Raw genomic sequence first — 111061 nt, forward strand, 5'->3', positions numbered from 1 at the left:
CACCATCGTCAATAATATGGCGGAGGGCTTGCTGATCATCGAGCCGGATGGGCGCATCCAGTTCACCAATCCAGCCTGCGACAGCTATCTTGGCTATATGGCGCACGAGCTGGCAGGCAAGTCGATTTCCGACCTGCTGAATCCCTTGGTGGCGCAGGAGTACCTGGAGTATTTCTCGCGCTATACGGCTTCGCCCGAAACGGCACACAGTCACGGCACGCGCGAAGTGATCATCCGCCATCGCACGGGCAAGTCCGTGTGCATGGACCTGACGCTGACGCCGATGTTCCTGCGCCAGCCGCTGTTCATCGGGCTGCTGCACGATATCACGCACCATAAGATGTCCGAGGACGCGCTGCAGCGCGCGGCCATGATCGACCCGCTGACCAAGATCGCCAACCGGCGCCATTTCGACAGCTTCCTTGAAAAGGAATGGCAGCGCGCCATGCGCAACGGTTCGGCGCTGTCGCTGGTGGTGCTGGATGTGGACCACTTCAAGCTGTATAACGACACGCTGGGCCACGCCGCGGGCGACGTCTGCCTGCAGCAGGTGGCACAGGCCATCAGTACCCATGCCTTGCGCGTGACGGACCTGGCGGCGCGCTACGGCGGCGAGGAATTCGTGCTGCTGTTCGCCGAGACCGAGGCCGATTCGGCGTACTTGCTGGCCGAATCGATCCGCTCCCACGTGGAATCGCTGCAGCTGCCGCATCCGAAATCGCCCACGTCGGCCTGGATCACGGTCAGCATCGGCGTGGCGACCATGCATCCCCAGCCTTCGGACAATATCGAAACCCTGTTCGTCGCTGCCGACCGGGCCATGTACGTGGCCAAGGAAGGCGGCCGCAACCAGGTCCGCGCCACCCGCCACGACAGCCGCACCGCCATCCGCGCCTAGAATGGGGTCAGGCACGAAACGTTACATGAGGCCGCTTCGCGAAGCGGCCTCATGTAACGTTTCGTGCCTGACCCCGATTTAAAGGGCTTGGGGGTAGCCGGTGATGTCGGCGATGGCTTCGTACATGGGCTGGAGGCGCTTGTACATTTTCAGGTAGACGCGCTTGTATAGCTGGTCGTAGATCTTGCAGTGCGCGGGATCGGGCTGGAAGACGCGGCCGGGGCGCGTCATCGCGGCGATGGCTTCGGCGAAGCTGCCGTACAGGCCAAGGCCTGCTGCCACCGCAATCGCCGCGCCAAGGCCGGAGGTTTCGTAGATGTGGGCGCGCGCGGCCGGCAGGCCGAAGATGTCGGCCGTCAGCTGCATGGCCGCGTCGCTTTGCGAGCCGCCGCCGGCCACGCGCAATTCCGTGATCGGCACGCCGCTGCGCTTTTCGATGCGCTCCTTCCCTTCCCTCAGCGCATAGGCCAGACCTTCCAGGATGGCGCGGTACATATGGGCGCGCGTGTGCACGTCGCCGAAGCCGATCATGGCGCCCTTCGCTTCCGGCCCCGGCACCTTGATGCCAGGACTCCAGTAGGGCTGCAGCATCAGACCCATCGAACCGGGCGGCACAGCGTTCACGAGACGGTCGAACAGCGCTTCCGGCGCCATGCCGCGCTCCGTTGCGACGGCCTGTTCACGGTCGCCGAACTGTTCCTTGAACCAGTTGACCATCCAGTAGCCGCGGAAGATCTGTACCTCGGTGCTGTAGGCGCCCGGAATGGCCGCAGGATAAGGCGGAATGAAGGGCGTGACTTCCACGTACTTCCTGCTGGTGGTGTTGATGGTGGCCGTTGTGCCGTAGCTCAGGCAGCCGATGTGCGGCTCCAGGCAGCCGGCGCCGATGACTTCACAGGCCTTGTCCGCTGCGGCGGCTACCAGCGGCAACCCTTGCGGTATGCCCGTCTCCTGCGACGCTTTTTCGGTGATCACGCCGATGGCAGTACCGGGTTCCACCAGTTCGGGCAGCATGTCCGGCCGGATCGCCAGCGCCTGCCATTTCCAGTCGTAGGAAGCCGCCCACTTGTGGCGCTTGTAATCGAAGGGCACGTAGGCGACCTGGGAACCGGTGGAATCGGCGTAGCGCCCGCTCAGGCAGTAATTCAGGTAGCCGGACAGCAGCAGGAACTTGCCCGTGCGCTCCCACACGTCCGGCTGATTCGCCTTGATCCAGTTGATCTCCGCTTCACGGCGAAAGTAATCGATGGTGCCGTCCACGCCCGCCACCTTGAAGGCCGCCTTCCACAGGCTGTTCAGCGGCGGCACCTGGTCGGTGCGTCGCTGGTCGAGCCAGGTGATGGCTGCGCGCAGCGGCTTGCCGTCGCGGTCCACGTTGACCACGGTGCCGCGCTGGGTGGTGACGGCCACGCCCTTGATCTGCGACTTGCTGATGCTGGTGGTCGCCCACAGCTTCTGGCACGCCATGCAGACGGCCTGCCAATACCCTTCGGCCGTGTGCTCGGCCCATCCCGGCTGGTCGGAGTAGTAAGGCTGCAGATGCACCTGGGTTTTCGCGGCGAGGTTGCCGCGCAGGTCGAACAGCAGCGCGCGCACGCTTTGCGTGCCGTTGTCGATGGACAGGATGTAAGGCTCGGACATGGTGTCTCTTATCTTTCTGATGCTCGCTCTCGCGGCAAGCTGTAGTGATTCTTCCATAATGCCAGATATGCGGCTTCTTCGTCAGTCCAGCGTTCATCGCTCCAGCCCAGTTCCGGCTGGCAGATGGCGCGTACGCGCGGCAGGATATCGGCGCCGCCGCGGCGCAACTGGATGCCGATGCGCGTGCGGCGCAGCAGCAGGTCGTCCAGCCGCTGCACCGATTCGTGGCGCGTCGCCCAGCGCAGCTGCGCCCACAGCGTTTCGGTGCCTGGCACCAGTTGCAGCTCCCCCTCGCCCGCTGCTTCGGCCAGCGACTGGGCGTGGAAGCCGTAGCGGCCTTGGATGCGGCGCGCCTGGCCGGGCGGCAGGCGGTGGGCGTTGTGCAGCGCGCCAGCCGCGCGGAAGATGGGCTGGGGCGCGAGGTCGGCTTGCCAGTGCGGCAGCAGCGCCCTCGCCTGCTTCAGCGCGTCCAGCGCAATCACGCGGAAGGTGGTCAGCTTGCCGCCGGTGACGGTCAGCAGGCCGTCTTCCAGCCACAGGGCGTGGTCGCGGGCCTCCTTCGATGGATCGGCCTTGCCGGTATCGATGACGGGGCGCACGCCGGCGTAGGTGGCGATGACGTCGTTCTCGCTAATCGCCAGCGAGGGAAACTGGTCGTTCAGTGCGGCCAGCAGGTAGTCGGTTTCCTGCTGCGTGATGGCGGCTTCGCGCGACAGGTGCTCGCCGTGGTCGACGTCCGTCGTGCCGATCAGGGTTACGCCCTCCCAGGGGAAGGCGAAAACGGGACGGCCGTCGTGCGGATGCATCAGGCTCACGGCCTGCGCCAGCGGCAGGCGCCAGGCCGGCAGCACGAGATGGCTGCCGCGCAGGGGACGCAGGCGCGGCGCGGCGCCATTGTGAACGCGCAGCTGGTCGGCCCAGGCGCCGGTGGCGCTGATCGTGGCTTTTGCCCGCAAGGTGTGGCAGGTGCCGGACAGCTCGTCGCGCAGCACGGCGCCGGTGACCCGGCTGCCGTCGCGCACAAGCGAGCGCACGGACAGGTAGTTCAGCGCCGCGCCGCCATGCGACTGAGCCTCATGCAGCACGCGCAGCACCAGGCGCGCATCGTCAGTCTTGGCATCGTGGTAGCAGATGCCGCCGCGCAGGCCGTCAGTGCGGATGTGTGGCGCGAGGCGCAGGAATTCGTCGGCCGTGTGATAGTGGCGTTCGCGCTGGCCGGCCATGCGGTCGTAGATGGCAAGGCCCAGCAACATGGAGCGCTTGCCGGGCTTGCGGCCTTCGTAGTCGCCAAAGGCAAAGCTTTGCGGCTCGACCAGGCCGGCCGCCTCGCGCAGCAGGCTTTCGCGTTCATGCACGGACTCGCGCGTGAGGCCGAACCGGCCTTCCTTCAGGTAGCGCAGGCCGCCGTGCACCAGCTTCGATGAGCGGCTGGATGTGCCCCAGGCGAAGTCACGCTGTTCGACCAGCAGTGCGCGCAGGCCGCGGCGGGACGCTTCCAGCAGGATGCCGGCGCCTGTGATGCCGCCGCCGATCACCAGCAGGTCCCATTCCAGCTCCAGCAGGTCGCCCAACAGTTCCCGGCCCTGAGGGCGCCAATGCGCGGCCGTCATGGCTGCACCAGCTTGCCCGGGTTCATGATCCCGTGCGGATCGAAATGGCGGAACAGCGCCTGCATCGCCGCAATCCCCGCCGCACCTTTTTCCGCCGCAAGATATGGCGCGTGATCGCTCCCGACGCCATGCTGATGGCTGATTGTTCCGCCATGATCGACGATGGCCGTGCTGACCGCGTGCTTCAATGCCTGCCAGCGCGCCATATTCTGTTCAAAGTCCCCCGCCAGCCGGTAGACGAAGGTCGTATAGACGCTCGCGCCCTGCGCATACAGGTGCGATAGATGTGTGTACGCGTGAACCTTTTCGTTCAGCGCACCCAAAGCGGAGGAAGCTGCGCCCTCTACGGCCCGCATCATCGTGCCCACGCGCGGCCAGTCGACCGCCGTTTCTACCGTGTCGATCACATAGCCGTGCTGCCAGGCCGCGTTGCGCAGGTAGACATTGCGGAAGCGCCCCTGCTTCCACTTCTCGCCCATGCGGCGGCCCACATGCACGCCGCGATGCGCGCGGCACACGGACAGTGCGGCACGCAGGGCGCCGGCTGCCTGCGCGCGCGGGCCGCTCACACCCAGCATCAGCATGCACTTGCCCTCGCCGCAGCCGCGCCAGCGCAGCCAGGACTCAAGCGCGCCGATCAGGCGCTTGTGGCCTGCCAGCGCCAGCATGGTCACCGTTTCCAGAGGGTTCGAGAGGCGCAGCATGGAGAGGCCCAGCCGCCCCTGGGCCAGCACGCGCACGGCTGCCTCGGCGCGCTCCCAGTCCGGGAAGAAGACGGCGTGGAAGGCTTCATGCTCGGGCATGGGCGTCACGCGCACCGTCGCCTCGGTGAGGATGCCCATGCGGCCCTCGGAGCCCAGCACGATCTCGCGCAGGTCGGTGCCGGCAGCGGATGCGGGAAAGGTCGGGATATCCAGCCGCCCTTGCGGTGTTTCGACCACGCCGCCCGCGAACATTTGCTCGATGCGCCCATAGCGCAGCGATTGCTGGCCGGACGAGCGCGTGACCACCCAGCCGCCCAGCGTCGAATATTCGAAGGACTGCGGGAAGTGGCCCAGCATATAGCCGTGGGCGCGCAGTTGGGCTTCCAGGTCGGGGCCCAGCACACCCGCGCCAAAGGTGGCCAGTTGCGCTTCCTTGTCCAGGTAATGCAGGCGGTTCATGCGGGTCATGTTCACGGCCAGCACCGGGCTGCCATTGGACGGCGCCGTCAGGTGTCCGGCCACGCTGGTGCCGCCGCCTTGCGGGATCAGGGCGACCTTGTGCGCGGCTGCGTAATCCAGCAAGGCGCGCACGTCTTCCGGGCTTTCGGGATAGGCCACGCCATCCGGCGCGGCATCGATGCGGCCGAAGCGCAGCTTGAGCCAGTCGGGCAGGCTTTGTCCGAGCGCGTTGCGCAGGCGCGTTTCGGGACGCGTGTCGATCAGGCCGGACGCGTGGCGCCACGAGCCGGCCGGAGCGGCGTCGGCGGCGCGCTGCATTGGCAGGCGCGAAGGCGGCAGGCTGGCGCAGGCCTGGTCGAAGGACGCGTCCTGCACCTTGCTGCCCTGCCCACGCGCTGCGCCAGGAAGGCCAGCGCATCCTCATGCAGGGGAAAATCGACTGTCTCATCGCCCCAACCGTTCCATCTTCTCATGCTTGTCCCTTGTTATACTTCGAGCAAGTAGACTAAACCGGCCGGCGTCCGCCGGTCTTGCGCATTCATGCCAGCAGACTTGTTCGATCATGCCAGGCTAGCCCGCGTGGCGGGCTCCTACCTCCAGCCACTGCTGGAGGCGGCCGCCGCACGCGGTGTGACGGCGCAGGCGCTGGCAGCCGCCGCGGGGCTGGCGTCCGACGCGCTCGATCCGCTGCCCGAGCAATTCCCTGCCGACCAATACGTGCAGCTGCTGGACCTCGCTGCCAGGCTGGCGCAGGACCCGCATTTCGGCCTGCACGTGGGCGAGCGCGTGAAACTGGGCACCTATACCGTGTACGGCCTGATTCTGCTGAGCTGCCGCGACTTCGGCCAGGCCTTTGAGCAAACCATGCGCTATGAGCAGCTGGCGCATGACCTGGGCCGCTCCGAGCTGCAGGTCCGCGAGGGCGTGGCGCAATACACCTGGCACAGCAACTATCCGCCGCAGCATCGCCATCTGGCGGACAGCGTCTTCGCCGGCATCCGGGTGTTCGGCAACTGGCTGGCCGGTATGCCGCTGCCGCCGGCCGATCTGCAGCTGATGCACGATGGCGGCGATGCGGCGCAGCGGAAGGAATATGCGCGCGTGTTCGGCGCCATGCCCCGTTTCGGTGCGCTGTCCAACACGGCCAGCTTTGACGCGGCCATGCTGCGATGGCCGGTGCCGAATGCGGACGTGAGCCTTTATCCGGTGCTGCAGCAGCACGCCGAGCAATTGCTGGCGCAGCGCGTGCAGCCGGAGGCGGGCATCGTGGCGCAGGTGCATGGGGTGATCGTGCGGCGTTTGTCACATGGGCAGGTGAGGCTGGCGTCGGTGGCTGAGGAATTGGGACTGACCACGCGGACCTTGCAGCGCAAATTGTCGGACGCGGGGGCGAGCTTCCAACAGGTGCTCGATCAGTCGCGCTTTGAACTGGCACGCAATTATTTGCGGCAGCCGGGGTTGAGCCTGGTGGATATTGCGTTTTTGCTGGGGTATCAGGAACAGAGCGCCTTCAACCACGCGTTTCGCGAGTGGTCGGGCATGAATCCGGGCGCGTGGCGGGACACAGCGGCGGATCAATGATCCGCCCTACGCAGTAGTGGAGGTTTCGACGCGCCCGCGTACACGGTGTTGGCCGGTCGGTGCGGCGGCAGGCACCGTATGCCGGTCGGCTGGCGTAGGGCGGATCATTGATCCGCCGTGCGTGCGTTCACGTATCGCTTCCGCGCACGCGGACGAACGGGCCGATGCAACTGTCGGTATCGCGCCGCTGGCACATGAGGAACATATTGCCGGAGGGGTGGAACAGGATATAGCTCTTGATGATATGTCCGACCTTGGTGACCTCGCCGGTGCAGTCTTCCTTGCCGTTATCCTTCACGATCTTGTCGTCGGACTGGTAATAGCCCTCCGTGTCGGGCTGGTCGTCGATATTGAATTCGGATTCCGCCACTTCCTTGGCGCTGGTGATCAGGGCTGAGCCGTCGGAGCGTATCCGGTAGATTTCGTGACAGGAACCATCCGGCAACACGAAACGCCAGGTGCCGACGATCGGGTGATCGGTGCGCATGGGGCCGGCCATGGCGCAGCTAGCGGCAAGGGCCGCCGCAGCGGCCGTCAGACGGAGCAAGAGGGTAATCATGGCGGCTCCCCGGAGTATTTAACTACAGTATATCCCGCCTAAATTATTTGCATTTTCCGCTTGCTGCAGCGTAGAAGACGTGCGGCAGGGCAAGCAGCCCACCCAGGACAACGGGCAATCCACCCACCATGATGACGGGCGGAGTATGCCTCAGGGCATCGCTGCCCCAGCAGCTTCCCACTTCGGCGGCGATGAAGGCGCGGTCGATCGCGGCCTGCCCTCCGGTGCCCGGCGCACTGCCCGGCGCTGCGCCGCCGCCGAAAATCCGGTTCGGCGTCGGCCGGCGGCAGCGTGGGCATTTCGGCCACGGTGGCCTTGACCGCTTCGCGGATCGCCTGGTCGTCCAGGCGCATCTGGGGGACGGGCGGCGTGGACGCCGGCGGCTGCGCCCATGCCGCCGCAGCGGCAAAGGCAAGCAGCAAGGCTGCGCCGCCCAGCCTCATTTCTCCGCCACCGCCTTCAGTTGCGACAGGCCCTTCTCGAAGTCCTTGCCGATCATCTTGTCCATGCTGACGAACACGCCCATCAGCTTCGTGATGAATTCAGCCGGGCCGTTCATGGTCCAGGTGACGAGCGTGCTGTCGCCCTGCGGCTGCAGCGTAAAGGTAGTCTGGTTGGTGGACTTGAAAGGCTTGATGAAATCGAGCTTGATGCCGACCTTGGACGGCGGCGTGTTTTCCGTGATCTCCATGCGCCCCTGCCCCACTTCATCGTTGCCGCTCCAGCCGTAGACGGCGCCCTGCCCGCTGACCGGGCCTTCAAAAGTGCGCTTCATGTTCGGGTCCAGCTTCTCCCACGGCGACCAGGCGGTCCACTGGTGGAAGTCATTCAGGTAGCCGATGATTTTTTCCGGCGGCGCCTTGATGGTGGCGGTGCGGGTGACGGTGAAGCTGTCCGGTTGCGTGAGTGCCAGGCCAAGAACGGCAGCCACGATCACCACGGCTATGATGAAGAGTTTCTTCAATTTGCGCCTCTTATTGTGGTTGGTATGCGCGCAAGACTATCACAGGGTGCGGCGCTGCAAAAGCACCGGCAAGGCACTGGGCGTCATCGTGAAAGTGTAAACCTCGTCCACCGGCGGCGCGCCGGACTTGGGCGCCAGCGTGAAGCAGCGCGCCAGCATGGACACCACCATGCGGATCTCCGTCATCGCCAGGTAACGCCCCGGGCAGAAGCGCGGACCGCCGCCGAAGGGCAGCAGCTTGCGCGAAGGATCATCCTGCTCCTGCCCCGGTTCGGATAACCAGCGTTCGGGCAGGAATTCGTCCGAGCGCTCCAGCTGCGTATCGAGCGTGAACGCATGGCGCATCAGGGCAAAGACGAGAATCCCCGCCGGCAGGCGCACGTCGCCCAGCACCAGGTCCTGCGTCGGCTCGAAACCAAGCATGGGCGCCACAGGCTTCAGGCGCATCGCTTCGCGCGTGCACAGGTCCAGCCAGGGCAGCTTGTCGAGAGCGCGGAACTCGCGCAGCACCGTATCGGCACCCAATGCCTCCTTCGCTTCCTCCGCCAGCTTTTCCCAGGCGGACGGCGCGGAGCTTAGCAAATGCAGCAGCCAGGCGATGGTGTTGGACGTTGTATCCTCGCCGGCAAAGACCATCAGCACGGCGTTGCCGATCAAGTCTTCATCCGTCATGCCGGAGCCGGGGGTATCCCGGTCGATCACCATCGCTTCCAGCATATCGGCCGGCTTTTCCCTGCGCGCGGGAACGGCCGCCAGGCGCTCGCGAGCCCGCGCCACGAAGCCCGCCACGGCATGCCGGACGCGCGCCACCGCGGCATCGGTTTCGCGGTCTACCGGCAAACGGAACACGCGCCAGTAAGGCACCGGCGTCGTAAGGCGGCGCGCCAGACGGGTGAACAGGAACTCCACATCGCGCTGCAAAGGGTCGGACTCGTTTTCCAGCACATTCAGGTCCTGCCCCATGGCCAGGCCGACCGTCACGTCCAGCGTGAAGGCTTTCAGGTCGCGCAGGATATCGGGTTCGCGCCCCTCTTCCACAGCCTTCATCCAGCGCCGCTGCAGCCGCTCCGTCAAGCGGACCATCTGCGGGAAGAAACGATGGATCACTTCCGGCGTGAGAGCGTGCATCACCAGCTTGCGCTGGCGCCGCCATTCCTGGCCCTCGGCGGTGAACAGGCCGCGCGCGCCCAGTTCCTCCAGCAGGTTGGTGCGCTCGGTGCGGCGCCACAGGTCGGGCCGGTCATGCAGCATATGGCTGACATCTTCGCGCCTCGCCGTGGCGACGAAAACGCTGTTCATGATGCGCAGCTTGAAGATGGGACCATACTGGCGCGCAAAGTCTTCCAGCATGCTGTGGAAGTGGACGGGGTCCAGCTGGGTGAGATTGCCGATCAGGGGCAAGGGACGCGGGCCTGGCAGGCTGTCCACGCTGCGGGCGGCATCAAATGGCTGGTATTCCAACTTGCTGCCGCGGTCGTCCATGATCAGCCCGCTTTCCGTATTACAGGGTTGCCGGGATCCCGGCTCCATTCGCACCAGCCGCCGTCGTACACGCTGATGCGCGGCCAGTTCATCAGCCAGGCGTAAAAGAACGCCAGCGAAGCGCGCCAGCCCGTGCCGCAGTAAAACGCATTCTGCTGCCCGGGACGAATGCCCGCCTCCCACCACAGGCGGTGGATTTCATGAGCGGATTTCATGGTGCCGTCGGCATGATGATATTCGCTCATACTGTGCACATCGCCGTCCTGGCCTGCACGTCCCCAGCGTGCGCCCGGAATATCGCCGATGGCGTCTATATAACTATAGCCGGAAGTTTGGCCAACGTGCTCAGACAACGTCCTGATGCTGACCAGGGCTCCGTCTGAGCTCTGCAGCAGGGCCTTGGCTTCGGCCGTGCCGATCAGGTAGTCCGGGCGCGCGGGGAATGGCGCGCCAAAGCTGTTTGCCGGCACTGGCTTCATGCCCGGCCCTGATTCAAGCGGATAGCCGGCGCGCAGCCAGCCATCGAAGCCGCCGTCGAGCAGGCGCACGTCGGCCACGCCCGCATACAGCATCAGGTGCGCGGCGCGCGCCGCGGCCAGCGTGCTGCGGCCATACAGGATGACGGTGATGTCGTGCTGGATGCCGTGTTCCAGCAACAGGGACAGCAAGGCGCAGTCGGCGACCTTGTTCCAGAGCGGCTGGATTTCGAGGCGGTTGGTGTCCAGATAGGAGGCGCCGGGAATGTGGGCGCCGGCGAACGCCTCCTCGCCGCCGCAGCCCACTTCGAACAAGAGCCACGCCGAGGATGGCGCGGCCAGCACCGGGCGGCCGCGCAGCAACTGATCCAGCCAGGCAGGATGCAGCAGCTGGCGCCAGCGCGCCAGGTCCCGACGGAAGCCTTGCGCTTCCTGCTGTTCTGCCATCATTGCCACTTTACTACCAACCGAAAATTAACCAGGTGGCAGTTTACCAGCTTCGGGTTTAGGTTCGACCTTCTGCTCGGCCTTTTGCTCGGCCTTCGTCTCCGGATACAGCACGACTTGCACGTAATTCCTGAAGTCGAAGTAGCGCCGCGCAGCAGCCTGCACGTCTGCCGCCTTGACCGCCGCCACGCGCTCGGCATGGCGCAGGATGTTCAGCGGATCGACACCATTGATGTAGGCGCCCTGCAAAGCGCCCAGCCAGTAACTATTCTCGCGGATCATACGGCGGTGGTTGCTGGTCCAGTTTTCCTTCACCTTGGCCAGGTCGGCTTCGTCCGGACCATCGTTCTGCAGCTTGCGGATCTCGGCAAATGTCGCGTTCAGCACCTTCTCGACATTTTCCGGCCCGGTCGGCAGCGAAATGCTGATCGTGTAATTGCTGTAGGGGTAGCGTGCCAGGGCGCCGCTGGCGCCGCCTCCGTAGATCAGCGCTTCCTTCTCGCGCAGCGTATCAATCAGCTTGATGTTGAGGATATCGATCAGGGCCTGCACGCGCATTTGCTCGTCCAGCGAGAACGCCGCGTCGCCGGAGAAGTTCAGGTTGACCGTGCTCTTGGAATCCTTGCCGCGGCGGACTTCCTTGGTCACCACGCCGCGCACCGGACGCACGCCGCGATCCTTGAACTGGTTGCTGACCGGCGTGCCAGGCAGGCTGCCGATATAGCTCGCCAGCAGCGGCTTGATCTTCGCCACCTCAAAGCTGCCGACGATGAAGAAAGTCATGCCTTTTACGCTGCTGAAGCGCTCCTTGTACATGCCGATCACGCGGTCCAGTGGAATGCCCTCGAATTCCTCGGGACGCGGGATCAGCGCGATACGCGGATGGTTGCTGTACAAGGTGCTGCGCAGGGTGTCGGCCAGCACCGATTCGGGACGCGACAGCGAATTGCGTGCCAGGTCCTGCTGCTTGCCGATGAAGGAATGGAACAGCGCCTCGTCGCGGCGCGGCTGGGTGAAAGCGAGATGCACCAGCTGCAGCACGGTTTCCACGTCCGCGCTGCCGGAACTGGCGCTCAAGCCTTCGGACATGGGGCTCAGCGCCATGCCAAGGTTGGCGGTCTTGCCGGCCAGGGTGCGCTGCAGGTCGAGCGGCGTGAAACTGCCCATGCCCATCTGCGACATGATGGCGGTGGTATAGCGGGCATTGAAAATGTCCTGCTCTTCGAATACGGACTGGCCGCCGAAGCGCACGGCGCCGATCAGCACCTGGTCGTTACGGAAGTCAGTGGGCTTCAGCACCACGCGCGCGCCATTGGCGAAAGTCAGCTCGGTCGTGCCCAGCGCCTTGTTGCCGCCCTCCTTCACGATCTTGCCCGGCTTTGGCGTGGCGGCCAGCAGGCTGGCGGTGTAGGCTTTGTCCTCGCGCGCCTTGAGTTCCGTCTTCTGCGCCGCATCCACGGCGGCCAGCAACTCGGTCGCGGGCGGCACATCGACCTTGTCATTGCCCATATAGATCACGAGCTTGCTCTTGCCGTCCGGGATGGCGCCGCGCAGCGTGGCGTTCACCTCCTCCAGCGTGACCTTCGGCACCATCTCGTTCAGGTAGTTGTACTCGTTCTCGATACCCGGCATGGCTTCGCCTTCGAGGAAGTTGCGCAGGTATTCGGACACGTACATCGACGAGTCGGACTTTTCGCGTTCGTTATACAGGCGCTCGATATTGCGCAGCATGGCCTTCTTGGCGCGGTCCAGCTCCGCTGGCGTGAAGCCGAACTGGCGCACGCGCTCACCTTCCTGCACCAGCGCATTGATGGCCGGGACCGGACCGTCGCGTCCCAGCAGGGCCACGGAATTGAAGGAGCGATAGCCGCGCACCACGCGGCCCATCGTCGAGGTGCCCTGGATGAAGGGAGGATTGGCCTGCTGCGTCAGCTCGAAAATGCGCTGGCTGAGCATCAGGGCGCCCAGGTTCTCCAGCAAGCGTTCGCGGTATTCGCCGAAGGTGTCGCCCTCCGGCTTGCGCAGGATCGGGTAGCGGATATGCAGCACATTGGTGGTCGCTTCGCGGTCCGTGATCACCAGCGCTTCGGACGTGGTGCGCTCCGGGATCTCGGCATACAGCGCGCGGGCGCGGATTCTCAGGATTCTTCAGGTTGCTGAAGTGGCTGATTACCAGCTTTTCCGCTTCGGCCGGATCGATGTCGCCGACCACGAAGACGGCCATCAGGTCGGGACGGTACCAGTCCTTGTAGAAGCGCTTGATCGCCGCCGGCTTGAAGGTACGCAGCACTTCCGGCTTGCCGATCGGCAGGCGCTCGGCATAGCGCGAGCCGTTGAACAGCTTGGGCAGCAGGACCTTGTTCATGCGGTCGGCCGCGCCGCGACCCAGGCGCCATTCTTCGAGCACGATATTGCGCTCGCTTTCCACGTCGTCATCGTTGAACTGCACGCCGCCGGCCCAGTCTTCCAGCACCAGTAGGCCCTTGTCCAGGTTTTCCTTGCGGTCCACGGGAATCGGCAGCATGTAGACGGTTTCGTCGACGCCCGTATAAGCATTCAGGTCGGCGCCGAACTTCACGCCGATGGACTGCAGCCAGGACACCAGCTCATGTCGCTTGAAATGGGTGCTGCCGTTGAAAGCCATGTGTTCGGTGAAGTGTGCCAGGCCGAGCTGGTCCTCGTCCTCCAGGATCGAGCCCGCCTTCACCGCCAGGCGCAGCTCCACCCTTTGCTGCGGCTTCGGATTGCGCTGGATATAGTAAGTCAGCCCATTCGGCAACTTGCCGACGCGGACCTGGGGCGAAACCGGCAACTGGGCAGCAGGATCAAAATCCGCCTGCGCGAGCATCGAGCAGCTCAACAGCGCAGCGGCGAGAACGGCTTTCAGATATTTCATAGGCATCAGCAAGGTTGACATTTTCACACGATACCACACCGTGCCACCAGCACCACCATGGGGTCAGATCCGACATTCGGACACGACCTCGTCCCTATCGTCTTAATCTCATTCGGAACTGCTCGTGCAACACCGGCCGCTGCAGTAGTGCAAAATATTCCGAAGGCGCGCCAATAGTGGCGGAAGCTATCAACTTAAATGTCCGAATGTCGGATCTGACCCCATGGTTTGGGGGCGGTGGTGCGGGGGATGGAGAGGAAAACTAGCGTAGCGGCGAGGGCGTAGGCGGCGGCGAGGGCGGCGAAGGCCAGCGGCAGGCGCAGGTTCCAGGCCGGGGCGGCGTGGAGGATGGCGCCGACTACCGCTACGCCAACCAGGGCGCCGATCTGGCGGTTGGCGTTCAGCGCGGCGGCGGCGCTGTTGGCGTGCTCGCGTCCCGATGCCTGGATGACGGTGTTGGTCATGGCGGGGATGGCGATGCCTATGGCGAGGAAAATGGCCATGGCGCCGGCCAGCAGGAAACGGTAGGGCGTGTGGTCGGGGGAGGCGGTAAGCAACGCGGCCACGGCGGCGGCGACCAGCAGACCGCCGAGCAGCGGCCCACGTGTGCCGAAGCGCGCAATGACGCGGCCGGACAGCAGGTTGGTCACGGTGCTTGACGCCATCATGGGCAGCAGCAACAGGCCCGTGTGCAATGGGTCGCGGCCCAGCGCCTGCTGCAAGTACAGGCTGTAAAGAAAAAGCTGCCCGAACACGCTGAAGTTGATCAGGAAACCGGTGACGACCGCCGCGCTGAAGCCAGGGGCGGCGAACAGGGCGCGCGGCAGCATGGGTTGAGCGGCGCCGCGTTCGCGCAGCACAAGCCCGGCACCTAACACCACGGCGGCGGCGGCAGCACCCAGGACCGACGGCGAAGTCCAGCCCCGCCCCTGCCCTTCGATCAGCACAAAGCTCAGCGCCCCCAGCGCGGCCACCGCGAGCAGATGGCTGAACAGCGACAGGCGCCGGGGCGACGCGGCGGGCGCCGGCACGCGCCACTGCGCCAGCGCAATGCCAAGCAGGCCGACCGGCACATTGATCCAGAACACAGCGCGCCAGCCATAAGCCTGAACCAATAAGCCGCCAACCAGCGGACCAGCCGTCGCCGCCACGCCGACCAGGCCGGACCAGATGGCGACCATGCGCGTACGCTGCGGTCCATCGAAGGAATGGGTGAGCAGACTCAGTGAACTGGGCATGAACAGCGCCGCGCCCGCGCCCTGCAGCAGGCGCGCTGCAATCAAAGTGGAACCGGTCGGCGCCAGCGCACACAGCACGGAAGCGAAGAGAAAAAGGGCCAGCCCACCCTGGTAAACCTGGCGCGGCCCGAAGCGATCCGCCAGCGCGCCGCCCGCCAGCAGCAGCGCGGCGAAAGTGAGGGTGTAACCGTCCACCACCCATACCAGTCCGGAAAGCGGCACGTGGAGATCGGAAGCGATGGCGGCAAGCGCGGTATTGACGGCCGTGACGTCGATCATGGCCATCACGAAGCCTATGGCAAGTGTAAGTATCAGCATGCCGCCATGATGCGCGCGCTTGCCTGATGCAGTAAACATGCATACCCTCAGCACTCTGATGCAAAATTGCATCAACAGGAGAGCAAATGGACTGGGACAACACCCGCATCTTTCTCGGCATCTACCGCGCCGGCACCCTGCGCGGCGCCGCCGCCCTGCTGGACATCGACCAGGCCACCGTCGGCCGCCGCCTGAATGCGATGGAGGCGGCCCTCAACGCAAAACTGTTTCTGCGCACGCCGAACGGCTACGTACCCACGCCCGCCGGCGAGGTCGCGGCAAAGTCGGCGCAGCAGATGGAGGAAGCCGCGCTGCAGCTGGAACGGGAAATGTCCGGCATCGACAACCGCCTGTCCGGCACCGTGCGCCTTGCCACCACGGACACCATCGCCCACGCCTTCGTCATCGACGCCATGCGCCGCCTGCACGACCAGCATCCGGACATCCGCGTTATCCTGCAAGTGAACACCCAGCTCGCCAGCCTCACGCGGCGCGAATCCGACCTGGCCGTGCGCACGGTGCGCCCCACCAGCCCGGACCTGATTTCGCGCCACCTGGCGAAACGCGCGGCCGGCCTGTATGCCACGCCCGAATACCTGGAAAAGCGCGGCGAACCCCAACCCGGTGAAGCCTTCAAGGGCCACGACATCGTGATCTATCACTCCAGCGTGTTGACCCGCCAGGCGGAGAAGCTGGTCGGCGAGCCCACCACCAATGCCCGCGTGGCCATGGAAGTCAATACCGGCATGACCCTGATCGAAGCCGTGCAGGCAGGTATCGGCATCGGCGAGCTGCCCATCCACATTGCGGAAACGAACGCTGGCCTGCGCCGCATCTGGCCCGAGCGCGAGTACCGCTACGACATGTACCTGGTCATGCACGCCGACCTGGCACGCAGCGCACGCGTGCGCGCCGTCGCAGATGCGATAGTTGATGCTAACATTGCAAGATGAACGTTCATGCATCGCATATCCCCTCGGGGCGGCGCCTGCAACTATGGGCGCTGGCCTGGCTGATCAGCTGGTGGCGGCTGCTGCAATTTGCCGCCCTGCTGGTGTCGCGCGCCTTCCTGCCATCCACCTACCGGCGCGACAACTGGCGCTCCCTGTCCGAACAGGTGGTGCTGGCGTCGGCCGAAAACCTGGTGTGGTTCACCATGCTGACTTCCCTGATCAGCGTGGTGATCATCCGCATCGTGGTGGTCACGTCCATCAGCTATGGCCTGTCGCGCTATGCGCTGGAAATGGTGGTGCGCGTGCTGGTGCTGGAACTGGTGCCGCTGACAGCCGCTCTCTTCGTCGCCCTGCGCACCACGCTGCCGGCCGGCGTGGAATCGCCCAGCTGCGCGCGGCCGGCGAGCAGCCCTCGCCCTACGTGGCGCTGCGCACTCAGTTCTTCCCGCGCGCGGTGGCAGGGATATTTGCCGTGTGGCTGCTGGCAGCCGTGAGCTGCGTCACGACGCTGATCCTGGCCTATATCATGATCTACGGTTTCACCCCCTGGGCCCTGCCCGGCTACACGCGCGTGGTGGGACAGATCTTCAATCCCGGCGTCGCCATGATCCTGATCCTGAAGATCGTGCTGTTCAGCCTTGCAGTGGCCGTTATTCCGCTCGCATCTTCCTACTACACCGGTACACAAAATCCGCTGCTGCGCCGCATGGGCGCGGCACACGGCCTGGCGGACATGGTGCGCATGTTTTCCGTGATCCTGCTCGTTGAAGCGGCCTCCCTGATGGGCAATTACTACTGACATGAACGAAAACACTCCTCCACCACATCCCCCGCCTCGCACGAGCCGCCGCCAATGCGCAACGCGGAATTCAAGGCGCTCATGCTGCTCGCGCTGCTGGGCGCCCTGGTCGTCGGCATCATCCTTTACCTGATGTATGCGCGCGGGGCCTTCGAGCCCACCCAGCGCCTGATCCTGACCGCCGACGATTCGGAAGGCGTGAGCGTGGGCATGGACATGACTTTCGCCGGCTTCCCCATCGGCCGCGTGCAGCGTATCGAGCTTGGTGCGGACGGCAAGGCCCGCGTGCTGATCGATGTGCCGAAGAAAGATGCGCACTGGCTGCGCAGCACCAGCATCTTCACGCTGGAGAAGGGCCTGGTCGGCGGATCCAAGTTGCGCGCCTACTCCGGCATTCCCACCGATCCGCCGCTGCCGGAAGACGCCACGCGCGGCCTGCTGGTGGGCGACACGGCCGGCGAGATCCCGAAGGTCGTGCAGGCGGCGAAGGACGTGCTGGAGAATCTCTCTGCGCTCACGTCCGACACTGGCCCGCTGGGCGCCAGCCTGCGCAACCTGCAGGGCGCGACCGAGAAGCTGAACGGCCCTGGCGGCGCCTATGGCCTGTTTGTCGGCGAGGACCAGAAAGCGCGCGAGCTGCTGCGCAATGCGAACTCGCTGATCGTGAAGGCCGATAGCCTGGTCGGCAATGCGGACAAGCGCGTCTTCGGCGACAAGGGCATCGCCACCGACGCCCAGGCCACCGTGCAGCAGTTGAATGCCCTGCTGGCCGATGCGCGCACCAGCCTGAAGAAAATGGACGCGATCCTGGCCGATGCCCAGGTGGTGGGCAAGAACGCCCGCGCCGCCACCGAGGACCTGGGCGCCTTGCGCGCGGAAATCGACAGCAACCTGCGCCAGATCGAGCAACTGGTGAATGAAATCAACCGCAAGTGGCCGTTCAAACGCGATACGGAGATCAAGCTGCCATGACACGATTCGCACTTCCCGCATTGGCAGTGGCGGCCCTGCTTGCCGCCTGCGGTGGCGGCCCGCGCGTGCCCGACTGGCAAATGAACGCGAAGCAGTCGCTGGACCGGGCACAGTCGGCCTACCTGTCCGGCAAGGACCAGATCGAGAAGAATGAGTTTGTCCGCGCTCGCGAGCAGATCGCCGGCACCGGCAAGATCGACCTGGTGATCCGCATCGAACTGGCGCGCTGCGCCACGCGTGTGGCATCGCTGGCCTTTGGCGACTGCCCCGGCTTCGAAGCCTTGCGGGCTGACGCTGCACCGGCGGACATCGCCTACGCCAACTACCTGGCCGGCCGCGCCACGCCGGCCGATGCTCCCCTGCTGCCGGAGCCGCAGCGCGCCGTGCTGGCTGCCGGCAGCGACGAAGCTGCGGCGGCGGCCGTGGCGGGCATCGCCGATCCGCTGTCCAAGCTGGTGGCGGCGGGCGCCGTGTTCCGCGCCAACCGCGCTACGCCAGCCGTGCTGACGGCAGCCGTGGACACCGCCTCGGCCCAGGGCTGGCGCCGTCCCCTGCTGGCGTGGCTGAATGTGCAGGCCCTGCGCGCCGAGAAGGCGGGCGATTCGGCCGAAGCGGCTCGCCTGCGCCGCCGCATGGCCTTGGTGGAGGGCCAGCAGGCCGGAAGTTGACACCTGATTTCTCCCGGAATTGGCCCCTTCGCGGGGCGGCGGACTGCCTACAATGGACTCCATCGACAACCCAATACCTGGAGAAATCAAATGGAACGTATCAATTACTACACCTCGTCCCCCGAAGCGATGAAGGCCATGATGGCGCTGGAGAACGCCACCGCCAACCTGGGCCTGGAAAAATCGCTGATGGAACTGGTCAAGCTGCGCGCCTCGCAAATCAACGGCTGCGCCTTCTGCGTGGACATGCACGCCAGCGATGCACGCAAGGCGGGCGAGTCAGAGCGCCGCCTGATGGGCGTGTCCGTCTGGCGCGAAACGCCCTTCTTCACGCCGCGCGAACGTGCCGCCCTGGCCTGGACCGAGGCGCTGACCCTGCTGCCCCAGACCCACGCGCCGGACGAGGACTATGCCGCCATCTCGCGCGAGTTCACGCCCGCCGAACAGGTCAACCTGACGCTGGCCATTGCTACCATCAATGCGTGGAACCGCTTTGGCGTGGGCTTCCGCGCTGTGCCGAAGGCTTGAGGAGGAGCGGACATGCTGAAGAAGTTACTTTTGCCGCTGATCGGCGCGGCGGCCTTCGCGGCGGCTGTGATGCCGGCGCAAGCCCATGATGTGCCAGGCGGCCACGGCGCCCCAGGCCAGGAGCGACTGGACGTGCTGCAGGAGCAGCGCCTGCCCGATGCCGCCGGCCGCACCGGCCATATGCTGACCGTGACCTTCGCGCCGGGACAGACTTCGGTGCCCCACGTGCATCCCGGTTCCGTGTTCGCCTATGTGCTGGAAGGCGAAGTGGAATCGCAGATGGAGGGCGAGCAGCCGGTCCGCTACAAGGCGGGCCAGTCCTGGTATGAAGCGCCCAATCATCCGCACGTCCTGGCGCGCAATACCAGCAAGAGCAAGCCGGCCAGGCTGCTCGTGTGGCTGCTGACGGCCGATGGCGAAGCGCCGGTGTCGCCGCTGAAGAAGTAATGCCATGCAGCGCCTGGACTACTACGCCGCGTCGCCGGCTGCCATGCAGGCCATGATGGGCATGGAGATTGCCGTCGAGCGGCTGGGGCTCAAGGCGTCCCTGCTCTACCTGGTCAAGCTGCGCTGCTCGCAGATCAACGGCTGCGCGTTTTGCGTGGACCTGCATTCCGGCGATGCACTGGCTTGCGGCGAGTCGTCCACGCGACTCGACGCCGTTGCCGGGTGGCGCGAGGCGGACTGCTTCAGCCCACGCGAACGGGCGGCGCTTGCGTGGGCCGAGTCCCTCGCGCGGCTTTCGGTCACCCAGGCTCCCGACAGCGATTACGCCTCGCTCGCCGCCGAGTTCTCGCCCTGCGAACAGGGCGCGCTTACCCTGGCGATCAACGTTGCGCTGGCCTGGAACCACTTCGGAGTTGGCTTTCGCGTCGCGCCCACCCAGTAAACCCGTCTTCCAGAGCGACCGAGCGCGCGAGTCCTCTGTGCGCCGAGCCCCGCACGTCACCCGTAGCGTCCGAAACCGCCGCCAGCAGGCGAGACGGCGGGCATGGCGCCAAGCCCCGTCGCTGGCGGCGGCCGGGACGCGGCGGATCGGGCGGCGCGGCGGGGACGGGGGAACGGGTCAGCGCTTGGCGATGGCGGCGTCGTTCGCGGCGGCGGCAGCTTCGCGCAGCTTGTCCTTCTTGCTCTTGCGCTTGCCCTTGATGCCGCCATTGGGATCAGCCGCAGGACTGGCGGCGACGCCGGCGGCAGGAGCGGCGGAAGCAAGAGCGGACGGCTCGAAGCCCGGGATGCGCTCGCGGGAAACGCGCTTGTCCTGACGCTTCTCGATCAGGCGGAAATGCGGCTCCATCTCCGGCGTCACGAAGCTGACGGACAGGCCGCTGGCCCCGGCGCGGCCAGTGCGGCCGATGCGGTGCACGTAGTCAGCCGGTGAGCGCGGCAAGTCGTAATTGACCACCACAGGCAAATCAGCAATATCGATCCCGCGCGCGGCAACGTCGGTGGCGACCAGCACGTGCAAGCGTCCTGCACGGAAATCGGAAAGCACCTCGGTGCGGGCGCCCTGGCTGAAATCACCATGAAACGCCTCGGCCGACACGCCATTGCGCCGCAACTTGTCCGCCACGTGCTCGGACGCGTACTTGGTCGCCACGAACACCAGCACCTGCTGCCACTTCTCCTCGCGGATCAGATGACGCAGCAGCTGGGTGCGGCGTCCTTCGTCCACCTCGATCGCGCGCTGCAGGATATCCGGCTCGTGTGCAGCCTCGCTCGCGGTCTCGATCCGCACTGGATTGCGCAGCATCCCGGCAGCCAGTGCCTGCACGGCAGGCGGGAAGGTCGCCGAGAAAAACAGATTCTGGCGTGTAGAAGGCAGCAGCGACAGCACCCGCGAAATCTCATCGCTGAAGCCCATGTCCAGCAGCTTTGTCCGCCTCATCCAGCACCAGGGCGGCGCAGCGGTCCAGCTTCAGCGCATTGTGCTCGACCAGGTCCAGCAAGCGCCCCGGCGTGGCGACCATGATGTCGGTCCCGCCGCGCAAGGCCATCATCTGCGGATTGATGGACACGCCGCCAAACGCTATCGACACCTTCACCGGCACCGGCAGATGCGACACCAATACGCGAATCGCCTCCCCCACCTGCGCCGCCAGCTCGCGCGTCGGCACCAGCACCAGCCCTTGCAGACCTGAACGCGAACCGCCGCGCGAAATCAAGGCATGCAGCATCGGCAAGGCAAAAGCGGCCGTCTTGCCGGACCCGGTCTGGGCCTGGCCCAGCACATCCTCCCCGCGCAAGGCGGCAGGAATGGCCGCGGACTGGATGGCGGTCGGCGTTTCGTAGCCGATGGCGGCAACGGCGTTCAGCAGGGTTGGCGCAAGGCCGAGAGAGGTGAAGGACATAAACGGTATAAATCTGGGCAAGGCAGCAGTATACCTTGGCCCGCCATTCGTGCGACCATAAGGACTCATTAACAAAAAACGTATAACAATGATTAACTGGGACGCTCACTTCTGCCTGCCGCAGCATCCGCAGGCCGACTTCTCGCCGCTGAACCGGCTGCATTCGGCTGGCGTCAACTACGTATCGATCAACGTGGGCGCGGATATGAATCCAGTGTCCCAGGTGATGTCCGTGATCGCGAGCTACCGCGCCACGATCGAAGCCAATCCGGAACGCTATGCCCTTGTCTCCTCCGCGGACGAAATCATCCAGGCCGCAGCCGACGGCAAGCTGGCCATCGGCTTCGACCTGGAAGGCTCGATGCCGCTGATGGACCAGCCGGAAATGGCCGCCCTCTACGCCCCGCCTGGGTGTGCGCCAGATGCACTTCGCCTACAACCGCAACAACAGCGTAGCGGGCGGCTGCCACGACAACCCGCAGGGACTCACGCCGCTGGGCCAGCGCGTACTTGCGGCAGTGAACGAGGCCGGGATCATTGTCGACTGCGCGCATACGGGCCGCACGGCCAGCCTGGACATCATGGCCGCTTCCACCAAGCCCGTGGTGTTCAGCCATGCCAATCCCTTCACGCTGGTGCAGCACGGCCGCAATGTGACCGATGAACAGATCCAAGCCTGCGCGGAAACGGGCGGCGTGGTGTGCGTGTCCGGCCTGTCCTGGTTTGTCGGCAAGGAGATCCCGGGCGCTACTGACGTGGCGCGCCATATCGCCTACGTGGCCGACATTGCCGGCATCGCGCACGTGGGCGTAGGGCTGGACATTTGCGTGTCCCAGCCCGACCTGGATGACACGCCGCCCGGCGACTTCGATCCCGCGTGGTGGTGGCCCGCGTCCGCCGGCTACAGCGCCGAGCGCCAGCCCAGCTTCACCCCGGTGACTGTGTGGCGCGAACTGCCGGGAGAATTGCGCAAGCTGGGCATGGCGCCCGCCGAGATCGAACAGGTCCTGGGCCGCAATATGCTGCGCGTGGCGGGCGCCACCTGGGGTTCGTAATGCGCGGGGCGGCGGCGCTGCTGGCCTTATGCGCCGCTGCGCCGGCCCACTTCGCCCCTGCGCACAACAACACCGTCCGCCTCTACCCCGGCGAAGACCAGGCCCTCTTCGTCAAGGACGGCCCGATCATGACGCCGCTGGCCGTCATCAACGGCGGCCACATCGAACCCTTCGAAGGCTCTGCACGTAACTATTTTGCAGCGGGGCGCATCTACTATCTGTACAGTGCGGGCGGCGCCGGCGAGGCGATGGCCGGCGGCGAAAAGGACGTCGGCTGCGGTACGCGCGCCGGCACCGTGAAGGTTGTCGCGGGCGCGGATGCCAACGGCGTGCTGTCCAACTTTCCCTTGGGCCCGCAGCGCGCCGCGGCCCGCGCACCAACCGCCGATGAGCGCAAGCTGATCAAGCTGATGGCCAAGCAGCAGCTGCGCCGCCAGGGCATCCCGCCTACTACATCGCCCGCATGCTGGACAGCGAAGGCCACGGCGTGCAGCGCCGCCAGTCGCTGGCCGCTCTGCAGCTGCCGGACAATCCCGAGCCGCGCCTGTTCGCCAGCTATGCACTGGACTGGTCGCTGGACAAGCGCCGCGGCAGCATCACGCTCAGCTTCATCGCCGAGCCGAATAAAGCCGGCACTTACCTGATCGGCTGGCAGGACTTCGACCAGACCGAGGGCGAAAGCAGCGGCAACACGCGCACCTTCCTCGCCAGCGCCGACCTGAATGGCGACGGCAGCGATGAACTGGTGCTGGCCGCCACCGGCAAGGAAAAGTGGTGGTATGAAGTGCTGTCGCGCGTGCGCGGCAAATGGACGCTCATCGCCACCAGCCCAACCGGCGGCTGCTAGTCCGCCGCGGGGCGATAGACCTGCCCCACCACGCCGTTGCGAAAATGCCGCAGCTGCAGCAGCGACAGCCTTAACGGCTCATCCAGAATCGGGAACAGCGGCAGGCCGCTGCCCAGCGCAACCGGATGCACGAGCAGGCGGTACTCGTCCACCAGCCCGGCCCGGATCAGCGCCTGTGCCACGCTGGCGCCGCCATGTGCAACTATCGCGCCGCCCGGCTCTCGCCTGAGCCGCGCCACACGCTGCTCCAAGACTCCACCGCTGCGCGACAGCACCAGCAGGGGCGCAGCGCGCAAGGAGGCAGCGCAAGGCCCGTCGGCCCAGCGCGCGGTAATCTCCAGCAGGGAGTCGCTGCCCACCAGATGCGCGCCGGCGTCCGCCAGGCCGTCGGCCAGCCAGTACTGGACATCATCGTCCAGCCCCGGCGCAATCCAGTCGGTTTCTCCATTGATGCCCGCCACGAATCCGTCGGCGGACAGGGACATCGTCAGTATCAGCTTGCGCATCGCATTCTCCCAGCGGTCTGTTACCGCTACGACGAATCGCAATGCGCGAAATCGACAAAAGCTACATGCCTACGTCGCCATACGGTCCCGCAAGGACAACCACATAGCCATCCGGGGTCGCGCAGCCAGATTTCGCGGTGCTGGGCGCTGACGTTTTCCTTCGGCCCTTCGACCACGGATGCGCCCGCGCCGACCGCGCGCTCCACGGCGTCATCGAAATCGTCCGTCCAGAACCACAGCAACAGGCCGTTGCCGTATGGCATGGTCTTGGGATCACCCATCTGCGGATGGTTGTGCGCTTCCCAGTGGTGCAGCTGCAACACCAGGCGTCCGTCATGCATCAGCATCTCGTACTCGTTCCCGCCGTGTCCGCTCTTCAGTCCGAGCGCCTTCTGGTACCAGCGGCTGCTGGCCTCGACGTTGTTAACGGCGATCAAAGGTTGCGGTTGCATGGCACACTCCTTTTGACGGACGAGACATCAGGATACCACTGCGCCACGCCCCACGAAATCTCCGGGACGAGGAAAAGCCACAACATCGGCGCGCCCGTTTGCGCGAGCGCCCAGGCCATCCATGTGCTGAACATGAAGCGCGCCGTGCCGTCGTAGCGGCCATAGAGCGGCTGAGGATCGCGCAGGCGCAACACCGACCACACCAGCACCACGCTGCCCAGCAGGCAGGCGAACAAGACGTGGAGCGGCGAGAAAAGGCGGCAGCGTGTCGCCGCCCAGCGCGGCGTTGACGGCCGAAAGGTGCCCGTGAGCGATGGCAAAGGTCCACGGCGTGGCAAAAGGAAGAGTGACGATCAGGTCGTACAGCGCGCTGGCGCGCACAATGCGGGAGTAGGTTTCGGTTTTCATGACGGCATGCTAGGCCTTGGAGTACACTCCAGGGTCAAGCATTTTCTGGAGCAAGCCATGCAAATCGGAGCCATCGCGGAAGCTACCGGCATCAGCCGCGACACCCTGCGCTTCTACGAGAAACGGGGCTTGCTTCGCGCACGGCGCAGCAGCAACGGCTACCGCGACTATCCGCCGGAAGCCGTGGAGTGGCTTTGCTATATCCGCACTGCCCAGTCGCTGGGCTTCAGCCTGGCCGAGATCGAGGCCGACCTGCCGCTGCTGTCCGCACCGGACGCCTCGGCCGAAGCGCTGCGCGGCGTGCTGTCCGCCAAGCTCGAAGAAATCGACCGCCGCATCGCCGGCCTGCACGCGCTGCGCGGCGAACTTGCGCGCCGGCTGGACGCGCCGATGGCGGAATGCCCGCTGCGGCCGGAGCCGGACCGTACCTAAGCCAGCGGTGCGTACTGCATTTCGCCATTTCCGAAGGACCAGTCCTCCCGCTGAGATTCTACGAGGCTGATCCAGATATCCTCCTTGCGCAAGCCGGTGGCGGCGTGGATATCGTCCGCTATCCGCCGGTAGAACGCTTTCTTCACATCGGTGGAGCGGCCAGCCACCCAGGTGATCTGGATGATGACGAGGTCCGATGTGTACTGGATTCCCAGGTAGCCCTCCGCCGGATAGACGATTTCGTCCGCCCGGTGCCGGGTGAAGACCTGGAAGCGGTCGCTCTTCGGGACAGAGGCAATGTCCACCATCGCCTTGTAAATGGCATCGCCTACCGCGCGCATGAATTCCTGCGTTGCGTGTGCCGGGACATCGATTTTTGCTAATGGCATGGTGCCTCCCTTATCCGAGCAATTTGAATTCTGCGCTCATTGCCAGGTCGCGTTTGGCGTGCAAGCGGGCATCAGCGGACCGGCGTCCGACACATATTCTGCCAGCGCCGCCGCGTCGCTTACGTTGAATTCGACAATGACGAACGCGGTCATGATTGAAAGCTCATGCTGATTTCAGCAATGCGGCGCCCGAGTCTTGCCGCGGTCTGGAGATCCGACTCCAGCATCGCATCCGCACCCTGATCGGCATTGGCCTGCGCCATCGCCCCGGAAAAACTACCCAGGCGATTCAGGTCGTTCACCGAGCCCTGGCTGTTGTTATTGCCCGGCGGGACATCGAGCCCGACCCAGATCATCGCGTGCTGATTAGCGAAGACCATCATCTGCAGCAGCGAATTAAGCTTGTCGCCGGACTGCGAAGCCGAAGTGGTGAAACCGCCGGCTACCTTGTTCCGCCACGCCTGGCCAAACCAGGCTTTTGCGCTCGTATCCATGAACTGCTTGAACGGGGCGGATACGCTGCCCATATAGGTCGGCGCGCCGAAGATCATGGCGTCAGCGTCGCCCAGCTCCTGCCAGCGCGCGTCATCCAGGGCCTCGACAGAATAGAGCTTCGCCTGCACGCCTTCGATCGCTTGCGCACCGGCGAGCACCGCCTCCGCCTGGCGGGCGGTGTGCCCGTAACCGCTGTGATAAACAATGGCGATCTTCTTCATTTTACGGAGCCCAGGAATTCGTCAATCGTGATGGTCGCGTGGCCAAAGGTCGGATAGGAAATATCCAGCGCGGCGCGGTGCGCGGCCTCGGTGAATTCAGCCACGCCGTCCGAGAGGAAGGTCACATGGAAGCCCGCTTCCAGCGCATGGCGGCCGGTGCCTTCAACGCAGGTGTGCGAGGTCAGGCCCGCGAGCACAACGTGTTCGATGCCGTTGGCCCTCAGCTGCTGCTCAAGATCGGTACCGATGAAGGAGTCGAACATGCGGTGCTGGCTGATGATGACGTCGCCCTCCTGGGGCTTCAGCGGTTCATAGAAATCGGCGCCCCAGCTGCCTTTCCAGAAGACCTGCTTTTCCAGTCCGAACTGGAAGCGCGGATGGACATGGCGAACGTCGTCGAAGCTGTGTTCATCCACGCCGTGCGGCGAATAGAAGACTTTGACGCCGGCAGCGCGGGCGCCCTGCAACAGGTGCTGCAATTTCGATACCAGTTGGGTCTGCTCGACCATTGGCGCGATCATGCCGTGCAGCTTGCCTTCTTCGGCGAGGAAATCGTTCAGCACGTCGACCAGAACGATGGCGGTGGTTTGACTTGGATAAGTGTTCATATTCATCTTTCAGATAATTGCTGGCGGCGAATGCCGCCCGACTGATCCAAGTCTAGGCGATGAAATGGCGTGCTACTATGGTCTGCGTCCGAATTAGATATATTTGAAATTCAAATGAATGACCGCTTCCAGGAGCTGACGGTTTTTGTGCGTGCCGCGACAACCGGCAGTTTTTCCGCGGCCGCGCGCGAGTTGGGCCTGTCGCAGCCATCCGTTTCACGCATCATCTCCGAACTGGAAGACCGCCTCGGCGTGCGGCTTTTGCTGCGCAGTACGCGCAAGGTGGCGCCTACCGACGCGGGCGAATCATTCCTGCAGCATGCAGGCCAGATCCTGGCCGACCTGGAGCGGGCGGACGAGCTGGCGAGGAATATGGACAGCCTTGAGGGCGTATTGCGCGTGGCATCGCCGTCCATTCTCTGCCATCAGCTCCTGATTCCGCAGATTGGCAAGTTCACAGCGCGCCATCCGCGGCTCAAGATGGAGTTCATGACTTCGGACAGCCTGCAAAACCTGGTGGCGGACCGGGTGGACGTCGCGATTCGATTCGGACGTCTGAAAGACTCGGGATTCGTGGCGCGCCAGCTCGCATCGCTGGCGCGAATCCTGGTGGCCTCGCCGGACTATATTGCGGCGCGCGGCATGCCCGAGTCGCCTGAAGCGCTGCTGACGCACGACATCATTGTCGGCCCCCTGACTCCGCAGATCTGGCCCTGGGCATTCACCCGGCAAGACGAAAGTTTCCACGCGCGAATCGAGCCGCGCTTCATGTTCGACTCGGCCGATGGCGCCATCGCGGCCGCCACGGCGGGGCTGGGCATCGCGCCGCGTGGCGACACCGTTCTGCGCGGCCGGACTGAATTCCGGCCGGCTGCAGCAGGTGCTGCCTGATTTCGCGCCGGAACCTGTGGAGGTGCATGCCGTCTATCCCGGCGGCCGAGCAACCTCCACCAAGGTGAAACTGTTCAGCGAATTCCTGAAAGAGCTGCTGGCTCAGTCGCCGTTGTAGGCCTTGCGCAGCGCCGCCAGGTCCATCTTCTGCATCTTCATCATGGCGGCCATCGCGCGCTCGGCCTTGTCCCTGTCCTTGTCGGCGATCATATCGTTGAGCTCATGCGGGAAGACTTGCCAGGCGATGCCGTACTTGTCCTTCAGCCAGCCGCAGTCCCAGGGCATGCCGCCCTCGCTGGTCAGCTTGTCCCAGTAGTAATCGATTTCATCTTGCGAGTCGCAGGGCACCTGCAGCGATATCGCTTCGTTGAACTTGAACATGGGACCGCCGTTCAGCGCCGTATAGGGCTGGCCGTTGATTTCGAAGGCCACCACCAGCACTTCGCCGGCCTTGTGGCCGTGCTGCTCCTTGCCTGCCTCGGTGTAATAGCTGGTCTGCGTGATGCGTGAATTCTTGAAGATCCCGGTGTAGAACTTTGCAGCTTCTTCCGCCTGGCCGTCGAACCACAGGCATGGAGTGATGTCTTTCATGGTCGCCTCCTTCTAAGATGGGTTATGGTAACAACACGACGTGCGGGGGGCGCACAAATCGACAGCGCGCGTAAAATAAATCGCATGGTCATGGCCACCTTCCGCTTCTACGAGGAATTGAACGATTTCCTGCCCCGCCAGCGGCGCAAGGTGGAATTCAGTTGCGACTGCGCGCGCGCCGCCACCACCAAGCACATGATCGAGGCGCTGGGCGTGCCGCATACCGAGGTGGAACTGATCCTCGTGAACGGCGAGTCGGCGGACTTCCACCGCATCCTGCAGGACGGCGACCGGGTAGCCGTCTATCCCAAGTTCGAAACCTTCGACATCACGCCCGAACTGCGCGTGCGCGAACAGCCCCTGCGTGAACTGCGCTTCGTGGCGGACGCCCACCTCGGCGGCTTGGCCCGCCTGCTGCGCATGGCCGGTTTCGACACGATCTACGACAACAATATCCATGACGCCGAGGTCGAGGCGTTGTCCGAACACGAGCACCGGGTTGCGCTCACCCGTGACCGCGAGCTACTGAAGCGTTCAGGCGTCACGCACGGCTGCTATGTGCGGGCTCTGAAACCTGCCCTGCAACTGGCCGAGATTTTCCAGCGCCTGGACCTGTCCCGCAGTGCGAAGCCCTTCACTTTGTGTCTCGCCTGCAACACGCCGCTGCGCCATGTCGACAAGGCGGACGTGCTCGAGCGCCTGCCTCCCTCGGTGCGCGTCGCCCGAACCGAATTCCTCACCTGCGACCACTGCCACGGCGTGTTCTGGAAAGGCTCGCACTGGAAGCGCATGTGCGCCCTCCTCGATCAGATTTCTTAGCGGCAATTCCAAATCAGGTTAAAATGTTGCCATACGGCATCATTTGAGGAGAATTACCGTGCTCGTCATCGTCGGATTCATCGTCGTGGTCGCCTCAGTGCTGGGCGGCTTCGCCCTGCAGGGCGGCCATCTGGCTGCCCTGTTCCAGCCCACGGAACTGCTGATCATCGGCGGCGCAGCCATCGGCGCCTTCTTTGTCGCCAATGACAGGAAGGCCATCAGCGCCACGCTGAACGCCCTGCCTACCCTGTTCCATACTTCGAAGTACACCAAGTCGCTGTACATGGAGCTGATGTCGCTGATGTTTGAGCTGTTGACCAAGGTGCGCAAGGAAGGCTTGATGACCATCGAGAGCGATGTGGACGGCCCCTTCGAGAGCCCGATCTTCACCAAATATCCGCGCATCCTGCATGACTATCATCTGCTTGAATTCATCACCGATTATCTGCGCCTGATGATCTCGGGGAATATGGACGCCTTCCAGATCGAGAACCTGATGGACAACGAGATCGAAACCCATAACGAGGATGCCGAGATCCCGATCCACACCATCCAGCAGATGGCCGAGGCCATGCCGGCTTTCGGCATCGTGGCGGCGGTGGTGGGCGTGGTGCATACAATGGGCTCGGTGGGACTGCCGCCGGCGGAACTGGGCATTCTCATTGCCAGCGCGCTGGTGGGGACGTTCCTCGGAATTTTGATTGCCTACGGCTTTATCGGGCCGCTGGCCAGCCTTCTGAAGCGCAAACACCAGGAGTCGGCCAAGATGTATCAGTGCGTGAAGGTGACGCTGCTGGCCAGCTTGAATGGGTATTCGCCGGCGCTGGCCGTGGAGTTTGGACGGAAGGTGATTTCGGCTTCGGAGCGGCCGTCGTTTAATGAGCTTGATAAGCAGGTGCGGCTCGTTAAAGCGAAGTGAAACCGGGTGATGCTGGTGTCTGCCACGATGTGGCAGACACCTGGTCGGCGGCGCGTGATAGGTGTCTGCCACATCGTGGCAGACACCAGCCTTTCGCGGTTTACGGCCCCGCCGTCAAACCGGCGCAGACGCCGGGCTGCAGAGGGACGGATGCGTCCTTTTGCACCGCCAGGCGCATCCCGCCAATCTCGATCTCGCGCATGCGCGTGGGCACGAGCGCAAACTCTCCCTTGCGCAGCTTTTGCAGCAACGGCTCGCAACCGGCTACGTCGTAAGGCAGGCGCGCCATCACGGACCAGCGACCGCCCTCGCCCTCCGTCAGCACGACGGCGCCGATAAAGCTGGCCTCCCCAACCACCAGCACATCATCGTGCCCATCCCCATCCATATCGACCAGGAAGGTATCGCACACCCGGTCCGGCTTCGTCAGGCACAAAGGCAGGCGCGGCGCCTCGCGGCTCAGGTTCCAGTCGCGCAGGGGAAACGACGAAGGCAGCTTCGCGCCCTCCGGCCACACCTTGAGGTTGGATGCGATATCCACGCCCGGCATGGTGGACAGGTCGCCCGGATATTGCTGCTTCATGATGCGCACCGCCCGTTCGCGGGCCACGTCGCCCGCCGGCCGCGCAGCCAGCTGGCGCAGCGCCGCCTCGCCATAGCGTTCACCACGGAAGCGCAGGAAGTAGTAATCGAACTTGTCCGCCGCGACCTTGCCCTGCTCCAGGCGCGCCATCTGGCTGGACACGGAAATACGCGCCGGGTCCGCGATCGGCGTGAACAGCGCAAACAGCACAGCCAGCACCAGCAAAGCCGCGCAGATATTCACCTCGCGCACCGGTTCCAGCCACGGCCCCTTGCGCAGCGACGCCCAGGCATAACCCACAGCGTAGCAGACGGCCACCAGCAGGCAGGAGGCGCCGATCACCCGGTCCGGCGTCCAGCCATAATCGGCCACGCGCAGGCTGAGGGCGTGGATGCCGAGCGCCGTCAAGGGCAGCAGCAGCACGCAGGACACGCGCGCCGCCAGCCGCACCGTGCGCGCCACACCCGGCGACCCTTCGCCGGTCTGGAACGCCGCATTCACCAGCACCACCAGCACCGCGCTGGTGGACAGCAGAACGGCCGTTGCATGGCGCGTCTTCCACAGCACTTCCAGGCCCGTGAACGGCAAGCTAAGCAGGAATCCCAGCGCCAGCAGCGACGCCACCGGCAGAATCCAGGCCATCAGCACCAGCAGCAGCGTGCGGATGCCGCGCACGATGGCGGGTCGCACGTCCGTCACGTGCATGGCGCAGGAAAAGGCGAAACAGGTCACCGGCACGGAAAACCACGCCTCCTCGATCAGGCGGCGCAGGAAACGCAGCTCCAGCAGCTGGAACAGGGTGGCGCCCAGCCACATCACCAGCCAGTAGCCGCCTACAAAGAAGGCAGAGAACAGCAGCTGGATGAAGACCTTCCACGCCGTCTCGAAATAAGTCGAGTAACGCGCCACCCGCTGCCCATCCTGTGCGCCGGCCAGCACCAGCGTGTGAGCGATGTAGAAAAAGGCCACGCTGAAGACCAGCACGAAGAAGGACGACTGGCGCGGCACGCCCGGCGGCGGCGCCACCATGCGCCACGCGTCATGCAAGCCGAAGACCACGACGACCAGCGCCGCGGCGCCCATCCACTGCCCCAACTGGCGCCGCGACAGGTGGCCCAGGCCCGAAATCAGCACGATAGGTAGGATCAGGGACAGCAGCACCAGGGGGTAAAACAGCAGCGGCTCGGTGGACGGCCAGACCTTGCCGCGCTGGGCGTGGTAAAGGAGATACAGGAGGGCGCCCTGCACCAGCCCAGCGGCCAGGCGCTGCTGGCCTACACGCCGCGTGACGGCAGCGTCGCGCAGCAGCACATTCGGATCGGAAGGCGAAGCAGGCATGGTTCCTCCTCGGCGGTGGAACGATGATAGCGCCTAGTTATTGTTGCAGCAACGCCACTGTTGCGCGAGGCGCTATAATGGATGGTCCCGATTCCCGCAACAGAACCAGACCGGCCGTGAACCCTCATCTCGACAAGCTGCAATCCTATCCGTTTGAAAAGCTGCGCCAGTTGTTTGCGTCCGAGACGCCCAACCCGGCCTATTCCCCAATCAGCCTTGGCATCGGCGAGCCAAAGCACCCTACTCCGGGCTTCATCAAGCAAACCCTGATCGACAACCTGGCCGGCCTGGCCAGCTACCCGACCACCATCGGTTCGGAAGCGCTGCGCACGTCCATCGCCGGCTGGCTGGAGCGCCGCTACGGCATCCCGGCCCTCGACCCGGCCACCCAGGTGCTGCCGGTGAGCGGCTCGCGCGAAGCCCTGTTTGCGCTGGCGCAAACGGTGATCGCGCCGGATACGGGCGCGCTGGTGGTGAGCCCGAACCCGTTCTACCAGATCTATGAAGGCGCCGCCTACCTGGCGGGCGCCGAGCCGTACTTCGTCAATTCCGACCCGGCGCGCAATTTCGCGCCGGATTTCGACAGCGTGCCGGAAGAAGTCTGGCAGCGCGTGCGCCTGCTCTACGTCTGCTCGCCGGGCAATCCGACCGGCGCCGTGCTCACGCTGACGGATTGGGAGCAGCTGTTTGCCCTGTCCGAGCGCTACGGCTTCATCATCGCCGCCGACGAGTGCTATTCCGAGATCTACTTCGGCGCCGAGCCGCCGCTGGGCGCCATGGAAGCGGTCCACAAGCTGGGCCTGAACACCGTGGGCAAGCCGTATGAACGCCTGATCGTGTTCTCCAGCCTCTCCAAACGCTCCAACGTGCCGGGCATGCGCTCGGGCTTCGTGGCCGGCGACGCGGACGTGCTGAAAAAATTCCTGTTGTACCGCACCTACCACGGCAGCGCCATGAGCCCCGCCGTGCAGGCTGCGTCGGCAGCGGCCTGGAACGACGAAACCCATGTCGAAGCCAACCGCGCCGAATACCGCGCCAAGTTCGCCGCCATCACGCCCCTGATCCAGGAGGTGCTGGACGTGGCGCTGCCCGACGCGGCTTTCTACCTGTGGGCCGACGTGTCGCGCACCGGGCTGTCGGATACGGAATTCGCCCGCCGCCTGTACGCCGAATATAATGTGACCGTCCTGCCGGGATCTTTCCTGGCGCGCGACGCCCACGGCATCAACCCTGGCCGCAACCGCATCCGCATGGCGCTGGTTGCCGAAGCGGCGGAAGGGCTGGAAGCGGCGCGCCGCATTGTCCAATTTTGCAAAAACCTGAACCAGTAAAGACCACCATGAGCATCCAGCAAATCATCGAAACCGCGTGGGACAACCGCGCTGAACTGAACCCGTCCAACGCCTCGGCCGAGATTCGCGACGCCGTCAGCCACGTGCTGGCAGGCCTGGACAACGGTTCCCTGCGCGTGGCGCAGAAGGAAAACGGCGCCTGGATCGTGAACCAGTGGATCAAGAAGGCCGTGCTGCTGTCGTTCCGCCTGGAGAACAACGTGGCCATGCCGTCCGACGGCACCATGCAGTTCTACGACAAGGTACCGACCAAGTTCGCCAACTACACGCCTGAAGATTTCGCCAAGGGCGGCTTCCGCGTGGTGCCGCCGGCCGTTGCCCGCCGCGGCTCCTTCATCGCCAAGAACGTGGTGCTGATGCCGTCCTACGTGAACATCGGCGCCTACGTTGACGAAGGCGCGATGGTCGACACCTGGGCCACCGTGGGTTCCTGCGCACAGATCGGCAAGAACGTGCACCTGTCCGGCGGCGTTGGCATCGGCGGCGTGCTGGAGCCGATGCAGGCCAACCCGACCATCATCGAAGACAATTGCTTCATCGGCGCCCGTTCCGAAATCGTGGAAGGCGTGATCGTGGAAGAGAACTCGGTGATTTCGATGGGCGTGTATATCGGCCAGTCGACCAAGATCTATGACCGCGCTACCGGCGAAGTGTCCTACGGCCGCATCCCTTCCGGCTCCGTGGTCGTTTCCGGCTCGCTGCCTTCGGCCGATGGCAAGTACAGCCTGTATTGCGCTGTGATCGTGAAGCGCGTGGATGCACAGACCCGCGCCAAGACCGGCATCAACGAACTGCTGCGCGGCGTTTAAAAACCCACGGCAGAAAACAAGTGTCTGCCACGATGTGGCAGACACTAGATTTATGCCTCTGGTTTAAAAAGGAGAACGACACGTATGGCAATGGACCGCCTGTTCCAGCTGATGAAAGAAAAGAACGCCTCGGACATGTTCTTCGCCGTGGGTTCTCCCGTCCACCTCAAGATCAACGGGCTGCTGATTCCGATCAATCAGCAAAAACTTGAACCGGACAATCTGCGCGCCCTGCTGGCCGAAGTCTGCTCTCCCGAGCAGATGGCCGAGCTGGACGAGACCAATGAACTGAACATGGGCATCGGCGTCCCGAACCTGGGACGCTTCCGTTTGTCCGCATTCCGCCAGCGCGGCACGATATCGGCGGTGTTCCGCTTCGTCCCCGCCAGCATCCCGCCGCTGAACGAGCTGCAACTGCCGCCAGTGCTGGCAGACCTGATCATGGAAAAGCGCGGCCTGGTGCTGCTGGTCGGCGCGACCGGCTCCGGCAAGTCCACCACGATCGCGGCCATGCTCGATCACCGCAACGAACTACGCTCGGGTCATATCCTCACGCTCGAGGACCCGATCGAATATCTGTTCAAGAACAAGAAAGTCCATCGTCAACCAGCGCGAAATCGGCGCCGACGCCAAGGACTTCTACACCGCGCTGCGCAACTCCATGCGCCAGGCGCCGGACTGCATCCTGATCGGCGAAATCCGCGACAAGGAAACCATGGCCGCGGCGCTGGCCTACGCGCAGTCGGGCCACCTCGTGCTGGCGACGCTGCACGCCAATAACTCCTACAACGCGCTGAACCGCATCATCTCCTTCTATCCGATCGAGAACCGCCCGGCACTGCTGCAGGACTTGTCCTCGACGATCAAGGCCATCGTCTCCCAGCGCCTGATCCGCTCCGCCGGCGGCGGCACGCGCACGCCCGCGGTCGAAGTGATGGTCAACACGCGCTACATCGCGGAATTGGTCGAAAAAGGCGAGATCTCGCAGATCAAGGAAGCGCTGGAAAAATCGCTGTCGCCCGGCTCCCAGTCCTTCGAGCAGGCGCTGTACCGCCTGGTGCAGGAAGGCCTGATTTCGCAGGAAGAAGCGCTCGCCAACGCCGACTCGGCCACCAACCTGCTCTGGCTCCTGAACCACGGTCTCGAAGCCAAGCCCACCGACGAAGAAACCCCGGCGGCCGCGGCCGAAACGTCCTTCACCGAGTTCACCCTCAATACCTGACGGCCCACAAAGCCGCCGACGCGTCCCCGGGCTAAAACGTAGCATCGCGCTACGTTCGGGGACGCCGCATGCCCACCGACCACCTCAACCTGCTCGCCTCCTGGGCCTCGATCATCTCCCTGGTCGTGTCCACCATTTCGCTGCTCTACTTGCGCAGCATCAAAGCGAACATCATCAAATTCCGCCGAAAGGTGCGTTTGCGCAAACTTATCAGTGAAGTCGACCATTCATGGTGCACTGGCACTTCCGCATCGAGAGAACTCGAAAGCAAGCTGGCCTCGCTCCAAAGGAACCTTCCAATTTATCCGTGGTCGAAGTTTACTGCGCGGGACAAAGTCCTGATTGAAGTGCATCGTCTGATCGAAGCAAAGGACCTGGACGGACTTCGCGAAGCACTGAAAGATCTCAAAACTTTCTGGGAGGAAGCATGAATCCCTATCTGAAACTATACGATGAAGTAATGGGCCAATCACGTGATGGAACACTTCATTGGCGCCAGATCGGCCGAGGAGACAATGCGGACATTATTCTGGATTCGCTCAGCGTCGTGAGACAGTTCGAAACAGCGTTTCAACGCTACGGGATCAATTACAAGCTCCTGTGCGTGGAAAAGCGCCTCTATGTTGAGGAAGATCTGTTTTTGGGAACCGAAGAATCGGTAGGTGAACTATTGGTAGTACGTGACGGCGAACTTGTGGATCGGCTCGCAGAGCCATCGCTTGGCTGGTATCGCCTGCAATGCATGGCCAACGAAATAGCACTATTGGCGGACAAAGCGTCTCGACTCTATGAAGCCCCCGCCGAGCCCACCTTACCCTGATGTATGATTGGCATTCCAGCCACATCCAACGGAATGCCGCCATGTCGACCGCCCTGCCGATTGCAAAGGACACCGCCGCGAAGCCGGCGCAAACGCTCGAACTGCTGTCCAACCTGGTCAACCGCCACGGGTGCATCACAGGCGCCACAGGCACCGGCAAAACGGTCACGCTGCAGACCATCGCGCAATCGCTGTCCAACATCGGCGTTCCCGTGTTCATGGCTGACATAAAGGGCGACCTCTCCGGGCTCGCCAAACCGGGCGCTCTGTCGGACAAGATGGCCAAGCGGTTGGAAGCCATAGGCGAGGCGGCACCCCAATGGTCCGCCAGCCCCACCACCTTCTGGGACGTCTTCGGCGAAAACGGCCACCCGGTGCGCGCCACGATCTCCGACCTCGGCCCGCTGCTGCTGGCCCGTATGCTGAACCTGAACGACACGCAGGAAGGCGTGCTGCAACTGGTCTTCAAGATCGCCGACGACAACGGCCTGCTCCTGCTCGACACCAAGGACCTGCGCGCCATGCTGCAGCACGTGGGCGACAACGCCGCCGACTACAAGACCAGCTACGGCAACATCTCGGCCGCGTCCATCGGCGCCATCCAGCGCGGCCTGCTGACCATCGAGGAGCAAGGCGGCGACCAATTCTTCGGCGAGCCGATGCTGAACATCGATGACCTGATCCAGACTGACGCTCAGGGCAAAGGCGTCGTCAACATCCTCGCTGCGGACAAGCTGATGAACGCGCCCCGCATCTACGCGGTGTTCCTGCTATGGATGCTGTCCGAGCTGTTCGAAAATCTGCCCGAAGTCGGCGACCTCGATAAGCCCAAGCTGGTGTTCTTCTTCGACGAAGCCCATCTGCTGTTTGCCGAAGCACCCAAGGCCTTGCTGCAAAAGATCGAACAGGTCGTGCGCCTGATCCGCTCCAAGGGCGTGGGCGTCTTTTTCATCACCCAGAATCCCCTGGATATTCCGGATACGGTGCTCGGACAGTTGGGCAACCGCGTCCAGCACGCGCTGCGCGCCTATACGCCGCGCGACCAGAAAGCCGTAAAGGCCGCCGCCGAAACTTTCCGGCCCGATCCCAAGCTGGATATCGGACAGGTGATCACCGAGCTTGGCGTGGGCGAAGCGCTGGTGTCCTTCCTTGACGAGAAAGGCACGCCGCGCATGGTCGAACGCGCCTTCATTCTGCCGCCGGCCTCGCAGATTGGCCCGATTTCGCCGGACGAGCGCAAAGCCGCGATGTCCCGCTCCGTGGTCGCGGGCGTCTATGATAAAGCTGTGGACCGCGAATCCGCCTACGAAAAGCTGACGCAGCGTACCGCGTCCAACGCCCGCCCCGCTGACGATGAGCCTCCCGCCTCTCCCCGCACCGGCGCCGGGCGTCCCCCTGCTCCGGCTTCCGCCGACGCGCCATCCGAAGGCGGCGGCATGTTCGGCGATGTCCTTGGCGGCATCTTCGGCAAGCCCGGCAAGCGCGATACCGCCGTCCAGGCCATGGTCAAATCCGCCGCCCGCAGCATTGGCTCGCAGGTCGGCCGCGAAATCATCCGCGGGGTGCTCGGCTCCATCCTCAAGCGCCGCTGATTTTCCGGCACGGGTGACAATGTGTGAACCTTAATGGTGTCCGGGTGACATATAGTTGCCACATGAAAACTTTGCTGCCCTTAATGCTGGCCCTCGCCACGCTTCCCGTCCACGCCCAGGTCTACAAGTGGACCGATGCCAACGGAAAAGTCCAATACTCGGACCGACCTCAGGACGGCGCCAGCGCCCGTGAACTGGCGCCTGCGCGTCCACAGGCCGCTCCATCGCCTGGCAGCGACAACTGGCGCGACCGCGAGCGCATTTCCCGCGAAAACCGCGTCCACCAGGCCGAAGCCGAGCGCCGACTGGCCTCCGCCGAGGACGCAGCCCGGTCAAAACAAGAGCCGTTCAACCCCAGTGCCAACCGTTCAAACAGACCGCTAAGCGACGAGGAAATGTGCACCCGCGACCGGCAGCAGATCGAATTTGCCGAAAAAACCCCAAACCTGGCAATCGGCCACGGCAATAACGCGCCGCAGCAACTGACCGAGGCGCAGCGCCAGGAAGTCATCCGCGAGCGCAAGGCGAACCATGCGCTGGCGTGTGCGTCCGCGCGTCGCCGCTAAGCGCCGCGGCGACCTCTGCGGCCAACATCAAGGGCCGGGATTCGGGTTGTCGGGGAGCGAGGGGATCGAACGCAGGTATTCGTAGATCGCGCTCAAGTCGCGGTCGGTTTTCTTGCCAATGGCCGGCCAGGGCATAATCTGCAGGATTTCACCGGCGGGGTCATTCGGATTGTGTCCGGTGCGTAGCGTCTGGATGAACTGGGCCCGTGTGAGGCCGGCTGGATTGCCGGCATTATCCGGCGTTATGTTCGCTGACGTGATGACCGGACCGAACTTGCGGCCGCCGGACAGATACACCGTTGAATCGATCATCTCGGGTTCGCCTTTGAAGGGATTGCCGCCCGGCGCGTAGGCCGGATGACTGTGACATTCGATGCAGCCGCTGGTATTGACAATGTAGCTGCCCAAACCGACCAGGGCCCGGTTCTTGCCCATCAAATCCAGCTTGACGCCCTTCGGGACCAGCTCGAATCCGTGTTGCACGTAGCTATTGCTCCCGCCATCGTCGTCCCTGTCCTCCCGGTCGCCCTTGTCTCCGGCAAACGCGGACAAGGCGGCGGTAGCCACCACAGCCGCAATCACCCAGGCACCGCGGCGCAGCATCAATGAAGTGTTCATATGCTCGTTCCTTTTTGTTAGAGTTAGCGTTTGAATAACGGCGCGCTAAGTCAGTATAGAAAGAGGAACTGTCTACGCAAGGTGCGATTGCCCTTACGCGGAACACTGGAGAGAAAATGCCAACTAAAAGCATAGATGGCTTTGAGGTGGAGTTTACGGGCGAAAAGCTGGAGGGCACCGCGCAATGGGGAGCGTACGTTTCCATATTCGCTCCCTCCGCGAACCCGATGCACATGAATAATGTTTGCCCCAAACGACGCGTTTCAGCTGACCTCACCTTTCTGGATCAGCACGTTGCCGAGGCAGAAGCTGAACGCGCCGCGTCAATAATTCTGGACGAGCTTCGCAAGTAGCGCTATTGCATGAATGGTCCCCAGGCTGGCTCCTTGATATTGCCTGCCTGAGTGGTCAAGAGTTGTTTTACACGGCCGTCCACTGAGACCACAGCCAGCGATTTGCGATCACCGGCGCGGGTGGCATACATGATGTATTTGCCGTTGGGGGCAAAACTGGGAGATTCGTCGTCGGTGGCGTCGGAAAGACGCTGCTCCTGGCCGCTGGCCAGATCCAGCACGAACAGCTGGTAGTTGCCGTCACGGCGTGAGATATAAGCCGAGCGTCCTGCCGTCGGGCGAGATGCGCGGGCTGGTGTTGAAGCTACCTGTAAAGGTGAGGCGCTTGGCGTCGCTACCATCCGGGTTCATGCGGTAGATTTGCGGGCCGCCGCTACGGTCGCTCGTAAAGTAAATGCTCTGGCCGTCCGACGACCATCGCGGTTCGGTGTCGATGCCGGCACTGTTGGAAATACGGCGCAGGTTGCTGCCATCAGCGTTGACGGTGTAGACCTGATAGTGGCCGTCTTTCGACAGCGCCACCGCAAGCTTATCGCCGCCTGGCGCCCAGGCAGGCGCCGAATTGTTGCCTTTTTCATTTGCCACCACGGTGCGGGCGCGGGTGATCAGGTTTTGCACGTAGATCACGGGCTTTTTTTGCTCGAACGACACGTAGGCCACTTTGGTGCCATCCGGCGACCACGATGGAGAGATGATCGATTCGTTCGAGCGCAGCGCCAGCAGTTCGTTCTCGCCGTCGGCATCGGCGACCATCAGCAAGTGGTTGCGGCCTTCCTGCTTGACGTAGGACAGGCGGGTCGAGAACACGCCGCGGGTGCCGGTCAGCTTGAAGTACACGTCGTCGGCGATCAGGTGGGCTGACAGGCGGGTGAACTGGGCGGTAACGGACTTGTCCAGGTTGGAGATCCTGGTTTGCTTGATGGTGTCCAGAAGCTTGTAGCGCACGTCGTAGCGGCCGTCGGCTAAGGCGTCGACAGTGCCGACCACCAGTGCGTCGGCGCCCCTGGCTTTCCAGCCGCTGTAGTCGATGTTGTTGACGTCGTTGATGACGCCAGCGTCGATGATCTTGAAGGCGCCGCTGCGCTCCAGGTCGGCCTTGATGACTTCGGAAATCTTCTGCGGCGATACGCCTTCGTTGGCAAAGCCGGCCACGGCCACCGGGATCTGGTTGCTGCCAACGCCGGAAATCTCAATCCGCATCTGGGCGTGCAGGTTGCCTGTGATGGCGGCGATTACCAGACCGATGGGTAACAGATTTAGTTTTTTCATATCGGGGCATTTTTCCTTCAGCTTGGAGTCGATGGTAGGTCGGCGTTCCTACCGTGCCGCCATTTTCCTTTGGTAGCGCTACAGCCCAGTGTATCGGGATACGCGCCAGCCGAAAAGAGTCTAAAAATTGGAGCATGGAACGGGAAAGTAGTTCAATTTAGTCTTTTGGCGGTGAAAACCAGAGCGAATTAGACTTTGGCTCTCATTTTTGGGGCTGTTTTAGACTTTCGGATCCAGAATTGGGACCGAATTGGATCGAAACGGATCGATTTAGAGTGCTTTAGACCGGGTCGGGATTTTGCATACCCTTGCCAGCGGCGCGGCCAAGGGGCCGGAGGCGGCTCAAGCGCGGTGGCAAGGCCGCTGATAAAATGGCCAGATGCCTGCAATCCCCGCCCCCGTACAACGCCTCCTGCCTGACAGTTTCACCCTCGCTCTGCTGATAACTGTTGCCATTGCCACCATCCTGCCCTGCACTGGCGCGGTGGCGGTTGGATTCGGCCAGTTCACTGCCTTTGCCATCGGCGCCCTGTTCTTCCTGCACGGCGCGAAGCTGCCGCGCGAGGCGATTGTCGCGGGCCTGACGCACTGGCGCCTGCACCTGCTGGTCCTGAGCTGCACTTTCGTGATGTTTCCCTTGCTGGGACTGATGATCAAGCCGCTCGCGCTGGCCGTGATGGCGCCCGAGCTGTATGTGGGTATCCTTTTCCTGTGCATGCTGCCGTCGACGGTGCAATCGTCGATTGGCTTTACGGCGATGGGCAAAGGTAATGTGGCTGCGGCCGTGTGCAGCGCGTCAGCATCGAGCCTGCTGGGGATCTTCTTTACGCCGTTGCTGGTTGGGACGCTGGTAGTTAAAGGTTCTGTAGCGGGGCGCAGTGCGGCGGATACGGTGCTGCCGATTGTTTACCAACTACTGCTGCCCTTCGTTGCGGGACAGCTGCTGCGTCCAGCAATCGGCAAGTGGATCGACGGGCACAAGTCGATGCTCAAGTTCGTGGACCAGGGGTCGATTCTGTTGGTGGTTTATACGGCCTTTAGTGACGCGGTCACGGGCGGACTTTGGCATAAGGTGCCGTTGTCGTCGTTGGTGGCGCTGGTGATGGTGAGCTGCTTGCTGCTGGCTGTCGCGCTGGCGGCGACTGCGTGGTTGAGCCGGCGTTTCGGGTTTAGCCGCGAGGATGAGGTGACGATTGTGTTCTGCGGGTCGAAGAAGAGCCTGGCGAGCGGGGTGCCGATGGCGAAGGTGCTGTTTGCTTCGGGCTCGCTCGGGATGGTGATCTTGCCGCTGATGCTGTTTCATCAGATTCAGCTGATGGTTTGTGCGGTGCTGGCGCAAAAATTTGCGCGGGAGGGGTAGCTTGCTAAAACCAGAGGCGTGAACTGGTGCTCTGCCACGATGTGGCAGACACCTGCTTTGGGCCGTGGGTTCTTATGGCGTCGGCGGCGCGCGGAGGGGCGATCAGGCGATGCTGTGGTCGATGATGTGGCCGCGGTGGCCGATCAGTTGGACGAAGTCGTCGTGGCCGTGGGGGTGCGAGTCGGACGCGTAGGCGACGTCGGCGCCGCTGGTCACGGGGGCAGTGATCACGGAAGTCGAGGCCGACGCGGCGGCCGCGCCGGTCAGCGGCGTGGTGCTCAGGGTAATCGTCTTGTCCGCAAACTGTAGCAGTTCGATATTGCTTAACTTGTCCGCGCCATCGGCGCCGGTCACGTTCCAGGTCGAAGTGCCAGTGCGCAGCACGGTGTAAGCGGAGCTGAGGCCGTTGAAGACTGCCGTATCGAGGCCGCCGCCGCCGTTCAGCACGTCGTTGCCCTTGCCGCCTTCCAGCTTGTCTGCCACGGAAGTGCCGGTCAGCGTATCAGCCAGGCTGGTGCCGGTGAAATAACGGCCGCCGGTGGTGGAGTTCACGCCGTAGTTGCCGGCCAGGCCATCGCCGCCGTACAGCCACTTCAACGCAGCCACGTCGTACTCGCTGAAGGTCGAGTGCACGCCGCCCGCATGGGTGTAGGACATCAGCGTGTAGTTGGTATTCTCCTGCGCCGACGGCAGTCGAACGGTGCCTTCGAACGAATGTTTCAGGCCCAGCATGTGGCCGATTTCGTGCAGCAGGGTTTCATAGCCCTGGGTGCCTGCGCTCAGGTTGGCGTTCCATGCCAGCCCATTCCTTATTGTCCAGATAAACGAAGGACTGGGCGGCGAACTTCGTCACCGTCTGGTCGCCCATGTAGGAATAGCTGTACTTGGAGCTGGTGAGGCCGGTCGTGTTGGAGCCGTTGATGTTCGCGTTGGCAAAGTGCACTTGCGCCGACGAACCGGTAGCGGTTTCAACAAAATTAATGCCGGTCAGCTTGGACACATAGGTCATGGCGCTGCGGGCAGCCGCCTGTTGCGAAGCGCTGAATGCGGGACGGTCCGCTCAGCAGCGCGGCGTTGCCGCCTTCAGTGCCACTGCTGACGGAAAAAGTGTAATACAGGGTGTTGCCGCTGCCGGTCTGGTAATTCCAGTTTGGCAGATTGCCGAGCAAGGCGTCGATGTGGTTAAGGCCGGAAAGAGTGGTGCTGCGAACTTGGGAGACAGTTGCCATGGCTTTCGAGATCAAAGTCAGTCGGGAAGGCCAGTATTTCCCAGCTCATCAGCTAGGGTCAATCGTGTTTTCAATCGTGCGCGCATTTTGATACGGGACAACAAGTTTTCGCGCTGAAGCGAGCGATTTAACAGTGTTGCCCGTTGTTAGAAGTCGGCGACAAAATGTACACGTTTCGCTGCGGCAATTTAGGGGCGCTACCGCCCAACGCCTGCCCAGCGGGCGCCGCCAATTCCCCGGTGAGGAGGATGGTACACCGGGATATAATGTCGTCCTTCGGCCGCAGCGGCCATGCACCTGATCACATAACCCAATGATTACTCTCTACGGCATCCCCAACTGCGACACTGTCAAGAAAGCGCGCACCTGGCTCGCTGACCAGCAGCAGGACTTCAACTTCCATGACTTCAAGAAGCAGGGCCTGACCGCAGAACAGGTGAAGCACTGGCTGAATAGCGTGGACTGGGAAGTGCTGGTCAACAAAAGGGCACGACCTGGCGCGCCCGCAGCGACGAGCGCAAGGCGCAAATCGTCGATGCCAACAGCGCCATCGCGCTGATGCTGGAAAATCCGTCCGTGATCAAGCGCCCCGTGCTGCAGCGCGCGAACGGCAGCCACGTCGGCTTCTCGGACGCCCAATACCGCCAGATCTTCGGCCTGTGAGCGCCATGGAATCGCGCACCCTTCTCCTCGCTGAAAAACTGATCGGCCGCGAATCCGTCACGCCCGAGGACAAGGGCTGCCAGGACCAGCTGATCATGTTGCTAGAACCACTGGGCTTCAAGTGCGAGACCATCGTCTCCGGCGACGTTACCAACCTGTGGGCGCGCAAGGGCACGGAAAGCCCGCTGCTGGTCTTCGCCGGCCACACCGACGTGGTGCCGACAGGCCCGGTCGAGAAGTGGACCTCCGAGCCCTTCCTGCCCGCGATCCGCGACGGCAAGCTGTATGGCCGCGGCGCGGCCCGACATGAAAACCTCCATCGCCGCCATGGTGGTGGCCTGCGAGGAATTCATCGCGGCCCATCCCGGCCATAAGGGCTCGATCGCCTTCCTGATCACCAGCGATGAAGAAGGCCCGGCCACGGACGGCACGGTCGTCGTCTGCAACAAGCTGAAGGAACGCGGCGAAACTCTGGACTACTGCATCGTCGGCGAGCCGACGTCCGCCCAGACGCTGGGTGACATGATCAAGAACGGCCGCCGCGGCAGCCTGTCCGGCAAACCTGAATATCAAGGGCGTGCAAGGCCACATCGCTTATCCGCAACTGGCAAAGAACCCCATCCACATGGCCGCGCCCGCGCTGGCCGAGCTGGTGGCCGAAGTCTGGGACGAAGGCAACGAGTACTACCTGCCCACGTCCTGGCAGATGTCGAACATCAAGGGCGGCACGGGCGCGAACAATGTGATCCCGGGCGAGCTGCATATCGACTTCAACTTCCGCTTCTCCACCGCCAGCACGCACGAAAGCCTGCGCGAGCGCGTGCACGCCATCCTGGATAAGCACGGCCTCGAATACGATCTGGAATGGATTTTGAGCGGCCTGCCCTTCCTGACCCCACGCGGCACGCTGAGCACCGCGATCTGCGAGGCGATCAAGGACGAAACGGGCGTGGACACGGAACTCTCCACCACCGGCGGCACTTCGGACGGCCGCTTCATCGCCCGGATCTGCCCCCAGGTGATAGAATTTGCCCCCCGAATGCGAGCATCCACAAGATCGACGAACATGTCGAGGTGCGCTTCATCGATCCGCTGAAGAACATCTATCGCCGCACCCTCGAAAACCTCCTGCGCTGAGAATAACAATGGACACCACCCTGTACACCACGCCGCGCGACCTGCTGCGCCACGCCGTCACCCGTTTCAACACGGCCAAGCTGTTCTTCGGCCACGGCAGCGCCGAAGCCTTCGACGAAGCGGCTTACCTGATCCTGCACACCCTGAAGCTCCCGCTGGACAAGCTGGACCCCTTCCTCGATGCGCGCCTGCAGCCGGAAGAAGTGCAGCAGGTGCTGGCCGTGATCGAGCGCCGCGCCACCGAGCGCGTGCCGGCCGCCTACATCACCAATGAAGCCTGGCTGGGCACCTACAATTTCTACGTGGACGAGCGCACCATCGTGCCGCGTTCGTATATCGCGGAACTGATCCCGAATTACTTCGCGCCATGGGTCAACGAGCCGGAAGGCATTTTCGAACATCCTCGAACTGTGCACGGGCTCGGGCTGCCTCGCCATCATGATGGCGGATGCATTCCCGGATGCGGCGGTCGACGCCGTCGATATTTCTGGTGACGCGCTAGAGGTGGCGAAGCGCAATGTGGACACTTACGGCCTGCAAGACCGCGTGACGCTGGTCCAGTCGGACCTGTACTCCAACCTGCAGCCGAAGAAGTATGACCTGATCATCACCAATCCGCCGTACGTGAATTCGGGTTCGATGAAGAAGCTGCCGCAGGAATACCTGCACGAACCGCAACTCGCCCTCGATGGTGGCGCGGACGGCATGGACCTGGTGCGCAAGATCATCGCCGGCGCTGCCGAACGCCTGACCGACGATGGGCTGCTGATCGTTGAAATCGGCAACGAGAAGGAATTCGCGGAAGCGGCCTTCGGCCATCTGGGCCTGACCTGGCTGACCACCAGCCAGGGCGATGATATGGTGTTCCTGCTGACTGCGGATCAACTGAAGATTTAAGCGAGCCGCATGATCCTTTGAAAACCCACGGCATGAAGCTGGTGTCTGCCACATCGTGGCAGACACCTGGTTTAAGCCTCTGGTTTTAAATCTACCCATGATTAGACTGAGCAACGTAAGCCTGATGCGCGGCCTGAAGCCGCTGCTGGAAGGCGCCGACCTGACCCTGAACCCTGGCGACAAGATCGGCCTGATCGGCGCCAATGGCGCCGGCAAATCGAGCCTGTTCGCCATGCTGCGCGACGAACTGCATCCGGACCAGGGCAGCATCGACTTCCCCGCCAAATGGCGCATGGCCTACGTTGCGCAGGAACGCCGCCTCTGCCGCGCGCCGCCCTCGACTACGCCATCGACGGCGACGTGCACCTGCGCGAACTGCAGGCCGAACTGGCGCGCCTGGAAGCGCTGCCGGAGTCGCACGACAACGGCATCGCCATCGCCCATGTCCACACGGAGCTGGCCGATGCCGACGCCTACACGGCGCAATCGCGCGGCGAACAGCTGCTGCTGGGCCTCGGCTTCACGCTGGAGCAGATGCAGCAGCCCGTGGCCTCCTTCTCGGGCGGCTGGCGCATGCGCCTGAACCTGGCGCAGGCGCTGATGTCGCCGTCCGACCTGCTGCTGCTGGACGAACCGACCAACCACCTGGACCTGGATGCGATCATCTGGCTGGAAGACTGGCTGAAACGCTATCCCGGCACGCTGATCATCATTTCCCACGACCGCGATTTCCTCGACGAGATCGTGAACGTGATCGTGCACATCGACGACCGCAAGCTGAAACGCTACTCGGGCAACTACTCCGCCTTCGAGCGCCAGCGCGCCGCGCACCTGGTGCTGCAGCAGGCCGCCATCGAGAAGCAGCAGCGCGCCCGCGCCCACCTGCAATCCTTCATCGACCGCTTCAAGGCCAAGGCCACCAAGGCGCGCCAGGCACAGAGCCGCATGAAGCAGCTGGCGAAGATGGAAGAACTGGCGCCGCTGCGCGCGGCCGCTGAATTCTCCTTTGAGTTCCGCGACCCAGTGTCGGCGCCGAATCCGCTGCTGGTGATGGAAGACGTGGATGCCGGCTATCACACCGACCAGGGCGACAAGCTGATCGTCCGCAGCATCAACTTCTCGCTGCAGACGGGCCAGCGTATCGGCCTGCTGGGCGTGAACGGCGCCGGCAAGTCGACGCTGATCAAGACCATTGCGGGCGACCTGGAACCGCTGGCCGGCAAGGCCACCACCGGCAAGGGCCTGATCATCGGCTACTTCGCCCAGCACCAGGTAGAGATGCTGCGTCACGAGGAGTCGCCGCTGTGGCACTTGCAGAAGCTGGCGCCGACCACGCGCGAACAGGAGCTGCGCAATTTCCTCGGCAGCTTCAACTTCCCGGGCGATATGGTGACCAGCAAGATCGCGCCTTTCTCCGGCGGCGAGAAAGCCCGACTGGCGCTGGCCCTGATCGTGTGGCAGCGCCCTAACCTGCTGCTGCTGGACGAACCGACCAACCACCTGGACCTGGAAACCCGCGAAGCACTGACCGATGCGCTGGCCCAGTTCGAGGGCACGCTGGTGGTCGTGTCGCACGACCGCCATCTGCTGCGCGCCACCACCGAGCAGTTCATCATCGTCGAGAGCGGACGCCTGCGCGAATTCGATGGCGACCTCGATGACTATAAGGACTGGCTGTTCCAGACCAAGCTGGCCAAGCCGGCGCCTGGCGCGGCTCCAGCGTCTGCGCCAGCCGGCGGCAACGGGGCCGAAGCGAGCGCGGAAGCCGCGCCGGTGTCGGCGGCGGACCGCAAGGAGCAGAAGCGCCTGGAAGCGGAGCAGCGCCAGCGCCTGTCCGCCCAGCGCAAGCCGCTGGAGAATCGGCTGAAGAAGGTCGAAGATCTGATGGCCAAGCGCGGCGCGCAGAAGTCGGATATCGATGCGGCGCTGGGCGATCCTGCCATCTATGATGCGGAGAACAAGCCTAAGCTCAAGACTTTGTTGGCGGACCAGGTCGAATGCGCGAAGGAGCTGGAGGCGCTGGAGATGGAGTGGCTGGAGTTGCACGAACAGTTGGAGGCGCTGGCGGCATAAGCACGGCGGATCAAAACGATCCGCCCTACGCTGTATCGTGACGCATGCTGTCAGCCGGCGCGTAGGGCGGATCGTATGGGGGCCGCCGAGGCCCGCCGTAGTTGCGCTGCCTTTATCGCCATCAGTTTGTCGATGTCGAGTACGATCATGCGCCGCGCGCCCTGCGCGCCGATGCCGAGCAAATAATCCACATCCTTGCCCACGCTCCCGAACGGCAAGATCTCTTCCGGCGCCAGCGTAACGATATCGCTCACGCCATCAGTCACCATGCCCATCACACAGGTGGAAAGCTTGAGAATGATGACATCCGTCCGCGGATCATGCTGCGGCGGACGCGGTCCGAACGCTACGCGCATGTCGACGATCGGCATGATCATCCCGTGCGACAAGGCCACGCCAGGCACCAGTTCTCCGCCCGACGCGACCCGTTCGAGCGACTTCAGTGGACGCAGTTCCCGCACGCGGTCGTAATCCAGCGCATATTCAAGGCCGCCGAGACGGAAGGTCAGGTATTGCCGCAGCCCGGTATCCACGACCGGCGCGCGATCTGGCTTAGTCGATTGCATGATGATCCTTTCTTCGCAGCATGTGGCTGAATCATCGTACCGTTATGCAACACTGCCTGCGTTGAGCGGCCTCAATCATTGCCGCCTGGGCTACAATGCGGCCAAGACTGTCCTCAGGGGAAACCACAGCAATGTACGAATGGCTCAGGCGCCTGCTAGCCCGCCACGCATCCGGCCCCGCCACAGCCGCCGGGCTCCCAGCGTCCTCCGCGCGCGCGGAATCCGCTCCTGCCGGCGCGCTGTCCGCCGACTGGTCCGCGGCGGCGCAAGACGTGCCGCTGGCAGCGCCCGCCGCGCAGCTATCGCCAGCGACCGAAGGCGGCCCCGATTTCGCACAGCGCGACCTGGTCAACACAGCCTTCAACCACTGGCTCTTCGCCCTCCAGCACGAAGACCAGCTGGACCTGAACGAAGCCGAAGCCCGCGTGCTGAAGCAGCTTGAGGATGCCGCAAGCAACGGCCGTACCGCCGCCGACATGCTGCGCCGTATGCCCGGCCTGATTCCCCAGCTGCTGCAAACCCTGCGCAGCGAAAACTTCGCCGGCGCCGAGATCGCCAGGAAAATCTCGAGCGACGTAGTGCTGGTAGCCGCCGTCACACGCCTCGCCAGCAACGCCATCAAGCAGCCCGGCGGCGAAGCCGCAACGATAGGCAGCGTGGAGCACGCGGTGATCGTGATCGGACAGGAAGGCTTGCGCCAGCTGATCACGTCCGTCGCCTTCCGCCCCATCATCGACCTGAACTCCGGTTATTACACCAAGCTGCTAGCGCCGCGCATCTGGGAGCAGTCCGAGCGCGCCGCCGTGGCGTGCCGCATGCTGGCGCCCGAATTCGGCGCCGATCCATTCGAAGCCTTCCTCGCTGGGCTCGTGCAGAACGCCGGCCTGCAAACGGCGCTGCGCCTGATGGACCAGGTGGCGGGCGAAAGCCGTTCGCTGGGCAGCACCATCTTCTGCGCCCGCCTGGCGCGCCTGGGCCGACTGATCTCGGCCGGCATCGCTGAAGAGTGGCGCTTCCGTCCACCATCGTGGACGCGATCCGCGAACAGGACGAAATGAGAAAAGGCGCCCTACTGTCGCCGATGGGGCGCGTGCTCGCGCTGGGCGACTACCTGGGAAAGATCAAACTATCGTCCGAACACGGCGCCATCGACGAAATGGAAGGCAACCTGTTCGACCGCCTGCCGCTGGGCGCCATGCCCTGCTACGCCGCGCTGTCCGCGATCAGTTAAGGTCCGCGGTCGCGCTCCAGTCGACCGCGCCAAAAGCCCCGCTGAACAGCGGCGCATCCGCAGCCACGGCCGCCCGCAGCCGCGCCTTCACTTCCTTCGGCGTGTAATGGTAGGCCGGCCCAAGGTCCGGATTGAAGACCGTCTTGCGCACCACCGTATCGCCGGTGATATGGCGTATCGTGCAGCGCGCCGTGCCGATCACACTCAGCTTCTGCTTCTGCACCAGCGCGACCTGCTCCTCCATCTGTTGCTGCTGCACGCGCGCTTCCTTTACCGCCAGCGAGAGCTTGCCGACAACGCGCAGTGAAGGCCCCACCTGCACCGCCATCTTCTCGAACAGCGGCAGCTGCTCCGCCGTCAGCGCCACCTCCTGTTTGCGCACCTTGCTCGCCAGCGTCAGGTAATTGCGCACATCCGGTTCGCCGGTGATCGCATCGAGCTCCGCCTGTCGCTTGTCGGCCTGCGCTGCGAACTGCGCCGCCTTCTGGCGCAGCTCCTGCATCTTCTGGTCGTACTTGACCGTATCCGGCACCAGCACATGCACCAGCATCTCGGCCTGCTTGCGCGGGCCTGCATTCTCGATCTCCACCTTGCGCGCCGCGACCGCGCAGCCTTCGCAGACGCGGATCAGCACTTCGTCCGCCATGATCTCGCAGTTGTAGGCTTCCGTTATCACCACGCGGGTGCCTGTGATCACGCAATTCTGCGCCTTGTTCAGCACCACCTCGCCATTCTTCGTCTGCACGACCGCGCCCGAGGCCACGCCCTTGACGCGAATATCGCCATCCGCATTGCTGGCCGAGCCGCCCATCAGGTTCTTTTGCAGCGAGATCGAACCGCCGCGCGAACTGATGTTGCCGAACACATCGCCATGCACCGTGATGTTCAGGCCTTCGACCAGGCGCTGTTCCTGCACGTCGCCGAATTCCTCGAACTCGCCCTTCAATTGCAGGTTGCCCGTGGTGCGCACGCTCACGCCTTCGCGGCTGATGATCTTGGGGCCGATCGAAATGCGCTTCGACGAACTGTCCACGTTCAGGAAGCCTTCCACGGAGGACACCAGGTAATCGTCGCCATCGATATGCTCGACCACCGTGCCCTCGCCGGCCACGCTGGACATCTCCAGGTCGCGCGGCGCCGGCGGCTCCAGCACGATGCCGGACAGCTCGAAGCCGCGCACGCCCGGCGTCGGCGGCTCCTTCTTCAGCAGCCGGGTGCGGGCCGGCACCTGCGGGAAGCGGTTCTGGAAAGTGTGCAGATCGAAGCGGCCATTGGCCAGCATGCGCGGCGCGTTCGAGCGGTGGATGTCTCGGAGACTTCGACGATGGCCGCGTCGCGCCCCGGTGCGGGCGGCAGCTTGCGCGCCACCACCAGCCGCACCGGCTTGCCGGAAGCGATGGCTTCCTTCACGACCGGCGCATCGATGCCGAAGCGTATGCCCTTGACCCACATATCGGCCACGAACTCGCCGAAATCGAGCTGCGCCTGCTGGGCAGCCTGCCCCTCCACTTCAACGAACACCGGCTCGAAGTAATACTCCGCCTCGCCGTTCACGATGCGCACGGATTTGTACAGGTCGCGCCGGTCAGGGTTGAATGGCAGGATATTGTCCGCAAAGCGCAGCAGCGGCTGGCCCTTGATGCCATCCGGGAGCTCAGGGCCGGCATTGTAAAGCGCGCGCAGGAACACGCCATAATCCAGTCCGGAGAAGTAAGCGCTGGACAGATACACCTGGTTAACCGCCGCCTGGAGCAGCGCTGCCGGCGCATCGGCCTTGAAATAAATTTCGTCTTCGCGCTGGACCAGTGATGAGGGCAGCTCGCCCGTAGACTGGCCGGCCGCTGAAGCATCATGAAACACTTGCGCCCCCGTGCCAGTTCACAGCGCCGCTGCTGTCCGTGAACAGTGTCTCGCTATCCAGCCTCGGCCCGCGCAGCATGGCCTTGTAGTCCTTGGACGGCAAGTCATACGCCGCAGCCGCCGCATCGGTGAGCGGGATGGTGCGCACCAGCGTATCTCCATCCACCATCTTGATCGTGCAGGACGAGCGGGCCGCCGCGTCGCGCTTGAGCGCTTCCAGTTCGCCGCGCCGTTTGGCTGCCTGTTCCTGCCTGACTTCAGCTGTCTTGATAGCCTGGATCAGGATGCCGACCTGCTTCATCTGCGGCGCCACCGAAGACGCCAGCTTCTTCAACTGCGGTACCTGCGCTGGCGTCAGCTGCAGCTCGCCCTTGCGCAGGCGATCGGCCAGCGCCAGATAGGTGCGCACTTCCGCCTGCGCCGCCAGCGCGCGGCATGCTCGGTTTTCAGCTTGTCCAGTTCCGCTGCCAGCGCAGCATCCTGCTCGGCCAGCGCGGCCAGTTCCTTGTCATGGCCGCTGACGTCCTTCACCTGCACGTATACGAGCATCTCACTGTTCCTGCGCGGACCCGCGCTTTCGATTTCCACGCGGCGGCCGGAAACGGCGCAGCCCACAGCCAGTTCGATGGTCACCTCGTCGCCAAAGATCTCGCAGTTGGACGCCTCGGCGATCACGATCTTCGAGCCCGTGATCACGCAGCTCTGGCGCGGCCTTCGATGCGCACTTCGCCGCCAGGGCACTGGATGCTGGAGCCGGAGGCCACGCCGACAATGCGGATGGTGCCGCCGGCGCTCGCCACGCTGCCGCCAACGAGGTTGCGGCCCAGGACCACCGCCCCGCCGCTGGATTTGATATTGCCGTACACATCGCCGTGGACCGTGATGTCGCTGCCGATCACGTCGCGCAGTTCCTGCACGTCGCCAAATTCCTCGAAGGCGCCCATCAGCTCCAGGTTGCCCGTGGTGCGGCCGCTGACGCCTTCGCGACTCACGATCTTCTCGCTGACGGAGATCTGGCCGCTCTTGGTATCGACATTCAGGAAGCCGTCCTGGTTCGCGACCAGGAATTCGCCCTCGGGTTCGCGCACGATCAGCGTGCCCGCGCCGGCGTAGCGGCTGAAGTTCACGTCCGCCGGCTGATTGGGCGGGATTGGCGCGCCCGATATCTCGCGTCCCTGCTCGCCCGGCGCACCGGGCAGCTTCTGCAGCAGGCGCTGGCCGTGCTTCATTTGCGGGAAGCGGTTCTGGAAGCTGGTAAGGTCCACGCGTCCATCGGACCTTTCGCGCGGCGCATTGCTGCGATGGAGGTCGCGCGACACTTCCACGACCTGAGCATCGATGGCCGGAGAGGGGTTCCAGCCGGCGCGCAGCTGTTCTGTACGTTCGCCACGCGGATTGGCCATCGCAGCCCGTACCGCCGCCTCCTGGAGGCCGAAGCGCACGCCTTTGCTCCACAAATCGGCCACGAATTCATCGAAGTCCAGGGACACCGGCCGCTCCGGCAGCAGCGTCCCATCAGACAGTTCTTCCGCTTCGAGGAACTGCGGCTCGAAGAAGTATTCGGCATCGCCGTCCACGATTTTCACGGCCGGTACAGGGCTTTGCGTTTGGGATCGAAGGGCTGCACACGGTCGGCCACGCGCACCAGCATCTCCGGATGCGGCGGCAGCTCAGGCCCCGCGCCATACTAGCAGCTTGCTGAAGGCGGATAGTTCAGGCCCGCCAGCAAATGGCCGGAGGCGAACACGCGGTCGACGGTGGAAAGCAAAGCAGGCGTGGCGAGGCGTGCGTCCAGATAGACGCCATCGTCCCTGCCGAGCAAACCTTCCATTTGTAGGCCGTCTTGCGACATAAAAACCCTCCAGCTGCCATCTTGCACACATGGCAAAGCAATGTCTTGCGAGCAATCAATATTACACGCAAAACATGAAAACTGTTGAGATTTTCTGTCGAAGCAATTAACGTCTTGGGGGCAAAGCATACACTTCCTGGCCCGCCTCATTAATCTGGCGGCGCAGGTCGCGACGTTCATCGGGCGTCATGCGGCCGATGCGGCGATTCATTTCGGCGTTATTGCTGCTCTCTTCCATCATACGCCGCTGTTCTTCGGCGCGGGCTTCGAAAGAGCGCGGGTCGCGCGCATCGCCCCAGCGGCTGTCGCGGTAATCACGCGAGTTGCGCTCTTTTTGGGCGGGGGGATTGTTGGGAGGATCACCAGCGGCCAGGGCGCTCGCGGCCAGCAAGGAGCAGCATAGGAAGCAGCATGCGGCGATCGACGCGGCGACCACACCAGCCTTGCTCTTCATCGGGTTGACTGCCTCGTTCATTGCCGTTCCTCGTCTTACTGCCATCTGGTATAAGCTTTACTTCTATGACCGCAGTGTATGCGGCTTTACCCGGCACTGTAATAGACAGGGGGTAAAGTTTGTAACAATGTGTAATGCCTTTGTGCGGGGGTATTCCCTCGGGCGTTAAGACGTTACCATAGCGACATAGTTTTTGACAATTGCGATAGTCTTATGACCAACACTTCTCCGGAATCCGGCAACACCGCGCCGGCAAACCAGCATGGCCACGCGGCCAAGATCATGGTGGTGGACGACGACGTGCGCCTGCGCGACCTGCTGCGCCGCTACCTGACCGAACAAGGCTTCAACGTCGTCACGGCGGAAAACGCCACGGCCATGAACAAGCTGTGGCTGCGCGAGCGCTACGACCTGCTGGTCCTGGACCTGATGCTGCCGGGCGAAGATGGCCTGTCCATCTGCCGCCGCCTGCGTGGCGCCGGCGACCAGACCCCGATCATCATGCTGACCGCGAAGGGCGAGGATGTGGACCGCATCGTCGGCCTGGAAATGGGTGCGGACGATTACCTGCCCAAGCCTTTCAACCCGCGCGAACTGGTGGCCCGCATCGGCGCCGTGCTGCGCCGCAAGCAGCCGGACGAAATCCCGGCGCTCCTTCCGAGACCCCGCAAATCTTCGAGTTCGGCCAGTTCGTGCTGGACCTGGGCACGCGCACCCTGAAGAAGAACGGCGAAACCGTGCCGCTGACCACGGGCGAATTCTGGTGCTGAAAGTGTTCGCCCGCCATGCGCGCCAGCCGCTCTCGCGCGAGAAGCTCGATGGAACTGGCTCGCGGCCGGGAATACGAAGTGTTCGACCGCAGCCTGGACGTGCAGATCTCCCGCCTGCGCAAGCTGATCGAACCGGATCCATCGAGCCCGCTGTATATCCAGACCGTATGGGGCCTGGGCTACGTGTTTATCCCGGAGGGACAGCCGCGATAACCCGCGCCGCGGCGGTTCGATTCACCACCGCCGCGTATGGCGGATCATCGACTCCGCCGTCCATGCTCCGCCGATAACACCAAATGAAAAATGCGCCTCCCCCGCCTCAACTGGTTCCGCAGCGGCCTATTCTGGCGCACCTTCCTGCTGCTCAGCGTCCTGACCACCCTGAGCATGTCCGCCTGGATCGGCATGATCAGCCTCGTGCAGCGCGAGCCGCAGGCGCAGCAGACCGCCGCGCAAGTGATTTCGGTGGTCACCATCACCCGCGCCGCCCTCACCCACTCCGCGCCCGACCTGCGGCGCGAGCTGCTGTTCGAACTGGTATCGAATGAAGGCATCCGCGTGTTCCCGATGGAGGACACCGACCAGGTCGATCCCCCGACAGACAATGGCCTGATGCCGGACATCGCCGCCATCGTGCAGGCCAAGCTGGGCGCCGACACCCGCTTTTCGGCGCCGTCAACGATGTCCCCGGTTTCTGGGTCAGCTTCAAGATCGACGATGACCGCTACTGGCTGATGCTGGAACGCGAGCGTCTGCAAGGGCCGGTGCAGTGGCTGGGCTGGGCCGGCGTGGTGTCGCTAGTGTCCCTGCTGGGCGCGGCGCTGATTTCCAGCCTGATCAACCTGCCGCTGAAACGCCTGGCCGCCGCCGCCACCGCCATCGCCCAGGGACGCCGTCCCGATCCCCTGCCGGAACAGGGTCCGCGCGAAATCCGCCAGGCCAACCGCAGCTTCAACCAGATGGTGGACGACCTGGCGCAGCTGGAGTCCGACCGCGCCGTGATCCTGGCCGGCATTTCGCACGACCTGCGCACGCCGCTCGCGCGCATGCAGCTGGAAGTGGAAATGGCCCGCCTGAGCAACGAGGCGCGCGAAGGCATGCAGTCCGATATCGCGCAGATGGACGCCATCATCGCCCAGTTCCTCGACTATGCGAAACCGACCGAAGCCTCCAGCTTCATCAATGTGGACATGGGCGCCCTGCTGGATGAAACGGCGCACGAGGCGAGCCGTCTGCCGGACGTGAAGGTCAACACCGAACTGTCCGACCGCTGCCACATCCTCGGCAACTCGACGGACCTGAAGCGCGTGATCAACAACCTGGTCGAGAACGCGCGCCGCTACGGCAAGACGCCGGGCACCGACGTGGCCGAGATCGACATCCGCTGCAGCGTCAAGGGCATGCACACGGCCAAGCGGGTCATTGTCGAGGTCCAGGACCATGGCGTGGGCGTGCCGGAAGAGCAGATTGGCCAGCTGCTGAAACCCTTCACCCGCCTGGACACCGCGCGCAGCCAGGCCAACGGGGCCGGCCTCGGCCTGGCCATTGTCGACCGCGTGCTGCAGCGCCACGGCGCCGAGCTGCACCTGGCCAACCGCGATGGCGGCGGCCTGGAATTCAGGATTACCCTGCCCGCCATCGCCTGAAGTGCTGAGCAGTGGAAGGCGGAGGTGCACCATGAACGTCCGCCACGGTTTCGCTGAAACGATCGGCAATACGCCGCTGATCCGCCTGACCCGGCTGTCCGAAGAAACGGGCTGCAATATCCTGGGCAAGGCGGAGTTCCTCAATCCCGGCGGGTCGGTCAAGGACCGCGCGGCCCTGGCCATCCTGCAAGCGGCCGAAGCGTCCGGCGCGCTGCGCCCGGGCGGCACCGTGGTCGAAGGCACGGCCGGCAATACCGGCATCGGCCTCGCCCATCTGTGTGCGGCACGCGGCTACCGCTGTGTGATCGTGATTGCCGGAAACGCAGTCGCCCGAAAAGATGGACCTGTTGCGCACCCTCGGCGCCCGAGGTGCGTCCCGTGCCCGCCGTCCCTTACGCCAATCCGGCAATTACCAGAAGGTCGCGGGACGCTTGGCCGAAGAGCTGCCCAACGCCATCTGGGCCCGGCAGTTCGACAATACCGCCAACCGCGATGCCCATTACCACACCACCGGTCCCGAAATCTGGCGCGATACGGGCGGGCATATGGATGCCTTCGTGTGCGCAGTGGGTACCGGCGGTACACTGGCGGGCGTGTCGCGCTACCTGAAGCAGCAGAAGCCGCGCGTGCGCATCGTGCTGGCCGATCCTTATGGCAGTGCCTTATACAGCTATGTGAAGACGGGCCAGCTGGTCAGCGAAGGCAGCTCGATCACGGAAGGCATCGGCAATAGCCGCGTGACCGCGAACCTGGAAGGCGCCGTTATCGACGATGCCTTGCGCATCGATGATCAGACTTGCGTGAACATGGTCTATCGCCTGCTGCGCGAGGAAGGCCTGTATGTTGGCGGCAGCAGCGGCATCGACGTCGCCGCCGCCGCCGAACTGGCGCGCCAGCTAGGGCCGGGCCATACCATTGTACCCTCCTGTGTGACCGCGGCGGCATTTACGCGGCCCGGCTGTTCAACCCGACTGGCTGCGAGAAGAACCTTACTTCTTCATGAGCTATGGGCAGGGGCAGACCTTGCGGACCGCCCGTGCACGTTCAGGCGCCCGTGGCCGATACTGGTCGTTGCGGCCGTTCACGTATGGGTATGGACCAACCTGATGGCCGTGCTGCACAGGATCTGGCGGACGCGCGCTTCCGTCAAGCCGGGATTTGCACTGAGCAGCAATGCAGCCGCACCCGCCACCAGCGGCGTGGACGACGACGTCCCGTTGAACTTCGAGTAGTAATGGCCCCGCCTGGTTGTAGCCGCCCGCCCATGATCCGTGGTGTAGTTCTGCACGCCCGGCGCACTGATATCGACTTCCGGACCGAAGTTCGAGCCCCACCAGTACTCGCCATCACTGCTGGTTTTGGTCTTGAATTCGTCCTTCTCGTTGGTGGCGGAAACGGCCAGCACGTTGGGCAGCTTCGCCGGGAAAGAGACCGGCCCCGAGCCATTGCCCGCAGCGACCACGATCACACATCCCTTGCCCTGCCGGCCCAGGATACGTGCGCGCTCGAAGGCCAGGATGATCGCATTCGACGGCGCCCCGCCACCCCAGCTGTTGCTCAGCACATCGGCGCCGTGCTGCCAGGCCCAGTCGACCGCGCGGGCAATCACACCGTTGGTGGTGACCCAGCCGCTGTTTGGCCCGTTGGAGTATGCGATACGCACCGCCAGCAGCGAGCACCCTCCGGCCACGCCGCGGATGCCTTTCAGGTTGTCGGCGTCGCCGCGGCCAGGCCGCGCAGGCGGTGCCGTGCCCATCCCAGGCATTGGGTTCCTGGTAGTTGTCGTTATCGCAGCCGTTATAGCCGCCGACGATGGCGTGCTTGAGGTCCTCGTGCCTCGTATCGACACCTTCATCCAGGATGGCGATCTTGATGGCCTGGCTGCCCGCGCACGCACTTCCACGCCTGCTGGCCTTGATCAGCGTCATCGCATACTGCTGCCCGAGCAGCGGGTCGAACAGCGGCGCACCGGCAGCTGTACCGGCGGGAATGGAATGGGCTGCAGCACCGGCGGGAAGTTGGGCGGCAGGCCCTGCGCACCTGGCGCCCGCTGATTGAGGCTCGCAAGCTGTCCGGCGCCATTAATGGTCACGCGGGTATTCCCGCTTTACATGCGGATGCCCCAACCCGTTCCCGGATATCGATGGTCAGGTCATTGGGCAGGTTCGAGATGCCCGCCGGCCGGCGCATCGTCATACAAAGCCGGGTCCTGGAGTTCCTCCGTTTCAGCGGTGGGCACGTTGACGTCGGAAGAATGCTTGAGGGCCGAATCGAAGCCGATGTCTGACGAAGTCCGGCTCCGCGTAGGCAAATTGGGGCTGGCCCGCCAACTCCTGGGCGACCTGCAGGGGATCGACATCTTCCGCCAGGTGCACGGTGAATTCGCCGTTGCCGCGCGATTCGATGTCGGTGGTTTTGTATTTCTTCAGCAGCGCTGACGGCTGTTTGTCGTGGTCCTTCAGGCCGATCACACGCGGTCTGTGGCAAGCACGTTGACATCGCCCAGCCTGAACACGGGCGTGGTGCGCAGCACCCGCGCGGGCGGAATCATCGGAAGGCGCCTGCTGCTCAATCCTCTGCGCTATGGGCCCCGATTCATCATCGTCCTGTGTCTGTCTTCAGCACGGTAAATTTTTCGTTAGGGACTTCAAAGCGATCGCTGAAGTCCGCGCCGGCGCGCCGCGCCAGGTTCGCCCGCGCACTATGCGGCGCGGGCTCGGTGAATCGTACTGCTACCAGATTGTTCTGCTCTTCCAGAGTGACGGTTTGGCCTGCGACCTGATATTGGTATGCTATGCACCCCTCGTTTGGGCAAATTAGTGACCTGCCAAAGTGCCTCGTGAGCACTTCAGCGCCATCTACAGCCTGACAATTGTGCGCCCGGTTTTTAACCGACAATCTCTCGCAAACTCACATACGCCACGTCCGCAACAGTAGCGAAATTGAAGCGTCGGCTCAGCGGTAGCGCAAGCTCCAGGTGACGGTGAGGGGCTTGTCCATCGTGAAGGCGCCGCTGGTGCGACTGACCACGCTGCGCATCGCGCCATAGGGCGCCTTCCATCCATCGTTGCCGTCCGTAGCCGCTACGGTGCAGCCCTGCAGCCCTTCCACGCTGAATTCCGTTACATCGCCCTCGCCAAAGCGCACCGTGTTGCCGTCCGCGCGCCCGGCCGAGGAGAACGAGCCGAACTCCAGCGACAGGCGCCTGACCTCCTGGCCGCCCTGCGGTGTGTAGACATCCTTGCGCACGATGCGACCCGGCTCCAGCGTGTACTCGGTCTGTACGCGGATGCGCGCATCTTCTGCGGCGCGCCCTTGCCGAGGCGATCCAGCTTCATCCTGCCGATAGCTGACGTGTAGCGCTGCCCGTCCTGCGCTGGTCCGAGATCCTTGATCCACGCCGTGGCCAGCAGCTCGCTGCCGTCGGCCATGGTGAACTTGGGCAGCAGCTGCGGATGCGCAGCGCCGCTGTCCGCCACGCCGGACACAAGCCCCGGCGCAAACGGCAGCGGGTAATAAGGACTGTTCGCGTGCTCCCCGCCCCGCCGTTGATCATGGACAGGCTGACACATGTCCCTTGTCCCGATAAACGGCCAGCGCGCGGTCGTATTCACCCTTTGCATACGTGGTCAGGCTGAAGCGCGGCTGCGTGCGATCGAGCCAGGCTTGCAGGTCCTGGCGCGGCGCCTTGTCCTCCATGCCGGCCATATTCCACTGCTCATTGGTGAAGATCAGCTGATGCAGCAGCGAGAAATTCTCGCCGAGGATGCGGTGCTTGCCGCGGTAAGCGTCCGTGCGGCGCCCCTGGTTCCACATATCGACGGAGCGCAGCTGCATCGACGCATCCATACAGCGCTGCGCGATGCGCGAAGAGTAGGCGTAAGCGCATCCTTCTCCTCCGGCGTGAGCACGCCCAGGTAGCCGGAGATGGACAGGATCTCCAGCATCGCCGTTTCGCCATACGGCCCCAGGCTGCGGCCGAAACTGCAGCCCTGCCCCTTGGAATTGGCGACATTCAGCGCCAGCGTTGCAGCCTTGCGCAGCATGGCCTTCAGGTCCGGCGTGACTTCCAGGCCCGTCTCCACGTAACGCTCGCAAATCTCCGCAATCAGCAGGATGCTGTAACGGTCGAAATGCCCTTTGCCGGCCGTTTCGTCGCTGAAGCCGTACTGGCCCGACAGGCTGCGTAGCGCTTGAGCATCTTGTCCATCAGGACCCTGGACGTGCTGTCATCCTCCCATCCCAGCAGCATACGCAGGCGTGCGATGCTGAAGGCCACGCCGTAAGTAATTGGTCGGCAGGTTGATCAGCTCCCGCACTCCGGCTGGCGGTACTAAATGGCGCCAGATCCAGCTTCTCGCGCAGCTTCGCCAGCGCTCTCCCGCGGGCTCACCGCCTGCTCCAGCAAGCCCGCCTGCTTCAGGCGGTACAGCGCGCCGAGATAGTAGTAGATGCCCCGAGGTGTGATTGCTCGTCCACGCCGAAGGCAAGGCTCCGCGATGGCGCGGTAATCGGCCAGGCGCTGCGACAGGCGCGGATCGCCTTTATCCATATGCGTCAGCAAATATAGCCGAGGCGCTGCGGCGATCCTCCCGGGCAGGAATTTGTCGCCGCTCTTGAACGGCGCCGAGCCGTCGATGACCAGTCCTTCCTTCTCCTTCACCAGCAGATCGAAGAAGTATTCGAGCTGGCCGTATGCATTGTGCCTGGACGACAACGGTTCATCGGCGCCGGCGCCTGAACCTGCGCCTGCACGCTTGTGCTGGCCAGCGCGATCACACGATTGCGGCCAGCGGCTTGCGAGCCTCCGCCGCTCTGATCATTATTTACGCCTTTGTTAAACGTTTAACCTGATGGTAGTGGAGTTTGCGGAAAAGGTAAAGTGGTCTTTGCGGTATGCGAGGCCGACCGGCCTCAGTTGGCCCCCGCATGGTCGAAGCGTGCAGCACCAGCTGCGGGTTGATCACCGTGAAAGTGATCGACATCCTTGCCATTGATGATGGCAAGCGATCTTCTCCATCGCCGCCATGCCCATGCGCTCACTTTGCAGGTCGACCGAAGTCAGTGCGGGTGAGGTGTAAGTCACCGTACTGGATATTGTCGAAGCCCGCGACCGAGATATCGGCCGGAAGGCGGAAACCCAGGGTCTGCGCGGCCTTCATGAAGCCCAGCGCCATCAGGTCGTTGCAGCAGATGAGCGCATCTGGATGCTCGGCGCCCAGCATGATGGTCGAACACAGGCGCTCCCCTTCCGCGGCGGAAGGCTGGGCCGCCTCAAGCACGGCCAGCTCCATGCCATGCGCCAGCAGGCAATCGCGACGCCGCCCCATGCGCTCCGCATCGCGGCGCGACCTGGGGGAAACCCATATAGGCAAAGCGCTTGTGCCTGCCTTGCGTGACCAGGTGGCGTGCTGCCATGAGCCGCCGCGGGAAATCGTCGCTGGCGACGGTAGGCAGCTGGATGTGTTCCAGCTTGCCTGAAGATGACGAGCGGATGATCCAGCTCCACCAGCCAGTCCATTTCGCTTTCCTGCATACGCGTGAAGATGATCATGCCGTCCACGCGGCGGCTCGAGGGCTTCCAGCAACTTGGCGCTCGCGGCCGGATTTTCTTCCGTGTCCACCAGCAGCAGCGTATAGCCGTGCGCCTGCGCGACGCGGTTGGCGCCCTTGACGATACTGGAGAAATGGGGATTGGCGATGTCCAGCACGGCCAGGCCGACCGTCTTCGTCTTCCCCGTAATCATGGACTGCGCCATCGGGTTAGAGCGGTAGCCCAATTGCTTGATGGACTGTTCGATCTTCGCTTCCACGGCCGGTGAGAACGCTGCGTCCCGTTGATGAACTTGGACACGGTGGCGGTCGAGACGCCCGCAGCAGCTGCTACATCGCGAATCGTGGAAACGGTTTTCTTCATTGTTATAGGTCCGTTGGTTTGGGAGCCGATCTTAACACGCTGGAGAAGCGATTGACTCGCAAAAAATTTCCGATATACTTCGGTTAAACGTTTAACTTATCACGGAAAAACCACATGAGCAAACCCTTCAAACGATTGCTGCTGACCGGAGCCGCCGGCGGCCTTGGCAAAGTCCTGCGCGAACGCATCAAGCCTTGGGCGGACGTGGTTCGCCTGAACGACATTGCGGACATGGGCGCAGCTGCCGAGGGCGAGGAGATCGTCCAGTGCAACCTGTCCAACCGCGAGGCGGTGATGTCGATGATGCAGGGGTGGAGGCCGTGCTGCACTTCGGCGGCATCTCGGTGGAAGACAAGTTCGAGCCCATCATGCAGGCCAATATCCTCGGCCTGCACCACCTGTATGAAGCCGTATATAAGGCCGGCGTAAAGCGCGTGGTGTACGCCAGCTCCAGCCACACCGTGGGCTTCTACCCGACCACGCAGCTGGTCGATGCGGACATGCCTCTGCGCCCTGACGGCTTCTACGGCGTGAGCAAATGCTTCCGGCGAAGCCCTGTCGCGCTATTACTACGACCGCTTCGGCATCGAAACGGTCTGCCTGCGCATCGGCTCCTCCTTCCCCGAGCCGCGCAACCAGCGCATGATGACCACCTACCTTGCCTACGACGACCTGGTGGAACTGTTGCGCTGCGCACTGTTTACGCCGCGCGTCGGCCACACCATCACCTTTGGCACTTCGGACAATGCCACGCGCTGGTGGACAACCGCAAGGCTTCCCACCTCGGCTACAAGCCCAAGCTCAGCTCCAGCGAATTTGCCGGCCGCTTCCCGGACAGCGCCGAACGCCCTGCCCCGGACGATCAGACTTCGATCTTCCAGGGCGGGCCCTTCGTCACCGCCGGTCCGATGTACGACTGAAGCTGAACACCGTCACCGACCGGAATTCCTCGCCCGGGCGCAGCACCGTGGTGGGGAATTGCGGCTTGTTCGGGCTGTCGGCGAGGTGCTGGGTTTCGAAGGCAAAGCCGTCGTAGCGTTCATACGCCCTGCCCTCGGCGCCCATCTCGCTGCCATCGAAGCCGTTGGCGGTATAGAGCTGCGCCGACGGCTCGGTGGTGCTGACCTCCATCCGCCGCCCGCTTTCCAGTTCGTCGATCACCGCCACGCGCGCCAGCGCGCCGGCAGGCTTGCTGAACACGAAGCCGTGGTCGTAGCCGCCTTCGAGCCGCCCCGCCACACTGGCCGCCCGGCGAAAATCGAGCGCCGTCCCCGCTACGTCCGGCAAACCGCCGGTCGGCACCTTCTTGCCGTCGGCCGCCACATAGCGGTCCGCATCGATCTGGAAGCGATGCGAGGCGAGTCCGCTGCTGCCCGCCCCTGCCAGGTTGAAGTAGGCGTGATTCGTCACATTCAGCACCGTCGCCGCATCGGAGCGCGCGACGTACTCGATGCGGAACTCGTCCCGCTTGCGCATCAGGCGATAGGTCACGGATAACTCCAGCCGCCCCGGCATGCCCTGGTCGCCATCCGGGCTGACCAGGCGGTACGTTGAGCCCACGGACTCGCGGTCCGCAAAATCGGTGCGCGCCCACACACGCCGGTCGAAGCCATCCGGATCGCCGTGGATGGCGAGGCCGTTGCGGTTCGGCGTGAGCGTGTACTCCTTGCCGTCCAGCGTGAAGCGCGCGTTGCCGATGCGGCCCGCGTAGCGCCCCATCACCGCGCCATAGCGGCGATTCGAACGCATATACGCCGCCAGATCGGGCGCACCCAGGACAATGTTCGCGCGCTTGCCGTGACGGTCGGCGACCGTGGCGGCGACCAGGATGGCGCCGTAGTCGATATAGGAGAGCTGCATGCCGCGGTCGTTGCTCAGCGTTACGCGCTCGACGGGGGGCGCCTGCTGGGGTTACGCCATACGCCTCGGCACGGATGCCGGACGCCGCGGAAGTGCCGGCGGCAAGCACAAAACCCACGGCATAAAGCTGGTGTCTGCCACATCGTGGCAGACACCTGTTTTTGGTCTCGGTTTTAATCATGCCAGTCATCGTACAACCATCCCGCCGCGTCGCAAAAATATTTTTGCAAACCCTGTCGATCTGGCATTCGCCCACCCGTCGTGGGATATGGAAGCCGCAAAAACGAGGGCGTCCAATTTCCTCAACACAACGGAGATTAACCATGAGCGTGAAACCAATTCCAGAAGGCATGCACACCCTGACCCCGCACATCATCTGCGAAGGCGCAGCGGAAGCGATCGAGTTCTACAAGAAAGCCTTCAACGCCGTCGAGGGAGGCCGCATGCCGGGCCCGGGCGGCAAGATCATGCACGCGATGCTGAAGATCGGCGACTCAAACCTGATGCTGGTGGACGACTTCCCTGAGTGGGGAGGCTTCGGTCCCAAGCACCTGAAGGGCACGCCGGTGACCCTGCACCTGTATGTGAACGACGTGGACGCCGCCTTCAAGCAGGCAGTCGATGCCGGCGCCACCGCCAAGATGCCGCCTGCGGACATGTTCTGGGGCGACCGCTACGGCCAGGTCATCGATCCGTTCGGCCACAGCTGGTCGCTGGCTACGCACAAGCGCGATATGACGCCTGAGCAGATGCAGGAAGAAATGATGAAGCAGACCCCGGGCTGCGGACAATAAAGGAGCCTGCCATGCGATTCATGATCATCGTGAAGGCCAGCCCCGAATCCGAGGCAGGCAAGATGCCCAGCACCGAACTCCTGACGGCGATGGGCAAGTACAACGAGGAGCTGGTCAACGCCGGCGTGCTGCTGGCGGGCGAAGGGCTGCATCCTTCCTCGCGCGGTGTGCGTGTCCACTTCTCGGGCACCAAGCGCACCATCGTCGACGGTCCCTTCTCCGAAACCAAGGAGCTGATTGCGGGCTTCTGGCTGATTCAGGTAAAGTCTCTGGAAGAAGCCATCGAGTGGGTCAAGCGCTGCCCCAATCCGATGGAGAGCGACAGCGACATCGAAATCCGCCAGGTCTTCGAGGCCGAGGATTTCGGCGCCGAGTTCACGCCTGAACTGCGCGAGCAGGAACAACGCATCATGGCCAAGGCGGCCGAGCAGCAGCGCCATTAATGGTTGGCGGGCCGGGAGGCCCGCCTCTTTAAAGGACAAGCCATGCAATACATGATCTTGCGCCGTGCCGACCACACGTCGGAAACGGCAGACTTCCCGTCCGCGGAACTGAAAGCAGCCGTGCCGAACGGGAAGTGGCTGGAGCATAGTGCCGGCGCCGTGCGCATGAAGCGCAGCGACGGCGAGTGGAGCTTCAGCGAAGGCCCCTTCGACGATGTCGCCGTCGCCGGCTTCATGATGGTCGAAGCGCCGGACCGCCGCGCCGCCGAGGCGCTGGTGAGCAAATGGCCGGGCGCCGATGCCGAAGGCGAAGCCGTGCTGGAAGTGCGCGAGGCGGGCTGCCCCGGCGGCTGCGTAGGCTTCGATACGGGCGCCGCGCCGCAGAAGACCGGCTACGCCATCCTGCTGCGTTCCGATGAAGTGAACGAAGCCGATTTCGCGCCCCCCGCCGAAATCATCGACATCATGAACCGCGCCAACCGCGCCGCCATCCAGGCCGGCACCGCGATCTCGGGCGAAGGCCTGAAGTCCACCGCCAAGGGTTCGCGCGTGAAGTTCAGCGCCGGCAAGCCGCTGGTGGTGGACGGCCCCTTCGCCGAAGTGAAGGAACTGATTGCCGGCTACTGGCTGATCGACGTCGCCTCGCTGGATGATGCCATCGCCTGGGTCAAGGCCTATCCCTACCCCAATGTGGGCACCATGGAAGTCGAACTGCGCAAAGTCGCGCTGTGAAGGCGGACGCCACCCACCGCGCGATCGAGGCTGTCTGGCGCATCGAGTCAGCCAAGATCATCGCGGTGCTCACGCGCATGCTGCGTGATGTGGGCCTGGCCGAGGAAATGGCCCAGGAAGCCCTCGTCAGCGCGCTCGAAACCTGGCCTGAAAACGACCCCGGACCGTCCCGCGGCCTGGCTGATGACGGCCGCCAAGAACAAGGCCCTGGACTTCCTGCGCCACAAGAAGCTGGAGCAGGACAAGGAAGCCGAACTTACCTACGAAATCGAAGGACTGCTGGAAGACGCGGCGCCCAACCTGGAACGCACGCTCGACGACAATATCGGCGACGACCTGCTGCGCCTGATCTTCATTTCCTGCCACCCGGTGCTGTCGATGGAAGCGCGCGTGGCGCTTACCCTACGCCTGCTGGGCGGCTCACCACGGACGAAATCGCGCGCGCCTTCTTCGTGGCCGAGCCGACTGTCGCCCAGCGCATCGTGCGCGCCAAGCGGTCGCTGAGCGAGGCCCAGGTGCCGTTCGAAGTACCGCGCGGACAGGAGCTGGTGGAGCGGCTGTCCGCCGTGCTGCAGGTGATCTACCTGATCTACAACGAGGGCTATTCGGCCAGCGCGGGCGCGGACTGGATGCGCCCGGCCCTGTGTGAGGAAGCGCTGCGCCTGGGACGCATCCTGGCCGAGCTGGCGCCCGGCGAGCCGGAAGTCCACGGGCTGGTGGCGCTGATGGAAATCCGAGTCCTCCCGCGCCCGCGCTCGCACGGATGCACAAGGCAATCCGGTGCTGCTGCTGGACCAGGACCGCTCGCGCTGGGACCAGTTGCTGATCCGCCGCGGCTTCACGGCGCTGGAACGCGCGGCGAAACTGGGGCGGGGGTTGGGTCCGTATGCGCTGCAGGCGGCCATCGCGGCTTGCCATGCGCGGGCCCGCACGGCCGGGCAGACGGACTGGCAGCAGATCGCGGCTTTATACGAGGCGCTGGCGGGGCTGCAGCCTTCGCCGGTGGTGGAGTTGAATCGCGCAGTGGCGGTGTCGATGGCCTTCGGGCCGGCGGCGGGGTTGGAGCTGGTCGATGCGCTGATGGATGAACCGGCGCTGAAGAATTACCACCTGCTGCCCAGCGTGCGCGGGGATTTCCTGTATAAGCTGCGGCGCTTTGGGGAGGCGCAGGCTGAATTCGAGCGGGCGGCGCGGCTGACGCAGAATGACCGCGAACGCATCCTTCTTATGGCACGCGCCGGGGGCCTGCACGCAGGCGGCGGATCAATGATCCGCCCTACGCCCATCTAGTCGCCCAAATCCCAATGACCCGCGACAGGGACCTGGTGTCTGCCACATCGTGGCTGCCACCAGCTTTCGGGGTGGTTTCTAAGCGCTTTCAAGCGCCCCGTCGCCACGCGTGCGCAGATAGCGCGGCAGCTGGTCCCCCAGATGCATCCAATGCAGGCGATTCTCGGAAAACGTATGATCCTCCGGCGGCAGCTGTTCCGGATCATCCAGCGTAGCGGTGGTGATATCGATTTCCTCCGGCGTGCGCGCGTCCGCAAAGGTCAGCTGGGTGCCGCATTGCGGGCAGAATTGGCGCGTGATGCCCGGGCTCGACGCATATGACACCGGCGTGCCTGCAAACCGCACCCCCGAGCGCCGCACGCTGAACCAGGCCACGGCGGGCGCGCCGGCCGCGCGGCGGCACATGGAACAATGACACAAGGTGCTGTGGAAGGCCGGGCCCTCCGCTTCATAGCGCACCGCCCCACACAAACAGCCGCCCCTGTACATGATGCCTACTCCAGAAGTTTAGTCATCAGCAGCTCGGTCGAACCGTAGCCGTACAAAGAATCGCTCTCCAGGCCCTGGGTTTCATAGGGCACGGACACCTCGCGTTCCGGCTTGGCCGGATCGTCCGCATACGTAGCCTGCCAGGCGCGCTTCAGCGCGTCGGCTCGTCGGATGAACATGGGCACGGGCCAGTCCTCGCGCCGGTAGTTCACCATATTGCCGATCACCGGCCAGCGCCCGTTCGCCACGGCCACATCGCCGGTGCGGATAACCTTGAGCGCATCAGCCGGCTTCAGCTCCTGGACGTCGGCCAGGGTCGGCAGCGTCCAGTGCGTGGGGCCAAACAGGTAGGCCAGCATGACCTTGCCCTGCGGCGACAGGCGCGCCACCAGTCCGGTGGCGTAACCGCCGTTTTTTAAGGGAATGGCAAACCAGCTTCCTTCCCGGTACGGCTGCAACTTCATTCACATCCTTTCAGTGCGCGCCACACCGTTCCGCCTACTAATCGTAGTGGAACTGCGCAGCGATGGGACCCGCCTTGAACAGCGCTTCCTTCATTTCCTTGTCTAGTTTTGGATCACGGCGGCGTACCCACTCCAGCAGCATCGCAATATGCTTGCGCGTGCCGTCCCGTTGGCTGGCCATGACCAGCTTCAGCTCCGGTCCGTGCAGACTTCGATGCGCTGGTTTTGCAAATCCAGCATTTCTATCTTTTCGCTGAGCGAGGTGAGCGCACGGTGCATGTCCAGCACCTGGGCGTTCAGATAGTCGCGCGGTTCGACAACGTGTTCCTGCGTCATTCCAGTCTCCTTAGGCATGCGGGTACACGCATTGTCTGCCTGCGGCGCGGATTTCTCAAGTGTAGCCGGTCGCCGGCAAGGGTGTCGCACGGAACGTATAATCCCCTGCATGAACAATTTTGAATACCTGAATCCGACCCGCATCCTCTTCGGCGCGGGCCAGATCGCCTCCGTGGCGAACCATATTCCACCCACCGCCCGTGTGCTGATGCTGTTTGGCGGTGGCAGTATCAAGGCTAATGGCACTTACGACGAAGTCAAGGCCGCACTGGCCGGCCATTTCGTGGTCGAATTCGGCGGCATCGAACCCAATCCGCATTATGAAACGCTGATGCGGGCTGTGGAGCTGGTCAAATCCGAGAAAATCGATTTCCTGGTGGCCGTGGGCGGCGGTTCCGTCATCGATGGCAGCAAGTTCGTGGCCGCGGCCGCCGTTTTCGATGGCGAACCGTGGGATATCCTGGCCAAGGGCGGCAAGGTCGTCCAGGGCGCCCTGCCCTTCGGCGCCGTGCTGACGCTGCCGGCCACCGGTTCCGAGATGAACAGCGCCAGCGTGATCACCCGCGCCGCCACCCGCGAAAAGCGCGCTTTCGCCAGCCCGCACGTGTATCCGCAGTTCTCCGTGCTGGATCCGTCCAAGACCTTCACCCTGCCCCTGCGCCAGGTCGGCAACGGCGTGGTCGACGCTTTCGTGCACGTGATGGAGCAGTACATGACCTATCCGGCCGACGCGCCGGTGCAGGACCGCTTCGCCGAAGGCCTGCTGCTGACGCTGATCGAACAGGGTCCGCGCGTGCTGGCTGCGCCGGAAGACTTGTCCGTGCGCGCCAACATCATGTGGACAGCCACCATGGCGCTGAACGGCCTGATCGGCGTGGGCGTGCCGCAGGACTGGTCCACCCACATGATCGGGCACGAGCTGACGGCTTTGTATGGCCTGGATCATGCGCAGACGCTGGCCGTTGTGCTGCCGGGCATCCTGTCCGTCAAGCGCGAGGCCAAGCGCGGCAAGCTGCTGCAGTATGCCGAGCGGGTCTGGGGCCTGCGCGAGGGGTCGGAGGATGCGCGGATTGACGCGGCCATCGAGCGCACGCGCGCCTTCTTTGAACAGATGGGCGTGCCTACGCAGCTTTCCTCCTACCAGCTCGACGCCTCCGCCATTGACGCTGTGGCCTCGGCCCTGGAGGCTGGCGGCCTCGTCAAGCTTGGCGAGCACCGGGACGTGACGCCATCCGTCGCACGCGCTGCACTTCAACTCAGCCTTTAAACGCTTTGGGGTCAGGCACGAAATGGAACATGAGCCCGCTTCGGGAAGCGGGCTCATGTTCCATTTCGTGCCTGACCCCATTGGTGTGATAGAATCCGCCATCGCTAGGGGTCCTGGGCTTTGCCCGGGTGAGAAATACCCTCCGTACCTGATCTGGATAATGCCAGCGAAGGAAAGCGCAAAGTTGTCTGAACCCCTCCTTTGAGTGCTCCCGAGTTGGTCGTCAAGAACCATAAGAGCACAACATGAATCAATCCCGCACCGCCCTGACCGCCATCGCGCTGGCTGCCGCGCAGCTTGCGAACGCACAGACCACTGAAACGAAGATGACCGAAGTGGTCATCACCGCCAACCGCGCCATCGCCGAACGCTCCTCCGTGGCGGGCTTTTCCGACGCGCCGCTGATCCAGACTCCAGCCTCCGTCAGCGTGATCACGCGCGAGCAGATGCAGGATCTGCAAATCCGCAGCACCACCGACGCATCGAAGTACGACGCCAGCATCGGCGACGCCTACAATGCCGTCGGCTACGCCGAGCAATTCTCGATCCGCGGCTTCAAGCTGGATAACGCCAGCTCCTACCGCAAGGACGGCCACGCGATTTCGGGCGACACCCAGATCCCGCTGGAGAACAAGGAAAGCATCGAAGTGCTGAAGGGCCTGTCCGGCCTGCAGATGGGCGTGTCCGCGCCGGGCGGCATCGTCAACTACGTGACCAAGCGTCCGACCGAGAACACGCTGCGCTCCGCGCTGTTCGAAGTGAGCGAGCGCGGCACGCTGTACGGCGCCCTGGACCTGGGCGGCCGCTTCGAAGACCGCCGCTTCGGCTACCGCATCAATGCAGCCGGCGAGCGCCTGCGCTCCTACGTCAAGGGGGCGGACGGCCACCGCTCCTTCATCTCCGGCGCCTTCGACTGGCAGATCACGCCACAGGCGCTGCTGCAGATCGATGCCGATTACCAGAACAAGTCCCAGCTCACCGCGCCCGGCTATCAGCTGATCAGCGGCTTCAAGCTGCCTGATGTCGATGCCGACGTGCTGCTGAACGACCAGCCCTGGGCCAAGCCGGTGAAGACCGAGTCCAGCAACTTCGGCGCCACCTTCAAGTACCAGTTCTCGCCGGACTGGCAGGCGACGGTGTCGGCCAACCAGCACATCTTCAAGCGCGATGACTACACCGCCTTCCCTTACGGCTGCAGCAGCGAAGAGCTGTGGCCAGGCTTCTGCGCCAATGGCGACTACGACGTCTACGATTACAAGAGTCTGGGCGAAGAGAAGAAGCCTTTCTCGGCGCGCGCGCAGATCCACGGCAAGTTCGCGACCGGCGCCATTCGCCATGAGGTGACGGGCGGCCTGTCCTTCTTCCGCAACAAGGAAAGCTGGGGCGATTACCAGTATGACTGGGCCGGCGTTTCGAATATCTACCATCCTCTCGTGGTCGCCCCCGTGCCAGGCACCAGCGGTCCTGTTTCCGTGCGCCGCCATGACACCGAACGTGCCGTCTACCTGCAGGATATCGTTGGCCTGACCAACGACCTGGCCCTGCATGCCGGCGCGCGCTATGTGCAAGTGAAGCGCGATGAAGTGGGCGTCGAGCCGTCGAGCCACAACTTCTGGCTGCCGAACGTGGCGCTGGTGTACAGCCCGCGCGCCGACCTGTCGGCCTACGCTTCGTACTCGCAGGGCCTGCAGCACGGCGGTGTGGCGCCGATCGAGACCACCAACCAGAACCGCGCGCTGGAGCCGGGCAAGTCCAAACAGGTGGAAGTGGGCGTGAAGACCGTTATCGGCGGCATCAGCGCCACCGCTGCGCTGTTCCAGATCGAGCAGGGCCTGGAGTATATCGACACCTCCAACACCTTCGTGCGCAATGGCCAGGAGCGCCATCGCGGACTGGAACTGTCGGCACAGGGCAAGGTGACGAGGCAGCTGAACGTTGGCGCCTCCGTAGCCGCGCTGCACACCGAGCAAAGCGGCACCGGACAGGACTTCTACGATGGCAAACGCGTGACCAATGTGCCGGCCTTCCGTTCTTCCGTATTCGCGGATTACGCCGTGGCTGAAGTGCCTGGCCTGAAGCTGGATGCAGACTGGCAGTTCGCGGGCAAGAAGGCTTTCGACGCGATGAACACGACCTTTGTGCCGAAGTATCATGTGCTGAATCTGGGCGGTTCCTACGCCACCAAGGTGGGCGGCATGCCGCTTGTGGTGCGCGCGCAGGTGCGCAATGCGCTGGATAAGTTTTACTGGCGTGATGTGACGCCGGATCTGGGGGGGTATCTGTTCCCGGGGGCGCCGCGGACGTTCCGGCTTTCGGCGCAAGTCGACTTCTGATCACACACGGCGGATCAATGATCCGCCCTACAGCCCCTGCGGGGCCAACTCATCGACGGTGCGTAGGGCGGATCGTTTTGATCCGCCGTGCGTGCGTCGCCTAGAAAATATACTGGACCCGCATCGAGAAGGTCTTCGCCGGCCGGTTCGAATTCTGGCCAATCAGATACGCTGCTTCGTACTTGATCTGATGCCCGTGCGGGCCTGCGTCGACGTAACCGAAAACGGCCGGCCCCGCGCGGTGCGATTGACGGCCTTGCGGCAGCCATTCATTCCACTTCCCCACTTCGCCAAAGCCCTGCAAGCCCGGCTGCAGCCAGCTTTTCCAACGGTGCTTGATCTGCCACTGGTAGACCAGTTCCGTGTCGTTCTTCTCGCCGTTGTCGAACTCGCGCTGGAAGAAGACGTTGAAGTTGAACTGAGTGCGCCAGTACTCCGTCTGGAACACCGGTCCAATCTCCACGAAATAGCCGTCGGCGCGGTCGCGCGGGCGCTCGATGACGGTGTGCAGCGCCACGTCCCAGTTGTACTGGCCTTGCGTGAGCAGGAAATCGTTCTGCCATTCGACGCCCGTATAGCGCGTCTGCTTGCCACCGATCTGGAACCAGCTAGCGCTCAATTCCGTGTACCAGCGCGAAGTGACGCCGTAGCTGAAGCCGATTTCCGGCGCGGCGCGCGTGGCGCGGTCCTTGAAGTGGGCATTCCAGTATTTATAGTCGACTGCCGCCTGTCCCTCGACATCGTAGACAGACACCAGGTAGTAGCCGGTCTCGGCGCAGGCAAATTGCGGAAGCAAGGCAGCGAGCGTCGCGATCAGCGTTTTCTTCATGCGTTATGTTCCAAGCAGTTGTTTAACCTGTTCTATGCGTTCATCGAGCGGACCGTGGATGCGCGAATAAGGGATCGCACGCGCCGCCAGTTCCTCATGCAGGATCTCGTGAATAATACCGCCTACATCCTCAGGTTCGCGATGCAAACCATCAGGAATCCATGGAATATCGTGGTCGCAGACCAGGGTAATGTCGTATTGGCGCGACGCTAGCAACGTGGCGAGATCATCCTGCAAGCGTCCAAAGTAGTGGCGGCTGTACACGGCCGTCATCAGCGGCGTGGTGTCGCAGAACAGGAAGCGCCCGCCCTGTGCGGCAATTGCGTCCTCGCGCGCAGCCTGCGTGGTCGCTATGTGGATCTGGTCCTCTTCGACAGGCACGCGCTGTTGCTGGTCGACGAACTCCCGCAAGTACTCGGGCACCCACAGCGCGCCGTACTCCTTCGCCAGCGCCTGCGCCAGCGTGGTCTTGCCGGACGCCGGGCTGCCCACCAGGGCAACACGGAAAGGCGTCCTCATTTCAGCACCATCGCCTGCGCATCATCGTATGACGAGCGCTGCCAGGCACGCAGGCCGGCCATGGCCATCAGCACGAACATCCCGTACAGCACGGCCGTCAGCATCAGGCCCTTGTGGATGTAGAGCGCCACGTAGAGCACATCCACGATGATCCACACATGCCAGTTCTCGATCTTCTTGCGCGACAGGAGGGCCTGGCCAACCAGGCTGCCGGCGGTCAGGAAGCCGTCCGCATGCGGCACGTCGGTGTCGGTGAAGGACTTCAGGAACCAGGCCAGGAACAGATAACCGCCCGCCCAGGCCAGGCCCGAAGCGATGCGGCTGCGCGCATCCAGCACGCTCACCGGCAGCGTGTGATCCTCGCCCGGGCCATGCAGCCACTGATACCAGCCCCAGAACGACACGGTGATGAACACCAGCTGCAGCGCCATATCGCCATACAGTTTCGACTCGAAGAACACCACGCCGTACATTGCCGACGACAGGATCGCGAACAGCCACGCCCAGTGGTTCTGGCGGATATTCAGCCACACCGTCGCAACCGACAGCGCAAAAGACAGGATCTCCAGCGGCGTAGTCGTCGCCAGGCCAAACAGCGAAAGGGATTCGTTCATAGGACAGGGGCTGGGGTAACGCGCGATTATGACACGGCTGCAAATTCTCACCAAATATTGCAATTGAGAAATATTACTTCACATGCTAGCATTTTGTGCAATAACATTTCAGGAGAATTTGCATGCGTTTAGCCGTCCTGGCAGCCTGCCTGGCCGCCGCTCTGCCCTGCGCCGCCCAAACTGCGCCTGGCGCCCCTCCTCTCGTGCCGGCCGCCAGCTTTGCTTCCCTGGACCAGTTCTACAATCCGCGCATGTCGCCCGAAGGCAAACATCTGGCCGTCACAGTCCGCACGCCGGTCGGCAAGCGGCTCGTCCCCATGGTTACCTTCTACAGCCTGCCCGACCTCAAGCTGGAAAGTACGGTGCGCCTGAAAGCCTTCGAAGTGCCCGCCGATTACTACTGGGTCAGCGACACCCGTATCGTGCTGGAGAAGGCGGAGGAAGTCGGCACGCGCGAGAAGCCTTTGCTGACGGGCGAAATCATGGCCATGGACTTCAACGGCACGAAGCAGGAGTACCTGTACGGCTACGACATGTTCAAGTACGCGACCAGCAACCGGCACGACGATGATTATGGCAACGGTTATGTCAGCCGGATTCCGGAACCGAACAATGGCCACGTGCTGGTCAGCAGCCAGTTGTGGCGCGTCGAACGGTCCACGCTGATCGACATCGATTCGCGTACTGGCATCCGCAAGGAGCGCGCCAGCCTGCCAATCGCCCACATGCGCTTCATCACGCAGTGGGACGGCACGCCGCGCTTCGCCTACGGCTACAAGGAAGACAATCAATTCGTCCTGATGCGCAACAATGGCACTGAGGGTAACTGGAACACGGTCGATCCCTCGCGCATCGGCAGCGAGCTGCGCCCCATCACCATTTCGGCGGACAACCACGAATTCATGGCCTTCCATTCCGCAAGGGGCGAACCGGAGGCCGTCGTCCGCGAAAACCTGGCCAGCGGCGAACGCCGTACCGTCGCATCGGATCCGAACGGTACGCTTGGCCTCATGTACGGCACGCATGCCGACCTGCCCATTGCCGCCACTACGCGAACTGGGCGCCCTCGCGTAATCTATTTCGATGAGAATGATGCGGACGTCAAGCTGCACAAGACCCTGAGTGCGCAGTTCCCGGACAGCATGGTGTTCTTCATCGACTCCACCAGTGACGGCAGCAAGCTGCTGTTCTCGGTCCGCAGCGACAGGGATCCCGGCGCCTACTATCTGTTCGACCGCAAGACCAATCGCGCCGACATGCTGATGCTGGCGATGGAACAGATCGATCCAGAGCAGATGGCAGAGCGCCGCCCCATCAGCTTCAGAGCGCGCGACGGCCTGGTGCTGCACGGCTACCTGACGATGCCGAAGCATGCGCCGCAGCAGAAATTGCCACTGGTGCTGATCCCTCACGGCGGCCCGCACGGCCCCTTCGATTCCTGGTACTTTGATGCGGATGCGCAGTTCCTGGCCTCGCGCGGCTATGCCGTGCTGCAGGTGAATTTCCGCGGATCCGGCGGGCGTGGTCCGGCCTTCGAAACGCTGGGCTTCCGCCAGTGGGGCGGCAAGATCATGAACGACCTGGTCGACGGTGTGAAATGGGCCAGTGCACAGGGCGAAATCGATGGCAAGCGCATGTGCGTGTACGGCGGCAGTTTCGGTGGCTATGCGGCGCTGATGCTGGCTGCACGCGAGCCGGATCTGTTCAAATGCGCAATCGGTTATGCAGGCGTGTACGACCTGCCCTACCTGTACCAGGAAGACCGCGCCCGCACCAACATCCGCAGCAAGGGCTGGCTGCAAAAGTTCATTGGCGAGGACAAGGATGAACTGGAGCGCTTTTCCCCCCGTGCGCCAGGCCTCAGGCATCAAGGCTCCGGTATTGCTGATCCACGGCGGCAAGGACAAGGTCGCGCCGAAGGAGCACGCTTTCCGCATGCGCGATGCGCTGGCCGCGGCGGGCAAGGCGCCGGAGTGGATGTACATCGACTATGAGGGGCACGGTTTCTACGACACAGAGAACTCCATCGCCATGTACCAGAAACTTGAAGACTTCCTGAAGCGCCACATCGGCGCCAAATAAAAAACGGGACCGCGAAGGTCCCGTTTTTTTAATTACTTCTTAGGATACTTGATCTTCATTTCCTGCAGCAGGTTGTCGGCATGGTCGACTTCCTTCATGACCCACAGCATGTAGCGGATATCCAGGTGGATGGCGCGGGTGATCTGCGGGTCGAAGTACCAGTCCTTGGTGATGGACTCGTAGGTCGAATCGAAGTTCAGGCCGATCAGCTCGCCGCGTTTGTTGACGATAGCGGAGCCGGAGTTGCCGCCGGTGGTGTCGGCACTGGACAGGAAGTTGACCGGCACGGTGCCCAGCACCGGGTCCTTGAACACGCCGTAGCGCTTGCCCTTGACCGCTTGCAGCAGTGCGGACGGCGCATTGAACGGCTCCTTGCCGGTGTGCTTCTCGACGATGCCTTCCACGGTGGTGAACGGGCCCTTGGTCACGCCGTCACGCGGCGAGTAAGGCGCCACGGTGCCGTAGGTCACGCGCAGGGTGGAGTTCGCGTCCGGATACACAGGCTTGCCCTGGGACTTCTTCCATGCGATCACGGCGCCCATGTATTGCGGGATCACCTTTTCCAGGTTGCCGTCCACTTCCTTGCGGCGGTCTTCCAGCGACTGGCCGACGGCGTTCAGCTTGACCGCCAACTTGATGCAGGGGTCGTCGGACTGGGTAAAGGCTTCCACATCCTTGTCCATCAGCGCCAGGCGGGTGGCGGTGTCGCCCAGCTTCGAAGCGCTGTACAGCGCGGGCACGTCGGCAGCGACAGGCAGCAGAGCGTCCAGGCCTTGCGGATGGGCCTTCAGCTTCGCGTAGCGCTGCAGGCCGGCCGCATAGCGCGCCTGGTCCACGGAGCCGACATAGGATTGTTCCAGGCGGGCCAGGCGCGCCTTGATGAAGCTCACGTCGCGCTGCTGGTAGCCGGATTCACGCTCGGCGTCCGGCTTCTTGCGCTGCAGCGCCAGGCGGTACAGGGTGCGTGCGCTCTTGAACAGATCGCTGTTGGTCGCCACGTTCCAGGCGAATTCCTCGTCGGACAGCGCCATGTCGGCCGCGATCACGGCATCCAGTTCGGCCAGCATGGACTTCGACACGCCAGGCTGCTTCGCGTACCAGGCGCGGAAATCGGCATCCTGCACATCCTTGATGGCGGCGATGTCCTTGCGCGCGAAGCCGTCCAGCAGGCCCTGGGTCTTCTTCATGCGGTTGTTGATGGACTTGACCACGGACGCATAGCGCACCACATTGCCTTCGTTGCCCTTGGTGGCGGCATCAATGGTATCCAGGTCGGCCTGGAATTCGGCCACTTGCTGCGGGTAGCTCAGGTCGCGCGCGTAGCGGATCTCGGACGGCAGCTTGTAGCGGCTGGTGCGGCCCGGATAACCGGCCAGCAGGATAGGATCGCCATTCTTCAGGCCTTCGGCGGACACCACCAGGAAGTCCTTCGACTTGTATGGCACATTGTCCGGCGACGGGTCGGCAGGCTTGCCATCCTTGCCCACATAGGCGCGCAGGAAGGAATAGTCGCCGGTATGGCGCGGCCACTCGTAGTTGTCGATATCGCCGCCGTAGTTGCCGATGGATTCAGCCGGAGCATACACCAGGCGCACGTCGCGGATCATCATCTGGCGGATGCGGTAGTACTCGGCGCCGCGGTGGAAGGCCGGCACGGAGCAGCGGTAGCTCTTGTCGGTTTCGCATTCGGCGATCAGGGTCTTGATGCGCGATTCCACGGCTTCATGGCGCGCGCGGCCGGACAGCTTGTCCAGGCCTTCCAGCACGCGCGCCGTCACGTTCTCCACCTTGTCGGTCACGTACACGTGGGAAGTCGGGCCGCCCGGCAGTTCCTCGGCGCGGGTTTTGGCCAGGAAGCCGTTGGCAATGTAATTCTTTTCAGCGGTCGAATTGCGCTGGATGGCGCCATAGGCGCAGTGGTGGTTGGTCACCACCAGGCCATCAGGGGACACGAAGGAGGCCGAGCAGCCGGCCAGCGAGACGATGGCGCTCATGGGATGCTTCGACAGGTCGGCCAGCTGTTCGGCCGGAATGGTGATGCCGATGCGTTTCAGTTCCGCCTTCAACTGCGGCAGCTGGTGCGGCTGCCATTGGCCTTCGTCGGCGTGTACGGATGGGTACACCGCCAGCAGCATGGCCGGGATGATAAGATTTTTGATCAACATAGTCCCCTGTTATGGAAAAAGCCCCGGCAGTATAAGGCTTAAGGGGAACCCTGACTATGGACGAACTGTCAACCAGGCGGCAGCGGGAGGCGCACGGACAAGCTCGTCCCACCACCCGGTTCATAGTCATGCAGATGCAGCACGCCGCGCAGCGCATCCACCCGCTCGGCGATGCCGATCAGGCCAAAGGAACCCGGTTTATTGCGGTTCTGGGGCGCGATGCCGATGCCGTTATCCTCCACCGACAGCGTGATCTCATCGCCCTGCTCTTCAAGCGCCACTTCCACATAGCTGGCCCGGGCATGGCGCAGTACATTTTGCAGGGATTCCTGCACGATGCGGAAGAGCACTATGCCAGTTTCATTGTCGACGCGGGAAAAGATCATGTCGCGCGGCATGCGCAGGCGGCAGTCAATGCTGCTGCGGTTGCGGAAATCGTTGACCAGCCATTCCAGCGCCGCCGCCAAGCCCAGGTCCAGCACGGCGGGACGCAAGTCGTTCATGATGCCGCGCACGCTGCGCAGCGTGGCATCGATAGTGGAAAGGGCCGCTGTCACGCGCTGGCCCAGGCGTGTGTCACGATGGCCGACGCGCGCGTGCAGCTGCGAGATATCCATGCGCAGCGCCAGCAGGTTCTGTCCCAGTTCATCGTGGATTTCGCGCGCGATGCGCTTGCGCTCTTCTTCCTTGACCGAGGCCATATGGGCCGAAAGCTGGCGCAGCTGGCCGTTCGCATGCAGCAGTTCGGCCGTGCGCTGCACCACGCGCACCTCCAGCTTGTGGTGCAATTCCTGCAGCGCGTGTTCTGCCTGGCGGCGCTGGCTGATGTCGGAGAACACCGCCACCACGCTGTTCACATTGCCATCCGAGCCCATCATGGGCCGCAGCGACAGCGAGGCGATGAATTCGGAACCATCACGCCGGCGCGCCAGCAGCTCGCCCTGCCAGCTCACGCCCGCCAGCACTTCCGCCCACAGCGTGCCATAGAACTCCGGACGCTGGCGCGGATGGCGCAGCACGCGCAGGGGCAGCCCCTGCGCCACCGACGCCGGATAACCGGTGATCGCGCTGAAGGCAGGATTGACGGACTGGATGTGGCCCGACGGATCAATCATCACCACGCCTTCATCCAGGTTGTCCATTACCACGAAGGCGCGGCGCAGCGCAGTTTCGCGCGCCTGCCATTCAGTGATGTCGCTGACGATGACGCGGATCACCTTGTCCGCAGCGTCATAGTTCGCTTCCAGGCGGATGCGGCCTGCGCCCACGCCATCGAACAGGTGCGCTTCCATCACGGCCGATTCGCCGTCCAGCGGTATATGCTCCAGGAAGCTGCGCAGGGCCGGCTGGCTTTCCGGCGCCACGAAGCGCTCGAAGGGCTCGCCCTGCAGGCGCACGCGCTCGGACTGCAGCAGCCCGGCGGCGGCGCGGTTGGCGCCAACGATACAACCTTCCGGCGACAGGGACAGGTAGCTGACGGGCGCCTTGTCGTACAGGCCCGCATAACGCTGCAAGCCCTCTTCCACCTGCCGCTTTTGCAGCTCCAGTTCCGCCAGCGCCGCGCTCTGGATTTCGAGCTCGATCTGGCTGACCTGCAGCTCATGCCATTGCTTCAGCATGTCCGTCTGGGCCGCAGTCTGGGTGGGAACGATTTTCATTGCGCGATATTTTGGCCGCCTCCGCCGGGGGCATCCGGCACGCCTCCAGCGACTTCAGCTCGGTAAGATTGATGAAAGTGGCCACCCGCCCGTCGATCACATTAGCTAACGTCCGGTAAGGAACGATGCGCACCATGAACCAGCGGCCGTCGCGGGTCGGGATCTGTTTTTCACAGGATACCAGAGTCCGCAGCCCTTCCAGCGCATCCTTTTCCAGTCAAGCACAAGCCAGGTCGTTGACGATATCGCCCAGCGAGCGGTCCAGGTCGGTTGGGATCAGCTTTTACAAGTTTCCATACCGATCTCGCACCCTGGCTCAATTTTCTCCAGCAATGCCGCCAGCCACTCGGCTCTACGCAGCTTCTTACGCCAAACAACCTTTTCGCAACGATTTGCACCGTGGACCTGAATGACGTTCTTGGCTAGGTCGACGCCGACGCGAACAATCTTCATGGTGGACTCCTTCTCCAAACTGGTTGTGTGAAAACTCCAGTTCAGGCGCCGAGGCGCTTATTGGAGAGAAGGAGTCCATCCCATTGCTAACGGGCGTGCCAGCCCCCTCCCAGCGCCTGGATCAGTGCCACGGCTGCTGTTTGCTGGTCGGCTTGGGCCTGCACCAGGGCCCGACGCGCATTCAGCGCCGTGACCTGGGCCGTGACCACTTCGGTGTAGCTAACCTGGCCCGCCCGGTAGCGGTTTTCCAGCTGCTGCTCGACCTGGTCGGCCGCTTCCGATGCCACGCGGCGCAAGGCCTGCTGCTCGCCCAAGACGCGGGTGGCCGCCAGCTGGTTTTCCACGTCGGCGAACGCGCTCAGCACGGTCTGGCGATACTGCGCAATGGCGATATCGCGCCCGGCCCTGGCCTGGTCAACCCGAGCGCCGGTGGCGCCGGCGTTGAACACGGTCTGCGCAGCGGACAGGCCGAGCGCCCACAAGCTGTTTGATGCGCTGAACAGGCCGCCGACGGCGCCGGCCGCGTAGCCGCCGCTGGCGCTCAGGTTTAGGCTGGGGAAATAGGCGGCGCGCGCGATGCCGATCTGGGTATTGGCGGAAGCGACGCGGCGCTCGGCGGCGGCGATGTCCGGCCGGCGCTCCAGCAGCGTGGAGGGCACGCCGACTGGCACTTCCGGCGCCTTCAGAGACCACGCGGCCGGCGCCAGCGTGAAGTCGGCCGGCGCCTTGCCCAGCAGGACGGCTATCGCGTGCTCGAACTGGGCGCGCTGGCGCGTGACGGTCAGCAAGTCCGCACGGGCGTTGGCCAGCTGGGTCTGGGCCTGCAGCAGGTCCGACTTGGCGGCGATGCCGGCATTGAAGCGGTTCTGCGTGATCTGCTGCACGCGCTCGTAGCCGGCCACCGTAGTTTCCAGCAACTGCTTCGTGGCGTCAGCCTGGCGTAGCGAAATGTAATTGGCGGCCAGCTCGCCCTGCGCGGACAGCTTCGCCGCCGCCAGTTCCGCTGCGCTGGCCTGCGCGCTGGCCTGCGCTCCGCTCACTCCAGCGCGCAGCCGGCCCCAGATATCGGGCTCCCAGCTGCCGCCAATGTTCACGCGGTACTGGCTGGCCGTGCGGGTGTCGCCACCGCCGCCGGAGCGGTCGGCGCTGGCGTTCAGGTTCACGACCGGGAACATGGCGGCGCGCTGCTCGGCCACGATGGCACGCGCCTGCGCATACGATGCGGCGGCGGCGGCCACATTCTGGTTGTTCACTTCGATCGACGCGGCCAGCTCGTTCAGCACCGGATCGCCGAACAGTTCCCACCACGGGCCGCGCTCCAGCGCGTCGGCCGGGGCGGCGGGCTGCCAGCCCTGGGCTTCCTTGAAGCCGGCGGGCTGCGGCGTTGTCGGGACTTCGTAAGTAGGCGTCAGCGCGCAGCCGCCCAGGGCAGCGAGCGCCGTGCTGATGGCCGCTGCCGCTGCGGCGCGGCGGAGGATGGCGTGCTTGTTCATGTCGTTGTTGGTGTTGGCTGCGCGCCGCCTGTGCGGCTGAGCAGGTGTTCGTCGGGGCTGCGCTTGCGCAGCTTGTCCATCAGCACGTAGACCACGGGCGTGGTCAGCAAGGTCAGAAGCTGGCTGGCAATCAGGCCGCCGATGATGGCGATGCCCAGCGGCTGGCGCAGCTCCGAGCCTTCGCCGAAGCCGATGGCCAGCGGCAGCGCGCCGAGGGCGGCGGCCAGCGTCGTCATCAGGATGGGGCGGAAGCGCAGCAGGCAGGCTTCGCGCACCGCCTCGACGGAGCTGAGCCCCCTGGACCGCTCCGCCTCCAGCGCGAAGTCGATGATCAGGATGGCGTTCTTCTTCACGATGCCGATCAGCAGGAACACGCCGATGAGGGCGATGATCGAGAATTCCAGCTTGAACATCAACAGCGCCAGCACGGCGCCCACGCCGGCCGAGGGCAGCGTGGACAGCACCGTCACCGGGTGCACCAGGCTTTCGTACAGGATGCCCAGCACGATATAGATCACCACCAGTGCGGCCACGATCAGCAAGGGCTGCTGCTGGTTGCTTTCCTGCGCGCTGCGCGCCGTGCCCTGGAAACTGCCGCGCACATTGTTCGGCATGCCGATGTCGGCCTCGGCCTGTTTCACCGCTTCCTGCGCCTGGCTCAGGCTGAAGCCCTGCGCCAGGTTGAAGGAGATCGTAGTTGCCAGCTCGCCGTCCTGGTGGTTGACCGAGGTTGGCGTGGAGCTCTCCGCGAAAGTCGAGATCGCGCTCAGGGGGACCATGGTCGAGGCCGAGGTGCTCAGCGCATTGCCGGAGGATGCGTCGCGCGCGGCCTGTACGTTGTTGCTGGAGGTGGAGGCCGTCGTGCCCAGGGCGCCTGCCTGCGTCGTGGCGCCGCCTACCAGGCCGGCCGGCGCGCCGGCGCCGCTCGCAGTTGCGGACGTGCCACCGCCTGTGGCCGCGCCGCCCGAAGCTGCACCGCGCGCCGCGGTGGCCGTGCTGGCGGCCGCACCCTTGCGCGGCACATAGACGTCCCTGAGCGCCTCTGGACTCTGCGCAAACTCGGGCGCCACTTCCATCACCACCTTGTACTGGTTCAGCTCATCGTAGATGGTCGCCACCTGCCGCTGCCCGAAAGCGTTGTACAAGGCGTTATCGACATCCTTCACGGTCATGCCAAGCCGCGAAGTCGTATCCTTGTCGATGGTGACGAAGGTCTCCACGCCGTTGTCCGCCTGGTCGGTATCCACATCCACCAGCGCCTTCTGCGCCTTCATCGCATCGGCCAGCCGGCTCGCCCAGTCCTTCAGGTCGGCGCGGTTATCGCTCTTCAGCGTGTACTGGTAAGTCGAATTGCTCTGGCGGCCGCCCATGCGCAAATCCTGCACGGGATTCAGGAACAGGGACACGCCCGTCACCCGCTGCAGTTGCGGACGCAGGCGCGCAATCACCGCCTGGCCCGAATCCGTGCGTTCGGAAGCCGGTTTCAGGTTCACGAACATGAAGCCGCCGCCCGCGCGCGAACCGCCGGTGAAGCCGACCACCGTGGCCACGGCCGGGTCGCGCTTGATGATGTTGACCAGCTGGCGCAGCTTCTGCTGCATGGCCTGGAAGGAAATGCTCTGGTCGGCGCGGATGCCGCCATTGATCTGGCCCGTGTCCTGCTGCGGGAAGAAGCCCTTGGGCGATGCCGCAAACAGGTAGACGTTGAGGCCAATGACAAACAGCAGGATGGCCATCACCAGCCACAGCGAATGCAGGGCCCAGTCCAGCGAATGCTCGTAGGTGCGCAGCACGGCCACGAAAGCGCGCTCGAAGAAACGCGAGATGCGGCCAGCCGGCTTGTGGTCATGGCCCGGCTTCAGCAGCCAGGCGCACATCATGGGCGTGGTGGTCAGCGAAATCACCAGCGAAATCAGCACCGCGGCGGACAGCGTGACGGCGAATTCGCGGAACAGCCGCCCCACCTGGCCGCCCATGAACAGCAGCGGGATGAAGACCGCCACCAGCGACAGGCTGATGGACAGCACCGTGAAGCCCACTTCGCGCGCGCCCAGCAGCGCTGCCTTGAAGCGGTCCATGCCCTGCTCCACGTGGCGCGCCGTGTTTTCCAGCACCACGATGGCGTCATCGACCACGAAGCCGGTGGCCACGGTCAGCGCCATCAGGCTCAGGTTATTCAGGCTGAAGCCGAGGAAGTACATCACGCCGAAAGTGCCCAGCAGGGACACGACCGTCGCAATGGCGGGAATGATCGTGGCGCGCGCGCTGCGCAGGAAGGCGCTCACCACCAGCACCACCAGCGCGATGGAAATCAACAGCGTGATCTCGATTTCGCGCAGCGAGGAGCGGATGGAATTCGTGCTGTCCGAAGCCACTTCCAGCTTGATGTCCTGCGGCAGTTGGGCGCGCAGTTGCGGCAGCAGTTCGCGCACGCTGTCTACCGTTTCGATCACGTTGGCGCCGGGCTGGCGCGTGATCAGTACGATCACGGCGGGGTCGCCGTTGTAGAGGCCCAGGGTATTGCGGTTTTCCGCGCCATCGGTCACGGTCGCCACGTCGCCCAGGCGAATGGCGGCGTCGCCGCGCCAGGCCACGACCAGGTTGCGGTAATCGACGGCCATCGGGCGCTTGCCCGTTTCGCCGTGGCCGGAATAAATCTGCAGGCGGCGCTCATCGCCTTCCAGCGCGCCTTTCGGGCGGTTCGCATTGCTGGCCTGGACGGCCGCGCGCACATCCTCGGACGACAGCCCGTAGCGGTTCATCGCATACGGCAGCAGTTCCACGCGCACGGCCGGCAGCGAGCCGCCGCCGATCTCTACGTCACCCACACCCTGCACCTGCGCCAGCTTCTGCTGCACGATATTGGACACGGCTTCGTAGATCTGCCCCGGGCTGCGCGTCGGCGAAGTCAGCGCCAGGATCATCACCGGCGCATCCGACGGGTTGGCCTTGCGGTAGGTCGGGTTCTGTTTCAGCGTGGCCGGCAGGTCCACGCGGGTGGCATTGATCGCCGCCTGCACTTCGCGCGCGGCGGAATCGATCTTGCGGTTCAGGTCGAACTGCAGGTTGATGCGGGTCGATCCGCTGCCGGAATTGGACGTCATCTCGTTCACGCCCGCGATCACGCCCAGCCGCCGTTCCAGCGGGGTGGCCACGCTGGTGGCCATCGTGTCCGGGCTGGCGCCGGGCAGGTTAGCGCTGACCGAGATCGATGGGTAATCGACCTGGGGCAGCGGCGACACCGGCAGCACGAAGAAGGCCGCGATGCCCGCCAGCGCCAGCCCGATCGTCAGCAGGACCGTGGCGATGGGACGGCGGACAAAGGGCTCGGACAGGTTCATGGCTTGGCGCCCTCCCCTTGTGCCGGTTCGGCCGCGCCGCGCCGTTTGCGCCAGCGCTGGCCCATGCGGTCAAACGCCAGGTAAATCACCGGCGTGGTGTACAGCGTGAGCATCTGGCTCACGATCAGGCCGCCGAAGATGGAGAGGCCCAGCGGACGGCGCAGTTCCGCGCCCTCGCCAAAGCCCAGCATCAGCGGGATGGCCGCGAACAGCGCCGCCAGCGTGGTCATGATGATAGGACGGAAGCGCAGCAGCGCGGCCTGGTGAATCGCCTCCAGCGGCGGCTTGCCTTCGTCGCGTTCGGCCTCGATAGCGAAGTCGATCATCATGATCGCGTTCTTCTTCACGATGCCGATCAGCAGGATGATGCCGATGATGCCGATCACGCCCAGCTCCTGGCCGGTGATCATCAGCGCCAGCAAGGCGCCCACGCCGGCGGACGGCAGCGTTGAGAGGATGGTCAGCGGATGGATATAACTCTCATACAGCACGCCCAGCACAATGTAGACGCACACCACGGCCGCCAGGATCAGCCACAGCTGGTTGCTGAGCGAAGCCTGGTAGGCGCCGGAAGCGCCAAGGAAGGTCAGCGTGACGGAGGCCGGCAGCTGGATATCCTTGGCCGCTTCGCGGATCGCATCCACCGCATCGCCCAGCGCCACGCCGGGCGCCGCGTCGAAGCCGAGGGTAGTGGCCGGATACTGCGCCACGTGGGTGATCTGCAGCGGCGCCGCCTTTTCAGTCACGCTGGCCACGGCGGAAAGCGGCGTAGCCTTGCCGCTGCCGGTGCGGATCTGCAGGTTGCCCAGCGCATCGGGCGTGCTCAGGCCATCCTGGCGCGCTTCGAGGATCACGCGGTACTGGTTGGTTTCGGTGAAGATGGTGGACACGATACGCTGGCCGAAGGCACTGTACAGCGCGTCGTCGATGGCCGCTGCCGTGACGGACAGGCGCGAAGCCGTATCGCGGTCGATGTTCACATAAGCCGCCGCCCCGGTGGCGCCGGCATCGGACACCACATTACGCAACTCCTTCTTGGTCGCCATGCGCTCGGCCAGGCGGTTCGCCCACTGGGTCACGGTGGCGTTATCGGCGCCTTCCAGCGACACGCGGTATTGCGTGGGGCCGGATTCGGCGTCGATGGTCAGGTCCTGGGTCGGCTGCAGGTAGATCGTCACTCCCGGGACGGCGTTCACGCTGCGGCGCAGGCGCTCCATGATGTCGGCCTGCTTGTCGTGGCTTTCCTTCAGGTTGATCAGCATGCGGCCGGTGTGCAGCATGGAGTTGTTGGCCGCATCCACGCCGACCACGGAACTGAGCGACTGCACGTCGTGATCGTTCAGGATGGCTTGCGCCGCCTGCTGCTGCAATTCGGCCATCCGTGAATACGACACGGCTTGCGCGGTTTCGATGCGGGCCTGCAGCTGGCCCGTGTCCTGGGTCGGGAACAGGCCTTTCGGGATCAGGATATAGAGCAGCGCGGTCAGCGCCAGCGTGGCCAGCGCGATGATCAGGGTGAGGCCCTGGTGGTCGAACACCCATTTCAGGCTGCGGTCGTAGTGATGGATCACCTTGTCGAAGCCACGCTGGATGCGCGATCCGAGGCTGCCGGGCGGGTCGTCGTGGTGGCTTGTTCAGCCAACGGCCGGACATCATCGGCACCAGCGTCAGCGAGACCACGGCCGAAATCAGGATGGTGATGGCCAGCGTGACGGCGAATTCGCGGAACAGGCGGCCCACCACGTCGCCCATGAACAGCAGCGGAATCAGCACGGCAATCAGCGACACCGTCAGCGAGATGATGGTGAAGCCGATCTGGGTGGCGCCTTTCAGCGCCGCCGCCATCGGCTTCTCGCCTTCCTCGATGTAGCGCGAGATATTCTCGATCATCACGATCGCATCGTCGACCACGAAGCCGGTGGCGATGGTCAGCGCCATCAGGCTGAGGTTATTCAGGCTGTAGCCTAGCAGGTACATTACGCCGAAAGTGCCGATCAGCGAGATCGGCACGGCCAGGCTGGCGATCACGGTGGCGCGCAGGCTGTGCAGGAAGAAGAAGATCACCAGCACCACCAGCACCACGGCCAGGATCAGTTCCATTTCCACGTGCTTGACGGAGGCGCGGATGCCGGTGGTGCGGTCGCTCAGGATGTCCACCTTCAGCGCGCCGGGCAGGCCGGCTTGCAGCTCCGGCAGGCGGTCCTTGATCGCGTCCACCGTGGCGATGACGTTGGCGCCGGGCTGGCGCTGCACGTTCAGGATGATGGCCGGCTTCATGCCGGACCAGGCGCCCAGCTTCACGTTTTCCGCGCTGTCCACCACCTGGGCCACATTACTCAGGCGCACGGGTGCGCCGTTGCGGTAGGCGATGATCAGGTTCTTGTAATCGTCGGCCGTGACCAGCTGGTCGTTGGCATTGATCGAGAAGGCGCGCGTGGGGCCGTCGAAGCTGCCCTTGGCGCTATTGGCGTTGGCGCCGGTGATGGCGGTGCGAAGGTTATCGAGTCCCAGGCCGTAGCTGGCCAGGGCTTGCGTGTCGGCCTGGATGCGCACGGCCGGACGCTGGCCGCCGCTCAGCGTGACCAGCCCGACGCCGGTGACCTGGCTGATCTTCAGCGCCAGCCGGGTGTTGACGATGTTCTGCACTTCGGTCAGCGGCATCGTGTCGGAGGTGATGGCCAGCGTGAGCACGGGCGCGTCGGCCGGATTGACCTTGGCGTACACCGGGGGCGCAGGCAGGTCGGTCGGCAGCAGGCTGGCGCCGGCGTTGATGGCGGCCTGCACTTCCTGCTCGGCCACGTCCAGGGTTTGGCCGAGGCCGAATTGCAGGGTGATGATGGAGACGCCGGCGGCGCTGGTGGAGCTCATGCGCTGCAGTCCGGCCATCTGGCCGAACTGTCTTTCCAGCGGAGCGGTCACGGTCTGCCCCATCACTTCCGGGCTGGCGCCGGGGTACAGCGTCTGCACCTGGATGGTCGGGAAGTCGACCTGCGGCAGCGCGGACAGCGGCAGGAACTTGAATCCAACCAGGCCGGCGAGGACGATCGCCAGCATCAGCAGCGAAGTCGCTACCGGACGCTGGATGAACGGCGCGGAGGGGCTCATCGCGCGCCGCCTCCCTGGGCTTGTTGCGGCTGCGCGCTGGCCGATCCTGCCCCTGCTCCGGCCGCGGCTCCGGCGGCTGCGCGGTCGCGCCAGCGGCGACCTTCGCCGGCCGGCGTGGCGGCGTCGCCGGACGCGTTGGCGGTTGCATCGGGCGCAGCGGCTGGGCCGCCTGCGGTGGCGCCGGCGCGGTTGCGGCGTCCGCCGGGGCCGCCCTGTCCGCGCTCGGAGGGCAGCATGACGCGGGCGCCATCCTTCAGACGGTCGGCGCCCTCGGTGATCACCTGCTCGCCCACATTCAGCCCGCTGGCAATCTGCACCTTCTCAACGGTCGCCTGGCCGCGCGTGACCATGCGCAGGGACACGGTCTTGTCCGAATTCAGCACATACACATAATCGCCCGTGGCGCCGTGACGCAATGCCGTCACCGGCACCATCACGGCATCCTTGACCGTGCGCAGCTCCAGCCGCACATTGACGAACTGGGACGGGAACAGGCCGAACTGCGCGTTGTCGAAGCGCGCCTTCGCCATCACCGTGCCGGTCTGCGTGTCGACCTGGTTATCCAGCGCCGAGAAGCGTCCTTTTTCCAGCAGGTTCACGCGCGTACGGTCAAAGGCCAGCGCGGACAGCGAAGCGCCTTCGTTCATGCGCTTCATCAGCTCGGGCACGCGGTCCTGCGGCACGGCGAACTCCACGTCGATTGGAGACAGCTGGGTGATCACGGCAATGCCGCCCGAATCGCCCGAGCCCACCAGGTTGCCGATATCGACCACGCGCAAGCCCACGCGGCCGCTGATCGGCGCCACGACCCTGGAGTAGCCAAGATTCAGCCGCGCCGTGCCTTCATTGGCGCGGTCCGTCATCACGGTGCCCTGCAGCTGCTTGACCAGGGCCGCCTGCGTGTCCACATCCTGGCGCGCAATCGAGTCCTGGGACAGCAAGGTCTGGTAGCGCTCCAGGGTGAGCCGGGCGTTTTCCAGCTGCGCCTCATCGCGCTGACGCTGGCCGGTGGCCTGCATCAGGGCCAGCTCGAAGGGACGCGGGTCGATCTGCGCCAGAACCTGCCCCGCCTTGACCATCTGGCCTTCCTTGAACAGCACCTTCTGCAGGATGCCGGACACCTGCGGCCGCACGGTCGCCGTCGCGGCGGCAGTGACGGTGCCGAGGGCGTCCAGGGTCACCGGCAAGTCCGACTTCTCGGCTGCCGCCACGCCTACGGTGCTTGGCGGGCCGCCGCGGCCACCACGGCCGCCGCTCCGCCCGCCTGCCCCGCCCGGTCCACCGGCCCCAGGGGCGCCTGGCGGGCCACCGGCAGCGCCCATCGCGCCCGGTGCGCCCGTTTCGGCAGAAGGGTGTGTCAGGTACCAGGCCAGCCAGCCCAGGCCGGCCATCGCAGCCAGCGCCAGCAGGCCGCCAATAATCTTCGTGCGCCGGCTCGGGCGGCGTTGGGCGGATGGTGAGTCCATTACTGATCCTCTTATTATTTGGTGTCAGAATGACTCTATCACGGCCTATTTCCGGCAATGCGTCACGGTGGATACAATTGAGACACGGCAACTCAGCAAAAAACGGGTTCGCGGGGCGGAAACAAAAACGCCGCCAGTGATGGCGGCGGCGTTCAGTGTCATACTCGCTTACAAACTTGATACAAATCTCCTGGCCGGACGGGCCGCGGGCGGCGCAGCGGCGGATCAATGATCCGCCTACAGCCCCTGCGGGGCCAAATCAGATGCGCCGGAGATTGGCGGGCCAACGGTCCCGATGGCGCCCCCGACGCGTAGGGCGGATCATTGATCCGCCGTGTTAGCTCAGTCGGGCGAGCTGCAGAGGCAATGGGTCAGGGCCATGAAGGGCTTGCGCTGGGCGGTGAGGTCGTTCAGCCAGTTCAGGTCCTGGGCGACATCCCTCGCCACGCCCAACGGCATACCCGTAGGCAACAAGGCCAGCTTCACTTGCTCGCTGACCACCTTGGCCGTCGACCCGCCAAAGAACTCCACCAGCCGCTCGAAGCGCGAGGTTTCGCGTTCGATGTAAACGATTCGAGGCTCCCCCTCGATCTTCGCGCGCCGCGCAGCCGAGCGCAGCGCATCGCCATAGCTGCCCAGCGTATCGACCAGCCCGCGCTCCTTCGCCTGGGCGCCCGTCCACACGCGGCCCTGGGCCACGGCATCGATCTTGTCCGGCGTCGTATTGCGCGCCTTGGCGGCCTTGGACGTGAACTCGGAATACGTATGGCTGATGGCGCCCTGGATCACCTGCCCCAGGCGCGGGTCCATCGGACGCAGCGGGTTGACCGCATCGCCCAGCCAGGTCGTCGTCTGGCCGGCGGTGTGGATGCCCAGCTTGTCGATCACCTTGTCCACGGTCGGGAATAGCGCGAACACGCCGATCGAGCCCGTGATGGTCGCCGGATCGGCAATCACCTCGTCGGAAGACATCGAAATCCAGTAGCCGCCGGAAGCGGCCACATTGCCCATCGAGACCACCACCGGCTTGCCGGCAGCGCGCGTCAGTTCCAGTTCGCGGCGAATCAGTTCGGAGCCGAAGGCGCTGCCGCCGGGCGAATCCACGCGCAGCACGATGGCCTTGATGCTGGAATCCTCGCGCGCCATGCGAATCAGCTTGGAGGTCGACTGGCCGCCGATGGCGCCCGGCGCAGCCACGCCGTCGCCGATCTCGCCCACCGCCATCACCACGCCAATGGCATCGCCCGTCAGCTTCGGATGCTGGCGGGCCAGGTAATCCTCGAAACTTACCTGGCGGAAGGACTTCACGGCCGGGTCGGACTCGCCCAGCTTCAGCATGCGCTCACGCAATTCGTCCTTGGTTTTCAGGCCGTCCACCAGCTTGGCCTGCAGCGACACCTTGGCCAGGTCGCCATCGGCGTTCTTCACCAGCTCCGGCAGGTTGTTGATGGCCTTCATCAGCGCACCTTCCGGCAGCTTGCGCGCCGTCTCCACCTGCTGCGTATAGCGCGCCCACAGGTCATTATTCAGATAGGCATCCGCCTCGGCGGCCGCCTGCGACGGGCCATTGGCGATGAACGGCTCGGCAAAGCTCTTGTAGGTGCCGACGCGCATGACATTGACGGTCACGCCCACCTTGTCCAGCGCATCGCGGTAGTAATTGCGGTAGCGGCCGAAACCATCGAGCACCACAGCGCCCATCGGATGCAGGTAAACTTCATCCGCGTGAATGGCCACCTGGTACTGGCGCTGGTTATAGCTGGAACCCCAGGCCACGACTTTCTTCCCGCTGGCCTTGAAGCGGTCCACGGCGCCGCCGATTTCGCGCAGCATGGCCTGGCCGCCGCCACCCATTTCATCCAGCACCAGCACGGCGCCGGCGATATGGGGGTCCTTGGCGGCCGAATCCAGCACATTCAGCACATCGCGCAACTGGATCGACTTGCGCGCATCGCTGCCGCTCAGGTTTGCCAACAGCGCTTCGCGCGCATTGCCGGCGGACTGCTCAACCAGCGTGCCATCCAGGTTCAGCACCAGCATGGTCTTGTCGCCCAGCGGCTTCACGCCGCCGCCGAAGATCAGCACCAGCAGGGCCACCACGATGATCAGGAAGATCAGGTTCAGGGTGAAGCGGCGGGTGCTGTCCACTGCATTCCACAGCCAGGTGAAACCGCTGCGGACATAGGAAAACACGGATCGGGACATCAATACTCCTGGGTGAGATTAATATTCATTCATCACTGTACCGCACTTCCGCTGACAACGGCATCCAGCGGTTTGCTGCGTTCCGGCGACGAAATCAGGAACAGGCCGCCCATCACCAGCAGTCCGTTGACGACAAGCAGTTCAAGACCCAGGCGATAGCCGCCAAACAGCAGGCCTTGATAGTGCTCAATCAGGGCGCAGACCAGCGGACCGGCCAGCGCGATGGCGGGCACCCACCGGTCCTGCACCCTGCGCTTGCTCAGGATGCCGAAGGCAAACAGGCCTAGCAGCGGGCCGTAGGTATAGCCGGCCAGCTTCAGGATCACGCCGATCATGCTGGCGCTGTCGATCCATTTGAAGACCATTACCAGCACCAGGAACAGCGCGCAGAAGCCCAGGTGCACGCGATGGCGGATGCTGGTGCGCTGCGCTTCCTGCAGGTCTTCGCGGCGCTTCAGGCCCAGGATATCGATGCAGAAGGAGGACGTGAGCGCGGTGATCGCGCCGTCCGCGCTGGGGAACAGCGCGCTGACGAGGGCGATAAAGAAGATCATCTGCACGGCGGCCGGCAGGTGGCCCATGACCACGGCCGGGAAGATCTTGTCGCCGGTGGCGGCTATGCCGGCCTGCGGCGCGTACAGGTACAGCAGGCCGCCGAGGAAGAGAAATAAAGTCAGCACGCCGGTCAGGATGATGGTCAGCGTGACCATGTTTTTCTGAGCGCCGCCCAGGGTCTTGACCGAGATATTCTTCTGCATCATTTCCTGGTCCATGCCCGTCATGGCGATGGTGATCGCGGCGCCGGCCAGCACCTGCTTCCAGAAGTAGTTCGGGCTGTCCACGTCCATCGTGAAGATCTTCGACAGGCCATGCGCTTCCATCTGCGCCAGGCTGCCCGCCAGGTCCAGCTGCATCTCATTCATCAGGAAGACCACGCAGGTCACGAGGCCGAGCAGCATGCCGGTGGTTTGCAGCGTGTCGGTCCAGACGATGGTCTTCACGCCGCCCTCGTAGGTATAGAGCAGGATCATCGCCAGGATGATCAGGTTGGTGAGCCAGAACGGCACGCCCAGGCTGTCCAGGATCGTCGCCTGCAGAATGTTCACCACCAGGTAGAGGCGCGCCGTGGCGCCCAGCGTGCGCGAAAGGATGAAGAAGGCCGCACCGCTCTGGTAGGAACGGCGGCCCAGGCGCACGTCCAGGTAGTGGTAGATCGAGGTCAGTTTCAGGCGGTAGTACAGCGGCAGCAGCACGAAGGCCACAGTGAGGTAGCCGAGCACATAACCCAGGGTGATCTGGAGATAACCAAAACCATCCTTGCCGACCGCGCCCGGCACGCTGATGAAGGTCACGCCGCTGAGCGTGGTGCCGACCATGCCGAAGGCCACCAGCATCCAGTTCGAGTTCTTGTTCCCGATGAAGAAGCTGTCGTTATTGGCATTGCGGGAAGTCCACCACGCCACGCCGAGCAGCAGGCCAAAGTAAGCGAGGACTACGAGAAAGAGTGAGACTGGTGACATTTTTTCATCCAACGTGAATTCGAATCCGCGTGCAATATACACCTTTGGCACAGCGGCTCGAATAGAATGCCAGCAAACCTAAGGACAATCATGTATTCAGACGACACCATCGCCTTCGCCAGGGAACAGGAAACCCTCGTGCTGCCACTGGAGTACCGCGTGCACGCCCAGTCCGACGGACGCGGCGCCGGCCGCGAGGAATGCATGCGCGATTATGCGCGCGTGCTCTACTCCGCCTCCTTCCGCCGCCTGCAGGGCAAGATGCAGTTGCTGGGCGTGGACGCCAACCATTTCAACCGCAACCGGCTCACGCACAGCCTGGAAGTGGCGCAGATCGCGCGCTCGATTGCCGCGGACCTGGGCCTGGAGCGCACGGTCGTATCCGAAACCTGCTCGCTGGCGCACGACATCGGCAATCCCCCCTTCGGCCATTACGGCGAGAAGATCCTGAACGAGCTCGCGGCCGATGCCGGCGGTTTCGAAGGCAATGCGCAAGCCTTCCGCATCCTGCGCACGCTGGAAAAGAAGCACCACGCCTATGCGGGCCTGAACCTCACGGTGCGTACGCTGTTCGGCATCACCAAGTACTTCCAGCGCCGCGATACGCCCACGGTAAAGAAATTCCTGTACGACGATGACTACGATTTTCTGACCAGCGAGCTGGCCAGGCATGGCATCACCGTTCGCAAGGGCATCGACGCCCAGATCATGGACCTGGCCGACGAAATCGCCTACGCCGCCCACGATGTCGAAGATGCGCTGAGCTTTGGCATCATTACCTGGGGCGAGATCCTGCACGAGTTCAGGATCAGCAAGGAATTCGCCGGCGCCTTCGACCAGTTCTCCGCCATCGCCCACCATGCGCACGAAGAAGCGCTGAAGTGCGAGGCGCAGGAAAGCTCGGAAGAATATTCGATCGTGCTGCGCAAGGAGCTGACTTCGCAGATCGTCCATGAGCTGTGCCAGGATATCGGCGTGGTCGACGGCCAGCTGGGCTACCGGACCAAGGCCCTGCTGGCGCGCGGCCTGAAAAGCCTGCTGTGGCGGGCCATCCTGCGCAAGAAGGACGTGCAACTGTACGAGAAGCGCGGCGAGAAAATCATCCGCGGCCTGTTCGAAGTCCTGAGCGACAGGCAGTACAACCGCAACGGCATCCTGCTGCCGCCCGAGATCCGCTGCCTGAAGGATAGCCGCGAGCGCCTGGTGATCGACTATATCGCCGGCATGATGGATTCCTTCGCCGCCCAGGAGTACGAGAAGTACTTTGGCCAGGGCAGCCTCGATGTGATCTATCGGAAGTAGTTTTTGTTACTACTTCCGGGGGAGGCGCAAGGCGCCGTCTTGCTGCAAGATCTCACTGGTATTGTTAACCCGGGAGATCGTTATGGATACTTCTTTGCCCCAGCTCCTGAACACCCTGGAGGCCACTTATCCGCGCGTGCGCGCCTGGCTGGGGGAAGAACGCTTCGAGCGGGCCGCGATCCGGCACCTTGAACACAACCCATCCTACGCGTGGACACACGATGCCTGCGCCGACGATTTCAGCCTGACCCTGAACGAACTCTTTCCCGACCGCCCCGCCCTGCTGGAACTGGCCTGGATCGAGCGCGCCGTGGACAACGCCTTCGTGCCCCATGATCCGTGGCCCGTGATGCCTTGCGGCCTGGCGGCCATCAACTGGGATACCGTGCACGTGCGCCTTGCGCCATCACTGGTGATTGCGCCGGCCACGACCAATGCAGCCGACGTCTGGTCGGCGCTGGCCCGGGGCAAGCCCAGTCCGCGTGGCCGCATGCTGGCGGAACCCGCGGGCCTGCTGGTCTGGCAGCGCGGCTATGTATCCTGCCTGCGCGGCGTGGATGCGCTGGAACTGGAAGCGATCAGCTGCGTGCAGAGCGTCGGCAGCTTTGCCGGCCTGTGCGCCATGCTGGCCGGGCGCGTTGGCGAAGAAGACGGCGTGCAGCGCGCCATCGGCTTGCTCGCCCACTGGATCGGCGACGAACTGGTGACCGCCCTGCAGCATCCCCACCAGCTGAACTGGGGGCCCCCTTGCCGACAACAGTCACCATTCCCACCCGCAGTCGTTCCGCCTGCCTGTTGCCGCAGGCGCTGTTGCAGCTGGTGGCGCGTACCGCCATGGCGGCGGTATTCCTGGCATCCGGACGCACCAGGGTTGAAGGGCTGGCCACGCTGAAGCCCTCCACCTACGCCATGTTCCGCTTCGACTATCCGCTGGCCTTTCCGCCGGAGGTGGCCGCGCAAACGATTACGCTGGCCGAGCACCTCTTGCCAGTGCTGGTGCTGGTGGGCCTATTCACACGCGCCTCCGCGCTGGTTCTGCTGGGGATTACGCTGGCCATGGATGTCTTCATAGCACCGGATGCATGGCCGACCCACCTGACCTGGGCGGGTTTGCTGCTGACCCTGGTAGCCCACGGCGGCGGTCCGGTTTCGCTTGACTACGTCCTGCAGCGCAAAAATTAGCAAGAATTAACATCGCTTAACTTGCCGCTGCCGCTAGCCTCGGGACATCATTTGTTCATATACAAGTTGATGTTGGAGGAACCGATGCTGCTTAGTAAGACCAATGTCCATATCATGCGCGGCGAAGCCGTATTGACCGCCGGCCTGCAAACCATCCTTGGCGCGCAGGCCGAACTGAACGTCACTCTGCATGCGCAGTGTCCGCTGGCCCTGAACACCGCCCAGATCGTCGTTGCGGACTATGAAAGCGCGATCGACCTGGCGCACAGCGATACGCTGGAGCAAATTACTCCCCCGCCGCGCATACTGATCGTCGCACGCAGCGCAAGGGAAGTGGAAGTGCGCCAGGCGATGGAGGCTGGGGTGTACGGCTATGTGCTGCAGGACGCCTCGGTCGAGGAATTGCTGAAAGCCATCCAGGCGCTGTCCAGGGGCGTGCGCTATATGGCGGACGCCGTCAGCCTGCGCCTGGCCGACAGCCTGCGCCGCGAATCCCTGACGGCGCGCGAGACGGACGTGCTGACGCTGCTGGCGCAAGGCAGTTGCAACAAGACCATTGCGCAGCAACTCGGCATCGGCGTGGGCACGGTGAAAACCCATGTGCGCGGCCTGATGACGAAATTGCACGCCAAGGCGCGTACGCACGTAGTTGTTGTAGCGTCGGAAAGCGGATTGATCCGCCCCCAAGCGCCGCTCCAGACTTTGAATTATGATTGACATCCAATTCCGTAATTCAGCAAGTTCCGTGCATGGCTGTTAGCGACTTTGAAATCTTTCCCAGCGCCCCCGTCGCCGACACCACCCTGTTGTTCGACAATTTCCGTCTGGTCCCGTCCGAACGCGCCCTCTTCCACAGCGAGAGGCCGGTGCGCATCACCGGCCGCGCCTTCGACTTGCTGCTGGCCCTGCTCGAGCGGCCGGGCGAAATCATCAGCAAGCATGAGCTGATCGCCCGCGCCTGGCCGCGCAGCTTTGTCGAGGAAGGCAACCTGCGCGTGCACATCGTGGCACTGCGCAAACTGCTGGGCACCAGCGCCGAAGGCCGTCCTTTTGTCGAGACGGTCGCCGGCCGCGGCTACAGCTTTGTGGCGCCGGTGACCAAATCCGGTGCGCGCCCGGGCGCGGCGGCCAAGGTGCAGCTGCCGGTGCAGCACAACCGTCTCATCGGGCGCGACGATGTGCTGACCGAACTGGCGGAACAGGCCTGTTCGCGCCGGCTGGTCACGGTGGTTGGCCCCGGCGGCATGGGCAAGACGACCCTGGCCGTGGCGGCCGGGCACCGGCTGGGCGCCTGTTTTGGGGAACGCGTATATTTCGTCGACCTCTCCGCCGCGGCCGATCCCGCCCAGGTGCCGATGGCGCTGGGCCTGGCGCTGGGCATTCCGCTGGCGGGCGGCGATGCCGTCGGCTGCGCGCTGGACTATCTGCGGCAGCAGCCGGCCCTGCTGCTGTTTGATAATTGCGAGCATCTGGTCGACGAAGTGGCGAAGCTGGTACAGCGACTGCTGCGCGAGGCGCCGGGCGCGCACGTGCTGGCCACCAGCCGCGAAGCCTTGCGCATCGACGCAGAATGGGTGTACCGCCTGTCGCCGCTGGCGGTCCCGCCGCCCAATATCGCGCCGGAGCTGCTGCCGCCCGAGGCCATGGCCACCTTCCCCGCGGTGCAGCTCTTCATCGAGCGGGCCAGCGCGGGTGCGGGCGGGCTGGCGCTGGACCCGGCGGGGCTGGCGTCCGTGGTCGATATCTGCCGCCGGCTGGACGGCATTCCGCTGGCGATCGAACTGGCCGCCGGCCGCGCCGGCCTGCTCGGGCTGCACGGTCTGGCCGATCACCTGGAGGACTGCTTCTCGGTGCTGACCGGCGGATGCCGCACCGCCCTGCCGCGCCACCAGACGCTGCGCGCCACACTGGACTGGAGCCATGACATGCTGTCCGAGCGCGACCGCACCGTGTTCCGCCGCCTGTCGCTGTTCCGCGCCCCGTTCCGGCTGGAGTGCGCCATCGAAGTCGTACACTGCGAGCGTTTCCCGCGTGCGGAAGTGCTGGAGAGCATAGCCAACCTGGTGGCCAAGTCGCTGCTGGCGGTGGAAGTGAATGGCGACCCGGCCTGCTACCGCCTGCTGTCCACCACGGCAGCCTACGCCTATGAAAAGCTGGTTGAAAGCGGCGAGCTGCGGACGGTGGGGCTGCGCTATACCACGGAGCTGATCGCCATACTGGAGCAGGCCAACGGCGAGCGCGGGCAAATGCCGGCGGCGGACTGGCTGACGCTATACGGCCGCTTCATCGAACATATCGCATCGGGCCTGGACTGGGCCTTCGCTCCCGGCGGCAATATACGGCTCGGGCAGCGCCTGTGCGCGGTCTCGGCGCCGTGGTGGCACCAGCTGTCGCTGGTGGAGGAATACCGCGGCCGGCTGGCGCAGGCGCTGGCGCCCGGCCTGCCGGAAGATCCGTGCCTGGAGCTGCTGCTGCAGCTGGCGCTGGGCGACACGCTGGTGCATGTGGGCGGCGCCGCCTACGCGCCGCGCCAGGCGGCCTATCTGCGCGCGCTGGAACTGGCGCAACTGGGCGAAGACGTGACGCTGCGCCTGCGCGCCCTGAGCGGCTGCTATTCGGACGCCATTTGCGCCGGCGACTACCACGCAGCCCTGGATTATGCCGAGTGCTATGGCATGGAGGGTGCGGGGCTGGACAGCGAACTGGCCGCCGTCAATCACGCCAGCCTGCTGGCGCGCGCCCAGCATTACCTGGGCATGCAGGCCGATGCGCGCAGCCTGGCGGAATTCCTGTCCAACCACCCGCTGAATGCCGTGCCGCCGCCGCTGCCGCCGGAACACCAGCTGCTGTCCCGTCTTGGCAACCAGGCCTTGCTCGCCCGCACGCTCTGGCTGCAGGGCTATCCCGACCAGGCCATGCGCGTCGCGCGCGAAGCTTTGGCAGAGGCGGAGCGGATGGACCATGGCATCTCGCACTGCTATGCATTGCAGCTGATATGCACGCTGTCTGCCTGGCGTGGCGAGCGCGCCGCCGTCACGCACTACGCGGCAGTGCTGCAGCAGGTGTCGCGCCGCTGCGTGATGCCGAAATGGGAATTCTGGACGGTGGCTTTCCAGGCCGCACAGCGCTGCCACGATCACGGCGAGTGCGCGCGCGACAGCCTGCCCGTGCTGACCCAGAACCCCTGTTGCGGCGACTGGCATATCGACGTGCTGGCCACGCTGCACCCTGCCCTGCTCACGCCGCGCGCCATCGCCCGCGCCGAACAATGCCTGGCCGGCTGGTGCGAGGCCGAGGTTCTGCGCGCCTGGGGCGAATCGTTGCTGCGCGCCGGCGCACACGCGCGGGCCGAGGAGCTGTTCCTGCGCGCGCTGCGCATCGCGCAGGCGCAGCAGGTGCCCGCCTGGGAACTGCGCGTGGCCTGCAGCCTCGCCCGGCTGTGGCGCGCTACGCCGCGCGCCGGCGAAGGGTTGTCGCTGCTGCGCGCCGTCCACGAGCGCTTCACCGAAGGCCACGGCACGGCCGACCTGCGCGCCGCCGCTGCGCTGCTGGCCGGCTAGGCGTCCTTGCGCTTCGCCGCCGGCGACTCGATCACCAGGTCCTCCTGCGCCACGGCCACGCAAGGCAGGATATATCCCTCGCGCTTCTCATCGAAGCTCAGCCCCGGCCACTCGACGCGGTAGCTCACACTGCCGCTGCGCATCAGGCAGATGCAGGTGCGGCAAGTCCCGTTGCGGCAGGAGTTCGGCAACATCACGCCGCCCCGCAGCGCGGCTTCCAGCAGCGTGGACTGCTCGTCCGTCTCGAATCCGAGTCCTTTCGGTTCAACCAGCACCTTCATCATGCATCCGCCTCGCAACAATTCGCGATAGTATGCACGATTATGACAATGCGGAAGGGAGCCTCCATGCTGCGCACCGTGATCGCCGCCGCTCTTGTGCTGGCAGCCCGGCCGGGGATGGCGCAAGAGCGGCCGCCAGCCGGCTATGAGAGCTGGGGCGTGTGCCCGTTCGAATGCTGCACTTACCGCGACTGGACTGCCGAGGCGGACCTGCCTGTCCATGCCAGCCGCAGCGAGCGCTCGCCGGTCGTGTTCCGGCTGCGGCGAGGCGAAACGGTTGCCGCGCCGACGGGCGTGGTGATGACCTGGCGCCCCTGGGCCGTGCACGTGGACCGGCCCGTGCGGGATGGCTATATCGAGGGCAGCGCGGAGCCGCAACTCACGCTCAAGCCGGGCGATGTTGTGTATGCGCTCACCCCGCTGGGCGAGGGTGCTTACCTGTACTGGTATCAGGGCAAAGTCTATCAAAGTGGCCCGGACATGGCTGCCATGCCCGGTGTCGAGGGAAAAGGGGCAAAAGTGGTCTGGTGGAAGCTGGTCCGGAACCAGGCCGGGAAAAGCGGCTGGACCCAGTCCAATAGATTCCGGAATGTGGACGCCTGCGGCTGACATGGCTATGATGGACTGAATCCCATCATAGGAGGGTTGCCCATGCTACGTCCCCTGCTTGCCGCTGCCTTGATCGCCACCGCAGCCATGCCGGCCCTCGCGAGCGCCGCGTGCGCAGCGGGACAGAAGGTGCAGGAGAAGGGACTGGTGCCGATCGGCGGCATACAGCAGTGGGTGACGATCAGCGGCCGCAATTGCGCCAATCCCGTGGTGCTGGTGCTGCACGGCGGACCGGGCAACCCGCTCAGCCCCTACAGCAAGGCGCTGTATGGCGGCTGGGAGAAGGAATTCACCATCGTGCAGTGGGACCAGCGCGGCGCCGGCATGACCTATGGCGCCAGCAAGCCGGCCGAAGATGAGCCCCTCACCATCGAGCAGATGCGCGACGATGGCATCGCCCTCGCCGAATACCTGGCGAAGAAATTCGACAAACAGAAAATCACGCTCATCGGCGGCTCCTGGAGCTCCGTTCTCGCCGTGCACATGATCAAGGCCCGTCCCGACCTGTTCGAGGCCTATGTAGGCGCGGCGCAGATCGTCAGCTACCGGGAGAATCCGCACGCCGCTTACCAGCGCCTGCTGGCAGTCACGCGCAGGGCCAACGACACGGAAGCCGTGAAGCAGCTGGAAGCGCTCGGCACCCCGCCCTGGACCGACCCGCACAACTTCGGCATCATGCGCCGCGTGATCCGCAAGTACGAAGCCCAGGTCACTGAGCCGGCGCCGAAAGCGTGGTGGAAGCCCTCCCCCGAATACGCCACGCCGGAAGCGATGGCCAATTACGAGGGCGGCGAGGATTATTCGTACATCCAGTTTGTGGGCATGCGGGGCGACGGCATGTATTCGCGCGTCGACCTGCCCAAGCTGGGCACCAGTTTCAAGGTGCCCTTCTACCTGCTGCAGGGCGAGGAAGACCTGCTCACCACGCCGGACGTGGCCCGGCGCTATTTCGACAGCATCAGCGCCCCGCAAAAGGAATTCATCCTGCTGCCCCGCGTCGGCCACGATCCCAATCCCACCCTGGTCGCGGCCCAGTACAAGCTGCTGAAGGAGCACCTGCAGCCATAGGCTTAGTGCGCCGCCACTCGCGGCTCACGGCGCACGCCATGGGCCGCAGCGGGACGGGGATTCAGCGCATCCAGGCGGCCGCTCAGCGCCGTCAGCCCAAAGGCGCCCAGCACGATCAGCGCGCCGATCCAGCCCGTATGCACCAGGCCCAGTGCATCGACAATCAGGCCGCCGCCCCAGGCGCCGCCGGCGATGCCCAGGTTGAAGGCTGCGATATTCAGGCCCGACGCCACGTCCACGGCGCGCGGCGTGAAGTGTTCCGCCTGCTGCACCACGTAGACCTGCAGGCCGGCCACGTTGCCGAAGGCGACGGCGCCCCACAGCAGCACGGTCAGCACCACCAGGGGCTTGCTCGGCGCGGTGAAGGTCAGCACCAGCAGCACGGCGGCCAGGCCGAGGAAGATGATCTTCAGGGCGCTGATCGGGCCCCGTTTGTCGGCCAGCTTGCCGCCCCAGATATTGCCGACGGCAACCGAGACGCCGTACACCAGCATCACCAGGCCCACGGCGTTTGAACCGAAGCCCGTCACGCGCTCCAGGATTGGCGCCAGGTAGGTGAAGGCGATGAAGGAGCCGCCGTAGCCGACCGCCGTCATGGCGTACACCAGCAGCAGGCGCGGCTGGCCCAGCACCTGCATCTGCTGCAGCAGCGAAGCGGGCTTCTGGTGCTGGATATTACGCGGCACGAACAACAGGCTGCCGATGAAGGCGATCACTCCCAGCAGGGACACGGCCAGGAAAGTCTCGCGCCAGCCGAAATGCTGGCCGATGAAGGTCCCCAGCGGCACGCCGGTCACGAGGGCCACGGTCAGGCCCGTGAACATGATGGCGATGGCGCTGGCGGCTTTTTCCTTCGGCACCAGCGAAGTGGCGATGGTCGAACCGATGGAGAAGAAGACGCCGTGCGCCAGCCCGGTCAGGATGCGCGCCACGATCAGCGACTCGTAGCCGGGCGATTTCCAGGCCAGCAGGTTACCGGCCGTGAACAGCACCATCAGCGACAGCAGCAGCAATTTGCGCGGCAGCTTGCCGGTCAGCGCGGTCAGGACCGGGGCGCCGACGGCCACGCCGATGGCGTACAGGCTGACCAGCAGGCCGGCCGACGGCAAGGTGACGCCAAGATCCGCGGCGATGGTGGGCAAAAGCCCGACTATGACAAATTCCGTTGTTCCGATGGCAAATGCGCTGATGGTCAGCGCCAGCAAAGCAATGGGCATGGCAAAAACTCCTTATAAAAGTCGATGCCGTGCAGTATCCTGTGCTTCTTTTGTCGAAAAAGATGCCACCGAGCATAAGATTTCTGACTCAGACGCAAGAATAGCCATGAATTCCGAATCCCTCGCACTGTTATGGGCCCGCGAGATGCCTTACGGCAAGTACAAGGGACGCCTCCTGGCCGAACTGCCCGGTCATTACCTGGGCTGGTTCGCCCGTGAAGGCTTTCCCAGGGGAGAGCTGGGCGCGCTGCTGGCGCTGATGTACGAACTCGACCACAACAATCTGCGCAGCCTGATCGATCCGCTGCGTCCGAAACGATAGGAGACTCACCCGATGCTGTTGAAACGTGCCCTGCTGCTCACGCTGGCCTTGCCCCTCGGTGTGGCAAACCTGGCGTGCGCCGCTTCCGCCGCCCCGGCCGAGGATGCCGCCCTGCGCCACGCCAAGGCGCTGCTGGACCGCGCGCCGCTGATCGATGGCCACAACGACCTGCCCTGGACCATCCGCGAATCGCACGAGCATCCGATGGATATCGAAGCCTATGACCTGCGCCGGCACACGCCCCAGGAAACCGACCTGGCGCGCCTGAAGCAGGGCAAGCTGGCGGCGCAGTTCTGGAGCGTCTACGTGCCGGGCGAACTGAAGGAAGGCTGGGCAAAGACGCAGCTGGAGCAGATCGACCTGGCGCGCCGCCTGATTGCGCGCTATCCGGAGCGCCTGGTGTTCGCCACCCGCAGCAGCGATATCGAGAAGGCCCGCAAACAGGGCAAGATAGCCAGCTTCATCGGCATGGAGGGCGGCCACGTGATCGAGAACAGCCTGGGCGCCCTGCGCGCCTACTATGATCTCGGCGCACGCTATATGACGCTGACCCACAACTCCACCCTGGACTGGGCCGACGCGGCGATGGGCGAGCGCAAGCACGGCGGCCTGACGCCCTTCGGCAAGGAAGTGGTGCGCGAGATGAACCGCCTCGGCATGCTGGTGGACCTGAGCCATGTGAGCCCGGAAGTGATGAACCAGGCGCTGGACGTGAGCGAGGCGCCGGTGATCTTTTCCCATTCCAGCGCCCGCGCGCTGAACGACCATCCGCGCAATGTGCCGGACGAAGTGCTGAAGCGCATGCCGGCCAACGGCGGCGTGGTGATGGTGACTTTCGTGCCTGGTTTCGTGTCGCCGGCGGTGTACGCCTGGCGCTCCGGCCTGCAGAAGGCCGTGGGCGACGCCAAGCCCGATACGCCGGAATTCGCAGCGCGCCGCGCGGCCTATGAACGGGAAGCCGGCCCGGCGCCGAAGGCCACGCTGGCCCAGGTGGCGGACCATATCGAGCATGTCGCCAAGGTGGCCGGCCACGACCATGTGGGCATCGCCGGCGACTACTACGGCGCCGAAAACCCGGTGGGCCTGGAAGACGTGTCCACCTACCCTGCCCTGTTCGCGGAGCTGATCCGCCGCGGCTGGAGCGACAAGGACCTGGCCAGGCTGGCCGGCGGTAACCTGGTCCGCGCCTTCGCCCAGGCGGAGAAAGTCGCGGCCAAACTGCAGAAGGAGCGCAGCCCGAGCCTGGCCACCGTAACCACGGCGGACGCCAAGGCGGTAGCCCGATGAAGCGTGGCTTCTACACCATCATGGCGGCGCAGTTCTTTTCTTCGCTGGCCGACAACGCCCTGTTCATCGCCTGTGTCGCCTTCCTGGCGGCGCTCAATTCGCCGGGATGGATGACGCCCCTGCTGCAACTGTCCTTCGTGCTGTCCTATGTGCTGCTGGCCGCTTTCGTGGGCGCCTTTGCCGACGCTTATCCGAAGGGCAAGGTCATGTTCGTCACCAACCTGGTGAAGCTGGCCGGCTGCGCCGCCATGTTCATGCACGCGCACCCGTTGATCGCCTACGGCATCGTGGGCCTGGGCGCGGCGGCCTACTCGCCGGCCAAGTACGGCATCCTCACCGAACTGCTGCCGCCTGAACAGCTGGTGGCGGCCAATGGCTGGATCGAAGGGCTGACGATTTCCTCCACCATCTTCGGCGTGGTGCTGGGCGGCCTGCTGTCCGCCAATCCCCACGTGGCCGCGATGCTGATGTATTTCGACGTGCCGGGCGTGACCTTTTTCGATTCGGCCGCCGAGGCGGGCATCGCCGTCATCATGGGCCTGTATGTGCTGGCCGCGCTGTTCAACCTGAAGATCGCGGACACCAAGGCGCGCTATGCCAAACAGGCGATGAATTTCCGCCACCTGGTCTCCAGTTTCAGCAATGCCTGCAGCGTGCTGTGGAACGACCGCCTGGGCCAGGTCACGCTGGCCGTGACCACCCTGTTCTGGGGCGCGGGCATGGTGCTGAAGATTATCGTGCTGCGCTGGGGCGAGGAAGCGCTTGGCCTCACGCTGGACAAGGCTGCCGTGCTGCAGGGCGTGTTCGCCATCGGCGTCGCCGCCGGCGCCGTGCTTGCGGCGCGCTTCATTTCGCTGAAGCGATCGCTGTCCGTGATGTGGGTCGGTGCGCTGATGGGCGGCGCCGTCACCCTGATGACGCTGGTGCACAGCCTGTGGGTGGCCTATCCGCTGCTGATCTTCATCGGCGCGCTGGCCGGCTTCTTCGTGGTGCCGATGAACGCCCTGCTGCAACACCGCGGCCACACCCTGATGAGCGCAGGGAATTCGATCGCGGTGCAGAACTTCAACGAGAACGTCTCCATCCTCTGCAGCCTGCTGCTCTACGCCGCCATGCTGAAGATGGATGTGGGCCTGAACGCGACCATCGTCATGTTCGGCCTGATGGTTGCCGGCTGCATGCTGCTGATCATCGGCCGCCACTATTCAGTGGGCGCACCACAAGTTCAGTAAAACCCGTGGCCGGATCATGCTCGCGCGCGAAATCGTGCGCGGGCAGCAGCACCAGCAGCAGTTCGGCGGTGGTGCGCACGATGCAGCCCGCCGCCACATGGCCGTCATACACACGGCCTGCCGCATCCGATACCGACATATGCAGGTGGGCGCCGTCCGGCGACACCGATCCCGCCACCGTCAGGATTTCCAGGTCACCACGCAGTTCCTCCGGCTCGGGCTGGCCGGCGTAGCGCAGGCGCGCCACGCTCAGGCTGCCAATACCCTGCAAAAGGTAGCCCGCCCGCCCCTGCAGGGCGGCTTCCACACCGGCGCGCAAGTCGTCGCCGGGCGAGAGGCGCAGCGGCAGTGCTTCCATGCTCAGGCCGGCAGACGTGGCGTGTTCAGCAGGGTCTTGAACTCGCCGCCCTCGACCAGGCGCTGCAAGTCCTGCGCGCCGCCGATCAGCACGCCGTGCACGAAGATCATCGGGAAGGTGGGCCAGCCCGTCCACATCTTCAGCGCCAGGCGGCGCTTCCATTCGCTCAGGTAACTGCCGTACTCGAGGTAGGTGTACTGCACGTTCAGGCCATCGAGCATGCGGCGCGCCTTGCGCGGGAAGGGATTCTGGCGCATGCCGACCACCACCACGGCGTTCGCCGCCACCGCTTCCTGCACCTGCTCCACCACCTCGGCATGGTTGCGCGCCACGCGTTCGCGGATGGCGGGATGGATGTGGGCGTCGTCGAGGATCTTGCGGTTCATGCGGGCTCCGGAGGAAGTGGTTATGCCGACAATGTAGCCCGAGGTTTACAGCCTGTCCAGCGTCGCCGGGTCGGGCTGGCCGCCGTAGTACTTCTGCAGGCAATCGGCAAACAGCGTCTCCTCCGGGGCGGCTTGCGCGAACAGGGTCAGCGAGGAGCGCAACTTCATATCGTCGGGCGAGCCGAAGATGGCGTGGGCGCTGGCGCTGTCGCTCGCGAGCACAAGGGCACAGCACTCGCGCAGCCTGGCGCCGAGCAGTGGATGCGCCAGGTAGGCGCGCGCTTCCGCCAGTCCCGAGATCGCGTAGCGTTCGGCCATGGCGCTGAAGCCGAGGCCTTCGATCTGCGGGAAGATGTACCAGATCCAGTGACTGCGCTTGCGTCCTGCGGACAGTTCCGCGCGCACGGTTTCATATACCGGCTGCTGCGCATCCACGAAGCGCTGGAGATTAAAGTCGTCCATTTTGGCTCCCCTGTCGTGTTACTTTTCAGTGAGCCATTGTCCTACAAACCACAGTCGCGTGGTCTTATTAAAGCCCCGCTCCACCCCGCCTAACATGGAGCCCTCTTTCAATGATTGGTGACAGAAATCGGCGAAGGAATGCAATGTTTATCGACTAGCAAAGGAGAGAATCATGGCATCATCGAATCAAGGCGGTGGCAACAAACAGAGCGGCGACACCAGCAACCGCGGTTTCGCTTCAATGGACCCGCAAAAACAGCGTGAGATCGCCAGCGAGGGCGGTAAAGCCGCCCACGCATCGGGCAACGCTCACGAATTCACCTCGGAAGAGGCCCGCAAAGCCGGCAGCATGAGCCACAAGAACGACGGCAATCGCCAATCCGGCTCGATCGACTCGGACAACCGCGGCAGCTCCGGCAGCCGCCAGAGCAGCGGCGGCGGCACCCGCGGCGGCACGCCTGAACAGCATGCCGAAGCAGGCCGCCAGAGCCACAAGAACGATGACAAGCGTTAAACACGCCTCGCCATCGATGCGCCAAGGCGCATGAGTTCACAGATAAAGTGAACTCTGGTCGCCGCCCTGCCGGGGCGGCGTTCCAGCATCCCGGTAGTCAGAGCACAGCCCAGCAGGATCACCGCACAGCTGCCCGCCATCTGCCAGTTGAATGGCTCATGCAGGAACAGCGTCCCCCACAGCACACCAAAGGCCGGAATCAGGAACAGCGCGCTCATGGCGCGGCTGGCGCCCAGCTTCGCAATCAGGCCAAAGAACAGCACATAAGCAAACGTCGTGCACAGTGCGGACAGCGCCAGCACTGCGCCCCACGCCCTGGCGGACGGCGCATGCGCCGGCCACAGCAGCATGGCCGGCAGCACCAGCAGCACGGCCGCAAACAGCTGGCTGCCCGTCGCTACGGCGAGCGGCGGAACCTGGGACAGGAAACGCTTGCTGAAATTCCCGGACACGCCGTACAGCAGCGTCGCGCACAGGCAGGCCAGCGCCGCCGCCAGCGTGGAAGCCGTCCCTGCGACGCCAAGATGCAGCTTGCCGCTGACCAGCAGCACCACGCCGCCAAAGCCGATGCACAGTCCCGCCATGCGCTGCACGCTCAGCGTTTCTCCCAGCCAGATGGCGCCGATCAGGGCCGCGAACAGCGGCGTGGTCGAGCTCAGGATCGAGGACAGCCCGGCCGGCAGGCTCAGCGCCGCGAAATTGAAAAGCAGGAAAGGTAGGGCCGCATTGGTCAGGCCGACAAACGCGATCGGCTTCCAGTTGGCCCACAGCGCGCGCCACTGGCCGCGCCACAGCAGCAGCGGCAGCATCAGCAGCGTGGCCGTGACTGCCCGTACGCCCGCCATGGCGGCCACGCCGAATTCCGGCGCACCGACGCGGATGAAGAGATAGGAAGCGCCCCAGATGGCGGCGACCGACACGAGGCGGCCGAGGTCGTATACGTCCAGCATATGTCCTCCATTGCGAATATGGACACATTCTGAACTTTAGCCTGGCTCCATAGAAGAACCAGGAATGGTAAAAATCATAGGGCCAGGGAAGCCTGGCGGCTGCCAAACGCGAGGCGTTTACCCTCGCGCAGCATGCGTTCGAAGTCGGCCGCCGGCACGGGCTGGCTGAAGAGATAGCCCTGCAGCTGGTCGCAACCCAGCTCGCGCAGGAAGGCCATCTGCTCGGCCGTTTCCACACCCTCGGCCACTATTTCCTGGCGCAACTGCTGGGCCATGGTGACGATCGCGCGCGCAATGGCGCAGTCGTTTTCCTCGTAAGGCAGGCCGATGACGAAGGCGCGGTCGATCTTCAGCGTCCCGATGGGGAATTTCTTCAGGTAGGCCAGGCTCGAATAGCCGGTGCCGAAATCGTCCAGCGCCAGCGCCACGCCCATCGCCACCAGCTGGTTCATGATCAGGGCCACCTTGTCCGCGCCGCGCACCAGCAGGCTTTCCGTAATCTCCAACATCAGGTGCTCGGCCTGCACGCCGTGGCGCGCCATGACATCGGCCACGCGCTCGGGCAGCGCATCGTCGAACTGGCGGGCCGACAGGTTGACGGCCACCGGCGGCATCATCAGGTTGGCATCCTTCCACTGGCGGATCTGGCGGCAGGCTTCATCCAGCACCCAGTTGCCCAGTTCCAGGATGAGCCCCGTCTCTTCCGCCACCGGGATGAACACGCCCGGCGACACCAGCCCGCGCACCGGGTGGCGCCAGCGCAGCAGCGCTTCCGCGCCCACGATGCGGCCGCTGCGCAGGCTGACCTTGGGCTGGTAGTACAGCAGCAGTTCCTTGTTCGCCAGCGCCTGCCGCAGCTCGCTCTCGATGCGCAGGTGTTCCTTGGCGCGCTGGTTCATTTCTTCGCTGTAGAACAGCAGGGTCGGATCGGGCGTCTGCGCGGCCCGCGCCATGGCCGTTTCCGCGCCGCGCACCAGCCCGCGCGCATCCTGCGCATCCTCCGGCCATACAGCGATGCCGATATGGGCGTTGACCTGCAGGCTGTGCGGGCCGACCTGGATCGGCGCGGACAGCGCCGTCATCAGCTTCTGCGCGACGATGGCCGCGTGCTCGCGTTTCCCGATCTGCGGCAAGGCCGCGGCGAACTTGCCGCCATCGAGCCGCGCCAGGATGTCTTCATCGCGCAGCACCTGGCGGAACACGCGGCCGATTTCCACCAGCAGCGCATTGCCCGTCTCGTAGCCCAGCGTGTCGCTGATGGCGCCAAGGCGGCTCAGTTCAATCACCAGCAGCGCGCCATGCTCACTGTTGCGGCGCGCCTCCGTCATCGCCTGTTCCAGCAACTGGGTCAGCAGGCCGAGGTTGGGCAGGCCGGTCAGGTTGTCGTAGTTCGCCATGCGCTGCAGGCGCGCTTCGGCATCCTTGTGCACGCTGATGTCCGAGAACAGGGAGAAAGTGTGGCTGATGACGCCCGCTTCATCGCGCACGGCGCTGATGGTGACGGATTGCGGGAACAGTTCGCCGTTCTTGCGCTTGCCGATAATCTCGCCGCGCCACGGACCGGCGCCGGCCATGGCGGCGCGCACCTTGGCGCGGAATTCGGCGTCGTGCACGCCGGAGCGCAGCAGGTCCGGCGTCTGGCCGATCGCTTCGGCCGGCGTGTAGCCGGTAATGCGGGTGAAGGCGCCGTTGATGGACACGATGCGCTCGCGGGCATCGGTAATCAGCACGCCCTGGTCGCTGTCCTCGATGATGCGCGCATGCAGGCTGTTCTTCTCGTCCGGCGACAGGCCCTCATTGACAGGCGACAGCTTGACCCGCATGCCGACTGCATTGCCCGTGTCGTCATGCGCCAGCGAGATCGCCGCCCGCACCCAAATCACTTCGCCGGACTTCTTGCGGCGGCGGACTTCGGTGACGGCGTTATCCGCTTCCAGCACCAGCTCCGCGATATTGCCGCCTTCATCGTCATCCGTGTACAGGAAGAGGATGTGCTGGCCCAGCGCTTCCCGCGCCGTGTAGCCGAACATGGCTTCCACGCCCGCGTTCCAGCCCGTGATGTAGCCGGCCAGGTCCATCTCCAGTTCGGGTGCAGCCGCGGCGGCCGGACCGGTCCGCAGCGCGGCCAGCGCCGCATCCAGTTCGCGCAGCGTGGCGGCCAGCGCCTCGCCTTGCTGGCCTTGCGCCAGCCGGGCCAGGGCCTGGCAGCGGGCGATGGCGTCGTCAGCCATGTGCCCCAACCTCGCTGGTCACTTCCAGCATCCACAGGTTGGCGTCCGCCACGATGGCGTTGAATTCAGCCGGCGACAGTTGCAGCTCTTCCAGGCGGCGCGCCGCCTCGGCAAAGTCGCCGCGCTCCGCCGCTTCCACGATGGACAGCAATTCGCCCAGTTCGCCCTGCTTGTGCAGCAGCGCCTGCTGGGCAGCGTCGCCGATGTTCAGGGGCGCCAGCAACTGCTCCAGCGGCATGCCGAACAGGATGCCGAGCAGCGAGAACATGCCGGCCATGAAGGCCTGCT

104 protein-coding genes, 19 pseudogenes and 1 riboswitch (2 of these 124 cut by a window edge) are annotated in these 111061 nt (G+C 64.2%); of the genes and pseudogenes, 58 read left to right on the top strand and 65 right to left on the bottom strand.

Annotated elements, in window-relative coordinates; all coding sequences use genetic code 11:
• A protein-coding gene (locus ACHMW6_RS22660) for a diguanylate cyclase domain-containing protein (RefSeq protein WP_395400108.1) crosses the window boundary here: on the top strand, positions 1-898 show its 3' portion. Its footprint begins 443 nt before the window's first position; only the last 898 of its 1341 coding nucleotides appear in the window; its start codon lies off the left edge, out of view; its stop codon occupies positions 896-898.
• Between the two features lie 78 nt (positions 899-976).
• Here the strand turns inward: ACHMW6_RS22660 and ACHMW6_RS22665 are convergent, their stop codons facing one another.
• The 3 genes and pseudogenes from ACHMW6_RS22665 to ACHMW6_RS22675 form a co-directional block, all read right to left on the bottom strand.
• Positions 977-2539: an FGGY-family carbohydrate kinase gene (locus ACHMW6_RS22665; RefSeq protein WP_395400110.1), complete on the bottom strand. Its 1563-nt coding sequence runs from the start codon at positions 2537-2539 to the stop codon at positions 977-979.
• An 8-nt stretch (positions 2540-2547) separates the two neighbouring features.
• Complete coding sequence (locus tag ACHMW6_RS22670; RefSeq protein ID WP_395400112.1) at positions 2548-4149, bottom strand: glycerol-3-phosphate dehydrogenase/oxidase; 1602 nt, start codon at positions 4147-4149, stop codon at positions 2548-2550.
• Positions 4146-5785: pseudogene (locus ACHMW6_RS22675) on the bottom strand (FAD-binding oxidoreductase). The gene ACHMW6_RS22670 and the pseudogene ACHMW6_RS22675 overlap by 4 nt, the downstream one beginning before the upstream one ends.
• Before the next feature lie 67 nt (positions 5786-5852).
• Here ACHMW6_RS22675 and ACHMW6_RS22680 point away from each other — a divergent pair.
• Positions 5853-6893, top strand: a complete 1041-nt coding sequence (locus tag ACHMW6_RS22680; protein WP_395400114.1) for an AraC family transcriptional regulator — start codon at positions 5853-5855, stop codon at positions 6891-6893.
• 127 nt (positions 6894-7020) lie between these two features.
• Here ACHMW6_RS22680 and ACHMW6_RS22685 read toward each other — a convergent pair whose 3' ends face one another.
• The 7 genes from ACHMW6_RS22685 to ACHMW6_RS22715 all read right to left on the bottom strand — a co-directional run bounded on the left by ACHMW6_RS22685 (position 7021) and on the right by ACHMW6_RS22715 (position 15312).
• Positions 7021-7452, bottom strand: coding sequence for a hypothetical protein (locus ACHMW6_RS22685; RefSeq protein ID WP_395400116.1), 432 nt, complete (start codon positions 7450-7452; stop codon positions 7021-7023).
• Positions 7453-7891: 439 nt separating this feature from the next.
• Positions 7892-8416, bottom strand: a complete 525-nt coding sequence (locus ACHMW6_RS22690) for an SRPBCC family protein (RefSeq protein ID WP_395400118.1) — start codon at positions 8414-8416, stop codon at positions 7892-7894.
• Positions 8417-8455: 39 nt separating this feature from the next.
• Positions 8456-9898, bottom strand: coding sequence for a cytochrome P450 (locus ACHMW6_RS22695; protein WP_395400120.1), 1443 nt, complete (start codon positions 9896-9898; stop codon positions 8456-8458).
• A gap of 2 nt (positions 9899-9900) precedes the next feature.
• Positions 9901-10824: a sulfurtransferase gene (locus ACHMW6_RS22700; RefSeq protein ID WP_395400122.1), complete on the bottom strand. Its 924-nt coding sequence runs from the start codon at positions 10822-10824 to the stop codon at positions 9901-9903.
• Between the two features lie 24 nt (positions 10825-10848).
• The gene (locus tag ACHMW6_RS22705) at positions 10849-12708 is read right to left on the bottom strand and encodes an insulinase family protein (protein ID WP_395408690.1); all 1860 of its coding nucleotides are present in this window, start codon (positions 12706-12708) and stop codon (positions 10849-10851) included.
• Entirely contained in the window at positions 12608-13717 is a 1110-nt protein-coding gene (locus tag ACHMW6_RS22710; protein WP_395400124.1) for a M16 family metallopeptidase, read from the bottom strand. Before ACHMW6_RS22710 ends, ACHMW6_RS22705 begins: the two co-directional genes overlap by 101 nt.
• Positions 13718-13911: 194 nt before the next feature.
• Positions 13912-15312, bottom strand: coding sequence for an MFS transporter (locus ACHMW6_RS22715; RefSeq protein ID WP_395400126.1), 1401 nt, complete (start codon positions 15310-15312; stop codon positions 13912-13914).
• Between the two features lie 47 nt (positions 15313-15359).
• On the opposite strand from ACHMW6_RS22715, the gene ACHMW6_RS22720 reads away from it, so the two are divergent.
• The 8 genes from ACHMW6_RS22720 (at position 15360) to ACHMW6_RS22755 (ending at position 20082) form a co-directional block, all read left to right on the top strand.
• Positions 15360-16226, top strand: coding sequence for a LysR family transcriptional regulator (locus tag ACHMW6_RS22720; protein WP_395400128.1), 867 nt, complete (start codon positions 15360-15362; stop codon positions 16224-16226).
• A complete protein-coding gene (locus tag ACHMW6_RS22725; RefSeq protein WP_395400130.1) occupies positions 16223-16720 on the top strand; it encodes an ABC transporter permease in 498 nt (165 codons plus the stop codon). The genes ACHMW6_RS22720 and ACHMW6_RS22725 overlap by 4 nt, the downstream gene beginning before the upstream one ends.
• A complete protein-coding gene (locus ACHMW6_RS22730) occupies positions 16699-17025 on the top strand; it encodes an ABC transporter permease (protein WP_395400132.1) in 327 nt (108 codons plus the stop codon). Before ACHMW6_RS22725 ends, ACHMW6_RS22730 begins: the two co-directional genes overlap by 22 nt.
• 54 nt (positions 17026-17079) lie before the next feature.
• Complete coding sequence (locus ACHMW6_RS22735) at positions 17080-17997, top strand: MlaD family protein (RefSeq protein ID WP_395400134.1); 918 nt, start codon at positions 17080-17082, stop codon at positions 17995-17997.
• Positions 17994-18665 carry a hypothetical protein gene (locus ACHMW6_RS22740; RefSeq protein WP_395400136.1) on the top strand — a complete coding sequence of 224 codons (672 nt, stop codon included), beginning with the start codon at positions 17994-17996 and terminating at the stop codon, positions 18663-18665. The genes ACHMW6_RS22735 and ACHMW6_RS22740 overlap by 4 nt, the downstream gene beginning before the upstream one ends.
• 90 nt (positions 18666-18755) lie before the next feature.
• On the top strand, positions 18756-19193 hold the full coding sequence (locus ACHMW6_RS22745) for a carboxymuconolactone decarboxylase family protein (protein ID WP_395400138.1): 438 nt from the start codon (positions 18756-18758) through the stop codon (positions 19191-19193).
• Positions 19194-19205: 12 nt separating this feature from the next.
• A complete protein-coding gene (locus ACHMW6_RS22750) occupies positions 19206-19640 on the top strand; it encodes a cupin domain-containing protein (RefSeq protein ID WP_395400140.1) in 435 nt (144 codons plus the stop codon).
• A 4-nt stretch (positions 19641-19644) separates the two neighbouring features.
• On the top strand, positions 19645-20082 hold the full coding sequence (locus tag ACHMW6_RS22755; RefSeq protein ID WP_395400142.1) for a carboxymuconolactone decarboxylase family protein: 438 nt from the start codon (positions 19645-19647) through the stop codon (positions 20080-20082).
• A 177-nt stretch (positions 20083-20259) separates the two neighbouring features.
• Here ACHMW6_RS22755 and ACHMW6_RS22760 read toward each other — a convergent pair.
• A pseudogene (locus tag ACHMW6_RS22760) lies at positions 20260-21544 on the bottom strand (DEAD/DEAH box helicase).
• An 88-nt stretch (positions 21545-21632) separates the two neighbouring features.
• Between ACHMW6_RS22760 and ACHMW6_RS22765 the strand changes: the two are divergent.
• From ACHMW6_RS22765 to ACHMW6_RS22775, 3 genes and pseudogenes are all read left to right on the top strand, one after another.
• A pseudogene (locus ACHMW6_RS22765) lies at positions 21633-21869 on the top strand (peptidase M19); the annotation flags it as partial.
• A gap of 97 nt (positions 21870-21966) precedes the next feature.
• The gene (locus ACHMW6_RS22770; RefSeq protein ID WP_395400144.1) at positions 21967-22599 is read left to right on the top strand and encodes a dipeptidase; all 633 of its coding nucleotides are present in this window, start codon (positions 21967-21969) and stop codon (positions 22597-22599) included.
• A gap of 463 nt (positions 22600-23062) precedes the next feature.
• Entirely contained in the window at positions 23063-23446 is a 384-nt protein-coding gene (locus ACHMW6_RS22775; protein WP_395400146.1) for a hypothetical protein, read from the top strand.
• Here ACHMW6_RS22775 and ACHMW6_RS22780 read toward each other — a convergent pair.
• Genes ACHMW6_RS22780 through ACHMW6_RS22790 form a run of 3 tightly spaced genes read right to left on the bottom strand, consistent with a single transcriptional unit; the run spans position 23443 to position 24812 of the window.
• Positions 23443-23952 carry a dihydrofolate reductase family protein gene (locus tag ACHMW6_RS22780; protein WP_395400148.1) on the bottom strand — a complete coding sequence of 170 codons (510 nt, stop codon included), beginning with the start codon at positions 23950-23952 and terminating at the stop codon, positions 23443-23445. The two genes, ACHMW6_RS22775 and ACHMW6_RS22780, sit on opposite strands and share 4 nt — an antisense overlap.
• Positions 23953-23978: 26 nt before the next feature.
• The gene (locus ACHMW6_RS22785; protein WP_395400150.1) at positions 23979-24404 is read right to left on the bottom strand and encodes a VOC family protein; all 426 of its coding nucleotides are present in this window, start codon (positions 24402-24404) and stop codon (positions 23979-23981) included.
• Positions 24405-24431: 27 nt separating this feature from the next.
• A complete protein-coding gene (locus ACHMW6_RS22790) occupies positions 24432-24812 on the bottom strand; it encodes a hypothetical protein (protein WP_395400152.1) in 381 nt (126 codons plus the stop codon).
• Between the two features lie 57 nt (positions 24813-24869).
• On the opposite strand from ACHMW6_RS22790, the gene ACHMW6_RS22795 reads away from it, so the two are divergent.
• Positions 24870-25244 (top strand): MerR family transcriptional regulator, encoded by a 375-nt coding sequence (locus ACHMW6_RS22795; protein ID WP_395400154.1) that lies wholly within the window; start codon positions 24870-24872, stop codon positions 25242-25244.
• Here ACHMW6_RS22795 and ACHMW6_RS22800 read toward each other — a convergent pair.
• The 3 genes from ACHMW6_RS22800 to ACHMW6_RS22810 form a co-directional block, all read right to left on the bottom strand.
• Positions 25241-25633 carry a tautomerase family protein gene (locus tag ACHMW6_RS22800; RefSeq protein ID WP_395400156.1) on the bottom strand — a complete coding sequence of 131 codons (393 nt, stop codon included), beginning with the start codon at positions 25631-25633 and terminating at the stop codon, positions 25241-25243. The genes ACHMW6_RS22795 and ACHMW6_RS22800 overlap by 4 nt on opposite strands.
• Positions 25634-25782: 149 nt before the next feature.
• A complete protein-coding gene (locus ACHMW6_RS22805; RefSeq protein ID WP_395400158.1) occupies positions 25783-26349 on the bottom strand; it encodes a flavodoxin family protein in 567 nt (188 codons plus the stop codon).
• On the bottom strand, positions 26346-26957 hold the full coding sequence (locus ACHMW6_RS22810; protein ID WP_395400160.1) for an isochorismatase family cysteine hydrolase: 612 nt from the start codon (positions 26955-26957) through the stop codon (positions 26346-26348). Before ACHMW6_RS22810 ends, ACHMW6_RS22805 begins: the two co-directional genes overlap by 4 nt.
• Positions 26958-27071: 114 nt before the next feature.
• Between ACHMW6_RS22810 and ACHMW6_RS22815 the strand changes: the two genes are divergently transcribed.
• Both ACHMW6_RS22815 and ACHMW6_RS22820 read left to right on the top strand, forming a co-directional pair.
• Entirely contained in the window at positions 27072-27848 is a 777-nt protein-coding gene (locus ACHMW6_RS22815) for a LysR family transcriptional regulator (RefSeq protein WP_395400162.1), read from the top strand.
• Complete coding sequence (locus ACHMW6_RS22820; protein WP_395400164.1) at positions 27838-27966, top strand: hypothetical protein; 129 nt, start codon at positions 27838-27840, stop codon at positions 27964-27966. Before ACHMW6_RS22815 ends, ACHMW6_RS22820 begins: the two co-directional genes overlap by 11 nt.
• On the opposite strand, the gene ACHMW6_RS22825 is transcribed toward ACHMW6_RS22820, so the two are convergent.
• Complete coding sequence (locus ACHMW6_RS22825) at positions 27951-28439, bottom strand: VOC family protein (protein ID WP_395400166.1); 489 nt, start codon at positions 28437-28439, stop codon at positions 27951-27953. The two genes, ACHMW6_RS22820 and ACHMW6_RS22825, sit on opposite strands and share 16 nt — an antisense overlap.
• Before the next feature lie 84 nt (positions 28440-28523).
• On the opposite strand from ACHMW6_RS22825, the gene ACHMW6_RS22830 reads away from it, so the two are divergent.
• Together ACHMW6_RS22830 and motA are read left to right on the top strand one after the other, a co-directional pair.
• Positions 28524-29258 carry a Mut7-C RNAse domain-containing protein gene (locus tag ACHMW6_RS22830; protein WP_395400168.1) on the top strand — a complete coding sequence of 245 codons (735 nt, stop codon included), beginning with the start codon at positions 28524-28526 and terminating at the stop codon, positions 29256-29258.
• Between the two features lie 58 nt (positions 29259-29316).
• Positions 29317-30177: a flagellar motor stator protein MotA gene (gene motA / locus ACHMW6_RS22835; RefSeq protein WP_395400170.1), complete on the top strand. Its 861-nt coding sequence runs from the start codon at positions 29317-29319 to the stop codon at positions 30175-30177.
• 100 nt (positions 30178-30277) lie between these two features.
• Here motA and ACHMW6_RS22840 read toward each other — a convergent pair whose 3' ends face one another.
• Positions 30278-32098: a DUF4153 domain-containing protein gene (locus ACHMW6_RS22840; RefSeq protein ID WP_395400172.1), complete on the bottom strand. Its 1821-nt coding sequence runs from the start codon at positions 32096-32098 to the stop codon at positions 30278-30280.
• Positions 32099-32214: 116 nt separating this feature from the next.
• On the opposite strand from ACHMW6_RS22840, the gene dapC reads away from it, so the two are divergent.
• From dapC to ACHMW6_RS22875, 7 genes and pseudogenes are all read left to right on the top strand, one after another.
• A complete protein-coding gene (gene dapC, locus ACHMW6_RS22845) occupies positions 32215-33429 on the top strand; it encodes a succinyldiaminopimelate transaminase (protein WP_395400174.1) in 1215 nt (404 codons plus the stop codon).
• A gap of 8 nt (positions 33430-33437) precedes the next feature.
• Entirely contained in the window at positions 33438-34259 is an 822-nt protein-coding gene (gene dapD, locus ACHMW6_RS22850) for a 2,3,4,5-tetrahydropyridine-2,6-dicarboxylate N-succinyltransferase (RefSeq protein ID WP_395400176.1), read from the top strand.
• Positions 34260-34343: 84 nt separating this feature from the next.
• Positions 34344-35481: pseudogene (locus tag ACHMW6_RS22855) on the top strand (PilT/PilU family type 4a pilus ATPase).
• Between the two features lie 68 nt (positions 35482-35549).
• Positions 35550-35912 carry a hypothetical protein gene (locus tag ACHMW6_RS22860; protein ID WP_395400178.1) on the top strand — a complete coding sequence of 121 codons (363 nt, stop codon included), beginning with the start codon at positions 35550-35552 and terminating at the stop codon, positions 35910-35912.
• Entirely contained in the window at positions 35909-36301 is a 393-nt protein-coding gene (locus ACHMW6_RS22865) for a hypothetical protein (protein ID WP_395400180.1), read from the top strand. Before ACHMW6_RS22860 ends, ACHMW6_RS22865 begins: the two co-directional genes overlap by 4 nt.
• A gap of 41 nt (positions 36302-36342) precedes the next feature.
• Complete coding sequence (locus ACHMW6_RS22870; protein WP_395400182.1) at positions 36343-37893, top strand: helicase HerA-like C-terminal domain-containing protein; 1551 nt, start codon at positions 36343-36345, stop codon at positions 37891-37893.
• An 83-nt stretch (positions 37894-37976) separates the two neighbouring features.
• Positions 37977-38459 carry a DUF4124 domain-containing protein gene (locus ACHMW6_RS22875; protein ID WP_395400184.1) on the top strand — a complete coding sequence of 161 codons (483 nt, stop codon included), beginning with the start codon at positions 37977-37979 and terminating at the stop codon, positions 38457-38459.
• Positions 38460-38486: 27 nt separating this feature from the next.
• Here the strand turns inward: ACHMW6_RS22875 and ACHMW6_RS22880 are convergent, their stop codons facing one another.
• Positions 38487-39077 carry a hypothetical protein gene (locus tag ACHMW6_RS22880; protein ID WP_395400186.1) on the bottom strand — a complete coding sequence of 197 codons (591 nt, stop codon included), beginning with the start codon at positions 39075-39077 and terminating at the stop codon, positions 38487-38489.
• A 116-nt stretch (positions 39078-39193) separates the two neighbouring features.
• Here ACHMW6_RS22880 and ACHMW6_RS22885 point away from each other — a divergent pair, with 116 nt between their 5' ends.
• Positions 39194-39430 carry a hypothetical protein gene (locus ACHMW6_RS22885; RefSeq protein WP_395400188.1) on the top strand — a complete coding sequence of 79 codons (237 nt, stop codon included), beginning with the start codon at positions 39194-39196 and terminating at the stop codon, positions 39428-39430.
• A gap of 2 nt (positions 39431-39432) precedes the next feature.
• Here ACHMW6_RS22885 and tolB read toward each other — a convergent pair.
• A pseudogene (gene tolB, locus ACHMW6_RS22890) lies at positions 39433-40699 on the bottom strand (Tol-Pal system beta propeller repeat protein TolB).
• A 379-nt stretch (positions 40700-41078) separates the two neighbouring features.
• On the opposite strand from tolB, the gene ACHMW6_RS22895 reads away from it, so the two are divergent.
• A complete protein-coding gene (locus ACHMW6_RS22895) occupies positions 41079-42059 on the top strand; it encodes a bile acid:sodium symporter family protein (RefSeq protein WP_395400190.1) in 981 nt (326 codons plus the stop codon).
• Between the two features lie 102 nt (positions 42060-42161).
• On the opposite strand, the gene ACHMW6_RS22900 is transcribed toward ACHMW6_RS22895, so the two are convergent.
• The 3 genes from ACHMW6_RS22900 to ACHMW6_RS22910 are packed head-to-tail and all read right to left on the bottom strand — an operon-like array spanning position 42162 to position 43303.
• Positions 42162-42791: a hypothetical protein gene (locus ACHMW6_RS22900; RefSeq protein ID WP_395400192.1), complete on the bottom strand. Its 630-nt coding sequence runs from the start codon at positions 42789-42791 to the stop codon at positions 42162-42164.
• 25 nt (positions 42792-42816) lie between these two features.
• Complete coding sequence (locus ACHMW6_RS22905; protein WP_395400194.1) at positions 42817-43068, bottom strand: hypothetical protein; 252 nt, start codon at positions 43066-43068, stop codon at positions 42817-42819.
• Positions 43037-43303, bottom strand: coding sequence for a hypothetical protein (locus tag ACHMW6_RS22910; protein ID WP_395400196.1), 267 nt, complete (start codon positions 43301-43303; stop codon positions 43037-43039). The genes ACHMW6_RS22905 and ACHMW6_RS22910 overlap by 32 nt, the downstream gene beginning before the upstream one ends.
• 298 nt (positions 43304-43601) lie before the next feature.
• On the opposite strand from ACHMW6_RS22910, the pseudogene ACHMW6_RS22915 reads away from it, so the two are divergent.
• From ACHMW6_RS22915 to ACHMW6_RS22930, 4 pseudogenes are all read left to right on the top strand, one after another.
• Positions 43602-43951: pseudogene (locus ACHMW6_RS22915) on the top strand (ArsC family reductase).
• A gap of 5 nt (positions 43952-43956) precedes the next feature.
• Positions 43957-45088, top strand: a pseudogene (gene dapE, locus ACHMW6_RS22920) (succinyl-diaminopimelate desuccinylase).
• An 8-nt stretch (positions 45089-45096) separates the two neighbouring features.
• A pseudogene (gene prmB / locus ACHMW6_RS22925) lies at positions 45097-45985 on the top strand (50S ribosomal protein L3 N(5)-glutamine methyltransferase).
• A 97-nt stretch (positions 45986-46082) separates the two neighbouring features.
• Positions 46083-48058: pseudogene (locus ACHMW6_RS22930) on the top strand (ATP-binding cassette domain-containing protein).
• Positions 48059-48108: 50 nt separating this feature from the next.
• On the opposite strand, the gene ACHMW6_RS22935 reads toward ACHMW6_RS22930, so the two are convergent.
• Positions 48109-48624, bottom strand: a complete 516-nt coding sequence (locus tag ACHMW6_RS22935) for a chemotaxis protein CheW (RefSeq protein WP_395400198.1) — start codon at positions 48622-48624, stop codon at positions 48109-48111.
• A gap of 131 nt (positions 48625-48755) precedes the next feature.
• Here ACHMW6_RS22935 and ACHMW6_RS22940 point away from each other — a divergent pair, with 131 nt between their 5' ends.
• Positions 48756-49682, top strand: a complete 927-nt coding sequence (locus ACHMW6_RS22940; RefSeq protein ID WP_395400199.1) for an HDOD domain-containing protein — start codon at positions 48756-48758, stop codon at positions 49680-49682.
• Positions 49679-49855, top strand: a complete 177-nt coding sequence (locus ACHMW6_RS22945; protein ID WP_395400201.1) for a hypothetical protein — start codon at positions 49679-49681, stop codon at positions 49853-49855. Before ACHMW6_RS22940 ends, ACHMW6_RS22945 begins: the two co-directional genes overlap by 4 nt.
• Here the strand turns inward: ACHMW6_RS22945 and ACHMW6_RS22950 are convergent.
• The 7 genes from ACHMW6_RS22950 to ACHMW6_RS22980 form a co-directional block, all read right to left on the bottom strand.
• Positions 49848-51137: a flagellar assembly protein A gene (locus tag ACHMW6_RS22950; RefSeq protein ID WP_395400203.1), complete on the bottom strand. Its 1290-nt coding sequence runs from the start codon at positions 51135-51137 to the stop codon at positions 49848-49850. The two genes, ACHMW6_RS22945 and ACHMW6_RS22950, sit on opposite strands and share 8 nt — an antisense overlap.
• Complete coding sequence (locus tag ACHMW6_RS22955; RefSeq protein WP_395400205.1) at positions 51059-51715, bottom strand: hypothetical protein; 657 nt, start codon at positions 51713-51715, stop codon at positions 51059-51061. Before ACHMW6_RS22955 ends, ACHMW6_RS22950 begins: the two co-directional genes overlap by 79 nt.
• Positions 51705-52124: a hypothetical protein gene (locus tag ACHMW6_RS22960; protein ID WP_395400207.1), complete on the bottom strand. Its 420-nt coding sequence runs from the start codon at positions 52122-52124 to the stop codon at positions 51705-51707. Before ACHMW6_RS22960 ends, ACHMW6_RS22955 begins: the two co-directional genes overlap by 11 nt.
• The gene (locus ACHMW6_RS22965; RefSeq protein ID WP_395400209.1) at positions 52070-52411 is read right to left on the bottom strand and encodes a hypothetical protein; all 342 of its coding nucleotides are present in this window, start codon (positions 52409-52411) and stop codon (positions 52070-52072) included. Before ACHMW6_RS22965 ends, ACHMW6_RS22960 begins: the two co-directional genes overlap by 55 nt.
• On the bottom strand, positions 52408-53301 hold the full coding sequence (locus tag ACHMW6_RS22970) for a flagellar assembly protein A (protein WP_395400211.1): 894 nt from the start codon (positions 53299-53301) through the stop codon (positions 52408-52410). The genes ACHMW6_RS22965 and ACHMW6_RS22970 overlap by 4 nt, the downstream gene beginning before the upstream one ends.
• Positions 53302-53402: 101 nt before the next feature.
• Complete coding sequence (locus ACHMW6_RS22975) at positions 53403-53567, bottom strand: hypothetical protein (protein WP_395400213.1); 165 nt, start codon at positions 53565-53567, stop codon at positions 53403-53405.
• 106 nt (positions 53568-53673) lie between these two features.
• Complete coding sequence (locus tag ACHMW6_RS22980) at positions 53674-54042, bottom strand: hypothetical protein (protein WP_395400215.1); 369 nt, start codon at positions 54040-54042, stop codon at positions 53674-53676.
• A 261-nt stretch (positions 54043-54303) separates the two neighbouring features.
• Here ACHMW6_RS22980 and ompR point away from each other — a divergent pair.
• From ompR to ACHMW6_RS23005, 5 genes and pseudogenes are all read left to right on the top strand, one after another.
• Positions 54304-55004, top strand: a pseudogene (ompR, locus tag ACHMW6_RS22985) (two-component system response regulator OmpR).
• 192 nt (positions 55005-55196) lie between these two features.
• A pseudogene (locus tag ACHMW6_RS22990) lies at positions 55197-55486 on the top strand (two-component sensor histidine kinase); the annotation flags it as partial.
• A 39-nt stretch (positions 55487-55525) separates the two neighbouring features.
• The gene (locus tag ACHMW6_RS22995; protein WP_395408691.1) at positions 55526-56437 is read left to right on the top strand and encodes an ATP-binding protein; all 912 of its coding nucleotides are present in this window, start codon (positions 55526-55528) and stop codon (positions 56435-56437) included.
• A 31-nt stretch (positions 56438-56468) separates the two neighbouring features.
• A pseudogene (locus tag ACHMW6_RS23000) lies at positions 56469-56687 on the top strand (pyridoxal-phosphate dependent enzyme); the annotation flags it as partial.
• Positions 56688-56775: 88 nt separating this feature from the next.
• A pseudogene (locus ACHMW6_RS23005) lies at positions 56776-57297 on the top strand (pyridoxal-phosphate dependent enzyme); the annotation flags it as partial.
• A gap of 221 nt (positions 57298-57518) precedes the next feature.
• On the opposite strand, the gene ACHMW6_RS23010 reads toward ACHMW6_RS23005, so the two are convergent.
• The 8 genes and pseudogenes from ACHMW6_RS23010 to ACHMW6_RS23045 form a co-directional block, all read right to left on the bottom strand.
• Positions 57519-58193 (bottom strand): S8 family serine peptidase, encoded by a 675-nt coding sequence (locus ACHMW6_RS23010; RefSeq protein WP_395400217.1) that lies wholly within the window; start codon positions 58191-58193, stop codon positions 57519-57521.
• 34 nt (positions 58194-58227) lie between these two features.
• Positions 58228-58365 (bottom strand): annotated as a pseudogene (locus ACHMW6_RS23015) (serine protease); the annotation flags it as partial.
• Between the two features lie 297 nt (positions 58366-58662).
• Positions 58663-58908 carry a hypothetical protein gene (locus tag ACHMW6_RS23020; protein WP_395400219.1) on the bottom strand — a complete coding sequence of 82 codons (246 nt, stop codon included), beginning with the start codon at positions 58906-58908 and terminating at the stop codon, positions 58663-58665.
• Between the two features lie 484 nt (positions 58909-59392).
• On the bottom strand, positions 59393-59836 hold the full coding sequence (locus ACHMW6_RS23025; RefSeq protein WP_395400221.1) for a hypothetical protein: 444 nt from the start codon (positions 59834-59836) through the stop codon (positions 59393-59395).
• 153 nt (positions 59837-59989) lie between these two features.
• On the bottom strand, positions 59990-60274 hold the full coding sequence (locus ACHMW6_RS23030) for a hypothetical protein (protein ID WP_395400223.1): 285 nt from the start codon (positions 60272-60274) through the stop codon (positions 59990-59992).
• Between the two features lie 496 nt (positions 60275-60770).
• Positions 60771-61154, bottom strand: a complete 384-nt coding sequence (locus ACHMW6_RS23035; protein WP_395400224.1) for a hypothetical protein — start codon at positions 61152-61154, stop codon at positions 60771-60773.
• Positions 61155-61476: 322 nt separating this feature from the next.
• Positions 61477-62250: a LacI family DNA-binding transcriptional regulator gene (locus ACHMW6_RS23040; RefSeq protein WP_395400226.1), complete on the bottom strand. Its 774-nt coding sequence runs from the start codon at positions 62248-62250 to the stop codon at positions 61477-61479.
• Positions 62181-62354 carry a LacI family DNA-binding transcriptional regulator gene (locus ACHMW6_RS23045; RefSeq protein ID WP_395400228.1) on the bottom strand — a complete coding sequence of 58 codons (174 nt, stop codon included), beginning with the start codon at positions 62352-62354 and terminating at the stop codon, positions 62181-62183. The genes ACHMW6_RS23040 and ACHMW6_RS23045 overlap by 70 nt, the downstream gene beginning before the upstream one ends.
• Positions 62355-62468: 114 nt before the next feature.
• On the opposite strand from ACHMW6_RS23045, the pseudogene ACHMW6_RS23050 reads away from it, so the two are divergent.
• Positions 62469-63274: pseudogene (locus tag ACHMW6_RS23050) on the top strand (NAD-dependent epimerase/dehydratase family protein).
• On the opposite strand, the gene ACHMW6_RS23055 reads toward ACHMW6_RS23050, so the two are convergent.
• Positions 63249-64232, bottom strand: a complete 984-nt coding sequence (locus tag ACHMW6_RS23055; RefSeq protein ID WP_395408692.1) for an aldose epimerase family protein — start codon at positions 64230-64232, stop codon at positions 63249-63251. The pseudogene ACHMW6_RS23050 and the gene ACHMW6_RS23055 sit on opposite strands and share 26 nt — an antisense overlap.
• 305 nt (positions 64233-64537) lie before the next feature.
• Here ACHMW6_RS23055 and ACHMW6_RS23060 point away from each other — a divergent pair, with 305 nt between their 5' ends.
• The 4 genes and pseudogenes from ACHMW6_RS23060 (at position 64538) to ACHMW6_RS23075 (ending at position 67473) form a co-directional block, all read left to right on the top strand.
• Positions 64538-65008 carry a VOC family protein gene (locus tag ACHMW6_RS23060; RefSeq protein ID WP_395400230.1) on the top strand — a complete coding sequence of 157 codons (471 nt, stop codon included), beginning with the start codon at positions 64538-64540 and terminating at the stop codon, positions 65006-65008.
• An 11-nt stretch (positions 65009-65019) separates the two neighbouring features.
• Positions 65020-65451: a YciI family protein gene (locus ACHMW6_RS23065; RefSeq protein ID WP_395400232.1), complete on the top strand. Its 432-nt coding sequence runs from the start codon at positions 65020-65022 to the stop codon at positions 65449-65451.
• 42 nt (positions 65452-65493) lie between these two features.
• Positions 65494-66183 carry a YciI family protein gene (locus ACHMW6_RS23070; protein WP_395400234.1) on the top strand — a complete coding sequence of 230 codons (690 nt, stop codon included), beginning with the start codon at positions 65494-65496 and terminating at the stop codon, positions 66181-66183.
• Positions 66180-67473, top strand: a pseudogene (locus ACHMW6_RS23075) (RNA polymerase sigma factor). The gene ACHMW6_RS23070 and the pseudogene ACHMW6_RS23075 overlap by 4 nt, the downstream one beginning before the upstream one ends.
• A 78-nt stretch (positions 67474-67551) precedes the next feature.
• On the opposite strand, the gene ACHMW6_RS23080 reads toward ACHMW6_RS23075, so the two are convergent.
• The 3 genes and pseudogenes from ACHMW6_RS23080 to ACHMW6_RS23090 form a co-directional block, all read right to left on the bottom strand.
• Complete coding sequence (locus ACHMW6_RS23080) at positions 67552-67962, bottom strand: GFA family protein (protein ID WP_395400236.1); 411 nt, start codon at positions 67960-67962, stop codon at positions 67552-67554.
• A gap of 5 nt (positions 67963-67967) precedes the next feature.
• Positions 67968-68426, bottom strand: a complete 459-nt coding sequence (locus ACHMW6_RS23085; protein ID WP_395400238.1) for an immunity 26/phosphotriesterase HocA family protein — start codon at positions 68424-68426, stop codon at positions 67968-67970.
• 37 nt (positions 68427-68463) lie between these two features.
• A pseudogene (locus tag ACHMW6_RS23090) lies at positions 68464-68906 on the bottom strand (hypothetical protein).
• Here ACHMW6_RS23090 and ACHMW6_RS23095 point away from each other — a divergent pair.
• On the top strand, positions 68872-70029 hold the full coding sequence (locus ACHMW6_RS23095; RefSeq protein WP_395400240.1) for an iron-containing alcohol dehydrogenase: 1158 nt from the start codon (positions 68872-68874) through the stop codon (positions 70027-70029). The pseudogene ACHMW6_RS23090 and the gene ACHMW6_RS23095 overlap by 35 nt on opposite strands.
• Before the next feature lie 96 nt (positions 70030-70125).
• Positions 70126-70221, top strand: a riboswitch (TPP riboswitch).
• 53 nt (positions 70222-70274) lie between these two features.
• Complete coding sequence (locus ACHMW6_RS23100) at positions 70275-72362, top strand: TonB-dependent siderophore receptor (protein ID WP_395400242.1); 2088 nt, start codon at positions 70275-70277, stop codon at positions 72360-72362.
• A 100-nt stretch (positions 72363-72462) separates the two neighbouring features.
• Here the strand turns inward: ACHMW6_RS23100 and ACHMW6_RS23105 are convergent, their stop codons facing one another.
• The 3 genes from ACHMW6_RS23105 to pnuC are packed head-to-tail and all read right to left on the bottom strand — an operon-like array spanning position 72463 to position 74324.
• Positions 72463-73191 (bottom strand): hypothetical protein, encoded by a 729-nt coding sequence (locus tag ACHMW6_RS23105; protein ID WP_395400244.1) that lies wholly within the window; start codon positions 73189-73191, stop codon positions 72463-72465.
• A 3-nt stretch (positions 73192-73194) separates the two neighbouring features.
• Positions 73195-73710, bottom strand: a complete 516-nt coding sequence (locus ACHMW6_RS23110; RefSeq protein WP_395400246.1) for an AAA family ATPase — start codon at positions 73708-73710, stop codon at positions 73195-73197.
• On the bottom strand, positions 73707-74324 hold the full coding sequence (gene pnuC, locus ACHMW6_RS23115) for a nicotinamide riboside transporter PnuC (protein ID WP_395400248.1): 618 nt from the start codon (positions 74322-74324) through the stop codon (positions 73707-73709). The genes ACHMW6_RS23110 and pnuC overlap by 4 nt, the downstream gene beginning before the upstream one ends.
• Positions 74325-75619: 1295 nt before the next feature.
• On the opposite strand from pnuC, the pseudogene ACHMW6_RS23120 reads away from it, so the two are divergent.
• Positions 75620-76123 (top strand): annotated as a pseudogene (locus tag ACHMW6_RS23120) (alpha/beta hydrolase family protein); the annotation flags it as partial.
• A gap of 25 nt (positions 76124-76148) precedes the next feature.
• Entirely contained in the window at positions 76149-76406 is a 258-nt protein-coding gene (locus ACHMW6_RS23125; RefSeq protein WP_395400250.1) for an alpha/beta hydrolase family protein, read from the top strand.
• A 32-nt stretch (positions 76407-76438) separates the two neighbouring features.
• Here the strand turns inward: ACHMW6_RS23125 and ACHMW6_RS23130 are convergent, their stop codons facing one another.
• The 10 genes and pseudogenes from ACHMW6_RS23130 to ACHMW6_RS23175 form a co-directional block, all read right to left on the bottom strand.
• Positions 76439-78571 (bottom strand): S46 family peptidase, encoded by a 2133-nt coding sequence (locus tag ACHMW6_RS23130; protein WP_395400252.1) that lies wholly within the window; start codon positions 78569-78571, stop codon positions 76439-76441.
• A 68-nt stretch (positions 78572-78639) separates the two neighbouring features.
• A complete protein-coding gene (locus tag ACHMW6_RS23135; RefSeq protein WP_395400254.1) occupies positions 78640-80229 on the bottom strand; it encodes a PAS domain S-box protein in 1590 nt (529 codons plus the stop codon).
• Entirely contained in the window at positions 80171-80446 is a 276-nt protein-coding gene (locus ACHMW6_RS23140; RefSeq protein ID WP_395408693.1) for a PAS domain-containing protein, read from the bottom strand. The genes ACHMW6_RS23135 and ACHMW6_RS23140 overlap by 59 nt, the downstream gene beginning before the upstream one ends.
• A 59-nt stretch (positions 80447-80505) precedes the next feature.
• A complete protein-coding gene (locus ACHMW6_RS23145; RefSeq protein WP_395400256.1) occupies positions 80506-80682 on the bottom strand; it encodes a hypothetical protein in 177 nt (58 codons plus the stop codon).
• Positions 80683-80768: 86 nt separating this feature from the next.
• On the bottom strand, positions 80769-82175 hold the full coding sequence (locus ACHMW6_RS23150) for an efflux transporter outer membrane subunit (protein ID WP_395400258.1): 1407 nt from the start codon (positions 82173-82175) through the stop codon (positions 80769-80771).
• On the bottom strand, positions 82172-85516 hold the full coding sequence (locus tag ACHMW6_RS23155) for an efflux RND transporter permease subunit (RefSeq protein ID WP_395400260.1): 3345 nt from the start codon (positions 85514-85516) through the stop codon (positions 82172-82174). The genes ACHMW6_RS23150 and ACHMW6_RS23155 overlap by 4 nt, the downstream gene beginning before the upstream one ends.
• Positions 85513-88621, bottom strand: a pseudogene (locus ACHMW6_RS23160) (efflux RND transporter permease subunit). The gene ACHMW6_RS23155 and the pseudogene ACHMW6_RS23160 overlap by 4 nt, the downstream one beginning before the upstream one ends.
• Positions 88618-90087: an efflux RND transporter periplasmic adaptor subunit gene (locus ACHMW6_RS23165; protein WP_395400261.1), complete on the bottom strand. Its 1470-nt coding sequence runs from the start codon at positions 90085-90087 to the stop codon at positions 88618-88620. The pseudogene ACHMW6_RS23160 and the gene ACHMW6_RS23165 overlap by 4 nt, the downstream one beginning before the upstream one ends.
• A gap of 342 nt (positions 90088-90429) precedes the next feature.
• Positions 90430-92292, bottom strand: coding sequence for a signal peptide peptidase SppA (sppA, locus tag ACHMW6_RS23170; protein WP_395400262.1), 1863 nt, complete (start codon positions 92290-92292; stop codon positions 90430-90432).
• 32 nt (positions 92293-92324) lie between these two features.
• Positions 92325-93812, bottom strand: coding sequence for a sodium:solute symporter (locus ACHMW6_RS23175; RefSeq protein ID WP_395400263.1), 1488 nt, complete (start codon positions 93810-93812; stop codon positions 92325-92327).
• 90 nt (positions 93813-93902) lie between these two features.
• Here ACHMW6_RS23175 and dgt point away from each other — a divergent pair, with 90 nt between their 5' ends.
• From dgt to ACHMW6_RS23200, 5 genes are all read left to right on the top strand, one after another.
• The gene (gene dgt / locus ACHMW6_RS23180; protein ID WP_395400264.1) at positions 93903-95114 is read left to right on the top strand and encodes a dGTP triphosphohydrolase; all 1212 of its coding nucleotides are present in this window, start codon (positions 93903-93905) and stop codon (positions 95112-95114) included.
• A gap of 82 nt (positions 95115-95196) precedes the next feature.
• Positions 95197-96006, top strand: coding sequence for a putative DNA-binding domain-containing protein (locus ACHMW6_RS23185; RefSeq protein ID WP_395400265.1), 810 nt, complete (start codon positions 95197-95199; stop codon positions 96004-96006).
• Positions 95949-96296: a DoxX family protein gene (locus tag ACHMW6_RS23190; protein WP_395400267.1), complete on the top strand. Its 348-nt coding sequence runs from the start codon at positions 95949-95951 to the stop codon at positions 96294-96296. The genes ACHMW6_RS23185 and ACHMW6_RS23190 overlap by 58 nt, the downstream gene beginning before the upstream one ends.
• A gap of 84 nt (positions 96297-96380) precedes the next feature.
• The gene (locus ACHMW6_RS23195) at positions 96381-97013 is read left to right on the top strand and encodes a LuxR C-terminal-related transcriptional regulator (RefSeq protein WP_395400269.1); all 633 of its coding nucleotides are present in this window, start codon (positions 96381-96383) and stop codon (positions 97011-97013) included.
• A 32-nt stretch (positions 97014-97045) separates the two neighbouring features.
• Positions 97046-99856 carry an ATP-binding protein gene (locus tag ACHMW6_RS23200; RefSeq protein WP_395400271.1) on the top strand — a complete coding sequence of 937 codons (2811 nt, stop codon included), beginning with the start codon at positions 97046-97048 and terminating at the stop codon, positions 99854-99856.
• Here ACHMW6_RS23200 and ACHMW6_RS23205 read toward each other — a convergent pair.
• Complete coding sequence (locus tag ACHMW6_RS23205; RefSeq protein ID WP_395408694.1) at positions 99853-100137, bottom strand: 2Fe-2S iron-sulfur cluster-binding protein; 285 nt, start codon at positions 100135-100137, stop codon at positions 99853-99855. The two genes, ACHMW6_RS23200 and ACHMW6_RS23205, sit on opposite strands and share 4 nt — an antisense overlap.
• A gap of 48 nt (positions 100138-100185) precedes the next feature.
• Here ACHMW6_RS23205 and ACHMW6_RS23210 point away from each other — a divergent pair, with 48 nt between their 5' ends.
• Complete coding sequence (locus tag ACHMW6_RS23210) at positions 100186-100746, top strand: hypothetical protein (protein ID WP_395400273.1); 561 nt, start codon at positions 100186-100188, stop codon at positions 100744-100746.
• A gap of 42 nt (positions 100747-100788) precedes the next feature.
• Positions 100789-101814 carry an alpha/beta fold hydrolase gene (locus ACHMW6_RS23215; RefSeq protein WP_395400275.1) on the top strand — a complete coding sequence of 342 codons (1026 nt, stop codon included), beginning with the start codon at positions 100789-100791 and terminating at the stop codon, positions 101812-101814.
• Between the two features lie 2 nt (positions 101815-101816).
• On the opposite strand, the gene ACHMW6_RS23220 is transcribed toward ACHMW6_RS23215, so the two are convergent.
• Positions 101817-103031, bottom strand: coding sequence for an MFS transporter (locus ACHMW6_RS23220; RefSeq protein ID WP_395400277.1), 1215 nt, complete (start codon positions 103029-103031; stop codon positions 101817-101819).
• A gap of 106 nt (positions 103032-103137) precedes the next feature.
• Here ACHMW6_RS23220 and ACHMW6_RS23225 point away from each other — a divergent pair, with 106 nt between their 5' ends.
• Genes ACHMW6_RS23225 through lplT form a run of 3 tightly spaced genes read left to right on the top strand, consistent with a single transcriptional unit; the run spans position 103138 to position 105872 of the window.
• A complete protein-coding gene (locus ACHMW6_RS23225) occupies positions 103138-103353 on the top strand; it encodes a DUF3820 family protein (protein WP_395400279.1) in 216 nt (71 codons plus the stop codon).
• A 12-nt stretch (positions 103354-103365) separates the two neighbouring features.
• Complete coding sequence (locus ACHMW6_RS23230) at positions 103366-104640, top strand: dipeptidase (RefSeq protein WP_395400281.1); 1275 nt, start codon at positions 103366-103368, stop codon at positions 104638-104640.
• The gene (lplT, locus tag ACHMW6_RS23235; RefSeq protein ID WP_395400283.1) at positions 104637-105872 is read left to right on the top strand and encodes a lysophospholipid transporter LplT; all 1236 of its coding nucleotides are present in this window, start codon (positions 104637-104639) and stop codon (positions 105870-105872) included. The genes ACHMW6_RS23230 and lplT overlap by 4 nt, the downstream gene beginning before the upstream one ends.
• Here lplT and ACHMW6_RS23240 read toward each other — a convergent pair.
• From ACHMW6_RS23240 to ACHMW6_RS23250, 3 genes are read right to left on the bottom strand one after another with little or no spacing between them, the layout of a single operon-like run.
• The gene (locus ACHMW6_RS23240) at positions 105829-106230 is read right to left on the bottom strand and encodes a PPC domain-containing DNA-binding protein (RefSeq protein ID WP_395400285.1); all 402 of its coding nucleotides are present in this window, start codon (positions 106228-106230) and stop codon (positions 105829-105831) included. The two genes, lplT and ACHMW6_RS23240, sit on opposite strands and share 44 nt — an antisense overlap.
• 2 nt (positions 106231-106232) lie before the next feature.
• Positions 106233-106616 (bottom strand): glutaredoxin, encoded by a 384-nt coding sequence (locus tag ACHMW6_RS23245; protein ID WP_395400287.1) that lies wholly within the window; start codon positions 106614-106616, stop codon positions 106233-106235.
• Positions 106617-106661: 45 nt separating this feature from the next.
• Positions 106662-107078: a DUF1810 domain-containing protein gene (locus ACHMW6_RS23250; protein WP_395400289.1), complete on the bottom strand. Its 417-nt coding sequence runs from the start codon at positions 107076-107078 to the stop codon at positions 106662-106664.
• Between the two features lie 172 nt (positions 107079-107250).
• On the opposite strand from ACHMW6_RS23250, the gene ACHMW6_RS23255 reads away from it, so the two are divergent.
• Positions 107251-107592: a KGG domain-containing protein gene (locus tag ACHMW6_RS23255; RefSeq protein ID WP_395400291.1), complete on the top strand. Its 342-nt coding sequence runs from the start codon at positions 107251-107253 to the stop codon at positions 107590-107592.
• Here ACHMW6_RS23255 and ACHMW6_RS23260 read toward each other — a convergent pair.
• The 3 genes from ACHMW6_RS23260 to ACHMW6_RS23270 all read right to left on the bottom strand — a co-directional run.
• Entirely contained in the window at positions 107589-108542 is a 954-nt protein-coding gene (locus ACHMW6_RS23260) for a DMT family transporter (protein WP_395400293.1), read from the bottom strand. The two genes, ACHMW6_RS23255 and ACHMW6_RS23260, sit on opposite strands and share 4 nt — an antisense overlap.
• 74 nt (positions 108543-108616) lie before the next feature.
• Positions 108617-110773 (bottom strand): putative bifunctional diguanylate cyclase/phosphodiesterase, encoded by a 2157-nt coding sequence (locus tag ACHMW6_RS23265; RefSeq protein ID WP_395400295.1) that lies wholly within the window; start codon positions 110771-110773, stop codon positions 108617-108619.
• Positions 110766-111061 carry the 3' portion of an EAL and HDOD domain-containing protein gene (locus ACHMW6_RS23270; protein ID WP_395400297.1) on the bottom strand. The gene runs 649 nt beyond the window's last position, so only the last 296 of its 945 coding nucleotides appear in the window; the start codon falls outside the window, past its right edge; it ends in the stop codon at positions 110766-110768. The genes ACHMW6_RS23265 and ACHMW6_RS23270 overlap by 8 nt, the downstream gene beginning before the upstream one ends.

The organism is Pseudoduganella sp. UC29_106 (assembly GCF_044055365.1).
GTDB lineage: Bacteria > Pseudomonadota > Gammaproteobacteria > Burkholderiales > Burkholderiaceae_D > Rugamonas.

Excerpts from the sequence above, each read along its gene's own strand:
- ACHMW6_RS22800 (WP_395400156.1), bottom strand. The coding sequence starts at position 25,633 with ATGCCATTAGCAAAAATCGATGTCCCGGCACACGCAACGCAGGAATTC.
- ACHMW6_RS22860 (WP_395400178.1), top strand. The coding sequence starts at position 35,550 with ATGCCCACCGACCACCTCAACCTGCTCGCCTCCTGGGCCTCGATCATC.
- ACHMW6_RS22705 (WP_395408690.1), bottom strand. The coding sequence starts at position 12,708 with ATGGGCCGCGTGGTGCGCGGCTATCGCTCCTTCAATTCCGTGGCCCTG.
- ACHMW6_RS23070 (WP_395400234.1), top strand. The coding sequence starts at position 65,494 with ATGCAATACATGATCTTGCGCCGTGCCGACCACACGTCGGAAACGGCA.
- ACHMW6_RS22695 (WP_395400120.1), bottom strand. The coding sequence starts at position 9,898 with ATGGACGACCGCGGCAGCAAGTTGGAATACCAGCCATTTGATGCCGCC.
- ACHMW6_RS23155 (WP_395400260.1), bottom strand. The coding sequence starts at position 85,516 with ATGAACCTGTCCGAGCCCTTTGTCCGCCGTCCCATCGCCACGGTCCTG.
- ACHMW6_RS22670 (WP_395400112.1), bottom strand. The coding sequence starts at position 4,149 with ATGACGGCCGCGCATTGGCGCCCTCAGGGCCGGGAACTGTTGGGCGAC.
- ACHMW6_RS22905 (WP_395400194.1), bottom strand. The coding sequence starts at position 43,068 with ATGACCTATGTGTCCAAGCTGACCGGCATTAATTTTGTTGAAACCGCT.
- ACHMW6_RS22895 (WP_395400190.1), top strand. The coding sequence starts at position 41,079 with ATGCCTGCAATCCCCGCCCCCGTACAACGCCTCCTGCCTGACAGTTTC.
- ACHMW6_RS22780 (WP_395400148.1), bottom strand. The coding sequence starts at position 23,952 with ATGCGCAAGCTGATACTGACGATGTCCCTGTCCGCCGACGGATTCGTG.
- ACHMW6_RS22885 (WP_395400188.1), top strand. The coding sequence starts at position 39,194 with ATGCCAACTAAAAGCATAGATGGCTTTGAGGTGGAGTTTACGGGCGAA.
- ACHMW6_RS23110 (WP_395400246.1), bottom strand. The coding sequence starts at position 73,710 with ATGAGGACGCCTTTCCGTGTTGCCCTGGTGGGCAGCCCGGCGTCCGGC.
- ACHMW6_RS22900 (WP_395400192.1), bottom strand. The coding sequence starts at position 42,791 with ATGCTGGGCCTGAAACATTCGTTCGAAGGCACCGTTCGACTGCCGTCG.
- ACHMW6_RS23230 (WP_395400281.1), top strand. The coding sequence starts at position 103,366 with ATGCTGTTGAAACGTGCCCTGCTGCTCACGCTGGCCTTGCCCCTCGGT.
- ACHMW6_RS23260 (WP_395400293.1), bottom strand. The coding sequence starts at position 108,542 with ATGCTGGACGTATACGACCTCGGCCGCCTCGTGTCGGTCGCCGCCATC.
- ACHMW6_RS22825 (WP_395400166.1), bottom strand. The coding sequence starts at position 28,439 with ATGAAAGACATCACTCCATGCCTGTGGTTCGACGGCCAGGCGGAAGAA.
- ACHMW6_RS23185 (WP_395400265.1), top strand. The coding sequence starts at position 95,197 with ATGGATACTTCTTTGCCCCAGCTCCTGAACACCCTGGAGGCCACTTAT.
- ACHMW6_RS22945 (WP_395400201.1), top strand. The coding sequence starts at position 49,679 with ATGAGAAAAGGCGCCCTACTGTCGCCGATGGGGCGCGTGCTCGCGCTG.
- ACHMW6_RS23195 (WP_395400269.1), top strand. The coding sequence starts at position 96,381 with ATGCTGCTTAGTAAGACCAATGTCCATATCATGCGCGGCGAAGCCGTA.
- ACHMW6_RS22815 (WP_395400162.1), top strand. The coding sequence starts at position 27,072 with ATGAATGACCGCTTCCAGGAGCTGACGGTTTTTGTGCGTGCCGCGACA.
- ACHMW6_RS22995 (WP_395408691.1), top strand. The coding sequence starts at position 55,526 with ATGCTGGAACGCGAGCGTCTGCAAGGGCCGGTGCAGTGGCTGGGCTGG.
- ACHMW6_RS23255 (WP_395400291.1), top strand. The coding sequence starts at position 107,251 with ATGGCATCATCGAATCAAGGCGGTGGCAACAAACAGAGCGGCGACACC.
- ACHMW6_RS22875 (WP_395400184.1), top strand. The coding sequence starts at position 37,977 with ATGCTGGCCCTCGCCACGCTTCCCGTCCACGCCCAGGTCTACAAGTGG.
- ACHMW6_RS23080 (WP_395400236.1), bottom strand. The coding sequence starts at position 67,962 with ATGTACAGGGGCGGCTGTTTGTGTGGGGCGGTGCGCTATGAAGCGGAG.
- dapD (WP_395400176.1), top strand. The coding sequence starts at position 33,438 with ATGAGCATCCAGCAAATCATCGAAACCGCGTGGGACAACCGCGCTGAA.
- ACHMW6_RS23125 (WP_395400250.1), top strand. The coding sequence starts at position 76,149 with ATGAACTGGAGCGCTTTTCCCCCCGTGCGCCAGGCCTCAGGCATCAAG.
- ACHMW6_RS23265 (WP_395400295.1), bottom strand. The coding sequence starts at position 110,773 with ATGGCTGACGACGCCATCGCCCGCTGCCAGGCCCTGGCCCGGCTGGCG.
- ACHMW6_RS23175 (WP_395400263.1), bottom strand. The coding sequence starts at position 93,812 with ATGTCACCAGTCTCACTCTTTCTCGTAGTCCTCGCTTACTTTGGCCTG.
- ACHMW6_RS22720 (WP_395400128.1), top strand. The coding sequence starts at position 15,360 with ATGGACTGGGACAACACCCGCATCTTTCTCGGCATCTACCGCGCCGGC.
- ACHMW6_RS23190 (WP_395400267.1), top strand. The coding sequence starts at position 95,949 with ATGGCGGCGGTATTCCTGGCATCCGGACGCACCAGGGTTGAAGGGCTG.
- lplT (WP_395400283.1), top strand. The coding sequence starts at position 104,637 with ATGAAGCGTGGCTTCTACACCATCATGGCGGCGCAGTTCTTTTCTTCG.
- ACHMW6_RS22770 (WP_395400144.1), top strand. The coding sequence starts at position 21,967 with ATGCACTTCGCCTACAACCGCAACAACAGCGTAGCGGGCGGCTGCCAC.
- ACHMW6_RS22680 (WP_395400114.1), top strand. The coding sequence starts at position 5,853 with ATGCCAGCAGACTTGTTCGATCATGCCAGGCTAGCCCGCGTGGCGGGC.
- ACHMW6_RS22805 (WP_395400158.1), bottom strand. The coding sequence starts at position 26,349 with ATGAAGAAGATCGCCATTGTTTATCACAGCGGTTACGGGCACACCGCC.
- ACHMW6_RS22940 (WP_395400199.1), top strand. The coding sequence starts at position 48,756 with ATGTACGAATGGCTCAGGCGCCTGCTAGCCCGCCACGCATCCGGCCCC.
- ACHMW6_RS22725 (WP_395400130.1), top strand. The coding sequence starts at position 16,223 with ATGAACGTTCATGCATCGCATATCCCCTCGGGGCGGCGCCTGCAACTA.
- ACHMW6_RS23225 (WP_395400279.1), top strand. The coding sequence starts at position 103,138 with ATGAATTCCGAATCCCTCGCACTGTTATGGGCCCGCGAGATGCCTTAC.
- ACHMW6_RS22975 (WP_395400213.1), bottom strand. The coding sequence starts at position 53,567 with ATGTCGCAAGACGGCCTACAAATGGAAGGTTTGCTCGGCAGGGACGAT.
- ACHMW6_RS22950 (WP_395400203.1), bottom strand. The coding sequence starts at position 51,137 with ATGCTGGCCAATGGCCGCTTCGATCTGCACACTTTCCAGAACCGCTTC.
- ACHMW6_RS23130 (WP_395400252.1), bottom strand. The coding sequence starts at position 78,571 with ATGTTGATCAAAAATCTTATCATCCCGGCCATGCTGCTGGCGGTGTAC.
- ACHMW6_RS22735 (WP_395400134.1), top strand. The coding sequence starts at position 17,080 with ATGCGCAACGCGGAATTCAAGGCGCTCATGCTGCTCGCGCTGCTGGGC.
- ACHMW6_RS22775 (WP_395400146.1), top strand. The coding sequence starts at position 23,063 with ATGCTGGACAGCGAAGGCCACGGCGTGCAGCGCCGCCAGTCGCTGGCC.
- ACHMW6_RS23065 (WP_395400232.1), top strand. The coding sequence starts at position 65,020 with ATGCGATTCATGATCATCGTGAAGGCCAGCCCCGAATCCGAGGCAGGC.
- sppA (WP_395400262.1), bottom strand. The coding sequence starts at position 92,292 with ATGTCCCGATCCGTGTTTTCCTATGTCCGCAGCGGTTTCACCTGGCTG.
- ACHMW6_RS23220 (WP_395400277.1), bottom strand. The coding sequence starts at position 103,031 with ATGCCCATTGCTTTGCTGGCGCTGACCATCAGCGCATTTGCCATCGGA.
- ACHMW6_RS23030 (WP_395400223.1), bottom strand. The coding sequence starts at position 60,274 with ATGCAGCTGCGCTCCGTCGATATGTGGAACCAGGGGCGCCGCACGGAC.
- ACHMW6_RS23085 (WP_395400238.1), bottom strand. The coding sequence starts at position 68,426 with ATGAAGTTGCAGCCGTACCGGGAAGGAAGCTGGTTTGCCATTCCCTTA.
- ACHMW6_RS23060 (WP_395400230.1), top strand. The coding sequence starts at position 64,538 with ATGAGCGTGAAACCAATTCCAGAAGGCATGCACACCCTGACCCCGCAC.
- ACHMW6_RS22665 (WP_395400110.1), bottom strand. The coding sequence starts at position 2,539 with ATGTCCGAGCCTTACATCCTGTCCATCGACAACGGCACGCAAAGCGTG.
- ACHMW6_RS23135 (WP_395400254.1), bottom strand. The coding sequence starts at position 80,229 with ATGAAAATCGTTCCCACCCAGACTGCGGCCCAGACGGACATGCTGAAG.
- ACHMW6_RS23250 (WP_395400289.1), bottom strand. The coding sequence starts at position 107,078 with ATGGACGACTTTAATCTCCAGCGCTTCGTGGATGCGCAGCAGCCGGTA.
- ACHMW6_RS22710 (WP_395400124.1), bottom strand. The coding sequence starts at position 13,717 with ATGAAATATCTGAAAGCCGTTCTCGCCGCTGCGCTGTTGAGCTGCTCG.
- ACHMW6_RS22685 (WP_395400116.1), bottom strand. The coding sequence starts at position 7,452 with ATGATTACCCTCTTGCTCCGTCTGACGGCCGCTGCGGCGGCCCTTGCC.
- ACHMW6_RS23100 (WP_395400242.1), top strand. The coding sequence starts at position 70,275 with ATGAATCAATCCCGCACCGCCCTGACCGCCATCGCGCTGGCTGCCGCG.
- ACHMW6_RS22980 (WP_395400215.1), bottom strand. The coding sequence starts at position 54,042 with ATGAACGAGGCAGTCAACCCGATGAAGAGCAAGGCTGGTGTGGTCGCC.
- ACHMW6_RS23240 (WP_395400285.1), bottom strand. The coding sequence starts at position 106,230 with ATGGAAGCACTGCCGCTGCGCCTCTCGCCCGGCGACGACTTGCGCGCC.
- ACHMW6_RS23105 (WP_395400244.1), bottom strand. The coding sequence starts at position 73,191 with ATGAAGAAAACGCTGATCGCGACGCTCGCTGCCTTGCTTCCGCAATTT.
- ACHMW6_RS22935 (WP_395400198.1), bottom strand. The coding sequence starts at position 48,624 with ATGCAATCGACTAAGCCAGATCGCGCGCCGGTCGTGGATACCGGGCTG.
- ACHMW6_RS22840 (WP_395400172.1), bottom strand. The coding sequence starts at position 32,098 with ATGCCTGCTTCGCCTTCCGATCCGAATGTGCTGCTGCGCGACGCTGCC.
- ACHMW6_RS23210 (WP_395400273.1), top strand. The coding sequence starts at position 100,186 with ATGCGGAAGGGAGCCTCCATGCTGCGCACCGTGATCGCCGCCGCTCTT.
- ACHMW6_RS22715 (WP_395400126.1), bottom strand. The coding sequence starts at position 15,312 with ATGTTTACTGCATCAGGCAAGCGCGCGCATCATGGCGGCATGCTGATA.
- ACHMW6_RS22790 (WP_395400152.1), bottom strand. The coding sequence starts at position 24,812 with ATGAAAACCGAAACCTACTCCCGCATTGTGCGCGCCAGCGCGCTGTAC.
- ACHMW6_RS23010 (WP_395400217.1), bottom strand. The coding sequence starts at position 58,193 with ATGGGCACGGCACCGCCTGCGCGGCCTGGCCGCGGCGACGCCGACAAC.
- ACHMW6_RS22870 (WP_395400182.1), top strand. The coding sequence starts at position 36,343 with ATGTCGACCGCCCTGCCGATTGCAAAGGACACCGCCGCGAAGCCGGCG.
- ACHMW6_RS22745 (WP_395400138.1), top strand. The coding sequence starts at position 18,756 with ATGGAACGTATCAATTACTACACCTCGTCCCCCGAAGCGATGAAGGCC.
- ACHMW6_RS23045 (WP_395400228.1), bottom strand. The coding sequence starts at position 62,354 with ATGAAGAAAACCGTTTCCACGATTCGCGATGTAGCAGCTGCTGCGGGC.
- ACHMW6_RS22795 (WP_395400154.1), top strand. The coding sequence starts at position 24,870 with ATGCAAATCGGAGCCATCGCGGAAGCTACCGGCATCAGCCGCGACACC.
- ACHMW6_RS23205 (WP_395408694.1), bottom strand. The coding sequence starts at position 100,137 with ATGAAGGTGCTGGTTGAACCGAAAGGACTCGGATTCGAGACGGACGAG.
- ACHMW6_RS22750 (WP_395400140.1), top strand. The coding sequence starts at position 19,206 with ATGCTGAAGAAGTTACTTTTGCCGCTGATCGGCGCGGCGGCCTTCGCG.
- ACHMW6_RS22785 (WP_395400150.1), bottom strand. The coding sequence starts at position 24,404 with ATGCAACCGCAACCTTTGATCGCCGTTAACAACGTCGAGGCCAGCAGC.
- ACHMW6_RS22740 (WP_395400136.1), top strand. The coding sequence starts at position 17,994 with ATGACACGATTCGCACTTCCCGCATTGGCAGTGGCGGCCCTGCTTGCC.
- pnuC (WP_395400248.1), bottom strand. The coding sequence starts at position 74,324 with ATGAACGAATCCCTTTCGCTGTTTGGCCTGGCGACGACTACGCCGCTG.
- ACHMW6_RS23150 (WP_395400258.1), bottom strand. The coding sequence starts at position 82,175 with ATGAACAAGCACGCCATCCTCCGCCGCGCCGCAGCGGCAGCGGCCATC.
- ACHMW6_RS23145 (WP_395400256.1), bottom strand. The coding sequence starts at position 80,682 with ATGAAGATTGTTCGCGTCGGCGTCGACCTAGCCAAGAACGTCATTCAG.
- ACHMW6_RS23245 (WP_395400287.1), bottom strand. The coding sequence starts at position 106,616 with ATGAACCGCAAGATCCTCGACGACGCCCACATCCATCCCGCCATCCGC.
- ACHMW6_RS23165 (WP_395400261.1), bottom strand. The coding sequence starts at position 90,087 with ATGGACTCACCATCCGCCCAACGCCGCCCGAGCCGGCGCACGAAGATT.
- ACHMW6_RS22700 (WP_395400122.1), bottom strand. The coding sequence starts at position 10,824 with ATGATGGCAGAACAGCAGGAAGCGCAAGGCTTCCGTCGGGACCTGGCG.
- ACHMW6_RS22755 (WP_395400142.1), top strand. The coding sequence starts at position 19,645 with ATGCAGCGCCTGGACTACTACGCCGCGTCGCCGGCTGCCATGCAGGCC.
- ACHMW6_RS23095 (WP_395400240.1), top strand. The coding sequence starts at position 68,872 with ATGAACAATTTTGAATACCTGAATCCGACCCGCATCCTCTTCGGCGCG.
- ACHMW6_RS23200 (WP_395400271.1), top strand. The coding sequence starts at position 97,046 with ATGGCTGTTAGCGACTTTGAAATCTTTCCCAGCGCCCCCGTCGCCGAC.
- ACHMW6_RS22810 (WP_395400160.1), bottom strand. The coding sequence starts at position 26,957 with ATGAACACTTATCCAAGTCAAACCACCGCCATCGTTCTGGTCGACGTG.
- ACHMW6_RS23215 (WP_395400275.1), top strand. The coding sequence starts at position 100,789 with ATGCTACGTCCCCTGCTTGCCGCTGCCTTGATCGCCACCGCAGCCATG.
- ACHMW6_RS22830 (WP_395400168.1), top strand. The coding sequence starts at position 28,524 with ATGGTCATGGCCACCTTCCGCTTCTACGAGGAATTGAACGATTTCCTG.
- dgt (WP_395400264.1), top strand. The coding sequence starts at position 93,903 with ATGTATTCAGACGACACCATCGCCTTCGCCAGGGAACAGGAAACCCTC.
- ACHMW6_RS22865 (WP_395400180.1), top strand. The coding sequence starts at position 35,909 with ATGAATCCCTATCTGAAACTATACGATGAAGTAATGGGCCAATCACGT.
- ACHMW6_RS22880 (WP_395400186.1), bottom strand. The coding sequence starts at position 39,077 with ATGAACACTTCATTGATGCTGCGCCGCGGTGCCTGGGTGATTGCGGCT.